This is a genomic window from Streptomyces sp. NBC_00433 (assembly GCA_036015235.1).
Classification (GTDB): Bacteria; Actinomycetota; Actinomycetes; order Streptomycetales; family Streptomycetaceae; genus Actinacidiphila.
On the sequence record CP107926.1, the window covers coordinates 5,793,922 to 5,909,264 of the forward strand.

94 protein-coding genes and 2 pseudogenes (1 of these 96 running past the window's edge) are annotated in these 115,343 nt (G+C 73.1%); 49 read left to right on the forward strand and 47 right to left on the reverse strand.

All coding sequences use genetic code 11. From position 1 onward, the window contains the following. A protein-coding gene (locus OG900_24795) for a TetR/AcrR family transcriptional regulator (protein ID WUH93014.1) crosses the window boundary here: on the forward strand, positions 1–321 show its 3' portion. It extends 246 nt beyond the left edge of the window; 321 of the gene's 567 nt are visible here — the last part of the coding sequence; the start codon falls outside the window, past its left edge; the stop codon is at positions 319–321. A gap of 107 nt (positions 322–428) precedes the next feature. On the opposite strand, the gene OG900_24800 is transcribed toward OG900_24795, so the two are convergent. The 5 genes from OG900_24800 to OG900_24820 are packed head-to-tail and all read right to left on the reverse strand — an operon-like array spanning position 429 to position 3,186. Next, complete coding sequence (locus OG900_24800) at positions 429–1,124, reverse strand: caspase family protein (protein WUH93015.1); 696 nt, start codon at positions 1,122–1,124, stop codon at positions 429–431. A gap of 16 nt (positions 1,125–1,140) precedes the next feature. Further along, on the reverse strand, positions 1,141–1,446 hold the full coding sequence (locus OG900_24805) for a hypothetical protein (protein WUH93016.1): 306 nt from the start codon (positions 1,444–1,446) through the stop codon (positions 1,141–1,143). A gap of 46 nt (positions 1,447–1,492) precedes the next feature. Then, positions 1,493–2,050 carry a hypothetical protein gene (locus OG900_24810; GenBank protein WUH93017.1) on the reverse strand — a complete coding sequence of 186 codons (558 nt, stop codon included), beginning with the start codon at positions 2,048–2,050 and terminating at the stop codon, positions 1,493–1,495. Positions 2,051–2,054: 4 nt separating this feature from the next. Further along, the gene (locus tag OG900_24815) at positions 2,055–2,342 is read right to left on the reverse strand and encodes a DUF397 domain-containing protein (GenBank protein ID WUH93018.1); all 288 of its coding nucleotides are present in this window, start codon (positions 2,340–2,342) and stop codon (positions 2,055–2,057) included. Next, positions 2,308–3,186: a helix-turn-helix transcriptional regulator gene (locus OG900_24820; protein ID WUH93019.1), complete on the reverse strand. Its 879-nt coding sequence runs from the start codon at positions 3,184–3,186 to the stop codon at positions 2,308–2,310. The genes OG900_24815 and OG900_24820 overlap by 35 nt, the downstream gene beginning before the upstream one ends. 277 nt (positions 3,187–3,463) lie before the next feature. Between OG900_24820 and OG900_24825 the strand changes: the two genes are divergently transcribed. Beyond that, entirely contained in the window at positions 3,464–5,212 is a 1,749-nt protein-coding gene (locus OG900_24825; GenBank protein ID WUH93020.1) for a VCBS repeat-containing protein, read from the forward strand. A 14-nt stretch (positions 5,213–5,226) separates the two neighbouring features. Here OG900_24825 and OG900_24830 read toward each other — a convergent pair whose 3' ends face one another. Next, positions 5,227–5,907, reverse strand: coding sequence for a hypothetical protein (locus OG900_24830; protein WUH93021.1), 681 nt, complete (start codon positions 5,905–5,907; stop codon positions 5,227–5,229). Positions 5,908–6,456: 549 nt separating this feature from the next. Between OG900_24830 and OG900_24835 the strand changes: the two genes are divergently transcribed. Next, positions 6,457–7,167 (forward strand): copper homeostasis protein CutC, encoded by a 711-nt coding sequence (locus tag OG900_24835; GenBank protein ID WUH93022.1) that lies wholly within the window; start codon positions 6,457–6,459, stop codon positions 7,165–7,167. A gap of 35 nt (positions 7,168–7,202) precedes the next feature. Then, on the forward strand, positions 7,203–7,892 hold the full coding sequence (locus OG900_24840; protein ID WUH93023.1) for a class I SAM-dependent methyltransferase: 690 nt from the start codon (positions 7,203–7,205) through the stop codon (positions 7,890–7,892). 38 nt (positions 7,893–7,930) lie between these two features. Here the strand turns inward: OG900_24840 and OG900_24845 are convergent, their stop codons facing one another. Next, positions 7,931–10,000, reverse strand: a complete 2,070-nt coding sequence (locus OG900_24845) for an AAA family ATPase (protein ID WUH93024.1) — start codon at positions 9,998–10,000, stop codon at positions 7,931–7,933. Positions 10,001–10,336: 336 nt separating this feature from the next. On the opposite strand from OG900_24845, the gene OG900_24850 reads away from it, so the two are divergent. Both OG900_24850 and OG900_24855 read left to right on the forward strand, forming a co-directional pair. Further along, on the forward strand, positions 10,337–10,459 hold the full coding sequence (locus OG900_24850; GenBank protein ID WUH93025.1) for a hypothetical protein: 123 nt from the start codon (positions 10,337–10,339) through the stop codon (positions 10,457–10,459). 12 nt (positions 10,460–10,471) lie between these two features. After that, positions 10,472–10,615 (forward strand): annotated as a pseudogene (locus tag OG900_24855) (MFS transporter). Positions 10,616–10,642: 27 nt separating this feature from the next. On the opposite strand, the gene OG900_24860 reads toward OG900_24855, so the two are convergent. Together OG900_24860 and OG900_24865 are read right to left on the reverse strand one after the other, a co-directional pair. Continuing rightward, complete coding sequence (locus tag OG900_24860; protein WUH93026.1) at positions 10,643–12,295, reverse strand: DEAD/DEAH box helicase; 1,653 nt, start codon at positions 12,293–12,295, stop codon at positions 10,643–10,645. Positions 12,296–12,565: 270 nt separating this feature from the next. Next, complete coding sequence (locus OG900_24865) at positions 12,566–12,877, reverse strand: hypothetical protein (GenBank protein ID WUH93027.1); 312 nt, start codon at positions 12,875–12,877, stop codon at positions 12,566–12,568. A 966-nt stretch (positions 12,878–13,843) separates the two neighbouring features. Here OG900_24865 and OG900_24870 point away from each other — a divergent pair. Beyond that, positions 13,844–14,593, forward strand: a complete 750-nt coding sequence (locus tag OG900_24870) for a VanZ family protein (protein ID WUH93028.1) — start codon at positions 13,844–13,846, stop codon at positions 14,591–14,593. A 301-nt stretch (positions 14,594–14,894) separates the two neighbouring features. On the opposite strand, the gene OG900_24875 is transcribed toward OG900_24870, so the two are convergent. Then, positions 14,895–17,369 (reverse strand): helicase C-terminal domain-containing protein, encoded by a 2,475-nt coding sequence (locus OG900_24875; GenBank protein WUH93029.1) that lies wholly within the window; start codon positions 17,367–17,369, stop codon positions 14,895–14,897. Positions 17,370–17,979: 610 nt separating this feature from the next. Here OG900_24875 and OG900_24880 point away from each other — a divergent pair. After that, entirely contained in the window at positions 17,980–18,945 is a 966-nt protein-coding gene (locus OG900_24880; GenBank protein WUH93030.1) for a hypothetical protein, read from the forward strand. Positions 18,946–19,069: 124 nt separating this feature from the next. On the opposite strand, the gene OG900_24885 is transcribed toward OG900_24880, so the two are convergent. The 4 genes from OG900_24885 to OG900_24900 are packed head-to-tail and all read right to left on the reverse strand — an operon-like array spanning position 19,070 to position 23,055. Next, positions 19,070–20,050, reverse strand: a complete 981-nt coding sequence (locus OG900_24885; protein ID WUH93031.1) for an iron-siderophore ABC transporter substrate-binding protein — start codon at positions 20,048–20,050, stop codon at positions 19,070–19,072. A gap of 13 nt (positions 20,051–20,063) precedes the next feature. Further along, entirely contained in the window at positions 20,064–20,963 is a 900-nt protein-coding gene (locus OG900_24890; GenBank protein WUH93032.1) for an ABC transporter ATP-binding protein, read from the reverse strand. Continuing rightward, a complete protein-coding gene (locus tag OG900_24895) occupies positions 20,960–22,060 on the reverse strand; it encodes an iron ABC transporter permease (protein WUH93033.1) in 1,101 nt (366 codons plus the stop codon). Before OG900_24895 ends, OG900_24890 begins: the two co-directional genes overlap by 4 nt. Beyond that, positions 22,057–23,055 carry an iron ABC transporter permease gene (locus tag OG900_24900; protein WUH93034.1) on the reverse strand — a complete coding sequence of 333 codons (999 nt, stop codon included), beginning with the start codon at positions 23,053–23,055 and terminating at the stop codon, positions 22,057–22,059. Before OG900_24900 ends, OG900_24895 begins: the two co-directional genes overlap by 4 nt. A 120-nt stretch (positions 23,056–23,175) precedes the next feature. On the opposite strand from OG900_24900, the gene OG900_24905 reads away from it, so the two are divergent. Next, complete coding sequence (locus tag OG900_24905; GenBank protein WUH93035.1) at positions 23,176–23,823, forward strand: haloacid dehalogenase-like hydrolase; 648 nt, start codon at positions 23,176–23,178, stop codon at positions 23,821–23,823. 9 nt (positions 23,824–23,832) lie between these two features. Here OG900_24905 and OG900_24910 read toward each other — a convergent pair whose 3' ends face one another. Beyond that, entirely contained in the window at positions 23,833–24,060 is a 228-nt protein-coding gene (locus OG900_24910; protein WUH93036.1) for a hypothetical protein, read from the reverse strand. Positions 24,061–24,217: 157 nt separating this feature from the next. Here OG900_24910 and OG900_24915 point away from each other — a divergent pair. After that, positions 24,218–24,412, forward strand: a pseudogene (locus OG900_24915) (cold-shock protein). A gap of 375 nt (positions 24,413–24,787) precedes the next feature. On the opposite strand, the gene OG900_24920 reads toward OG900_24915, so the two are convergent. From OG900_24920 to OG900_24935, 4 genes are all read right to left on the reverse strand, one after another. Further along, positions 24,788–25,681, reverse strand: coding sequence for a 1,4-dihydroxy-6-naphthoate synthase (locus OG900_24920; GenBank protein WUH93037.1), 894 nt, complete (start codon positions 25,679–25,681; stop codon positions 24,788–24,790). Further along, on the reverse strand, positions 25,668–26,363 hold the full coding sequence (locus OG900_24925) for a futalosine hydrolase (GenBank protein WUH93038.1): 696 nt from the start codon (positions 26,361–26,363) through the stop codon (positions 25,668–25,670). The genes OG900_24920 and OG900_24925 overlap by 14 nt, the downstream gene beginning before the upstream one ends. A gap of 4 nt (positions 26,364–26,367) precedes the next feature. After that, positions 26,368–26,859: a hypothetical protein gene (locus OG900_24930; GenBank protein ID WUH93039.1), complete on the reverse strand. Its 492-nt coding sequence runs from the start codon at positions 26,857–26,859 to the stop codon at positions 26,368–26,370. 199 nt (positions 26,860–27,058) lie between these two features. Continuing rightward, positions 27,059–28,435 carry an MFS transporter gene (locus OG900_24935; protein ID WUH93040.1) on the reverse strand — a complete coding sequence of 459 codons (1,377 nt, stop codon included), beginning with the start codon at positions 28,433–28,435 and terminating at the stop codon, positions 27,059–27,061. A gap of 262 nt (positions 28,436–28,697) precedes the next feature. On the opposite strand from OG900_24935, the gene OG900_24940 reads away from it, so the two are divergent. Next, positions 28,698–29,621, forward strand: coding sequence for a DUF3027 domain-containing protein (locus OG900_24940; protein WUH93041.1), 924 nt, complete (start codon positions 28,698–28,700; stop codon positions 29,619–29,621). Between the two features lie 143 nt (positions 29,622–29,764). Beyond that, the gene (locus tag OG900_24945; protein WUH93042.1) at positions 29,765–32,962 is read left to right on the forward strand and encodes a molecular chaperone Hsp90; all 3,198 of its coding nucleotides are present in this window, start codon (positions 29,765–29,767) and stop codon (positions 32,960–32,962) included. A gap of 39 nt (positions 32,963–33,001) precedes the next feature. Here OG900_24945 and OG900_24950 read toward each other — a convergent pair whose 3' ends face one another. Together OG900_24950 and OG900_24955 are read right to left on the reverse strand one after the other, a co-directional pair. Beyond that, complete coding sequence (locus OG900_24950) at positions 33,002–35,467, reverse strand: cation-translocating P-type ATPase (GenBank protein ID WUH93043.1); 2,466 nt, start codon at positions 35,465–35,467, stop codon at positions 33,002–33,004. Between the two features lie 92 nt (positions 35,468–35,559). Continuing rightward, on the reverse strand, positions 35,560–35,838 hold the full coding sequence (locus tag OG900_24955) for a DUF2530 domain-containing protein (GenBank protein WUH93044.1): 279 nt from the start codon (positions 35,836–35,838) through the stop codon (positions 35,560–35,562). A 190-nt stretch (positions 35,839–36,028) separates the two neighbouring features. Here OG900_24955 and OG900_24960 point away from each other — a divergent pair, with 190 nt between their 5' ends. Continuing rightward, positions 36,029–37,483: an NCS2 family permease gene (locus tag OG900_24960; protein ID WUH93045.1), complete on the forward strand. Its 1,455-nt coding sequence runs from the start codon at positions 36,029–36,031 to the stop codon at positions 37,481–37,483. Here the strand turns inward: OG900_24960 and OG900_24965 are convergent. Next, positions 37,453–37,725 carry a hypothetical protein gene (locus tag OG900_24965; protein ID WUH93046.1) on the reverse strand — a complete coding sequence of 91 codons (273 nt, stop codon included), beginning with the start codon at positions 37,723–37,725 and terminating at the stop codon, positions 37,453–37,455. The genes OG900_24960 and OG900_24965 overlap by 31 nt on opposite strands. Positions 37,726–38,030: 305 nt before the next feature. On the opposite strand from OG900_24965, the gene OG900_24970 reads away from it, so the two are divergent. Genes OG900_24970 through thpR form a run of 3 tightly spaced genes read left to right on the forward strand, consistent with a single transcriptional unit; the run spans position 38,031 to position 40,577 of the window. Next, positions 38,031–38,408, forward strand: a complete 378-nt coding sequence (locus OG900_24970) for a MarR family transcriptional regulator (protein ID WUH95907.1) — start codon at positions 38,031–38,033, stop codon at positions 38,406–38,408. A gap of 40 nt (positions 38,409–38,448) precedes the next feature. After that, on the forward strand, positions 38,449–39,966 hold the full coding sequence (locus OG900_24975; protein ID WUH93047.1) for an MFS transporter: 1,518 nt from the start codon (positions 38,449–38,451) through the stop codon (positions 39,964–39,966). Continuing rightward, on the forward strand, positions 39,963–40,577 hold the full coding sequence (gene thpR, locus OG900_24980; GenBank protein ID WUH93048.1) for an RNA 2',3'-cyclic phosphodiesterase: 615 nt from the start codon (positions 39,963–39,965) through the stop codon (positions 40,575–40,577). The genes OG900_24975 and thpR overlap by 4 nt, the downstream gene beginning before the upstream one ends. A gap of 127 nt (positions 40,578–40,704) precedes the next feature. On the opposite strand, the gene OG900_24985 is transcribed toward thpR, so the two are convergent. After that, positions 40,705–41,700: an aldo/keto reductase gene (locus OG900_24985; protein WUH93049.1), complete on the reverse strand. Its 996-nt coding sequence runs from the start codon at positions 41,698–41,700 to the stop codon at positions 40,705–40,707. A 114-nt stretch (positions 41,701–41,814) separates the two neighbouring features. Beyond that, on the reverse strand, positions 41,815–42,495 hold the full coding sequence (locus OG900_24990) for an SGNH/GDSL hydrolase family protein (GenBank protein WUH93050.1): 681 nt from the start codon (positions 42,493–42,495) through the stop codon (positions 41,815–41,817). Positions 42,496–42,542: 47 nt separating this feature from the next. On the opposite strand from OG900_24990, the gene OG900_24995 reads away from it, so the two are divergent. Continuing rightward, entirely contained in the window at positions 42,543–43,589 is a 1,047-nt protein-coding gene (locus tag OG900_24995; protein ID WUH93051.1) for a hypothetical protein, read from the forward strand. Positions 43,590–43,622: 33 nt separating this feature from the next. Here OG900_24995 and serC read toward each other — a convergent pair whose 3' ends face one another. Next, a complete protein-coding gene (serC, locus tag OG900_25000) occupies positions 43,623–44,741 on the reverse strand; it encodes a phosphoserine transaminase (GenBank protein WUH93052.1) in 1,119 nt (372 codons plus the stop codon). 209 nt (positions 44,742–44,950) lie between these two features. On the opposite strand from serC, the gene OG900_25005 reads away from it, so the two are divergent. Continuing rightward, positions 44,951–47,857 (forward strand): FAD-binding oxidoreductase, encoded by a 2,907-nt coding sequence (locus OG900_25005; protein ID WUH93053.1) that lies wholly within the window; start codon positions 44,951–44,953, stop codon positions 47,855–47,857. Positions 47,858–47,984: 127 nt separating this feature from the next. On the opposite strand, the gene OG900_25010 is transcribed toward OG900_25005, so the two are convergent. Next, complete coding sequence (locus OG900_25010) at positions 47,985–49,085, reverse strand: citrate synthase 2 (protein ID WUH93054.1); 1,101 nt, start codon at positions 49,083–49,085, stop codon at positions 47,985–47,987. 247 nt (positions 49,086–49,332) lie between these two features. Between OG900_25010 and pdxH the strand changes: the two genes are divergently transcribed. Together pdxH and OG900_25020 are read left to right on the forward strand one after the other, a co-directional pair. Further along, entirely contained in the window at positions 49,333–49,968 is a 636-nt protein-coding gene (gene pdxH / locus OG900_25015) for a pyridoxamine 5'-phosphate oxidase (GenBank protein ID WUH95908.1), read from the forward strand. 508 nt (positions 49,969–50,476) lie between these two features. Beyond that, positions 50,477–51,790: a PAS domain-containing protein gene (locus OG900_25020; protein WUH95909.1), complete on the forward strand. Its 1,314-nt coding sequence runs from the start codon at positions 50,477–50,479 to the stop codon at positions 51,788–51,790. 156 nt (positions 51,791–51,946) lie between these two features. Here OG900_25020 and OG900_25025 read toward each other — a convergent pair whose 3' ends face one another. Further along, positions 51,947–52,708 carry an SIS domain-containing protein gene (locus OG900_25025; GenBank protein WUH93055.1) on the reverse strand — a complete coding sequence of 254 codons (762 nt, stop codon included), beginning with the start codon at positions 52,706–52,708 and terminating at the stop codon, positions 51,947–51,949. A gap of 338 nt (positions 52,709–53,046) precedes the next feature. On the opposite strand from OG900_25025, the gene OG900_25030 reads away from it, so the two are divergent. From OG900_25030 to OG900_25045, 4 genes are all read left to right on the forward strand, one after another. Next, a complete protein-coding gene (locus tag OG900_25030) occupies positions 53,047–53,739 on the forward strand; it encodes a metal-dependent transcriptional regulator (protein WUH93056.1) in 693 nt (230 codons plus the stop codon). Between the two features lie 374 nt (positions 53,740–54,113). After that, positions 54,114–55,154, forward strand: coding sequence for an alpha/beta hydrolase (locus OG900_25035; GenBank protein WUH93057.1), 1,041 nt, complete (start codon positions 54,114–54,116; stop codon positions 55,152–55,154). 271 nt (positions 55,155–55,425) lie between these two features. Next, entirely contained in the window at positions 55,426–55,923 is a 498-nt protein-coding gene (locus OG900_25040; GenBank protein ID WUH93058.1) for a hypothetical protein, read from the forward strand. A gap of 198 nt (positions 55,924–56,121) precedes the next feature. Beyond that, entirely contained in the window at positions 56,122–56,388 is a 267-nt protein-coding gene (locus OG900_25045; protein ID WUH93059.1) for a WXG100 family type VII secretion target, read from the forward strand. Between the two features lie 99 nt (positions 56,389–56,487). Here the strand turns inward: OG900_25045 and OG900_25050 are convergent, their stop codons facing one another. Continuing rightward, complete coding sequence (locus OG900_25050) at positions 56,488–61,035, reverse strand: FtsK/SpoIIIE domain-containing protein (GenBank protein WUH93060.1); 4,548 nt, start codon at positions 61,033–61,035, stop codon at positions 56,488–56,490. A gap of 496 nt (positions 61,036–61,531) precedes the next feature. Between OG900_25050 and OG900_25055 the strand changes: the two genes are divergently transcribed. The 10 genes from OG900_25055 to OG900_25100 all read left to right on the forward strand — a co-directional run bounded on the left by OG900_25055 (position 61,532) and on the right by OG900_25100 (position 70,959). Further along, a complete protein-coding gene (locus tag OG900_25055) occupies positions 61,532–62,200 on the forward strand; it encodes a hypothetical protein (GenBank protein WUH93061.1) in 669 nt (222 codons plus the stop codon). A 20-nt stretch (positions 62,201–62,220) separates the two neighbouring features. Continuing rightward, positions 62,221–63,021, forward strand: coding sequence for a hypothetical protein (locus OG900_25060; GenBank protein WUH93062.1), 801 nt, complete (start codon positions 62,221–62,223; stop codon positions 63,019–63,021). Next, positions 63,018–64,325 (forward strand): ATPase, T2SS/T4P/T4SS family, encoded by a 1,308-nt coding sequence (locus tag OG900_25065; protein WUH93063.1) that lies wholly within the window; start codon positions 63,018–63,020, stop codon positions 64,323–64,325. Before OG900_25060 ends, OG900_25065 begins: the two co-directional genes overlap by 4 nt. After that, a complete protein-coding gene (locus OG900_25070; GenBank protein WUH93064.1) occupies positions 64,325–65,230 on the forward strand; it encodes a type II secretion system F family protein in 906 nt (301 codons plus the stop codon). The genes OG900_25065 and OG900_25070 overlap by 1 nt, the downstream gene beginning before the upstream one ends. Then, positions 65,227–66,132: a type II secretion system F family protein gene (locus OG900_25075; GenBank protein ID WUH93065.1), complete on the forward strand. Its 906-nt coding sequence runs from the start codon at positions 65,227–65,229 to the stop codon at positions 66,130–66,132. The genes OG900_25070 and OG900_25075 overlap by 4 nt, the downstream gene beginning before the upstream one ends. 60 nt (positions 66,133–66,192) lie before the next feature. Beyond that, positions 66,193–66,438: a hypothetical protein gene (locus tag OG900_25080; protein WUH93066.1), complete on the forward strand. Its 246-nt coding sequence runs from the start codon at positions 66,193–66,195 to the stop codon at positions 66,436–66,438. A gap of 51 nt (positions 66,439–66,489) precedes the next feature. Beyond that, the gene (locus tag OG900_25085; GenBank protein ID WUH93067.1) at positions 66,490–66,954 is read left to right on the forward strand and encodes a pilus assembly protein; all 465 of its coding nucleotides are present in this window, start codon (positions 66,490–66,492) and stop codon (positions 66,952–66,954) included. A 7-nt stretch (positions 66,955–66,961) separates the two neighbouring features. Continuing rightward, the gene (locus tag OG900_25090; GenBank protein ID WUH93068.1) at positions 66,962–67,417 is read left to right on the forward strand and encodes a pilus assembly protein; all 456 of its coding nucleotides are present in this window, start codon (positions 66,962–66,964) and stop codon (positions 67,415–67,417) included. Next, positions 67,414–67,884, forward strand: a complete 471-nt coding sequence (locus OG900_25095) for a pilus assembly protein TadG-related protein (GenBank protein WUH93069.1) — start codon at positions 67,414–67,416, stop codon at positions 67,882–67,884. Before OG900_25090 ends, OG900_25095 begins: the two co-directional genes overlap by 4 nt. A 123-nt stretch (positions 67,885–68,007) precedes the next feature. Beyond that, on the forward strand, positions 68,008–70,959 hold the full coding sequence (locus OG900_25100; GenBank protein WUH93070.1) for a LysM peptidoglycan-binding domain-containing protein: 2,952 nt from the start codon (positions 68,008–68,010) through the stop codon (positions 70,957–70,959). 81 nt (positions 70,960–71,040) lie between these two features. Here the strand turns inward: OG900_25100 and OG900_25105 are convergent, their stop codons facing one another. Next, on the reverse strand, positions 71,041–71,613 hold the full coding sequence (locus OG900_25105; GenBank protein WUH93071.1) for a CGNR zinc finger domain-containing protein: 573 nt from the start codon (positions 71,611–71,613) through the stop codon (positions 71,041–71,043). 105 nt (positions 71,614–71,718) lie between these two features. Here OG900_25105 and OG900_25110 point away from each other — a divergent pair, with 105 nt between their 5' ends. Further along, complete coding sequence (locus OG900_25110; protein ID WUH93072.1) at positions 71,719–72,933, forward strand: MFS transporter; 1,215 nt, start codon at positions 71,719–71,721, stop codon at positions 72,931–72,933. A 42-nt stretch (positions 72,934–72,975) separates the two neighbouring features. On the opposite strand, the gene OG900_25115 is transcribed toward OG900_25110, so the two are convergent. From OG900_25115 to OG900_25125, 3 genes are all read right to left on the reverse strand, one after another. After that, complete coding sequence (locus OG900_25115) at positions 72,976–74,628, reverse strand: transporter (protein ID WUH93073.1); 1,653 nt, start codon at positions 74,626–74,628, stop codon at positions 72,976–72,978. Continuing rightward, the gene (locus OG900_25120; GenBank protein ID WUH93074.1) at positions 74,625–75,506 is read right to left on the reverse strand and encodes an ABC transporter ATP-binding protein; all 882 of its coding nucleotides are present in this window, start codon (positions 75,504–75,506) and stop codon (positions 74,625–74,627) included. The genes OG900_25115 and OG900_25120 overlap by 4 nt, the downstream gene beginning before the upstream one ends. A 120-nt stretch (positions 75,507–75,626) precedes the next feature. Then, positions 75,627–76,166 (reverse strand): bifunctional DNA primase/polymerase, encoded by a 540-nt coding sequence (locus OG900_25125; protein ID WUH93075.1) that lies wholly within the window; start codon positions 76,164–76,166, stop codon positions 75,627–75,629. 523 nt (positions 76,167–76,689) lie between these two features. Between OG900_25125 and OG900_25130 the strand changes: the two genes are divergently transcribed. Both OG900_25130 and OG900_25135 read left to right on the forward strand, forming a co-directional pair. Next, entirely contained in the window at positions 76,690–78,069 is a 1,380-nt protein-coding gene (locus tag OG900_25130; GenBank protein WUH93076.1) for a transcriptional regulator, read from the forward strand. A gap of 227 nt (positions 78,070–78,296) precedes the next feature. After that, positions 78,297–79,733: a hypothetical protein gene (locus OG900_25135; GenBank protein WUH93077.1), complete on the forward strand. Its 1,437-nt coding sequence runs from the start codon at positions 78,297–78,299 to the stop codon at positions 79,731–79,733. 131 nt (positions 79,734–79,864) lie between these two features. Here OG900_25135 and OG900_25140 read toward each other — a convergent pair whose 3' ends face one another. Beyond that, positions 79,865–80,998, reverse strand: coding sequence for an ABC transporter substrate-binding protein (locus OG900_25140; GenBank protein ID WUH93078.1), 1,134 nt, complete (start codon positions 80,996–80,998; stop codon positions 79,865–79,867). Positions 80,999–81,284: 286 nt separating this feature from the next. Between OG900_25140 and OG900_25145 the strand changes: the two genes are divergently transcribed. Together OG900_25145 and purU are read left to right on the forward strand one after the other, a co-directional pair. Beyond that, on the forward strand, positions 81,285–81,731 hold the full coding sequence (locus OG900_25145) for a hypothetical protein (protein WUH93079.1): 447 nt from the start codon (positions 81,285–81,287) through the stop codon (positions 81,729–81,731). Between the two features lie 45 nt (positions 81,732–81,776). Continuing rightward, positions 81,777–82,655, forward strand: a complete 879-nt coding sequence (gene purU / locus OG900_25150; protein WUH93080.1) for a formyltetrahydrofolate deformylase — start codon at positions 81,777–81,779, stop codon at positions 82,653–82,655. A gap of 64 nt (positions 82,656–82,719) precedes the next feature. Here the strand turns inward: purU and OG900_25155 are convergent, their stop codons facing one another. Continuing rightward, positions 82,720–84,042 carry an MDMPI N domain containing protein gene (locus tag OG900_25155; GenBank protein ID WUH93081.1) on the reverse strand — a complete coding sequence of 441 codons (1,323 nt, stop codon included), beginning with the start codon at positions 84,040–84,042 and terminating at the stop codon, positions 82,720–82,722. Then, positions 84,039–84,650, reverse strand: coding sequence for an RNA polymerase subunit sigma-70 (locus tag OG900_25160; GenBank protein ID WUH93082.1), 612 nt, complete (start codon positions 84,648–84,650; stop codon positions 84,039–84,041). Before OG900_25160 ends, OG900_25155 begins: the two co-directional genes overlap by 4 nt. 240 nt (positions 84,651–84,890) lie before the next feature. Here OG900_25160 and OG900_25165 point away from each other — a divergent pair, with 240 nt between their 5' ends. Together OG900_25165 and OG900_25170 are read left to right on the forward strand one after the other, a co-directional pair. After that, positions 84,891–85,259, forward strand: a complete 369-nt coding sequence (locus tag OG900_25165) for an STAS domain-containing protein (GenBank protein WUH95910.1) — start codon at positions 84,891–84,893, stop codon at positions 85,257–85,259. Between the two features lie 365 nt (positions 85,260–85,624). Beyond that, on the forward strand, positions 85,625–86,032 hold the full coding sequence (locus OG900_25170) for an ATP-binding protein (protein ID WUH93083.1): 408 nt from the start codon (positions 85,625–85,627) through the stop codon (positions 86,030–86,032). A 74-nt stretch (positions 86,033–86,106) separates the two neighbouring features. Here the strand turns inward: OG900_25170 and OG900_25175 are convergent, their stop codons facing one another. Continuing rightward, positions 86,107–87,210 carry a helix-turn-helix domain-containing protein gene (locus OG900_25175; protein WUH93084.1) on the reverse strand — a complete coding sequence of 368 codons (1,104 nt, stop codon included), beginning with the start codon at positions 87,208–87,210 and terminating at the stop codon, positions 86,107–86,109. Positions 87,211–87,280: 70 nt separating this feature from the next. Here OG900_25175 and OG900_25180 point away from each other — a divergent pair, with 70 nt between their 5' ends. Further along, positions 87,281–88,609, forward strand: coding sequence for an MFS transporter (locus OG900_25180; protein WUH93085.1), 1,329 nt, complete (start codon positions 87,281–87,283; stop codon positions 88,607–88,609). A gap of 78 nt (positions 88,610–88,687) precedes the next feature. Here OG900_25180 and OG900_25185 read toward each other — a convergent pair whose 3' ends face one another. The 3 genes from OG900_25185 to OG900_25195 form a co-directional block, all read right to left on the reverse strand. After that, entirely contained in the window at positions 88,688–89,857 is a 1,170-nt protein-coding gene (locus tag OG900_25185) for an NAD(P)/FAD-dependent oxidoreductase (protein ID WUH93086.1), read from the reverse strand. 90 nt (positions 89,858–89,947) lie between these two features. After that, positions 89,948–90,841, reverse strand: a complete 894-nt coding sequence (locus OG900_25190; GenBank protein ID WUH93087.1) for a serine protease — start codon at positions 90,839–90,841, stop codon at positions 89,948–89,950. 188 nt (positions 90,842–91,029) lie between these two features. Beyond that, on the reverse strand, positions 91,030–91,677 hold the full coding sequence (locus OG900_25195; GenBank protein WUH93088.1) for a TetR/AcrR family transcriptional regulator: 648 nt from the start codon (positions 91,675–91,677) through the stop codon (positions 91,030–91,032). Positions 91,678–92,005: 328 nt separating this feature from the next. On the opposite strand from OG900_25195, the gene OG900_25200 reads away from it, so the two are divergent. Beyond that, a complete protein-coding gene (locus OG900_25200) occupies positions 92,006–92,800 on the forward strand; it encodes a VOC family protein (GenBank protein ID WUH93089.1) in 795 nt (264 codons plus the stop codon). A gap of 238 nt (positions 92,801–93,038) precedes the next feature. Next, positions 93,039–95,420 (forward strand): PQQ-binding-like beta-propeller repeat protein, encoded by a 2,382-nt coding sequence (locus OG900_25205; GenBank protein WUH95911.1) that lies wholly within the window; start codon positions 93,039–93,041, stop codon positions 95,418–95,420. A gap of 604 nt (positions 95,421–96,024) precedes the next feature. Here the strand turns inward: OG900_25205 and OG900_25210 are convergent. Both OG900_25210 and OG900_25215 read right to left on the reverse strand, forming a co-directional pair. After that, positions 96,025–96,192, reverse strand: coding sequence for a hypothetical protein (locus tag OG900_25210; protein WUH93090.1), 168 nt, complete (start codon positions 96,190–96,192; stop codon positions 96,025–96,027). Between the two features lie 215 nt (positions 96,193–96,407). Continuing rightward, entirely contained in the window at positions 96,408–99,356 is a 2,949-nt protein-coding gene (locus OG900_25215; GenBank protein ID WUH93091.1) for a tetratricopeptide repeat protein, read from the reverse strand. Positions 99,357–99,959: 603 nt separating this feature from the next. Between OG900_25215 and OG900_25220 the strand changes: the two genes are divergently transcribed. Together OG900_25220 and OG900_25225 are read left to right on the forward strand one after the other, a co-directional pair. Beyond that, positions 99,960–100,739, forward strand: a complete 780-nt coding sequence (locus OG900_25220) for an AMP-binding protein (GenBank protein ID WUH93092.1) — start codon at positions 99,960–99,962, stop codon at positions 100,737–100,739. A 143-nt stretch (positions 100,740–100,882) separates the two neighbouring features. Then, on the forward strand, positions 100,883–101,428 hold the full coding sequence (locus OG900_25225; GenBank protein WUH93093.1) for a GNAT family N-acetyltransferase: 546 nt from the start codon (positions 100,883–100,885) through the stop codon (positions 101,426–101,428). A gap of 57 nt (positions 101,429–101,485) precedes the next feature. Here the strand turns inward: OG900_25225 and OG900_25230 are convergent, their stop codons facing one another. Together OG900_25230 and OG900_25235 are read right to left on the reverse strand one after the other, a co-directional pair. Then, entirely contained in the window at positions 101,486–102,535 is a 1,050-nt protein-coding gene (locus tag OG900_25230; protein WUH95912.1) for a serine/threonine-protein kinase, read from the reverse strand. A gap of 140 nt (positions 102,536–102,675) precedes the next feature. Next, positions 102,676–104,208, reverse strand: coding sequence for a CehA/McbA family metallohydrolase (locus OG900_25235; protein WUH93094.1), 1,533 nt, complete (start codon positions 104,206–104,208; stop codon positions 102,676–102,678). A gap of 214 nt (positions 104,209–104,422) precedes the next feature. On the opposite strand from OG900_25235, the gene OG900_25240 reads away from it, so the two are divergent. Together OG900_25240 and OG900_25245 are read left to right on the forward strand one after the other, a co-directional pair. Beyond that, positions 104,423–106,999, forward strand: a complete 2,577-nt coding sequence (locus tag OG900_25240; protein WUH93095.1) for a bifunctional FO biosynthesis protein CofGH — start codon at positions 104,423–104,425, stop codon at positions 106,997–106,999. Between the two features lie 304 nt (positions 107,000–107,303). Further along, on the forward strand, positions 107,304–108,407 hold the full coding sequence (locus tag OG900_25245) for an ADP-ribosylglycohydrolase family protein (GenBank protein ID WUH93096.1): 1,104 nt from the start codon (positions 107,304–107,306) through the stop codon (positions 108,405–108,407). Positions 108,408–108,488: 81 nt separating this feature from the next. Here OG900_25245 and OG900_25250 read toward each other — a convergent pair whose 3' ends face one another. The 4 genes from OG900_25250 to OG900_25265 form a co-directional block, all read right to left on the reverse strand. Then, a complete protein-coding gene (locus tag OG900_25250; GenBank protein ID WUH93097.1) occupies positions 108,489–109,688 on the reverse strand; it encodes a PLP-dependent aminotransferase family protein in 1,200 nt (399 codons plus the stop codon). Between the two features lie 193 nt (positions 109,689–109,881). After that, entirely contained in the window at positions 109,882–110,091 is a 210-nt protein-coding gene (locus OG900_25255; protein WUH93098.1) for a DUF397 domain-containing protein, read from the reverse strand. A gap of 248 nt (positions 110,092–110,339) precedes the next feature. Beyond that, positions 110,340–111,194, reverse strand: coding sequence for a helix-turn-helix transcriptional regulator (locus OG900_25260; GenBank protein WUH93099.1), 855 nt, complete (start codon positions 111,192–111,194; stop codon positions 110,340–110,342). Positions 111,195–111,658: 464 nt separating this feature from the next. Beyond that, complete coding sequence (locus OG900_25265; protein ID WUH93100.1) at positions 111,659–112,360, reverse strand: GPP34 family phosphoprotein; 702 nt, start codon at positions 112,358–112,360, stop codon at positions 111,659–111,661. Between the two features lie 1,088 nt (positions 112,361–113,448). On the opposite strand from OG900_25265, the gene OG900_25270 reads away from it, so the two are divergent. Beyond that, positions 113,449–114,960: a hypothetical protein gene (locus tag OG900_25270; GenBank protein WUH93101.1), complete on the forward strand. Its 1,512-nt coding sequence runs from the start codon at positions 113,449–113,451 to the stop codon at positions 114,958–114,960. Positions 114,961–115,343: the final 383 nt, after the last annotated feature.

Consider the following 115,343-nt stretch of genomic DNA (forward strand, 5'->3'; position numbering starts at 1 on the left):
GCCGAGATCATGTCCTCGACCATCCGCTGGATCGCGGCGAAGATCAGTGAACCGGGGGTGGGCGACGCCTTCGCCGGCGTCTTCAGCGACGCGGTGAGCGACCCCGCCCTGCGCACGGTCCTCGCCACCCGCTTCCAGGACCCCTACCGCCTCGCGGTCCAGGAGGCCCTGGGTGAGCCGGAGGACCGCGTCCTCTTCTTCATCGACCTGATCGTCGGCACGTTGCTCCACCGCCTGGGCATGTCGGGCAGGCCGATGTCTGCCCCTGATGTCACCGCCCTGATCACCGTGGTGACCCCCCACTTCCCCGAACCCTCCTAGCACCTCGCCCTTGCGTAGAGCAGCGCCTTTCAGGGGCGCGGGGAACTGCGCGACCAGCCCACGACGGGCTGCACGTCGCCACCGGCCGAGAGGGGCTGTTGCTGTCGCTACCGGACCACCGGCCGGTGGGTGGCTGAGCGCGCAGTTCCCCGCGCCCCTGGGTGGTTGCCCTCTGCGCAAGACGGCACCCCATAGGGGCGCGGGGAACGGCGCGGCCAGCCCCGGACAGGGTGCACGTCGCCACCGCTCCCGTCCCTGGCGGTGTCAGTCGGCCGGACGAAAAGCGCGACCTGCGCGGGCGAACAGGCGTAGACGTACGCCACTTTGCGCCGCAGCGCCGCCGCGATGCGCTGCCTGCCCCAACCCTGCACGCCCGCCGGGCTCTTGGAGTCCCGTGCGAAGCCCTCCCGGCAGGCGTCGACCAGGAAGACGACCTGCGCCGCCGCCGAGTCCTCCAGCTCCTTCTGCCAGTCGATCTCCACGCAGCACTCGGAGAAGGGCCGGATCTGGAAGCCGGCGTCCTCCGGGATCAGGTAGTCGGCGCCCTCGAAGCGCTGCCCGTGACCGCTGAGCACGATGAAGAGCACGTCGTCCCTGCGGGCCTCCCGCAGGAAGCCGCTGACCCGCGCGTTCACCGTCGTCCTGATGATGCCGCGCGGCGCCTCCAGGATCTCCACGGACGCGAACTCCCGCGCGACGAGGACGCTTTGCAGCCGCCGCAGATCCTCCGGCACGAAGAGGAGGTCGCCGATCGCCGGATCGTCGTACGCGCTCGCGCCGATCAGCAGCGCTCTGTACGCCACGCCTGCCGCCGCCGGCCTACGGGAGCCGGAAGGTCAGCGTCAGCCCCCGGGTGCCCTGCACCTGCCCGGTGCCGATCAGCTGCACACCGCCGCTCGCCGTCACCTGGAAGGACAACTGCGCCTCCGCGAGGGGCAGGGTGCCGTTCCGCGCGGCCACGTCCTTGAAGACCTCCTGCAAGGCGTCCACGGTCGCCGCCAGATTCCGCCGCAGCGGTCCGAGCGGTACGGCACGCAGCACCGGGTCACCGCCGAGCAGCCCCATGGCGTCCGGGTCCTCGTCGTCCGCCTCCACCCAGAACGGCAACGTCTCCGTCTCGTCCACGCACCTGCCCCCAAGTCCCGCCACCGGTCGATTCGGTGGGCCAACTCTAGGCGGACGGCGGGCGCCAGCGGGGCGCTTCGTCGTCGGGGGTGTCGGGACTCGCGAAGTGGAACGGCACGGAGAGCCGCGCCGCCAGCGCCCCGCCCGCCGCGACGGCGGCCGCCGCCGAGGGGTGGCGCGGACCCGAGACCGCGTCCGTCCCCACGTAACGGGCCCCCGCGCCCCGGTAGATGCGGGCGAGCGACTGCTCGCCCACCGGGTCGTCGGTGATGGCCAGCAGGTCCACGAACCAGTCGTGGACGGTGTCCCCGTCCCAGACCGCCTCGATCGCCACGATCCGCCCGGGACACCCGTCGGCGAGGGCGCCCAGCGACGCCGGGTCGAGCGGGCTGTCGGGCGTACGGGCGACGCGGCCGCCGAGGTGGTCGTAGCGGCTCTGGACCACGCCCATGGCGTCGTTGAGCCCCAGGCCGATCCCACGCCCTGCCTGGCGGACGATCCTGATGGCGGACATGAGGGAGTCCTGGAGGACGTAGCCGTCGACCTGCTCACGTATGCCCGCGGGCAGCCGATCCCACCACTCGCCCGGCTCCGTGCCCGCCATGTCCCTATCCGGCGGCGGGGAATTCGCCCCGCGCGACCGCGTCGACGAACGCGGTCCACGCGGTGGGCGTGAAGGTCAGGGCGGGGCCCTGAGGGTCCTTGCTGTCCCTGACCGGGATGACGTCGGGGAGGTTGGCGGCGAACTCGATGCACTCGCCGCCGCTTCCGCCGCTGTGGCTGGTCTTACGCCAACTGGCCTGCGTCAAACTGTCGCTGGCCTCGATGCAGTCGTCGCCGCTGCCGCCGCTGTACGTGCTCTTACGCCACGTCACCGCCGCTGCGTTGAGATCCATGCTCGTACTCCTCGGCTGCCGTCTCGATGAAATCGAGGGAAGCTTCCGGCGAAAGTGCCGCCGCTGCGAGAAGATCGTAAGTCAATGTGCATCGCGTGATGGTCGCAGGATCGTCCAGGAGCGTGCCGGTCTCCTGGGCCTGTACGTAGGCCATAGGGCTGTCGTCCTCGAACGTCATCAGTTTCAGCGCGCCTTCCATGCCCGGGTGGGAGCCCGCGCTGTACGGCAGCACTTGGAAGATGATCCGCCCCTCGCGCGCCATCGCGGCGACATAGCGCAGTTGCCCAGCCATGGTGGCCAGACCGCCGGTCGGACGGCGTACGGCAGCCTCGTCCACGATTGCCCAGAACAGTGGCCGTTCGGCGTTCTGGAAGATATGCGCTCGCGCGAGCCGGGCGTCCTGCCTCTTCTTGACCACCTCGGCAGGGGCCACGGGGTCGTACCCGCGGATGACGGCGAGCGCGTAGCCCGGCGTCTGTAGCAGGCCTGGCATGAGCAGCGGCTCCCACTGCTTGATGGTGAGGGCAACGCTCTCCAACTCGGCGACATCTGCGAAATGCTCGCGGTACGGCGTCGCCCGCCCCGCAGCCAGGTTGCGGACGAAGAACCCTCCCGCGTCCAGGACGCGATCGAGCTGCTCGGCCATGTCCGGCTGGACACGCCGCTCTCCGGTCTCCATCTTCGCGATCAGCGAATTGCCGACGTACAGCAACTCGCCCAGGCCGGACTGGCTGAGCCCGGCCCGCTCGCGCTGGAAGCGCAGTTCGGCGCCGTACATGGCGCGGGGCGACTGGGCGGGGTCGAGTTTCTTCGCGGAGGCGGAGGTGGGCTTGCGTTCGGCCATGACGGGACTCCCGTGCGTTCGTGGGGCGTGCGGGAACAGCACCATGACCGAGAGTAACGCGTACTACGCACTCTGTCGGGAGAATGGGCGAATTCACCCCGAGTGCCCCACCGAACCCCTCCCGTCTGCGGGTTCGCGATGAACGGCATTGCGGTCCCGGTCGACTTCAGCCAATATTCACAAGCTGCTCACATCGTTCCGTTGTCCGGGCCGAGTGGCGGCACCCTCGGCGTGCTCACCAGGGCGCGTCGGCCCTTCCGCAGCTCAGGACGGCCCCGTGAGGCACCACCGCATATCCCGTACCCGGCTCGCTGTCGCCACGGCCGTGGCCTTCGCTGCGGGGATCGCCGGACTGCCCGGCGTCGCGGCGGCCGACGACGCGCCTCCGGCGCCGGGGATTTCGGTCGGAATCGTCTCGGTCGAGGTCAACGGGGCCTCGGCCGAGTGGGACGTCACGGTGACCGATCCGCCCGCGGCCGACGCGTACGTACGCCTGACAGTCAATGACGGAGGTACGGGCGGCCTGCACATCACCGACGACGCAGGCAACGCCCTTCCGCTGGTCGACGTGCCCGGAAGCACGGGCCAGATCCTCATCGGCGCAGAGGACAGCGACCATGACGGCGTGCCCGGCGCACCGATGTCCGCCGGTGTGATCCGCCTTCATGTCAGCGCCACCTATCCCGTTCCGACACTGAACGGAGTCCGGGGATTCCTTGAGGACGGCGCCACAGGCGCCGACCTCGCCCACACCGCGTACGGGACCAACGGATCGATCGAGGTGCACGAGCCGTTCTTCCAGGCGGTCTGGCAGGATCCGGACCGCATGACGGGCGGTTCGTACGTGGACGTGGCGACCGGAGACAAGCGCGCCACGACGGGCCACGTGGTGACCGGGCAGTCCACGCCGCTGGCTCCGGTGACCTCGACGCGGCTGACGATTACCGCCGCCTCGATCGCCGGGTCCGGTTACACGCCAGAGCAGCTGGCTTCCGCACTGCACCTCAGCTATTCCACCGACGCCGCCGCCTACGCCTCCCAGGAATTGACGGTCGCGGCGGACGGCTCGCTCACGGTGGAATTCCCGGGCAGGCAGTGGACCGTCGGCGGCACGGCCGGCGAGTACCTGAAACTCACCGCTGACTGGGGGCTGCCCGCTGGAAAGGTCATTGCCCGGGCTCAAACCCTCGACCAGGACGGGAAGGTACGCGGCTCCACCGCGGCAGAACTCACCTTCACGACGTCCGTGCTCCCCGCCGACCTGCGCTCGGCATTCTACGGGCGGGACAGCGCGGGTGTGCTCTGGCAGTACCAGAGCACACCCGATGTCACCCGCCCCGGCCAGCTCGCCAGTCGCACCAGCGTGGGCGGCGGCTGGCAGGGCTACACCGCGCTCGCCCCGCTCGGCGCCTTCAAGGCGGACGGCACCGGCGACCTCGTGGCGCGCGACGCCTCCGGTGTGTTGTGGCTGTACCGCGGTACAGGCTCGGCGACGAAGCCGTTCGCGAACCGCGTCCGCATCGGCGGTGGTTGGAACATCTACCCGACCCTGGTCGGCGCGGGCGACCTCACCGGCGACGGGCACGCCGACCTGCTCGGGCGCGACAGCGCGGGCGTGTTGTGGCTGTACCGCGGTACAGGCTCGGCGACGAAGCCGCTCGCGGACCGCGTCCGGGTGGGCGGCGGCTGGCAGGGCTACACGACGCTCACCGGCGCGGGCGACGTGACCGGCGACGGGCGCGGCGACCTGCTCGCCGTGGACAGCGCGGGCAAGATGTGGCTCTACGCGAGCACCGGCAATGCCGCCGCCCCCTACCGGAACCGCGCCCAGATCGGCGGCGGCTGGCAGATATACAACCGCGTCGTCGGCGTCGCCGACATGACCGGCGACGGCCACCCCGACCTGCTCGCGCGCGACCCCGCCGGCCGCCTCTGGTATTACCGCGGCACCGGCAACCCGGCCGCCCCGTACGCGAGTCGGGTGCAGAACGGTACGGGCTGGAACATCTTCAACACCCTCCTCTGACGCCCGCCGCGGGCTTACGCCTCCAGCAGCTCCAGCTCCGTCGTGAGGTTGCGGCGGGCGGTGCGCTCCCAGTGCTGCTGGCCGTACGGGGTGCGGAAGAGGTGCGGGAGGTCGAGGAGTTGGCGCAGGACGGCCGCGCGGCCGGAGCGGAAGTCGGCGTCCGGGACGAAGGCGTATTCGTCGCGGACGGCGGCGGCGTAGGCGGCGTAGGAGGCGGGGTCGCCCGCGAGGACGGCGAGGTCGGCGTCGCAGAGGACTTCGCCGTCGGCGTCGCCGGGGGCCGGGTCGTGGGTGACGGTGAGCAGGACCAGGCGGACGACCTCGGACGTGCGGTCGGCGTCGACGCCCGCCTCGGCCAGGGCGCGGCGGGCGAGGTCGGCGCTGCGCTGCTCGTTCTCGCTGCGGTCGGGGCGGTAGACGGCGTCGTGGAACCAGACGGCCAGGGCGACCGTGTCGGGGTCGTCGGCGTAGGCGGTCAGCTCGGTGGCGCGGGCCAGGACGTCGGACAGGTGGTCCACCGTGTGGTAGCGGCGCTGCGGTTCACCCCAGCGTTCCAGCAGCTCACGGCCGTAGGGTGCCGGGTCGGGCGCGTCGTCCGGGCCTGCTGCTGCGCCCTGGCAGCGGCGCAGCAACTCGTTCCACTCGGCGAGCAGTGCCTCGTAGCGGGGGTGGGCGGCGGCCCTGGTGTGCGGCATGCGGGCCATTGTGACGGAATCGTGAACGCGTTTTCTGTGCGGGGTCGGTGTTCGAGCCATCACATTCGGTGAGGAAGGCCTCGTGTCACGCCCGCCACTCCCTGCGGGGTGCTGTCGCGTCCCCACCCGCCGCCCGATGGGTGGCTTGTCGCGCGGTTCCCCGCGCCCCTTTGGGTCCTGCGTCCTCCTGCGCCCGGCGTTTGCCCCTGGCAGGGGCTGGGCTTTGTGGAGGAGGGCACGCGATTTTCAGGGGCGCGTGGGGGGACCCCCAGGCGAAGCGCTGGGGGAGAACGGAGCGACAAGCCCCCACGGAGCGCAAGTGCGGAGTCCGTAACAGCACCCCGCAGGGAGTGGCGGGGAACTGCGCGACAAGCCCCCACCGGGCCGCGGGTGAGGACGTAACAGCACCCCCGAACTGGGCGATTCGGTGCGAACCGGGCTGCCGGGCGGCAGGGGGAGCCCGGGGTGGGGCCCCGGGGGAATGGGGGCGCCCGGGATATGCGTACCCGGGGGTCGCGTGCCGCGTAGGCATGTGGCAGGCTTGGTCATATGTCTAGACCAATCTTCGAGGTGATCGCCCTCGGCGCGGACGACGCCGCAGCAGCAGAGGCCGGCGGCGCCGACCGCCTCGAACTGGTCACCGATATGGCCGCGGACGGCCTCACCCCTTCCCGCGCGACCTTCGGCGCGATCCGCGCCGCCGTCGACATCCCGCTGCGCGTGATGCTGCGGCTCTCCGACGGCTTCACCACGGGCGGCGCCCGCCAGCTCGACGCGCTCTGCGAGGCCGCGCAGGGCCTGCGGTCCGAGGGGGCTGAGGAATTCGTCCTGGGCTTCCTCGACGCCCGCGGCGGCGCGGACCTGGACGCCGTACACGCGCTCGTCGACGTACTCGACGGTTGCCGGTGGACCTTCCACCGGGCGATCGACCGGGCCGCCGACCGCGACGCGGTACGCCTCCAACTCGCCGGGCTCCCCGGCCTCGACACGTACCTGACCGCGGGCTCCGCGGACGGCGTCGGCGCGGGCATGCCCGTGCTGTGCGCGGAAGCCGCCCGCGGCGGCGAACCGGGCTACGAGCCCCGCCTCCTCGTGGGCGGCGGCCTCCTCCTCGCCCACGTCCCCGAGCTGCGCGCCGCGGGCCTCGACGCCTTCCACGTCGGCGGCGCGGTCCGCGCGGGCGGCTGGGCGGGCCCGGTGGACGTCAGCGCGGTCCGCACGTGGCGCGAGGTGCTCGACACCTCCGTCGCGGTGGGCTGACCTCAACCCCGCGGGCGCAGCCCTATCGTGTGCGGATGCGCGCACACCACATCGACCGCCCGGCGGACCTCGACACCGTCCGTGAGTCCTACGACCGGGTGGCGGACAACTACGCCGACATGGTGCAGACGACAGGCATGGGCGACATCCGCCGCCACCCCTGGCTCAAGGCGTCGATCGACGCCTTCGCCGACACGGTGGGCGGCCTCGGGCCCGTGCTCGACGTGGGCTGCGGGCCGGGGACGGTGACCGCCTACCTCGACGAGCGCGGGCTCGACGTGTCCGGAGTCGACCTCTCGTCCCGCATGATCGAGAACGCCCGCCGCCTCCACCCGCAGTGCCGCTTCAGCGTCTCCTCCGCCACCGATCTCGCGCTCGAAGCGGAGTCCCTCGGCGGTGTCCTCGGCTGGTGGTCGCTGTTCAACCTCCCCCGCGACGTCCTCCCGCAGGTGCTCGCCCTCTTCGCGCGCGCCCTGAAGCCCGGCGGCCACTTCATCACCGGGACGCACGTCGGCGACGAGGACGCGCTGCGTACGGAGGCGTACGGGGGAGTGCCCGTCCGCTGGACCACCCACAAGTGGCGCCCGGAGCAGCTCGTGGCCCTGATAGAGGAGGCCGGCCTGCGGCCGGTCGCCGAACTGCGGCTTCCCGCGGACGAGTGGAGCGGCCCGGGGGTGGTCATCATGGCCGAGCGGCCCGCCGAGGGGACCGCGCCGGGAGCCTGACCGTTCGCACCGGCCGGCCGGCCGCCGCGGCTCCCGGCTCAGTCCGCCAGCGCGGCGGGCAGCGGCTGCGCGTGGAGGACGGAGAGGCCGGAGACCGCCCTGGTCAGGGCCACGTAGAGGCGGCGCAGGCCGGTGCGGGCGTCGGGCTCGGACGCGACGATCGTGGCGGGCTCGTCCAGGACCACGTAGTCGTATTCGAGGCCCTTGGCCAGGGACGCGGGGACCAGCGTCAGGCGGGCGGACGCCGAGGTCTCCGCGCCCGGCGGGAGGTAGGCGAGGCCGGCCTCCGTCAGGGCGGCGGCCAGCGTCGCGATGCGGGGGTCGGCGGCGATCAGGCCGATGGAACCCTCGTGGCGCAGGGCGGTGTGGCAGGCCGCCACCACGGAGGCGTCCAGGTCGGCCGGGGCGACGGACAGCACCGCGAAGTCGCCGCCCGCCTCGCGGACCGAGGTGGCGGGGGCCAGGTCGGGGGCGATCTCGGGGAGGAGCCGGGAGGCGTAGGAGATGACCTCGCGGGGGACGCGGAAGCCGCGGGTCAACTCCTCGATTCGGGCGTCGGGTTTGCCGAGATGGCGGAGCGCCTCGGACCAACTGGGCGTCGCCCAGGGGGTGGTGCCCTGCGCGATGTCGCCGAGGACGGTGGCGGAACCGGTGGAGCAGCGGCGGCCGACGGCCCTGTACTGCATCGGGGAGAGGTCCTGCGCCTCGTCGAGGACGACATGGCCGAGGGAGGCGGTGCGCTGCACCAAGTCGCGGGCCTCGTCGATCAGTACGGCGTCCGCGGCGGACCACTTCGCCGACGCGAGCCCGCGCGCGGGCTTCTCCCACAGGACGGCCTTCTGCTCGTCCGCGTCCAGCAGGCCGTCGGCCGAGGCGGCGAGGAATTCCGGGTCGGACAGCAGCCGCAGCACCAGCTTCGCCGGATCGACGGGCGGCCAGCACGCCTTGACCGCGGCCTTCACGGCCGTATTGCGGGCGACCGAGTCCTGCACGCGGTCGTCGGGCGCCTCGCCCGCCCGCTCCATCTGGACCAGCACCGCGTGGGCGATCCGCTGCGGAAGGGCGTCGTGCGCGGCACCGTAGCGGATGTCCCGGTCGGCCAACTCCCTGACGATCTCCTCCAGTTCGTACGCCGGGACCCGCCAGCGCCGCGACCCGCGCACCACCATCACCGGCTCGGTCGGCATCCGGATACCCGAACGCACCGCCCGCCGCAGCACCTCCGCCATCCGGGCGTCGCCCTTGACGCGGGCGGTCTCCGCCGAGTCGGTTCCGCTCAGCGGGACATGGGCGACCAGGTCGTCCACCGTGGCCTGCTTGACCTGGAGTTCACCGAGCGCGGGCAGCACCTGCTCGATGTACTGGAGGAAGGACGCGTTCGGCCCGATCACCAACGTGCCGGTCCGGGCGAGGCGCTCGCGGTGTGCGTAGAGCAGGTAGGCCACCCGGTGCAGCCCCACCGCCGTCTTCCCGGTGCCCGGCGCCCCCTGCACGCAGACCGTGCCGGTGACCCCGGCACGTACGATCTCGTCCTGCTCGGGCTGGATCGTCGCCACGATGTCGCGCATCGGCCCGACACGGGGCCGTTCGATCTCGGTCTGGAGCAGCTTGCTCGTGGTGTCGGACTCCGCCGGGTCGGACAGGTGCTCGTCCTCGTACGCGGTCAACTCGCCGCCCGTGTAGCCGAACCTGCGCCGCAGCCGTACGTCCATCGGCTCGACGCGCGAGGCGCGGTAGAAGGGCTGCGAGACCGGCGCCCGCCAGTCGATCACCATCGGGTCGCCGTCGGCGTCGTGCACATGGCGGCGCCCGATGTAGAAGCTCTCCCCCTCCGCGCCCTCGGCCAGCTCCACACCGGGCGCGTGGCCGTAGTCGAGGCGGCCGAAGAAGAGCGGGGTGTGGGCGAGGTCGGCGAGCGCCTTGATGCGGACCTCGATCTCACCGGCGAGGATCCTGGCATTCACCCAGTTGCCCGTGACATCGCGGATGTCGAGCGCCTCGACGTCCTCCCGCATCGCCCGCAGCGCGGACCGGGACGACGACAGGTGGTCGCGCTCCCGCTGGAGGGGATCGGGGGTGTGGCCTTGGATCGGGGCGTGCGAGGGCACGGCTCTGCCTCCGGTGGTCTGCGCGTGCGCGGCGGGGGCCGACCGGTTTCCGTCCGGCCGGCGGCACTCCCGTCCGGGAGGCGTCCGGGAGGCGGCAAGACGGGTGATCTTACGCTCCGGGGGTGCGGGACGCGAACGGTTTATCGGGGCGCCTGGTCGTGCGGGGTCTCGGGGTGACCCTGATACCGGGGTCGGGGTCCGGGGTCCGACCAGGGGCTGAGCGCGGGGCAAGAGGAATCAGACCTGAGCCCGATGTGGTGCGAATGCCAGATTTCGTACCGTGGAGGTATGACTTCCACGATCGCTCCACCAGGTCCGGCCGTTCACGGTGCCACCGTGTTCGACACCCCTCTCGACCTCCCGCGTTACCGCCTCGGCAATGCTCTGCACGCGATTCGCGTCTACGCCGTCGCCGTGGTGGAGGTGGCGCTGCTCCCCCACGAGAGCAAGCGCTTCTGACCGCCGACGGCCCTGACCAGCGGCGTCACGGCGACGATGACCAGCGCGCTGGTGCAGACCCGGGCCGACCCCCGCTGCCTGGGCCGGGTCACGTCGGTGACGACGCTGTGCACCATGGGCCTGGCCCCGCTGCTCTTCCCGGCGGCCGGCCGCACCGGTACCGCCTGAGAAGTAGCTCGGGGGTCAGGTGTCCTCGCCCGCGTCCGTCAGGAGGTCGTCCGCGTCCACGATCCGGTAGGCGTAGCCCTGCTCCGCCAGGAAGCGCTGCCGGTGGGCGGCGAAGTCCTGGTCGATGGTGTCGCGGGCGACGACCGAGTAGAAGCGGGCCTCGTGCCCGTCCGCCTTCGGCCGCAGCACCCGGCCGAGCCGCTGCGCCTCCTCCTGGCGGGAGCCGAACGTGCCCGACACCTGGATCGCGACCGTCGCCTCCGGCAGGTCGATCGAGAAGTTGGCCACCTTCGACACCACGAGCACCGACAGCTCGCCCTGCCGGAAGGCCTCGAAGAGCTTCTCGCGCTGCGAGTTCGGCGTCTCGCCCTTGATCACCGGGGCGTTGAGATGCTCGCCCAGCTCGTCCAGCTGGTCGATGTACTGCCCGATGACCAGCGTCTGCTCCCCGGCGTGCTTGGCGACCAGCGCCTCGGTGACCTTGCGCTTGGTCGCCGTCGTGGCGCAGTAGCGGTACTTCTCCTCGGTCTCGGCGGTCGCGTAGGCCAGCCGCTCCGAATCCGTGAGGTTGACCCGGACCTCGACGCAGTCGGCGGGCGCGATGTAGCCCTGCGCCTCGATCTCCTTCCAGGGCGCGTCGAAGCGCTTCGGCCCGATGAGGGAGAAGACGTCCGACTCGCGGCCGTCCTCGCGTACGAGGGTCGCCGTCAGCCCGAGCCGGCGGCGGGCCTGGAGGTCCGCGGTGAATTTGAAGACGGGTGCGGGCAGCAGGTGCACCTCGTCGTAGACGATCAGACCCCAGTCGCGGGAGTCGAACAGCTCCAGGTGCGGGTAGACGCCCTTCCGCCGCGTCGTCAGCACCTGGTAGGTGGCGATGGTGACCGGGCGGATCTCCTTGCGCGTACCGCTGTACTCGCCGATCTCCTCCTCGGTGAGCGAGGTCCGCTTGACCAGCTCGTGCTTCCACTGCCGGGCCGAGACCGTGTTGGTGACCAGGATCAGCGTCGTCGCCTTCGCCTCGGCCATCGCGCCCGCGCCGACCAGCGTCTTCCCCGCGCCGCAGGGCAGCACGACCACGCCCGAGCCGCCGTGCCAGAAGCCCTCCACGGCCTGCTTCTGATACGGCCGCAGCGCCCAGCCGTCCTCGGCCAGCTCGATCGGATGCGCCTCGCCGTCCACATACCCGGCGAAGTCCTCGGCGGGCCAGCCCAGCTTGAGCAGCACCTGCTTGATCTGCCCGCGCTCCGACGGGTGCACGGCGACCGTGTCCTGGTCGATCCGCGCCCCGACCAGCGGCTGCACCCGCTTCGAGCGGAGGATCTCCTCCAGCACCGGCCGGTCGGTCGTGGTCAGCACCAGCCCGTGCGCCGGGTCCTTGCTCAGCCGCAGCCGCCCGTAGCGGTCCATCGTCTCGGCGACATCGACGAGCAGCGCGTGCGGCACCGGGTAGCGGCTGTACTCGACGAGCGCGTCCACCACCTGCTCCGCGTCATGCCCGGCCGCCCGAGCATTCCACAGCCCGAGCGGTGTGAGGCGGTACGTGTGGATGTGCTCGGGCGCCCGCTCCAGCTCGGCGAACGGGGCGATGGCGCGGCGGCAGGCGTCAGCCTGCTCGTGGTCGACCTCAAGGAGGAGGGTCTTGTCGCTCTGGACGATCAGGCAGGACACGCGGTTACCTCCGGCGGGCCGGGTGGTGGGCGAACTGTCAAGTCTACCGCCCTGTGCCAGGCCCCCGGCGGCCTCGCCCCCGGGGGGCGTGATCCCGGGCCGCCAGGGGCGCGGGGGACCGCGCGACCGGCCCCACCGAGCCCGCAGACGCGCGGCCACCGCGAGTGGCACCCACCCCCCCATGGGACGACCATTCGTGCTAATCCACCGCCTCCTTAACCGTGGCTTACATGGCTATTAGTCCTATTTGATGTTTTCTGCCCCCATGGATCACCAGCAGACGCAACCCCCCGCAGAGCCGCGCCGGCGGGGTACGTTCCGCGCCGTCGCGGCCTCCTCGGCTGTCGTCGTCGCGGGAGTCATCGCCGCGGCCGGCCTGCTGCTCCCCGCCTCTGCCAGCGCCTCCGGCGGTGGAACGGCGGGCGACGAGTGGGCGTTCTCCGGCTCCCGGACCTCCCAGCCCTCCGACCAGCCCAGCCGGCCCGACTCGTCGTGGCCCAGCAGCGGCCCCGACACGTCGTGGCCCAGCAGCGGGCCCGACACGTCGTGGCCGGTCGAGACGACCAGCTGCCCGCCCACCACGCCGCCGACGTACGGCCACCCGACTCACCCGTCGGGCCACCAACACCCTCCGGGCCACCACCACCCCTCGCACCACCCGGGCGATCACCCGTCGCATCACCCGAGCCACCCGCCGACGGGCCACCCGGGCGATCACCCGTCGCATCACCCGAGCCACCCGCCGACGGGCCACCCGGGCCATCACCCGTCGCATCACCCGTCGCATCACCCGAGCCACCCGCCGACGGGCCACCCGGGCCATCACCCGTCGCATCACCCGTCGCATCACCCGAGCCACCCGCCGACGGGCCACCCGGGCCATCACCCGTCGCATCACCCGTCGCATCACCCGAGCCACCCGCCGACGGGCCACCCGAGCCACCCCCCGACCCATCACCCGACGCATCACCCGAGCCACCCGCCCACGCATCACCCGTCGCACCCGCCGACGCATCACCCGTCCCACCCCCCGACTCACCACCCCTCGCACCCGCCGACGCATCACCCGAGTCACCCGCCGACGGGCCACCCGAGTCACCCGCCGACTCACCACCCGTCGCACCCGCCGACGCATCACCCGTCCCACCCCCCGACTCACCACCCGTCGCACCCGCCGACGACGACGCCTCCCACGACCCCCCCGACAAGCCCTCCGACCACCAGCACGCCGCCGTGGCACCCCTCGCACCACCCGTCCCAGCCGCCCACCACGCCTCCGGGGCTGCCGCACACCGGTGCTGACGGGGTGGAATGGATCGCCGCCTCCGCGGTCGCGGTGCTCGGAGCCGGCGGAACGCTGATCTTCCTGGCGCGACGCCGACGCGGACAGCACGGATGAGGTTGTCCCCGAGGTAAGACCCTCTGCCGCCGCGCCCACCCCCAGCGGCGAGGAGAGGTTTTCCGGCCGCCTACGCCGCCACCCGGCGTACGGCGGCCGGTTCGGGGTAAGCGGCGCCATGAAGGCGTCCACTGAGGGGGGTACGGCCGATGGCTATCCGCGGCGCACTGTTCGACCGGGCGCGCCGGCCGAAGTCCGAGCCGGAGGCTCCGGCGCAAGCGGCCACGAAGGCGAGGTCGCGGCCGGGGCCGAAGCCGGCCCGGAAGCCCGAGCCCAAGCCGGCGGCGAAGCCGCGGCCGAAGGCCGAGCCCAAGGCCGTGGACAACCCGAAGCGGACGCCGACGTCACGGCAACGACCGCGACCGCGGCAGCGCGTGCGTAAGACCCCGCCGCCGGTGCTGCAACGGCGCACCCTCGGCCCGACGCTCGCGCGTGCCGCGGTCCTGGCCGTCGCCATCGTCTGCATGGTGGCGTTCGCGGTTGCGCTGGCCAAGGTCACGTTGGTGCCGTCGCCGGCGTCGGACGCGCTCATCCACACCAACCTGCGGCCGGGCGCGTCCATCCGCGCCTACCTCGACCAGCCCGCCATGCGCGACACGATCAAGCAGATCGGCGGCAACGTCCTGCTGGGCGTCCCCTTCGGCATCCTGCTCCCGATGCTCTTCCCGCGCGCCCGCGGCCTGCTCCGGGTCGCCGTCGTCACCGCCCTGGTGATGGTCCTCATCGAGGCCGCGCAAGGAGCCCTCGTGGAGGGCCGCGCCTTCGACATCGACGACGTCATCCTCAACACCCTGGGCGCCCTTATCGGCTACCTCCTCCTGGGCCGCCGCCTCGGCTCCGCCCTCCACCCCCACCGCACCCACTGGTGGCACCGCTTCCGCTCCACGGCGGCGAAGTAGCTCCGACCTCGCGGTGGCGACGCGCAGCTCGTGGACGGCTGGCCGCGCAGTTCCCCGCGCCCCTGAAAAACGCTCACCCTTCTGCGGAGGAGGGCAAGCCATAAGGGGCGCGGGGAACTGCGCGCCCAGCCCTTCACCGGCCGGTGGTCCGGAGACGACAGCAACTGCCCCTTTGGGCCGGTGACGACGTGCAACCCCGGTGGTGGGTTGGCCGCGCAGTTCCCCGCGCCCCTATGGGGCGCCGTCCGGCGCAGAGGACCGGCGCTCGGCGACGGCGGGAGGAGGCCCGGGACGGGCCAGGTCAGGCCGGGTCTTCGGCGAGTTCGGCCACGCCGGTGACCCGGTGGATCGCGAAGGTGCGGACCTCGTCCGCGGTGTGGTCGTACGCGGTGACGTAACCGCCCTCGACACGCACCGGGGCGATGACGCGCTGCGTGGCGTTGCCCTCCGCGTTGACGTAGCCGATCCAGAGGGACTCGCCGGTCAGGACGGCGGACTGGATGGTGGCGAGGGTGTCGGCCGCGGGGGTGCGGGGGAGGCCGGGGGGTGGGGCGGTCGCGGGGCGGTGGACGGCGGTGGCCGCGCGGTCGCCGGCGCGGATGGCCTTGACCGCCAGGCCGAGGAGCGCGGCGTCGGGGACGGGCGGCCCGTCGGGCACGGGGACGGGGGCGCTGCGGGGCGGGGTGCGGCGGGCGTCGGGGCGGGTGATGAGGACGTCGCCCTCGGCGGACTCCGCGGCGGGGGCCAGGCCCATGGCCCGCAGCCGTTCGAGCAGGGTCGACGGGTCGGTCTGGGCGGCGAGCACGGTCGGGGCGAGCCGGCGCAGGCCGAGCCCGGAGGCGCGGCGGTCCGCGAGCAGCTCGGTGAGCAGCGCGTCGTCGTCGCAGCGCAGATACGCGGCCGCGGCGCCGACCCGTAGTGTGCCGTGCCGGCGGGCCACGTCGTCGATGAGGTAGCTGAGCGGCTGCGGCACCGGCGTACGGGAGTGCTCGGTCAGGAAGGCCTGCAATTCCGCCGCCGTACGCCCGGCGTCCAGAGCGCGGCGTACGGACTCGGGGGTGAAGCGGTAGACGGTCGCGCCGCCCTTGGACTCGATGTCGGCCAGGACGCCGAGCGTCTCGGCGAGCGCGGCGATCAGCGGGCCGGGGGCGACCGCCGTGAGGTCGGCCTGGAGCAGGACGTGGTCGAGGGGCTCGGGCAGCAGCGGGGCGAGCAGGGCCGCGGCCCGCTCGGGGTCCGGGTCGGCTTCGAGCAGCGGGCGGGTGTGCGCGGCGAGCGCGCCGCGGCCGGTGACGCCGAGCGTCTCCGCGTCGTGCAGCGTCCAGCCGAGCACGTCCTCGCGCAGCGCGTCCGCGCCGGCCCGCAGCGGCCGCTCCCAGCGCAGCCGGGCCAGCAGGTCCGGGCGGCCCGCCGCCGAGCCGACCGGCAGCGCGGCCAGCAGCCGCAGCGCCCCGCGGCGTACCTGGGGCGTGAGCGAACGGTCCAGGTCGGGCCCGAGCGCCGCCAGCGCCCTGCCCTTCGGGTCGCGGGTGCCGACCAGGCCCGGCGTGCGGGTCGCGGCCAGCCAGGCGCCGGCCAGCACCGCCCACTGCCGCTCGGCGGGCAGCAGCAGCCACTCGTCGGCGGCGGGAGTGGGCGCGTAGGCCTCGTCCAGCTCGCCGTCGGTGGCGACGAGGCCGGCCGCGTAGGCCAGCTCCAGCCAGAAGGCGGTCTGCGGCTCGGTGAGGTCCAGCGCGCTCGCGGTACGCCGCAGGTCGCGGACGCTGATACCGCCCGCCCGCAGCACCGCGGGACCGCCGGTCTGCCACTCCTTGAGCAGGTCGGTGACCGTGCGGACGGCGGTGAAGGCCTGGCCGGCGGCGGTGGCGTTCACCGTCTTCGCGGTACGCGGCACCGGTTCGATCCGCGGCGGCAGCGGCTGCGGGGCGCGGTGGGCGCGGCCGGCCCGCAGCGCGAGCGCCGCCTCCCTGGGCAGCACGACATTGTGCTGGCCGGCCGGCAGCAGCAGGCCCCGGGCCAGCAGCCACTGCACGGGGGTGGACGCGCCGGCCGCCCGTACGGCCGCCGTCGCATCCCTGACCTCGCCGTACGGCGGACCCCACACCAGCCGGTCGAGCACCGCCCGCGCGCCCTCAGGCGCCCCGTCGAGCAGCGCCGCGAAACGCTCCGGGTCGGCGAAGAGCCCGGCCAGCGCGGTGATCGCGCTCTGCGGGTCGTGCGTCGCGGCGAGCCCGGCGTCGGCGAGGACCTCCTGGAGCCTGGCGGGCGACATCCCGGCCGTCGCCTCGGCCACGGAAGGGCCGAGCCCGGTCGCCGACGGCACCGCGGCGGACGGCGCGAGCACGTCCCGCGCGGTACGCACCAGCCGCAGCCGGCCCTCCTCGCCCCACACCAGCCCGCGCTCCCGCAGCGCGGCGACGGCCCGCGGCAAGGCGTCGGCCACGGCGCCCGCGACCTCCGGGTCCAGCGGCTCACCGGTCATCCGCGTACCGCCGGGCCGCCCGGTCATCAGCTCGCGCAACACCTCGTACGCACACCCGTCCGCCGTCAGCGCCAGCGCCTCCGCGGTCTGCTGCGTGAAGGCGTCCAGGTGATCGAGCGCCCGCAGCACCGACGTGCGCGTCGCGGCGCGCGTCGCGAGCTGCGTGAGGTCGGTGGGCACCGGGGCCAGCAGATCCGGCCGCGCGCGCAGCAGCACCGCCAGCGCGTCGTCGTCACGGGCGCGCAGGTCCTCCGCGAGGGTGCGCGGGGCACCGCTGTGGCCTCCGGTCGTCATCCGTCCCACATTAGGCCCTGCCCGGGGCATCATGCGGAGTCCCTACCCGCTATCCACCCCCGGGACCCCGCCCCGAGCCCGCTCGGAGCCGCGCCGGGCCGCCCCCGCCAGGGCCGGCGCTTGGCGTGGGAGGGCGCAGGCCGAAGGGGTGCGGGGAACTGCGCGCCCCGCCCGAGGGGCGGGAGAGCCGACGGCCCACCGCAAGGGGCAGCTCCGTGGTCGCGGGGCACGGTGTTGCCGCCGCACCCAGCGTGGCGGCAGCCCGACGGGCGCGGGGGGCTGCGCGCGCGGCCACCGCCGTGGTGAAGGCGGCAGACACCGCGACCAGGCGGCCTCTGCCAGGGCCGGCGCTTGGCGTAGGAGGGCGCAGGCCGAAAGGGGCGCGGGGAACTGCGCGCCCCGCCCGAGGGGTGGGAAAGCCGAGAGGCAGCCCTGGGGCACGGTGCTCGCCCCGGGGCCGTGCGACGCGGGTGGTAGGCGAACCGCGGCCGACGGGTGTTCTCCCCGCAACCTGACCGGGGGATTCGAGGGCTGGACGCGAGGACAGGCGCGGCGGTTGGCGGGTACGGTCGGCGGTGGTGAAATCCGGGCGCGTGAGGGGATTTGGGCGGTGGGGGTCGAGAGCGATCGGCTGGTGTTCGACTATCTGAGCCGGGTCGGGGACCTGGCGCAGACCGCGATGCCCGCCGCGCAACGCAGGGACCTGGTCGCGCAGTTGCGCAACGACATCGACCGGGAGCGGCGCGGGGGCGACTCGGAGGCCGCGGTGCGGCGCATCCTGGGCCGGATCGGCAGCCCGGACGCGGTGGTGGAGGCCGCCGCGGGCTCGGGTGGTTCCGGGCGGGCGGCCGCGCCGCCGCCGGAGGAGCCGCCGCCCGGGTCGTACGGGCCGTACGCGAAGGCGCCGGGGCCGCAGGTGCCGCGGACGGCGCGGGTTCCGAAGCCGGGGCGGGCGGGGGACGACGGGGACGGCGACGAGCGGGAGTGGTGGCAGGGCGACGGGCGGGGCGGGCGGCCCCGGGCCGGGGACGAGCTGGCGGGGCTGCCGGGGATGACCGGCGGGGTCTTCATCTCCTTCGACGACGAGGAGCTGGACGCCGAGGACGGCCGGCCCCCGCGCAAGAGCGAAGCCGTCGAAGCCGTCGAGGCCGTCGAGGGGGAGGAAGAGGCCGCCGGGCGGCCGGCCCGGCGCCTCCTGCGCCGCAGGCCGCGCGGCGAGCGCGCGGAGCGCCGCCCCCGGAACTGGGGCAGCCCCGTCTTGCTGCTGGCCGCCGCCCTGCTGGTCGCCGGCGCGGCGATCGGCTCGCTGATCCCGCTGGGCCTGGGCTGGCTGACCGCCTACCTCTCGCGCCGGCTCAGCAGGCCGCAGGCCAAGTTCGCGGTGCTGTTCATCCCGGGGGCCTTCGCCGCCGGGATGCTGGTGTGGGTCTGGGGGCGGGACGTGGGCAAGTGGGGCGAGCCCATCGCGCAGGGCCAGATGGGCGAGGCCTTCCTGGACGCCTACCCGCCGACCGTGCGGCTGGCCGCCGTCGGCACCGCGCTGTATCTGCTGTGGCGGAACCGCCGGTCGGCCTGAGGTCCCGCCCCGGGACGCGGCGCGTCGTCGGCTGACGACAACGCTGGGGGCACCTCCCGCCGAAGGCAGGGGGAAGATGTGCGTGCCGGACACCGCGACGCCGCGGAGATCCAAACGACAGGCCCTATCCGGCGGTCAGGTCCTGCCGCAGCAGGTCGAGGAGCTTGCCGGCGGCGGTGTAGCCGATGCCCTGGTACCAGAGCTGGTCGTCCACCTGGTGGGCGCGGCCGGCGCGCACCGCGGTGAGCCGCTTCCACAGCGAACTGCCCAGCACCTGCGTCTCCTTGGCGGCCTTCGGGTCGCCGTAGGCGGCGTAGAAGAGCGCGTCGCCGTCCGCCTTGTCGATCTGCTCGGGGCTGACGTCGACGCTGAGCCGGTCGACGTCCTGCACCGAAGGCCGGGACAGGCCCACGTCCTTGAGGACGGTGCCGATGTAACTGGCGTTGCCGTAAAGGCGGATGTCCGCGCCCTCCACGAAGCGCACCATGCTCACCTTCGTCGCCGCCGCCTTCGCGGCACCGCCGAGCGCCGCGGTGACCTCCTTGACGTGGTCCTGGTAGGCGGCGACCGCCTGCGCGGCCTGTGCGGTGCGGCCCAACGCGGCGGCGTGCAGCTGGAAGTCGGCCTTCCAGGGCGCCCCGGTGGTCTCGGTGAGCACGGTCGGTGCGATCTTCGACAGGGCGTCGTAGTGGGCGCCGTCGCGCACCTTGCTGCTGAGGATCAGGTCGGGCTTGAGCGCGGCGACCGCTTCCAGGTTGGGGTCGGCGATCTCGCCGACGTTCTTGATCCCGGCGACCTCGTCCGGCGGCAGGTAGTCCAGGAAGCCGGAGCTGGTGCCCGCGCTGGTCGCGCCGACCGGCTTGACGCCGAGGGTGACCGCCGAGTCCAGCTCGGCGGTGTCGAGGACGACGACCCGCCGCGGGTGGTCGGGCACCGCCACCGGGCCCATGGCCGTGTCGACGCTGTGCGTGCCACCCGCTTTGCCCGTCCCGTCGCCGTTGCCCTCGGACGAAGAGGAGCAGGAGGCGACCGCAAGCGCCGTGCAGAGCAGGACGGCGGCGACGGCAGGTAAGCGGGTCGAACGGGCGCTGCTGGTACGGGACATGGCGGATCTCCGTTCAGAGGTGCGGAGTTGCGGTGGCGTCCTGCGGGGCCGGTTCGGGCAGCTGCCAGGGTGCGCCCGGGACCACCAGCGGGCTGCCGGTCACCGGGTCGGGCACGACGACCGACGCGAGGCCGAAGACCTCGCGCACCAGCTCCGCGGTGACGACCTCGCCCGGCGGGCCCTCGGCGACGATCAGGCCGGCCTTCATCGCGATCAGGTGGTCGGCGTAGCGGGCGGCCTGGTTGAGGTCGTGCAGCACGGCGACGACGGTCCGGCCGCGCTCGCGGTTGAGGCGGCGCACCAGGTCGAGCACCTCGACCTGGTGGGCGATGTCCAGGAAGGTCGTCGGCTCGTCGAGCAGCAGCAGGTCGGTGTCCTGGGCCAGCGCCATCGCGATCCAGGCCCGCTGGCGCTGCCCGCCGGACAGCTCGTCCACCAGCCGGCCGGCCAGGTCGCTCGTCGCCGTACGCTCCATGGCCTCGGCGACCAGCCGCTCGTCGGACTCCGACCACTGCTGCCACCACTTCTGGTGCGGCTGGCGGCCGCGGGAGACCAGGTCGGCGACCGTGATGCCCTCCGGCGGCACCGGCGACTGCGGCAGCAGGCCCAGGGTGCGGGCGATCTGCCGGGTCGGCACCTTGGCCAGCTCGGCGCCGTCCAGCAGCACCGAGCCGTTCCTGGGCTTGAGCAGCCGGCCCAGGGCGCGCAGCAGGGTGGACTTGCCGCACGCGTTGGGGCCGACGATGACCGTGACCTGGCCGTCGGGGATCTCCAGGTCGAGCCCGTCGACCACGACCCGGTCCTCGTAGGCGAGGGTGAGGCCGCGGGCGGCGAGCCGGTTCGCCGGCGCGGCCTCCCGTGCGGAAGCGGGCTCCACGGGGGCCGGCGCGGGGGTGGGCTCTGGGGTCGTCATGACGGCTCTCCGGAACGGCTGCGGCTGCGGACGATCAGCCACATCAGGTAGGGCGCGCCGACGGCGGCGGTCATCACACCGACCGGCAGCTCGGTCGGCGAGAACAGCTTGCGGGCCAGCAGGTCCGCGACCACCACGACCAGCGCGCCGGTCAGCGCGGACGCCGGCAGCGGGATCTGCGCGGTCCTGGTCAGCCGGCGGGCGATCTGCGGGGCGAGCAGCGCCACGAAGTCGACCGGGCCGGCCGCCCCCGTCGCGACCGAGGCCAGCACGACGCCGAGCGCGACCAGGCCGAACCTGACCCTGCCCAGCCGGACGCCCAGCGCGGTCGCGGTGTCGTCGTCGAAGGACACCGTGCGCTGCGCGCGTGCCGCCCACAGCGCGCACGGCAGCGCGAGCAGCAGGACGAGCGCGAGCGGCCGCGCCTCGGCATAGCCGCGGCCGTTGAGCGAACCGGTCAGCCAGACCTTGGCCTGCTGGGCGACCAGGTAGTCGCCCTTGGTGAGGAAGAGCTGGGTGACCGACGACAGCGCCACCGAGAAGCCGATGCCGATGAGCACGAAGCGGGCCGCGTGCAGGCCGCGCCGCCACGCGAAGACGTAGACCAGGGCCGCCGCGGTCAGCCCGCCGGCGATCGAGAGGTACGGCAGCGCCGAGTACGACGTCACGCCGTACGTCATCGCGGCCACCGTCACCGCGCCCGCGCCGTGGGTGACCCCGATGACGTCGGGGCTGGCCAGCGGATTGCGGGCGACGGTCTGGATCAGCGCACCGGACACGCCGAAGGCCGCACCGACCAGCAGCCCGAGCGCGAGCCGCGGCTCGCGCAGCTCGCCGACCACCAGCTCGTCGGGGCTGGGCCGCCCGAAGACCACCTTCACGACCTCGCCGGGTGCCACGAAGGACTCCCCGACGCACAGATACGCCACGCAGACCGCCGCCAGCAGCGCGGCCAGCACGCAGGTGACGGTGAGCGCCCGCCGGTGCACCAGGAAGGACCCGCGCCCGCCGGGCCGTACGACGGAGTAGCCCGCGGGCCGCACCCCCGCCCTCGCTCCCGCCTTCGTCCCGGCCGCCGCCGGACGTGTCGCGCTCATGCCGCCACCACCGACCTGCGCCGGACCAGCGCCACCAGGAAGGGCACGCCGATCAGCGCGGTCATGACCGCCACCGGGACCTCCGAGGGCGGGAAGACGATCCGGCCGACGACGTCCGAGACCAGGATCATCACCGGGCCGAGCAGCGCCGCCATCGGCAGCACCCAGCGGTGGGCGGTGCCGACCAGGGCGCGGGCCAGGTGCGGCACGGCAAGGCCGACGAAGGCGATCGGGCCCGCGGCGGCGACCGCGGCACCGGTCAGCACCGTGGCGCCGAGCGCGCCGGTCAGCCGCAGCACCGCCACGTTCTGCCCGAGGCCCTTGGCGACGTCCTCGCCGAGCGCGAGCGCGTCCAGGCCGCGGGCCATCGCCAGCACCAGCAGCAGGCCGACCGCCAGGAAGGGCCAGATCATGCCGATGATGTCGGTGTCCCGCCCCGACAGCGAACCGACCTGCCAGAAGCGGTAGGTGTCCAGCGTCTGCGCGTCGGTGGTCAGCACCCCGGAGACGATCGACGTCAGGAACGCGTTCATGGCCGCGCCCGCCAGCGCGAGCTTCACCGGGGACGCGCCGCCCCTGCCGCGGGCGGCCACCGCGTAGACGGCGACGGCGGCCGCTCCGGCGCCCGCGAAGGCGAACCAGACGTAGCCGCTGAGCGTGCCCACCCCGGCGTACGCGATGGCGCACACCACGCCGAGCGACGCGCCCTGGCTGACCCCGAGGATGCCGGGCTCCGCGATCGGGTTGCGGGTGACGCCCTGCATCACGACCCCGGCGACCGCCAGCGCGGCGCCGACCATGATGCCGATCACCGTCCGCGGCACCCGCAGGCTGCGGACGACCTCGGCATTCTGGCTGGTGCCGCCGTGCAGCAGCGCGTCGAGCACCTGGGACGGGGGTATCTCGCGGCTCCCGACGGCCAGGCTGAGCAGGACCGCGAGCAGGAGTGCCGCCGTCGCCGCAGCCATCCAGCCGGTGCGGCGGCGCAATTGCATGTCGGGCGGTCCTCCGGGAGGCGGCGACCGTCTGGCGCCGGGCAGGGCTTAGCTTAGGCTGCGCTAACTATACGGTGTCCCTTCTGTACCTCTGGGGGGAGGTTGACCGGACAGGTGACAATGGGTGCTGTGACCAACGACTTCTCCTCCGTTCCGCCGACCCTGACGGTCGGCTTCGACCTCGACATGACCCTGATCGACTCCCGGCCCGGGATCAAGGCCGTGTACGACCGGCTCGCGGCGGAGACCGGCGTCTTCATCGACTCCGACCTCGCCGTCACCCGGCTCGGCCCGCCCCTGGACGACGAGCTGGCGAACTGGTTCCCCCGCGAGCGGGTCCCCGAGATCGCCGACCGCTACCGCACCCTCTACCCCGACCACGCCATCACCCCGACGCCCGCGATGCCGGGCGCCGCGGAAGCCGTGGCGGCCGTCCGGGCGGCCGGCGGGCGCCCCGTGGTCGTCACCGCGAAATACGGTCCCAACGCCGAGCTGCACCTCGCCCATGTCGGCATCGAGGCAGAGCTGCGCGGCTGGCTCTGGGCGGAGGCCAAGGCCGAGGCTTTGATCGAGTGGGGTGCGACCGTCTACGTGGGCGACCACACCGGGGATGTGCGCGGCGCCCACAAGGCGGGCGCCCTTTCTGTGGCGGTGGCCACCGGGCCGTGCAGCGCGGCGGAGCTGCGGGCGGCGGGGGCCGATGTCGTACTTGCCGACCTCAGGGATTTTCCCGGCTGGCTCGCCGCTCACACCTCCGCAGCGGCCTGACCTCCGAATTCACGCCTGTGGGTGACGCTGCGCGAGTGCCGACCGCAGCAGGCCCAGCAGTGCCAGGGCCAGTCCGACCCCCATCAGCATCGACACGAAGTAGGCCGGCGTCGGCAGCCGGCGGGTGCCGAGCAGCAGCGGCGCCACCGTGGCCAGCGTGCCGACCGCCCCGACGATGAAGACGATCGCGCCGATCCTGACCAGCAGGTCACCGGCGCCCATGGTTTGTTTGCTCACCGCACAAGGGTAGGTCCGTGCTGTGGGGCGCGGGAGAACGGGACCTCGCCGTCTTGTCACACAGCACCTGGCCATTAGCCTTGGTGTCAGCGGGTCTCCGGTGGACCCGCTGCTGTCTTATTCAGAGCGGTTTCGAGCAATGAGGACGAGGTCGGACGTGCCTACCGGCAAGGTCAAGTGGTTCAACAGCGAGAAGGGCTTCGGCTTTCTCTCCCGCGATGACGGCGGCGATGTCTTCGTGCACTCCTCGGTGCTGCCCGACGGGGTCGCGGCGCTCAAACCCGGCCAGCGTGTGGAATTCGGTGTCGTCGCGGGCCAGCGGGGCGATCAGGCGCTCTCGGTGACATTGCTGGACCCCGCGCCCTCGGTCGCCGCGGCCCAGCGCCGCAAGCCCGATGAGCTGCTGCCGATCGTCCAGGACCTGACCACCCTGCTCGAAGACGTCGCCAGGTCATTGCAGCGCGGCCGCTATCCGGACAAGGCCCACGGCCACAAGATCGCGTCCGTGCTGCGGGTGGTCGCCGACCAGCTCGACGTATAAGGCCCCGGGTAAGGCCTGGGGTGAGGACCCGGGTAAGGACTCGGGGCAGCCGACTAACGACACGGGGAGCCGACGCGGAAGGCGGCGCTTTACCGGAGGTGCATCTTCCGGTAAAGCGCCGTAGCGCGTTTTTCGGCCCCCGCGATTCTTCGCGCGCCCCGCGAATGGCGAGGCGGGGCAATATTTTCAGAAAGCCAGCGCGTCCGGGCCGAGCGCGGGCACGAGGCCTTCGGCCGCCGCCCGAGTGAGCAGCCCGCGTACGGCCGCGTATCCGTCCTCGCCGAGGTCCGCCGTGAATTCGTTCACGTACAGGCCGATGTGCTGGTCGGCGACCTCCGGATCCATCTCCTGGGAATGCGCCAGCACATAGTCGCGGGAGGCCGTCGGATCGTCCCACGCCATACGGACCGAGGCGCGCGCCGCGTCGGCGAGCGCGTGCAGCCGCTCCTTGCCCAGCGAGCGGCGGGCGATGATCGCGCCCAGCGGGATGGGCAGGCCCGTGGTGGCCTCCCAGTGCTCGCCCATGTCCGCGAGCTTGTGCAGCCCGTAGTTCCGGTAGGTGAAGCGCGCCTCGTGGATCACCAGGCCCGCGTCCACCCGGCCGTCCCGCACCGCGGGCATGATCTCGTGGAAGGGCATCACCACGATCTCCCCGACACCGCCGGCCACCTCGGTCGCCGCCCACAGCCGGAAGAGCAGATACGCCGTCGAGCGCTCGCTCGGCACCGCGACCGTCCGCCCCGCCAGGTCGGTGCCCGGCTCCCGGGTCAGCACCAGCGGCCCGCAGCCGCGCCCCAGCGCTCCGCCGCAGGGCAGCAGCGCCCAGTCGTCCAGCACCCACGGCAGCACCGCGTAGGACACCTTGAGCACGTCCAGCTCGCCGCGCTCGGCCATCCCGTTGGTGATGTCGATGTCGGCGAAGGTCACGTCGAGCGGCGGCGCGTCCGGCACCAGGCCGTGCGCCCACGCGTGGAAGACGAAGGTGTCGTTGGGACAGGGCGAGTACGCGATGCGCAGGGCGTCAGTGCCGCCGGTGCATCGGGTGCCGCCGTCGCCTCGGGTGCTGTCAGGTGTCGTCATGTGCCGCCTCAACCTCCAGGACGCCCGGGAGCTTCCCGAACGCCGACGTCAGCGCCGCCAGTGCCTCGCCGATCCGCCAGGCTTCGCGGTCCCGCGGGCCGACCGCGTTGGACACCGCGCGGATCTCCAGAACGGGTATGCCGAAGCAGGCCGCCGCCTCCGCCACCCCGAAGCCCTCCATCGCCTCGGCCACCGCTCCCGGGTGCCGGCCTGCCAGCTCGGCCGCGCGGGCCGCGGTCCCGGTGACCGTGCTGACCGTCAGGACGGGCCCGTAGGCCGCGCCCAGCGCCATGGCCACGGCACGGCTCAGCCGGGCGGGCGGGCGGTGCTCGGAGCGGCCGAAACCCAGCTCGGCGACCGGGGTGAAGCCGTCCGCGGTCTGCGCGCCGAGGTCGGCGGCCACGACCGTCTCCGCGACGGCGAGCGAGCCGACCGGTGCGAGGGGGGCGAAACCGCCGCCGATGCCCGCGGAGACCACCAGGTCGGGCCGCGTGTGCTCCACCGCGAGCCGCGACATCAGCGCGTACGTCGCCCGTGCCGCCGCGGCCGCGGGGCCGACACCCACCGTGAGCACCTCGGTCCCGCGGGCGGCCTCGCCCGCTGCCGACAGGCCCGCCGTGACGGCCGCGCGCTCGGCGTCGACCGCGGTCAGCACCAGGACGCGCCTGCGGCGGTCAGGCACGGCCCTACTGCCCCCGGATCAGGTTGAACTGGATGACGCGGAAGGAGTCCTCGCCGCTGGTGTCGGCCGACTCCACGATGTTGAGCGTCACCTGCTTGGCGGTGGTGGTGCCGCCGGTCTGCTGGTCCTGGGTGTTGAACAGCTGCTCGCTGTCCACCGACCAGAACGTCTTGTCCTTGAGGGGCTCCGGCGTGACCAGGGTGGTGCCGGCCGCGATGAGCCAGCCCTTGTCCCCGATCGACGGGTCCACGCCGATCCGCACCTGGTCGCCGACGGGGACGGTGATGTGGTGCTTCGGGGTGCCCTGCAGGCAGGCGAGGAAGGCCACCTGCGCCAGCTTCTTGCCGTCGTTGAAGCACTTGTCCGCGGCTTCCGCCTGTACGGACTTGCTGCCCACGGTCACGGTCGCCATGGCGGTCGGCTTGTCGCAGGCGGTCAGGGCGACAAGCCCGAGGGAGATGGCACCGATGGTGGTGGCAGCGCGGCGAATGCTCATGGCAGGAGGCTACCGGGCGGTCGCTCCCAGTCCGCGCGGGGGTGCGCGTGTCCCCAGGTGGGGCCCGCGGCGACCCGCCGCGGCAGACCCGTACGGGTGACCCCGCCGCCGACCCCGCCGTACATTGCCGCGCCGCGAATACGCCGTGCGGGCACCGACCGTACGTCGGGGTGACTCTCCGTCACCTGGATCGACGTGGTCAGGCCACGCGCGCGCGGGCCGTACTGCCGCGGCGGGCGCCGCCGACCAGGCCGCGTACCGACAGCAGGAAGGCCACCAGGACCAGGCCGGCCGCGCACGACATGCCCAGCGGGCCGTTCAGCGGCAGCAGTATGCCCAGGCCGCCGCCGACCACCCAGGACAGCTGGAGCGCCGTCTCGGACCGCGCGAAGGCAGAGGTCCGCACCAGCTCCGGCACATCGCGCTGGATCAGCGCGTCGAGCGACAGCTTCGCCAGCGCCTGCGAGATACCGGCCGTCGCGGTCAGCGCGGCGACCGTGACCAGGCTGTACCAGCCCGCCGCTATCGTCGCCGCGCTCAGCGCGCAGATCAGCACCGTGGCGATGATCACCTCGGGTCCGCGGGCCTTGAGCCAGGCGCCGAGCGCGGTGCCGAACGCGTTCCCGACGCCCGCCGCCACACCGACCACGCCCAGCGACGCCGCCGGCGACAGACCGCCCAGTGGATGCTCGCGCATCATGAAGGCCAGGAACATCGTCAGGAAGCCGGACAGCGACCGCAGCCCGCCGTTGCCCTGCAAGGCGTGCAGCACCGACGAGCCGACGCCCAGCAGGCCGGGCTTGCGGCCCGGGATGCCGGTCGGCTCCGGCTGCGCCTCCTCGTCCGCCGACAGCCGCACCCGCTGCTCACCGCGGGCCGAGTCGACCTTGGCCGGCAGCGACAGCGACAGCATGGCGCCGCCGACGAAGACCACGAAAGCGCCGTAGAGCGGCCACTGCGGCCCGATCACATTCAGACCCGCGGCGACCGGTGCCGCCACCGCGGTGGCCAGCAGGCCCGACAGGGTGACCCGGGAATTCGCCTTCACCAGCGTCGTACGCCCCGGCAAGAGCCGTGGCACCACCGCACTGCGCACGACGCCGTACGCCTTGGACGCCACCAGCACGCCGAGCGCCGCCGGATACAGGCCCAGGCCCGCCGTCGAGATCACCCCGGCCATCGTCCAGGCCAGCACCGCCCTGGCCACCATGGCCACCGCTATCGCGGCCCTGCGGCCGTGCTGCAGCCGGTCCAGCAGCGGGCCGATCACCGGGGCGAGCAGCGCGAAGGGCGCCATCGTCACCAGCAGATACAGCGCGACCCGGCCGCGGGCCTCGCCGCTGGGCACCGAGAAGAAGACCGTGCTGGCGAGCGCGACGGTGATCATCATGTCGCCGGCCGAATTCACCGCGTGCAGCTCGATCAGTTTCGCCAGACCGGACTCGCCCGCGCCTCCGGCATGTGTCGTACGCCGGATACGCCGGCCTAGTGCGCCTGCCGGGGCGCCCACGCCGTGTGCGAGGGCGCGGCCGGCTCTGCGCACAGGCCCTCGGGCGGTGGTCGCGGTTCTTGCCATGACGCAATCCTGCCCCAAACGGAAGAGACCTCACCCCCTCCTTTGCGGGCGTGGTGCGCACAGGTACCGTGCGATCACGCAGAATGGGTGTCAACAGGTGCGCCCGAGGACGCTCGGGCAGGGCCGGATGAGGCAGGGAACGTAGGCGTCGAAGCGGTCCGCAGGTCCGCTCCGCTGCAGCTCTCCGCCCGTCGGGTCCTTCCGCCCACGAGCGCACACGTGAGACGGCGTAGAGAGAGAAACGATTTCTGTGAGTGCAGCGATGCGAAGCCGTACCCCTGACCGCCTGTGCGCCGAGGCCGTCGACGTAGCGAGGGCGGTCACGCTGGAGGCGGCGGGGCCGGAGTCGGTCGGCGAGCACCTCGGGGTCGCCGCGGAGGGCGACCGGGTCGTCACCCACTACTTCGCCTGTACGGAGCCGGCCTACCGCGGGTGGCGCTGGGCCACCACGCTGACCAGGGCGTCCCGCGCCAAGGTCGTCACCGTCGACGAAACGGTGCTGCTGCCCGGCACCGACGCCATCCTCGCGCCCGAGTGGGTGCCGTGGAGCGAGCGGCTGCGGCCCGGCGACATGGGACCCGGCGACCTGCTGCCGACCGAGGCGGACGACCTGCGCCTGGAGCCGGGCTGGACCGGTGACGACGAGCCGCCGGCCGGCGAGCCCGGCGCCGAGGTCGAGGACGAGGGCGCCGACATCGTCGTGCCGTCCGTCGCGACGATCGGCTCGATCGCCGGACAGCTCGGCCTGGGCCGCCCCCGGGTGCTGTCCCGCTACGGCCTGCACGCCGCCGCCGACCGCTGGGACGAGCAGTTCGGGCCGAAGACGCCGATGGCGCAGGCCGCGCCCGCCAACTGCGTCAGCTGCGGCTTCCTGGTGCCGATCGCCGGCTCGCTCAGCCAGGCCTTCGGGATCTGCGCCAACGAGTTCTCGCCGGCCGACGGCCGCCTGGTCTCCCTTGGCTACGGCTGCGGCGGCCACTCCGAGGCCGCCGTCATGCCGCGCCCGCCGCAGCCCGCGCCGATGGTCCTCGACGAGCTGCACGACACCGACCCGATGGCGCTGCACACCGCCGCGGCGGTGGACGGCGGCTCGGCAGTGAGCGACGGCTCGGCAAGGGACGACGGCTCGGCAAGGGGCAGCGCCGATCCGCACGCGGGCGGCGGGGAGGACAAGGGGCGCCCCTGACGCCCCCCGGGTCCGCGGCTCCGGCCCCTGACCGGGTGGTGGTCCCGCGGCCCCGGACGCGGGATGAAGGGCACGCCGAATGGCGGTACGGTCACCGTGCACAGCCCCACGAGGGGCGGCACCCGGCGAGCGAAGGACCGTACGTGACCCGCGCAGGCGTAATCCGGACGGCCCCGGAAGGCCACCCCGACCCCTTCCGCACCGCGGACCTGCGCCGGGCGGTCCTCACCGCCTGGACCGCGTCGGCCGCCCGCTTCCGCGAGGACGCCAACGCCGAGGAGGACCTCGCCCTCGGCGGCCACCGCGACCGGCTGATCATCGAGCTGGCGCAGAACGCCGCGGACGCCGCCACCCGCGCCGGCGTCCAGGGCCGCCTGCGGCTGACCTACCACGAGGCCACCGGCGACGCCCCCGCGCTGCTCGCCGCCGCCAATACCGGCGCCCCGCTGGACGCCCCCGCCGTGGAGTCGCTGTCCACGCTGCGCGCCTCCGCGAAACGCGACGAGGGACCCGCCGCCGTCGGCCGCTTCGGCGTCGGCTTCGCCGCCGTCCTCGCGGTCAGCGACGAGCCCGCCGTGGTCGGCCGCAGCGGCGGTGTGCGCTGGTCCCTGACCGAGGCGCGCGCCCTGGCCGCCGAAGTGCCCGGCCTGGCAGAGGAACTGCGCCGCAGGGACGGCCATGTGCCGCTGCTGCGGCTCCCGTTGCCCGCGGAGGGCAGCGCACCCGACACGTACGACACCGTCGTCGTCCTGCCACTGCGGGACGGCGCCGCGGAGGACCTGGCCGGGCGGCTGCTTGCCGCCGTGGACGACGCCCTGCTGCTGGCCCTGCCCGGCCTCGCAGAGGTCGTCATCGAGACGCCCGTCGGCTCACGGACCCTGACCCGCCGCGGCACCGACGACGGCGACGTCCTGGTCGAGGACTCCGCCGCGCCCGCGCCCACCCGCTGGCGGGTCGTCGGCGACGGCGGCGCCCTCACCGCCGAACTGCTCGCCGACCGCCCTGTGGAGGAGCGCCTGCGCCCGGTCTGGTCGGTGACCTGGGCCGTGCCCGTCGCCGCCGACGGCGCCCCCGCCGTGCCCCGCACCGCCGGCGTCGTGCACGCCCCGACGCCGACCGACGAACCGCTCGGCCTGCCCGCCCTGCTGCTGGCCTCGCTGCCGCTCGACCCGACCCGCAGGCACGCCGCCCCCGGCCCGCTCACCGACTTCCTGGTCGAGCGCGCCGCCGACGCCTATGTGCGGCTGCTCGCCGACTGGCGCCCCACCAGCACCGGCGTCGTCGACCTGGTGCCTGGACCGCTCGGCAAGGGCGAACTCGACGCCGAACTGCGCCGCCGCATCCTGGCGCAGCTCCCGCGCACCCCGTTCCTGCCGCGCGCCGCCGAGGTCCCGCCGGACGTCGAGGCGGCCCCCGCGCCCGACGCCGACGGCTGGGACGGCGGCGGCCCGCTCGCCGGCGAGAGCCACGCGCTGCGGCCCGTCGAGGCCGAGGTCGTCGAGGGCGCCACCGCCGAGGCCGTCCGCGTCCTCGCCGAGGTGCTGCCCACCCTCGTCCCCTCCGCGCTCGAACGCCGCCCCGCCCTGCGCCAGTTGGGCGTCGCCCGGCTCTCGCTGGCCGACGCCGTCGACCGGCTGTCCGGCACCGAGCGGCCCGCCGGCTGGTGGTGGCGGCTCTACGACGCCCTGGCCGGCACCGACGCCGACGTCCTCAGCGGCCTGCCCGTGCCGCTCGCCGACGGCCGTACGGTGATCGGGCCGCGGCAGGTGCTGCTGCCGGTGCCGGGCGAGGACTCCGCGGCCGTGGACCCGGCGCTGCTGGCCAGGCTCGGCCTGCGGGTCGCCCACCCGGACGCCGCCCACCCGCTGCTGGAGAAGCTCGGCGCCGCCCCCGCCACGCCCCGGGCGGTGCTGACCACCCCGCAGGTGCGGGCCGCGGTCGCCGCGTCGCTGGACGAGGACACCGCCTGGGACCAGGACGAGGCGGGCCTGGACGCCGACGAACTCGCCGACACCGTGTTCTCGCTGGCCCGCGCCGCCGGCCTCGCCCCCGGCGACGAACCCTGGCTGGCCGCGCTCGCGCTGCCCGACGAGGAGGGCGAACTGGCCCCGGCCGGTGAACTCGTGCTGCCCGGCAGCCCGCTGGAGGCCGTCCTGCGCGAGGGCGAACTCGGCACCCTGGACGCCGACCTCGCCGAGCGCTGGGGCGAGCAGCCGCTGACCGCCGTCGGGGTGCTCGCCACCTTCGCCCTGGTCCGCGCCACCGACGTGGTCCTGGACCCCGACGACCTCGAACCGCGCGACAGCGACTGGGCCGAGCCCGACGACGCCGGCCTGCTGGACGCCGTGGACGTCTGGTGCGAGGACGTCCTGGACCAGCTGCCCGAGACCGATGTGCCGCCGGTCGCCACCGAGATCATCGGGGTCCGCGACCTGGACCTCGTCGACGACGACGCCTGGCCGCAGGCCCTCGCGCTGCTCTCCCGGCCGCCGCTGCGGGACGCCGTGACCGCCCCGGTCCGGGTGCTGCTCCCCGACGGCACCACCGAATCCGTACGCCCCTACGCCGCCTGGTGGCTGCGCGACCACCCGGTCCTCGACGGCCGCCGCCCGGTCGGCCTGCGCGCGGCAGGCGGCGACCGGCTGCTCGCCGGGCTCTACGACGAGGCCGAGACCGACACCGCCGTGGACGAACAGGTGCTGCGGGCGCTCGGCGTACGCACCACGGTGGCCGCGCTGCTGGCCGAGCCCGGGGGCGCCGCGGAACTGCTCGGCCGCCTCGCCGAGCCGGAGCGCCCGGTCGACCCGGCCCAGCTGCACGCCCTCTACGCGGCCCTGGCCGAGCTGGACCCCGACCAGGTCACCCTGCCCGACGAGCTGCGGGCGGTGGTCGACGGGGAGACGGTCGTCGTGGACGCCGCCGACGCCCTGGTCGCCGACGCCCCCGACCTGCTGCCGCTGGCCGCCGGGCTGGCGCTGCTGCCGGTGCCGCCGCGGCTCGCCGCCGACCTGGCCGAGCTCTTCCAGGTCCGCCGCCTCAGCGAGGCCGTGGACGCCGCCGTGACCTCGCAGGGCGAGCCGCACGACGTGCTGCCCGCCGTCCACGACCTGCTCCCGGGCGCCCCCGGCTCCTACGTCGAGCACGAGGAGCTGCTGCTCACCGGTGGCGTCGAGGTCGACTGGCGATACGCGGACGGCACGCTGCACGCCGCCACCGTCGAGGGTGTCGCGGCGGGCCTGGCCTGGGCCGCGGGCCACTGGGAGCGCCGCTTCGAGCTGGCGGCGCTGATCGAGGACCCGTCCCGTACCGAGGAGCTGGCGCGCGACCGCTGGTTCGTCTGACGCCGCACCGGACGCCGCCGCATATGGCGGAGGCGTGGCTCATTGCCGCGCCCGTCGCACAGGGCGGCGGGCGCCGCCCATTGCCGAGCCTTCGTCCCAGCGCCGCGCCAGCGCCCAGGAGACCTCCAGCGCCACCGCCCCCATCGCCGAGATCCCGACCGCCGACCAGGGCACCTCCTCGCCCACCAGCCGCACCGCGAAGAACTGCTGCAACCACGGTGTGACCAGCACGATCACGAACCCCAGGCCCATCGCGAGCACCAGCGCGATCCGCCACCAGGTGTAGGGGCGGGCGACGATCGCCAGCACCCACAGCTCCGTCAGGAACAGCGTCAGCGTCGCCGCGCTGGTCTCCGCGTCCAGCGCGCCCGGCCCGGTGTAGACGTGCCGCGCCATCAGATACGTCGCGAAGGCCGCGGCCCCGCAGATGATCCCGGCGGGCGTCGAGTACCGCATGACCCGGCGCACGAAGTGCGGTCTGGCCCGCTCCTTGTTGGGCGCCAGCGCCAGGAAGAAGGCCGGCACCCCGATGGTCAGCGTGGACAGCAGCGTCAGATGCCGCGGCAGGAACGGATACGGCACCTGCCAGCACACCACAAGCACCGCGAGCAGCACAGAGAAGACCGTCTTGGTGAGGAAGAGCGTCGCGACCCGGGTGATGTTGCCGATCACCCGGCGCCCCTCGGCCACCACCGAGGGCAGCGTGGCGAAGCTGTTGTCCAGCAGCACGATCTGCGCGACCGCCCTGGTCGCCTCGGAGCCCGAGCCCATCGACACGCCGATGTCGGCGTCCTTGAGGGCGAGCACGTCGTTGACACCGTCGCCGGTCATGGCCACGTTGTGCCCGCGGGACTGGAGGGCGCCCACCATGTCGCGCTTCTGCTGCGGGGTGACCCGGCCGAAGACCGAGCCCCGCTCCAGCACCGCGGCCATCGCGTCCCGCTCGGGCGGCAGCCGCCGTGCGTCGACCGGGTCCTCCGCGCCCGGCAGCCCGAGCTTGCCGGCGACCGCGCCGACCGACACGGCGTTGTCGCCGGAGATCACCTTGGCCTGCACATCCTGCTCGGCGAAGTAGCGCAGGGTGTCGCCGGCCTCCGGCCGCAGCCGCTGTTCCAGCACCACCAGCGCCAGCGGGACGACCGAGGCCGCGACCTGCGGGTCGTCCAGCGGCCGCCGGGCGCGGGCCAGCAGCAGCACCCGCAGCCCCTCGTCGTTGAGCCGGTCGACGTCGCCCAGCGCGGCATGCCCGGCGGGCAGCAGCACGTCGGGCGCCCCGAGCAGCCACGTACTGTCCGTGCCGTCCGGCTCGGTGAAGGCCGCACCGCTGTATTTGCGGGCCGAGCTGAAAGGCAGCGTCCCCCGGCCGCGCCAGCCGGCCGCGCCGTCCGGCGGATAGGCGTCGACGACCGCCTGCAGGCTGGCGTTGGGCCGCGGGTCGGCCCCGCCCAGCGCGGCCAGGGCGCGGGCCGCGTACGCCTCGTCGCCGCCGTCCAGCACGCGCAGCGCGGTGACGTCCATGCCGCCCTCGGTGAGGGTGCCCGTCTTGTCCAGGCAGACCACGTCGACCCGGGCCAGGCCCTCGATCGCGGGCAGCTCCTGCACCAGGCACTGCTTGCGGCCGAGCCGGACCACCCCGATCGCGAAGGCCACCGACGTCAGCAGCACCAGGCCCTCGGGCACCATCGGCGTGATGCCGCCGACCGTCCGGCGCACCGCCTCGCGGGCGTCGTGGCTCTCCACCGTGAACTGGCTGACGATCAGCCCCGCCGCGGTCGGCACCATCATCCAGGTGACGTACTTCAGGATCCGGCTGATGCCGTTGCGCAGCTCGGAATCGACCAGGGTGAAGCGGGCCGCCTCGTCGGCGAGCTGGGCGGCGTAGGCCTGGCGGCCGACCTTGGTGGCGGTGAAGGCGCCGCCGCCGGCGACCACGAAGCTGCCGGACATCACCGGGTCGCCCGCGTGCTTGACCACCGGGTCGGCCTCGCCGGTGAGCAGCGACTCGTCGATCTCCAGGCTGTCGGCCTCGTCGACCACCCCGTCGACCACCACCTTGTCGCCGGGGCCCAGCTCGATCAGGTCGCCCAGCACGATCTGCGAGGTGGAGAGGGCTGTGGTCACGCCGTCCCTGCGCACCTCGGGCCTGGCCTCGCCGATCACCGCGAGGCTGTCCAGGGTCCGCTTGGCACGCAGCTCCTGGACGATGCCGATCGCGGTGTTGGCGACGATGACGAAGCCGAACAGCCCGTCCTGGATCGGGCCCACCACCAGGATGACCAGGAAGAGCCCGCCGATGATCGCGTTGAAGCGGGTGAGGACGTTGGCCCTGACGATGTCCGTGGCCGAGCGGGACGACCGTACGGGGACGTCGTTGACCTCGCCGGCCGCGATCCGCCGCTCGACCTCGGCGCCGCTGAGCCCCGGGTGCCGCGCGACCGCCCCGGCACTCCGACCGGTGCCGCCGCCGGGTTCGGTGTCCGCGCCGGTCTCCGTGCCTTCCGTCATGGATCGACGGTACGTGCGGCCGGTGGCTTCCACCCGTTCTGTGCGCTTTGCGCGCCTCTGGGGGCCTTCAGGGGGCCTTCCGGGGCGCTTGCCTACCCGTCCTGGGGTGTCCGGCCCCCGCCGGCGGCTGCGGCGCGTGCGATGGCGTCCCGGCGGGCCCGTACGTACTTCAGGCCGATCAGGCCGAGCACCCCGCCGGCCGCGCAGGTCCAGATGAACCAGGTGTGGCCGTGGTCGTCGTACCAGCCGTAGAAGGGCAGCTGCACGACGAAGAGCGCGAACCAGACGATCGTGCCGACCGTGACGGTGGCGACGTCGTTGGCCTCCATCGGCTCGGGGGCCGCGCGCAGTGGCGTCTGCTGCTTGCTCATGGCGCCCATCGTATGCGGCGCGCACGCGGCGGCTCCGGCCGGCCGGGGGAGGCCTGCGGGCCCGGGGGTCTACGCGCGGAGATGGTTTTTGACCAATTGGTTATTCATACTGAAACCGGTCACCGCTGACTGAAAACACTCGTACGATCGCCCAAATGCGGGCCAGATCGCGCCCCCCTTGAGGATTCACATGCCCACCTCGGCCCCCGCTCCGGTCGACATGGGTCGGTCGTCGGACCGCCCGCCCACCAGCCCGCTGGACCGCTATTTCCGCATCTCGGAACGCGGCTCCTCCATCCCGCGGGAGATCCGCGGCGGCCTGGCCACCTTCTTCGCGATGGCCTACATCATCGTGCTGAACCCGATCATCCTGGGCTCGGCGGTGGACAAATTCGGCCACCACCTCAACGGCGGCCAGCTGGTCACCGCGACCGTGATCACCGCGGCCTTCACCACGCTGCTGATGGGCGTCATCGGCAATGTGCCGGTCGCGCTGGCCGCCGGACTCGGCGTGAACACCGTCGTGGCGCTCCAGCTCGCCCCGAAGATGAGCTGGCCGGACGCGATGGGCATGGTCGTCCTCGCCGGCTTCGCGATCATGGTCATGGTCGCCACCGGGCTGCGCGAGCGCGTCATGAGCGCGGTGCCGCTGGGCCTGCGCAAGGGCATCGCCATCGGCATCGGCCTGTTCATCCTGCTGATCGGCCTGGTGGACTCCGGCTTCGTCACCCGCATCCCGGACGCCGCGCACACCACCGTGCCGCTGCAGCTCGGCGCCGACGGCCACCTCAAGGGATGGCCGGTGCTGATCTTCATCCTCGGCGCGCTGCTGACCCTGTCGCTGATCATCCGCAAGGTCGCCGGCGCCATCCTGATCTCCATCGTCGCCATGACCGTCCTCGCGCTGATCGTGAACGCGGTCGCCGACGTCCCGGCCGCCAACTGGGGCCTGACGGTCCCCACGTGGCCCGGCAACCCGGTCGCCACCCCGGACTTCGGCCTGATCGGCAAGGTCAGCCTCTTCGGCGGCTTCCACGAGGTCGGCATCCTGACCGGGCTGCTGTTCGTCTTCACCGTGCTGCTGTCGTGCTTCTTCGACGCGATGGGCACCATCCTCGGCGTCAGCGACGAGGCGGGGCTGCTCGACGACAAGGGCGACCTGCCGGGCATCAACAAGGTCCTGATGATCGACGGTGTCGCCACCGCGGTCGGCGGCGCCTCGTCGTCGTCCGCGAACACCTGCTTCGTGGAGTCCACCGCCGGCGTCGGCGAGGGCGCGCGGACCGGCCTCGCCAGCGTCGTCACCGGGCTGATGTTCGTCCTCGCGCTGTTCCTCACGCCGGTGGCCACCATGGTCCCGGCGCAGGCCGCCACGCCCGCGCTGGTCGCGGTGGGCTTCCTGATCCTGGCCGGGTCGATCCGCGAGATCGACTGGAGCGACTTCACCATCGCCGTCCCGGCCTTCCTGACGATGGTGCTGATGCCGTTCACGTACTCGATCACCAACGGCATCGGCATCGGCTTCCTCAGCTTCTGCGTGCTGCGGCTGGTGGCGGGGCGCGGCAAGGAGGTCCCGGTCGCGCTCTACGCGGTCGCCGCCGTCTTCGCCTTCTACTACCTGATGCCGGCGCTCGGGCTGCTGTAGGGCGGGGCCGGGGTCCGGTCCCGCTCCGGGCCCTGGTCCTGGTGGTCCTGCTCCCGGTCCTGGCGGTGGCCGTAGAAGCGCTCGGTCTCCTCGACCGCCGCCTTGAAGCGCTCGTCGAAATCGTCACGGACCAGCGCCGTGACGACGTAGTCCTGGGCGGTCATCCCGCGTCTGGCGGCATGCTCGCGGATGCGGTCCCACAGGTCTGCGTCTATGCGCAGGCTGAGCACTCTCGATGCCATGTGCCCACGGTCGCGGGCCGGCGTGGCAATGTGCGTCGCTTTCGCCCGCCATCTCACCCGTTCGGGTGAGATGGCGGGCGGTGGCGGTTGAAGGCCCCCGCGGTCGGGCCGGAGGCGTGCCCGGCACGGGCGGGTCGCGGGTACCTGCGCGGGTCGCGGGTGCGCGGGCGGGGCGGGTGTGATCCCGTGGGTCACGGGTGTTGCGTGCAGAGTGTACTTAGGTTGCCTAATGAGCTAGGCTAAGCACCGTGACCGAACTGTCCGAGGACGACCGCGCCGCAGTCAACGAACTGCGGGGCGCAGTGATGCGGCTCTCCCGCCGGCTGCGCCACCAGCGTGTCGACGAGACGCTCAGCCCGACCGAGATGTCGGTGCTCGGCACCCTTGCCCGCTGCGGCTCCGCCACACCGGGGGAGCTGGCCCGCAAGGAGCACGTGCAGCCCCCGTCGATGACCCGCATCGTGGCGATGCTGGAGGCCAAGGGGCTGGTCCGCAGGGAACCGCACCCCGACGACCGGCGCCAGGTCGTGGTGTCCCGCACGGAGCAGGCCGCGGCGATGCTCGCCGAGAGCCGCACCAAGCGGAACGCCTGGCTGGCCTCGCTCGCCGAGGGCCTCACGGCGGACGAACTCGCCGTGATGCGCCAGGCGGCTCCCGTCCTCGAAAAGCTCGCGCACCTTTGACCCGACCGGAAACACCCGATGAGGGGGAGGCGAGTACCGATTGAGTTCGGCAGCCGGACCAGACGCCGCAACCGAACCTGACCGTCCCGCGGACACGAGAACGGGCACCTTCAGCGCCCTGAAGATCCGCAACTACCGGCTTTTCGCGACCGGTGCCGTGGTGTCCAACACCGGCACCTGGATGTCGCGGATCGCCCAGGACTGGCTGGTGCTCAGCATCACCGGGTCCTCCTTCGCGGTGGGTATCACCACCGCGCTGCAGTTCCTGCCGATGCTGCTTTTCGGCCTCTACGGCGGAGTGATCGCCGACCGCTATCCCAAGCGGCAGATCCTGCTGGGCACCCAGGCCGCGCTCGGCGTGCTCGGGCTGCTGCTGGCCGGACTCACCCTGGGCGGCGTCGTCCAGGTCTGGCACGTCTACACGATCGCCTTCCTGCTCGGCATGGTCACCGTCGTGGACAACCCCACCCGGCAGACCTTCGTGGTCGAGATGGTCGGCCCTTCGGTGATGCGCAACGCCGTCTCGCTGAACGCCGCGAACTTCCAGGCCGCCCGGCTGGTCGGCCCCGCCGTCGCCGGTGTGCTCATCACCGCGGTCGGCAGCGGCTGGGCCTTCCTGATCAACGGCCTGTCCTTCATCGCCCCGCTGACCGGCCTGCTGCTGATGCGCACCGCGGACCTGCACAAGGTCGAGCGGGCCCCGCGCGGCGGCAAGGGCCAGCTCCGCGAAGGCCTGCACTACGTCGCCGGCAAGCCCGAGCTGATCTGGCCGATCGTGCTGGTCGGCTTCATCGGCACCTTCGGCTTCAACTTCCCGATCTGGCTGTCCGCCTTCGCCAACAAGGTCTTCGACAGCGGCGCCGGCACCTACGGCCTGCTGAACACCCTGATGGCCGCGGGCTCCCTGCTGGGCGCACTGCTCGCCGCCCGCCGCAGCCGCACCCGGCTGCGGATGCTCGTGGCCGCCGCAGCGGTCTTCGGCCTGCTGGAGGGCGCCGCCGCCCTCGCGCCGGCCTTCTGGCTCTTCGCCGCCCTGCTGGTGCCGATCGGCATCTTCGGCCTGACCTTCAACACCACGGCGAACGCCACCGTGCAGCTCGCCACGGAGCCCGTCATGCGCGGCCGGGTGATGAGCCTGTACATGATGGTCTTCGTCGGCGGCACCCCCATCGGCGGCCCCGTCATGGGCTGGGTCACCGACACCTACGGCGCCCGGGTCGGCTTCCTGTCCGGCGGCCTGATCTCCGCCGCCGCGGCCGTCGCGGTCGGCCTGGTCCTGGCCAGAGCGGCGGGCCTGCGGCCCCGTGTCGACCTCCGGCGCGGCAACGGCCGGCCCCTGGTCTCCTTCGTCCCCCGCGACGGCGCCCTCCAGAAGGTCCCTGCCGACGGCACCGACACCCCGGAGGACGGCGACAGCGTGTCCGGCGACGAGAGCAAGGACACGGGCGAGGTCAAGGGCACGGGCAACATCAAGGGCACGGGCCCGGAAGCCGGTGCGGATTCCGGCACCGGCTCCGGCACCGGCGGGAACGCACCGCAGCTGACCACGGCCGTATGAGGCTCTTCGCCGCGGTGATGCCGCCGCCCGCCGCGGTCACCGCGCTGGCGGCGGCACTGCACCCGCTGCACGCCTTGCCGGGCGCCCGCGCACTGCGCTGGACGGCACCGGCGGGCTGGCACTACACGCTGGCCTTCCTCGGCGAGGTGCCCGACGACGTACGCCCCGGCCTCGACGAACGGCTCGCCCGAGCCGCCCGCCGCCACCAGCCCTGCGAGCTGCGTACGGCCGGCGGCGGCCGCTTCGGCGACCGGGCGCTGTGGACCGGCGCGGAGGGCGACCTGCGGGCACTGACAGCCCTCGCCGACACCGTACGGGCGGCCGCGCGCAGGGCCGGGGCGCCCGCCGCCGAGGAGCACGGCTTCCGGGCGCACCTGACGGTGGCCCGCACGTCGAAGAACGCGCCCGTCGACCTGCGCCCCTTCGCCGCGGCCCTCACCGACTACCGCAGCCCCTGGTGGCAGGCGGACACCCTCAGCCTCGTCGCCAGCGCGCTGCCCAGCTCCGGGGTCCCCGGCGAGCAGCCGGCCTACACCGTCGTGGCCGGCTGGGCGCTGGGCGTTCCCCCCGACCCGCCGCCCGAGCGCGGGGCACCGGGCAAGGCCGGTTAACCTCGGAGCGTGGACCCCAAGACCCGTACCCGTGTGATGACCGCCGCCTTCGTCCTGATGCTCGTGGTGGTGGTCGTCGCCGCCGCGGTGCACTGACCCGCGGCGGCGACACCCGTACGGCCCGCCCCTACCAGGCGAAGGCCTCGGGGGAGGTGCCGGGACCGGGGAAGATGCCGTCCAGGGCCGCCAGGAACTCCGCGGACAGCTCCAGCTCCACCGCCCGCAGCGCGGACTCCAGCTGCCCCGCGGTGCGCGGCCCCACGATCGGCCCGGTCACCCCGGGGCGGGTGAGCAGCCACGCCAGGCCCACGTCGCCCGGCTCCAGGCTGTGCTTGTCGCACAGGTCCTCGTAAGCCTGGATCTTGTCGCGCAGCTCCTGGTCCGCCAGCGAGTCCGCGGCCCGCCCACTGGCCGAGCGGGACGCGCCGCCGTCGCGCTGCTTGCGCAGCACACCGCCCAGCAGCCCGCCGTGCAGCGGCGACCAGGGGATGACACCGAGGCCGTACCCTTGCGCCGCCGGGATCACCTCCATCTCCGCCCGCCGCTCCACCAGGTTGTACAGGCACTGCTCGGAGGTCAGCCCGAGCGAACCGCGCCGCTTGGCGGCCTCGTTGGCCTGGGCGATGTGCCAGCCGGCGAAGTTGCTCGACCCGGCGTAGAGGATCTTGCCCTGGGCGACCAGGACGTCGATGGCCTGCCAGATCTCGTCCCAGGGCGTGGCCCGGTCCACGTGGTGGAACTGGTACAGGTCGATGTAGTCGGTGCCGAGCCGCTTGAGGCTCGCGTCCACCGCCCGGCGGATGTTCAGCGCCGACAGCTTGTCGTTGTTCGGCCAGGTGTCGCCCTCGGCGGCCATGTTGCCGTAGACCTTGGTCGCCAGCACCGTCTTGTCGCGGCGGCCGCCGCCCTTGGCGAACCAGCTGCCGACGATCTCCTCGGTACGTCCCTTGTTCTCGCCCCAGCCGTAGACGTTGGCGGTGTCGAAGAAGTTGACGCCGGCGCCGAGCGCCGCGTCCATGATCGCGTGGCTGTCCGCCTCATCGGTCTGCGGTCCGAAGTTCATGGTGCCGAGCACCAGACGGCTGACCTTGAGCCCCGTGCGTCCGAGCTGTGTGTACTCCATGGCTGCCAGCCAAGCTCTTCGAGTGCGCTCGAATCAAGCGGCCGTTGCGCCGTCCGCGCCCGATTCCCCGTCCGTTCGCCCGGTGCCCGCCGGGCGCTCCCGCTGCCGCCGGCTTCAGTGTCCGGCGTAGGGCGCCCCGACGCCCCAGGCCTGGTACATGGCGTCGGCGAAGGCCGCCGCCAGCTTGTGCTCGCCCGCCGCGTTGGGATGGGTGCCGTCGTAGGTGTCGAGCAGGATGTCGTAGCCCTCGGGCCGGGAGGCCAGCAGCAGGGGCGAGGCCGGCGTGTCGTGGTCGGCGACCGCCTTGGCCAGCAGCGCGTTCAACTCGGCGCACTGGTCGCCGAAGCCCGGGTCCAGGTCGGCGCGGGTGTTGGGGATGACCGGCAGCAGCACCATCCGCACCCGCGGCGCCGCGGCCCGCGCCTCGGTGATGAAGCGCTCCACATTGTCCGCGGTCTGCCCGGCGTCGGTGTAGAAGCCGAGGTCGATCAGACCGAGCGATATCAGCAGCACGTCGGGCCGGTGCTCGCGGACGACCCCGCCGATCACCGGCGCCAGGTGCAGCCAGCCCTCACCCCAGCCCGCCAGGTGGCGCCTGGCGCGCGGCGGGAAGGACGGGTCGGCGTAGTCGGCGGACACCGCGGCGTCCGCCGCGCTGTCGTACAGCCCGTCGCGCGGCCCGACCACGGCGAAGGGCTCACCCAGCTCGCACAGGTGCCGCCACATGCGGTAGCGCCAGGTGTAGTCGCCGGCGGCGCCAATGGTCATCGAGTCGCCGACGAAGAGGTAACGCATGCCGGGCATCATCCCCGACGGCCCGCCGACCAGGGACACTGGGGTGCATGCGCGCGTACATCCCGACGGCCGCCGCCTGTGCCGCCCTCGCCCTGGCCTGGGGCTGCGCGGTGCCCGCCGCCGCGGACTCCGGACCGTCCACGGCCTTCACGATCACCGACCCCCGCATCACCGAGTCCAGCGGCCTGGCCGCCAGCCGCCTGCACCCCGGGATCTACTGGACGCACAACGACAGCAGCGACGGCCCCTACGTCTACGCGGTCGACTCGGCCACCGGCAAGACCGTCGCGAGGGTCACGATGCGCGGCATCCACCCCCGGGACGTGGAGGCCGTCTCGATCGGCCCGGACGGCGACCTCTACCTCGGCGACATCGGCGACAACCTCGGCGGCGCCTGGCCGGAGGTGTGGATCTACCGCTTCCACGAACCCGCGAAGCTGGGCGACCAGACCGTGGACGTCACCCGCTACACCGTCCGCTACGACGCCGGACCGCGCAATGCCGAGGCGCTGATGGTGCAGCCGCAGACCGGCCGGGTCTACATCGCCAGCAAGAACGAGGACGGCGGCGGCCTCTACCGCGGCCCCGCGAAGCTCAGCCCCCACGGCGTCAACGTCTTCCGCAGGATCGCCGATGTGCCGTGGGTGACCGACGGGGCCTTCTCGCCCGACGGCAGCCGCCTGGTGCTGCGCGGATACTTCTGGGCGGCCGAATACCGCTGGACCGGCGGCGCCCCGCACAAACTCACCGACCTCGACGTGCCCATGCAACCGCAGGGCGAGGGGGTGGCCTTCACACCGGACGGCAAGGCGCTCATGTACAGCAGCGAGGGCAGGAACAGCCAGGTGTGGCGCGCGCCGCTGTCCGGCGGCGAACTGCCCGACAGTGTGCCGACCGCCTCTCCGGGCGCCACCAAGGCCGCAGGCGGCTCACAGGGCGGCGGGAAGGACCAGGGCGGCTCGGGCGCGGCCGCCCGGGACTCGTCGTCAGGCGGCAGCGGCAGCAGCGACAAGACGCTGGGCTTCGGGGCGCTGGTGATCGTCGGCGCGCTCGGCTTCGGCCTGCGCCGGATGATGCGCCGCCGCCGGGCCTGAACCCGGCGGCGGCGCCCCGATGGTGTCAGCCGGTCAGAGCTGGCCGATGACGTAGTCGATGCAGGCGGTCAGCGCCTCGACGTCGGACGGCTCGACGGCTGGGAACATCGCCACGCGCAGCTGGTTGCGGCCCAGCTTGCGGTACGGCTCGGTGTCCACGACGCCGTTGGCCCGCAGCACCTTCGCCACGGCCGCGGCGTCGATGCCGTCCTCGAAGTCGATGGTGCCGACGACCTGGGAGCGCTGCGCCGGGTCCGTCACGAACGGCGTCGCATACGAGGCCTTCTCTGCCCAGCCGTACAGCCGCGACGACGAGTCGGCGGTGCGCTCGGTGGCCCAGCTCAGGCCGCCCTGCCCGTTGATCCACTCCAGCTGCTCCTTGAGCAGGAAGAGGGTGGCCAGCGCGGGCGTGTTGTACGTCTGGTTCTTCTGCGAGTTGTCGATCGCCGTCGGCAGGTCGAAGAACGCCGGGATGTGCCGGCCGGACGCGGCGATCGAGGCCGCGCGCTCCAGGGCCGCCGGCGAGAACACCGCGATCCACAGGCCGCCGTCGGCCGCGAAGGACTTCTGCGGCGCGAAGTAGTAGACGTCGGTCTCGGCGATGTCGACCGGCAGGCCGCCCGCGCCCGAGGTGGCGTCCACCACGACCAGCGCGCCGGCGTCCGCGCCCGCGACCCGGCGGATCGGTGCGGAGACACCCGTCGAGGTCTCGTTGTGCGTCAGGGCGTAGACGTCCACGCCCGCTTCGGCGGCGGGCACGGGGTGGGTGCCCGGCTCGGACTTGACGATCGTCGGCTCGTCCAGCCACGGCGCCTGCTGGGCCGCCTTCGCGAACTTCGACGAGAACTCGCCGAAGGACAGGTGCTGGGACTTGGTTCCGATCAGCCCGTGGGTGGCGACGTCCCAGAACGCGGTGGACCCGCCGTTGCCGAGCACCACCTCGTAGCCGTCGGGCAGGGAGAACAACTGCTTGACGCCGTCGCGGACCTGCCCCACCAGGTTCTTCACCGGCGCCTGGCGGTGGGAGGTGCCGAGCAGGGACGTCCCGGTGGCGGCCAGCGCGTCGAGCGCCTGCGTCCGCACCTTGGAGGGGCCCGACCCGAATCGACCGTCGGCGGGCTTGATGTCAGCGGGAATCTGGATATCGGCCACGAGCGCAGCGTAGCCCGTTACAGGGCGGTTACCGCGGGCGTTCCATCCGGTGAGACGGCCTGTCGGCGAGGCGTCCGAACGGGTGGACGAGGCGCCGTGCCGGGTGCGGTCGTGTCCTGCCGGCGCGGGCGGTCCTCGCGCAGGTGGCGGGGTGCTCTCCGCGGTTCTCCGGTGGGCCGGGACGCGGACGGTCGGGCAATGTGGGGGACATGACGAGTGGCCGGGTCGGCGAGGTGGAGCAGGCGCTGCGCGGGATCGTGCGCGGGGAGGTGGAGTGGGGCGCGGGGGAGCGGGCGGTGATGACGATGGACGCGTCCAACTACCGCAGGGTGCCGCTGGGGGTGGTGGCGCCGGCGGACGCGGAGGACGTGGCGGCGGCGCTCGAGGTCTGCAGGGAGCACGGTGTGCCGGTGACCGCGCGCGGCGGCGGGACGTCGATCGCAGGGCAGGCCATCGGCACCGGTGTCGTCATGGACTTCACCCGGCACATGAACCGGCTGCTGGAGATCGACCCGGCCGCGCTGACCGCCCGCGTGCAGCCCGGCCTGGTGCTCGACGACCTGCGGCGGGCCGCCGCCCCGCACGGCCTGACCTTCGGGCCCGACCCCTCGACCCACAGCCGCTGCACCCTCGGCGGCATGATCGGCAACAACGCGTGCGGCTCGCATTCGGTGGCCTGGGGCACCACCGCCGACAATGTTCGTGCGCTTGACCTGCTCACCTACCGGGGTGAGCCGGTCGGACTCCGCGCCCCCGCTGACGGATCCGCCATGCCCGACCGGCTGCGGGACGGGCTCGCCCGGCTGACGGACGGCCACCTGGCGCTGCTGCGTACCGCCTTCCCGCAACTGCCGCGCCGCATCTCCGGATACGCCCTGGACTCGCTGCTGCCCGAACACGGCAGGGACGTGGTGCGGGCCTTCACCGGCAGCGAGGGGACCCTTGGGGTACTGACCGAGGCGACCGTGGCGCTGGTGCCCGCGCCCGGCGCGCGGGCGCTCGCGGTGCTCGGCTATGCCGACGAGAGCGCGGCGGCGCAGGCCGCCCACCTGCTGCTGGCATGGCAGCCGTTGACGGTCGAGGGGATGGCCGCCGACCTGGTGGGGGAGTCCGCGGCGGCTGAACTGCCGCGCGGCGGTGCCTGGCTGTTCGTGGAGACCGGAGGCGACTCCCCGGCCCAGGCGCAGGCACGCGCGCGGGAGATCTGCCGGACGGCCGACGGCGTGACCGGTCACGCCGTCGTCGCCGACCCCGCGCGGCAGCGCGCCCTGTGGCGGATCCGGGAGGACGCGGCCGGCACCGCCACCCGCATGCCCGACGGCACCGAGGCATGGCCGGGCTGGGAGGACTGCGCCGTTCCCCCCGCCCGGCTGGGCGCCTACCTGCGGGATTTCCGGGCCCTGCTGGCCGATCACGGGCTGCGCGGGGCGCCCTACGGCCATTTCGGCGACGGCTGCGTGCATGTGCGGATCGACTTCGACCTCGTCGATCCGGCGGGCGTCGCACGCTTCCGCCGCTTCTCGGAGGCCGCCGCGGACCTGGTGGTGTCGCACGGCGGCTCGCTCTCCGGCGAGCACGGCGACGGCCGGGCGCGCGCCGAGCTGCTGCCGAAGATGTACGGCCCGGATGTGATCGCACTCTTTTCAGATTTCAAGGACCTCTGGGATCCGGACGGCGGACTGAACCCGGGAACGCTTGTTCGTCCCGATCCCATTGATAGCAACCTTCGCTTCGCGGCGCTGCCGTCCGCCGCGTCGCGACCCGTCGATGTGGAATTCACTTATCCGGGTGACGGCGGTGATTTCGTTGCCGCCGTCCGGCGCTGCGTGGGAGTGGCCAAATGTCGTACCTCCGCGGCCGTCGGTGACGGTGGTTCAGCTGTCATGTGCCCGTCTTTCCGGGTCACCGGAGAGGAACGCCACTCCACCCGCGGCCGGGCCAGACTGCTGCACGAGATGCTGGCAGGAGAGGTCGTCACCGACGGCTGGAAGTCCGCGGAGGTCAAGGGGGCACTGGATCTGTGCCTGTCCTGCAAGGGCTGCCGGTCGGACTGCCCGGTGGAGGTGGACATGGCGACGTACAAGGCGGAATTCCTCCATCAGCACTATCGGGGGCGGCTGAGGCCCCGCGCGCACTACTCGATGGGCTGGCTTCCGGTGTGGCTGAAAATCGCGCAGAAATTCGCCCGGCCGCTCAATTTCCTTGGCCGGACTCGGTCAACCGCCTGGGTGGCGAAACGTATCGCCGGAATCGCGAACGAGCGCGACATGCCCGAACTGGCGCCCGAGACATTCACTCGATGGTGGGACACCAGCGACACGAACGAGGGACGACGGAGGCCGGCCGGCGGCTCGCGTGACGCCGCCCGCACGGTCGTTCTGTGGCCCGACACCTTCACCGACCACCTCTCACCCGAGGTCGGCCGGGCCGCCGTGCGGGTGCTGCGGGCGGCCGGACTGCGCGTCACGACCCCGCCCGCCGCGGTCTGCTGCGGCCTGACCTGGGTGTCCACCGGGCAACTCGACCGCGCGAAAGCCGTGATGCGGCGCACCCTCGACCGGCTCGCGCCGGTCCTCGACGCGGGCCTGCCGCTCGTCGTCCTCGAACCGAGCTGCGCCGCCGCGCTGCGCGCCGACCTGCCGGAACTGCTCGGCACCCGCGACCCGCGGGCCGCCCGGCTCGCCTCGTCGGTAAGGACCCTCGCCGAGGCCCTGGAGGAATACGCGCCAGGCTGGGACCCGCCGCGGGTGGACCGCACGGCGGTAGGCCAGACGCACTGCCACCAGCACGCGGTGCTCGGCGACGCCGCCGACCGCCGGCTGCGCGAACGCGCCGGCCTGACCGGCGAGCTGACGGGCGGCTGCTGCGGCCTGGCCGGCAACTTCGGCTTCGAGGACGGGCACTACGAGGTGTCGGCGGCCTGCGCCGAGGAGGCGCTGCTGCCTGCGCTGCGCGCGGCCGGGCCCGACGCGGCCGTGCTGGCCGACGGCTTCTCCTGCCGCACGCAGATCGCCCAGCTCGCCGGCGGCCCACGCGCCCGCCACCTCGCGGAAGTCCTCGCGGAGGCGCTGCCCGACGAGACGCCCGGCGCCGGACCCGACCACCCGGCCGGCTAGCGCCGCGCGCGGGTCCGCGCCACTGCCCCGCGTGCCGCCTGCCGCCTGCCGCCGACGGCACGTCACTTCGTAAGCGCGGCCCGGTTGCCCGGCAGGGCCTGCCGGGCAACCGGGCCGGGGCGGCGGGTCAGGAAGAGGTGGTCGGGTCGCCCTCGATCGTGTGGAGGCTGCGGGCGCTCGGGCCGATGTAGCGGGCCGACGGGCGGACCAGGCGCCCGGTGCGCTTCTGCTCCAGGATGTGGGCCGACCAGCCGGCCGTACGGGCACAGGTGAACATCGACGTGAACATGTGCGCGGGCACCTCGGCGAAGTCCAGCATGATCGCCGCCCAGAATTCCACGTTGGTGGCCAGGACGCGGTCGGGGCGCCGCTCGTGCAGCTCGGCGAGCGCCGCCTTCTCCAGCGCCTCCGCCACCTCGAAGCGCGGTGCGCCCAGCTCGCGGGCCGTACGGCGCAGGACGCGCGCCCGCGGGTCCTCGGCCCGGTAGACGCGGTGCCCGAAGCCCATCAGGCGCTCGCCCTTGTCGAGCGCGGACTTCACATAGCCCTCGGCGTCACCCGTGCGCTCGATCTCCTCGATCATGCCGAGGACCCGGGACGGAGCACCGCCGTGCAGCGGCCCCGACATGGCGCCGACCGCGCCGGACAGGGCGGCGGCCACGTCGGCGCCGGTCGAGGCGATGACGCGGGCGGTGAAGGTGGAGGCGTTCATGCCGTGCTCGGCCGCCGAGGTCCAATACGCGTCCACCGCGGCGACATGCCGCGGGTCCGGCTCGCCGCGCCAGCGGATCATGAAGCGCTCGGTAATGGACCGAGCCTTGTCGATCTCCTTCTGCGGCACCATGGGCCGCCCCTGGCCGCGCGCGGACTGGGCGACGTACGACAGGGCCATGACCGCGGCCCGCGCGAGGTCGTCACGGGCCTCCTCGGCGTCGATGTCGAGCAGCGGGCGCAGCCCCCACACGGGCGCGAGCATGGCCAGCGCGGACTGCACGTCCACCCGGATGTCGCCGGAGTGCACGGGGATGGGGAAGGGCTCGGCGGGCGGCAGCCCGGGGTCGAACCGGCCGTCGACCAGCAGGCCCCATACATTGCCGAAGCTCACATGCCCGACCAACTCCTCGATGTCGACACCGCGATAGCGCAGTGATCCGCCTTCCCGGTCGGGTTCGGCGATCTCCGTCTCGAACGCGACGACTCCTTCGAGCCCGGGTACGAAGTCGGACATGCGGCGGCTCCTCTTGATCCTGTCGATGCTCGCGGCGGTACGGCACTCCGGTCATGCCCCGTCACCGGAGTGCGCACCCTGCTCCATTCGGACCAGTCATTCTCCCGGCATGTGGACATGTCAGAGAGCGTGAGATGCCGCACACGCCGGCGAAAGGCACCCTGCACGGCGCCTTCCCGGGCACTGCAAGGATGTGCGGGTGCGAGAACCACAGGACGACCAGCGGGACCGGCCCGACCCGGCCGCCATGCGCCGGCGCTACCGGTCGACGGGAATGACCGAGGACGACCTGGCGGCCGAGCCGTACGCGCAGTTCACGCGCTGGTTCGCGGACGCGGTCGCCGCGGCCGAGGGCGGCGTCATCGCGGAGCCCAACGCCATAGTGCTGTCCACCGCGGACGCCGACGGCCTGCCCAGCTCGCGCACGGTCCTGCTCAAGGGCTACGACCGGCGCGGATTCGTCTTCTTCAGCAGCTACGAGTCCCGCAAGGGCCGCGCGCTGGCCGCCAACCCGCGGGCCTCGCTGCTCTTCCCCTGGCATCCGATCGCCCGCCAGGTCATCGTCGGCGGCGACGTTACCAGGGTGTCGCCGGAAGAAACCGCCGCCTATTTCCGCAGCCGCCCCTACGGTTCGCAGATCGGCGCGTGGGCGAGCGAGCAGTCCAGCGTCGTCGCCTCCCGTGCGGTGATCGAGAAGCGCTACGCGGAATCGGCCCTGCGCTGGCCGGAGGGCACCGAGGTGCCGGTGCCGCCCTTCTGGGGCGGCTTCCGCGTCGAGCCGGCCACCGTCGAGTTCTGGCAGGGCCGGGAGAACCGGCTGCACGACCGGCTGCGGTACGTACGCGTGGCGGACGGCTGGTCCGTGGAGCGACTGGAGCCGTAGCGCGGCGGGGCGGGCGTGACGCCAAAGGCACGGCACGTTGCCACGGCGGCGCCGCCCCGGCATGTTGTCCCGGCACATTGCCGCGGGTCCGCCGTCCGTGAACGCGAACGACCCGCGGGCTGCTCCCCGGAGCCTTTGACGGCTCCGAGCACCGGCCGGACAAGTCCGACGAGCCCGCGGGTCGGGTGAACTGCGTGGGATTGGCGCGCATCGCGCACGCCCAGTGCGCGGTGCTAGCCCGCAGCCACCTCACGTGTCCGACTGCAACTCATGCTTCAGACCACCTCCCTTCGTGTGTGCCGCAACAGTAAGAAACCCAGGAGAGCCGCACAACCGATTTATGCAAAAAGCGTGTGACGCAGCCCACACGAGGGTTGAATGTTGCGACGTGCAGCCTTTCGATGCGCAACCGAAACCGCTGGGCAACAGCAGCGGCGATGACGACACCGACGGCACGGCGGGGGCTCAGGCCCCTGCGGGAGCCGAGGGGCACGAGGGTGACGAGCAGCTGCTCGCGGCGCTGCTCGACGGCATGGAGGCGGGTCTGTGCGCCTTCGACCGCACAGGGGTGATCACGCACTGGAATGCCGAGGCGGCCAGGATCCTCGGCTGGACCGCGGACGACGCCGTCGGGCGGCATGGCTTCGCCGGCTGGGCGGCCCGCTCCTCCGACGCGGCGGAGGCTGAGGAAAGGCTGCTGGGGGCGATGGACTCCGCCGGCCGTCAGGTGCACGAATTCGCCCTGCTGACCAAGGACGGCCGCCGGGTGCTGGTGCGCACCCAGTCCGCGGCGGTGCAGGGCGCGGACGGGCGGCCCGCGGGGGTCTACTGCGCCTTCTCCGAGGTGCATGTGCAGATCGACCTGGAGCGTTCCATCGCGCTCAGCGAGGCGCTGTTCACGGACGCGTCCTGGGGCGTGGTGCTCATAGACGCCGATCTGCGGCCGGCCGTGGTCAACGCGAAGGCCGCCCGCCTGCTCCAGACGGGCCGGGAGGAGGTGCTCGGGCGTCCGCTGGGCAATCTGCTCACCCAGGGCGTGGAAGAGCTGGAGAACGCGTTGCAGCATGTGCTCGCCGAAGGCGCGCCACCGGCCACCGCCGACCTGTGGCTGGCGCTGAGCGCGGACCAGGAGAACCGGCGGCGCTGCTGGCGCAGCGGATTCGTCCGGCTCGGCTCACCGCTCGGCGAGGAGCCGGTGCCGCTGGGCGTCGGCTGGCTGTTCATCGACATCACCCGGCAGAAGGCGACGGAAACCGACAACGCCCAGGTCAGGTTCCGCTACCAGCAGCTGCACCGCGCCGACCGGGCGGCGGCCGAGTGCGGCACCGCACTGGACGCGGCGGCGCTCCAGCTGGACTTCGCGCTGGCGGGCTTCGCCGACCACGCGCTGCTCGACCTCGCCGACGGCGCCGAGCGCTTGGTGCGGATCGCGGCCACCCCCACGGGCGAGCCGGGCCCGTGCGAGCTGACGCCAGGCGCGGCGGAGAGCGGCATACCGGTGGGCTACCCGCTCGCCCACCCGGCGCTTCAGGCGCTGGAGCGGATCGGCACCGTACGGACCAGTTTCGGGCCGCCGCCCGCGGCGGAGGAGGCCGCCGGCGCCCGGATCGACGAATGGGCCGCGGCCAGGCGCTGGCCGCCGGGGACCGTACACGGGCTGGTCACGGTGCTGCGCAGCCGCGGCCGCACGGTCGGGGCGCTGACCTTCCTGCGCGGCTCGGGGCGCCGCCTCTTCGACCGCGCCGACGCGGCCTATGCCGAGGACGTGGCCGCGCGGGTCGCGATGGCGCTCGACCTGGCCGGGCTCGCGGGCGAGCGGTGATCCCCGCGGGGGAGCGGCGACCACGGAGGGGTGCCGCGGAGTGGGTGAGGCGCGGCGGTTGCCGCGGGGCCGGGGAGGCGCTCCGACGTGCCGGGGGCCCGGTGAGGCGACGCAGAGTGCCCCGAGCCACGTGAGGCGCGGCAATTAGCCGCGGCTTCAGTGGCGGAAGAAGATCCGGTCGCGGTACTGCTCGAAGATCCGGCCGTTCCAGTCGTGACCGCCGTCCACGTTGCCCGAGCGCAGCATGGGCGGGGTGATGCCGCGCTCGGCGAGGTCGGTGGCCGCGGTGGCGACGACGGCCTGCATCAGGGCGCTGGTGACGACGGTGGAGGCCGGGCCGAACGGCGCGGGAATGGCGTCGTCCGACAGTTCGGCGTCGCCGACCGCGATCTTGGAGTCCAGCACGATGTTGCAGTGGTCCTTGAGGAAGGTGCCCGACACGTGCCGGGAGCTGGTCTGCTCGCTGTAGGCGACCGAGGTGACGCCGATGACGGTCAGGCCGAGCGCGCGGGCATTCTGCGCCATCTCCACCGGCAGGGAATTGCGGCCGGACAGCGAGATCACGAACAGCACGTCGCCGCGCTGGACGGGACTGGTGTCCAGGACCACCCCGGCCAGGCCGTCGACCCGCTCCAGGGCGCTGCCGAGCGTCGCGGGCATGACGTCCACGCCGACGACGCCCGGGACGGCGAGCAGGTTGATCAGGGCGAGGCCGCCGGCCCGGTAGACGACGTCCTGGGCGGGCAGCGAGGAGTGCCCCGCGCCGAAGACGAAGACCCGCCCGCCGGAGGCGATGGCGTCCGCGACCGCGGTCGCGGCGGCCTTGATGCCGGCCGCCTCCTCGTCTCGGACCCGGCGCAGCAGCCCGATAGCGGCGTCGAAATACCGGTCGGCCAGGTCCTCGCGGGGCTCAGTCATGCGGATCACCGTGGTGCCAGGGCGCGGCCGGTGTCAAGAAATCGGCGGGGGCGGAAGGCCCATTCGCCCCGCGCCGCGGCCGGGGCGGTGCGATCGTCCACGATGTGGACGCTCGGGGGACGGCGGGTGAAGTCGGTCACCGTGTGCTCCCGGGGGCGGGCGGACGGGCTTCGTGGCCGCTCAGGGTCACGGCGGGGTCCCGTCCCCGGATTTTCCGGTCCGCAGGGGGCTCGCGGCGACGGGCCGTGAGGAGCGCGGCCGCTCGCAGCGGGGCCGGTTGTCGGTGCGATGCGTCAGAATTGTTCTCAGGGCCACGCACGAATGAACGAGGGGCGCGCATGTCCGGACTGATCGACACGACGGAGATGTATCTCCGCACCATCCTGGAGCTGGAGGAGGAGGGTGTGGTCCCTATGCGCGCCCGAATCGCCGAGCGGCTCGACCAGAGCGGCCCGACGGTCTCCCAGACGGTGGCGCGGATGGAGCGGGACGGGCTGCTGCATGTGGCCGGTGACCGCCATCTGGAACTGACCGAGGAGGGGCGCCGCACCGCCACCCGCGTGATGCGCAAGCACCGTATCGCGGAGTGCCTGCTGGTCGATGTGATCGGGCTGGAGTGGGAGCACGTGCATGCCGAGGCATGCCGCTGGGAGCACGTGATGAGCGAGGCCGTGGAGCGACGGGTGCTCGAGCTGCTTCGGCACCCCACGGAGTCGCCGTACGGCAACCCGATCCCGGGCCTGGAGGAGCTGGGCGAGAAGGGCGAGGCCGATCCGTTCCTTGAGGACGGCATGGTCAGTCTGAACGACCTCAAGCCCGGTGCGGGCTCGACCAGCGTGGTCGTCCGCAGGATCGGCGAGCCGATCCAGACCGACGCGCAGGTGATGTACACGCTGCGGCGGGCCGGTGTGCAGCCGGGCGCCGTGGTGAGCGTGACCGCCGCTCCTGGAGGTGTGCTGGTCGGCAGCGGTGGCGAGGCCGCCGAGCTGGACGCGGAGGTCGCCTCGCACGTCTTCGTGGCCAGGCGGTAGGACACCGGCCGGCGATCAGCCCGCACACTGGCCGGCGAAGAGCCGGCAGCTAGGACGAGGGGCCGCCCCGGCACCGTGCTGACGGTGCCGGGGCGGCCTTTTCCCTCCCTCGTCCCTCCCCATGGAGACCCCCACGGAGGAGCCGGGACCCCGAGCTTCCCGGTACCTCCCCGCGACCCGCTTCCCCTTCGCGCCGCGCCCCGCTGAAGGTCTCCCCTCGGCCCGGGCCGTCAATCCCTGGGTGTTGTCACTCGAACGAGCGGTGTTGGGCGCGTGAGCCGCTTGTTCGAATAGAAGTTCGATAGCGTGGATCGAGAAGACACGAGGAGACGACACCAGGACAAACGACGACCCGTAGGAAGGGGGTGCGGCACATGAAGCAGTACGTGGACCGGCACACGACCCGGCGTTTCGAGGTCACGGGAGCGGGCGGGATACGCCTCGCGGCCTGGGACTACGCGGCGGCGGCCGTCGCGGGCGCCGCGGCGGAGCCGAGGGCCGGCGCCCGGCCCGGCCAAGGGGCCGCTGCGTTCCGGCGCGGAGCCGCTGCCGGCGCCCGTCCCGGACCCGGACTCGGGCTCGGGCTCGCCGGCACGGGAGCCGCCGGCCCCGGAGCCGAGGAAGGCGGCCGCCCCGGTGTGCTGCTACTGCACGGGCTGCTCGGCCGCGCCTCGCACTGGGCGGCGACCGCGCGCCGGCTGGCCCCCCGCTATCGGGCGCTCGCCCTCGACCAGCGCGGTCACGGCCGCAGCGAGCGGCCGGAGGGCCCGTACGCCACGGAGGCCTATCTCGCCGACGCGGTCGCCGCCGTCGAGCAGCTCGGCCTCGCCCCGGTCACCGTGATCGGCCACTCCATGGGCGCGCTCACGGCCTGGCAGTTGGCGGCCCACCGCCCCGACCTCGTCGCCGCGGTCGTCATCTGCGACATGCGGGCCGCCGCGCTGGGCGAGGCGGGCCAGCGCGAGTGGGAGGACTGGACGCGGTCCTGGCCGCTGCCCTTCGCCACCCTCGGGGACGCGCGCCGCTGGTTCGCGGAGCAGGACCCCTGGGCCGACCCGCCGGATCCGGTGCGCGGCGAATTCTTCGCCGAGGTCATGGTGGAAGGCGACGACGGGTGGCGCCCGCAGTACGCCCCGCGCCATCTGCTGCGATCCCGCGACCCGTGGATACGTGACGCGCACTGGGACGAGCTGGCGGAAGTCGCCTGCCCCGCGCTGGTGGTGCGGGGGCTCGGCGGGGAGCTGGGGCGGGCGGAGGCCCAGGAGATGGTGCGAGTGCTGCCCCGCGGGCGTTACGCCGAGATCCCCGACGCCGGCCACCTCGTCCCGTGGGACCAGCCGGAGGCGTGGTGCGACACGGTGGAGCGGTTCCTCCGGGAGGTGGTGCGGGAGCCGGAGCGCGCGGCACCGGCCTGACAGCGGCAAGGCGGGCCTTGCGGGAGTGCGGGGGCGACAGGAGTGCGGGACTTGCGTGTGGGTGGTGTGAGGGCTCGGTGATAAATGGCGGTGGCGATGGGCGGTGCGGCGGCAGGGTGCTGAAGGGCGGCAAGTCCTGGCGCGGGCCTGGGGGCTGGGCGGCCGGTTCGCGGGGGCTCGCCGCAGGTCGGCCCGGTCGGCGCGCACACGCTGTCGCGGCCTGCTGGTAGCTTGCCGTCGCTGGATTCTTATCGCGTCATGGGGGAGCACAGTGCGTCTTACGTTCACAAGAGCGGGAATCGCCGCGGTGGCGGTCGCCGCCGCGCTGGCGCTGAGCAGTTGTGGCAGCAGCGGCGACGACGGGACGAAGCAGCCGACGGCGAGCACCACCGCGAGCCCGACGGGCGGTCAGCCGGCGCCGACCACGGCCGCCGCGCCGGAGCCGACGGCCACCACGACGACGCCGGTGGAGTCGGCGGCGACCGGTGACGGCACGCAGACGGTGGAAGGCGTGTGGCTCGCGACGCAGGGCTCGACGAAGGTGCAGCTCGTCCTCGGCAAGGGCAAAGCGGCCCTGACGAGTACGCACCTGTGCGGGGGCGGCTATGCGGACACGGACGGCATCGCGCTGACGCTGACCTGTATGGACGGCGACACGGAGCGCACCACCGGCCACGGCGTGCTCGCGGCCGACGGCCAGACGCTCACCGTGCAGTGGACCGACGGCCCGACCGATGTCTTCTCGCGCACCGGACTGCCCAGCAGCTGACCGTATCGACGGTGCCAACGGCCGTACGCCACGCTCCTTTGGCGGCCGGGCGCGTCCCGATCGTGTCATGGCCGCGCTACAGATGTGTAGCGGTGGCGGGGCTTGCGAAGCTACTACTGCAATCGCGGCGCCGGTGCGCTAGCGTCCCTCGGGCGGGCGAGAGACCCGCGCATGCCGAAGACAACGGGGAGGCTAGATATGTCCATCCATGGCGCTGATATTCAGCAACTGCGGGACCTGTCAACCAAGTTCAGCACGGAGGCGGGCAACCTCGGTACGCTGATCGGGCACCTGCAGACGGCGACGAGCAGCAGCGAGAGCTACTGGAAGGGTCCGGCCGCGGAGCGCTTCCGCAGTGAATGGGCACAGCTGAAGCCCACCTTCGACAAGTTCGTCGCGACCCTGCACGACGCCCAGAAGTCCGCCGGTACGAACGCGGACAACATCGAGGCCGCCACCCGCTGAGCGCGCAGCCCGTACGCACGACGGCGTACGGAATGCGCCAGGGGCCGGACCCGGGAACACCCCCGGGTCCGGTCCCTTTGTCCTGCCCGTGAGTCCCGTTCAGTCCGGGCCCACCGCCTGGATCTGCACCAGTTCCCCGCCCCGCACCAGCAGTCCGCGGCCGGTGGGGCCGCCCCCAACGTCGCGCGGCAGCCGGACGTTGAAGAGGTCGCCCTCGGTCGAACCCTGCGGGGCCAGCAGCAGGCCGTTGCGCGAGCGCCGCGCCTCCACCAGGAAGCCGCGGTATTGCGAGCCCATCTGGTCGGCGGACCCGGCGGCGATCAGCGCGTGGTCACCGTCGAGTCCGGACTTCACGACGCCCTCCAACGCGGCGTCCAGCGGAGTGTCGTAGATCAGCTCGCCGTCGTCCACGACGACCACGTACGGCCCGCCCGCCGCCTTCGCCGTCAGCTCCCTGAGGTCGTCCTGGCTCGCGTCGGCGCCCAACAGGCCCAACACCCCGGGCCCACCGGCGAGGTCGCGCAGCGGCGAGCGGCGCGGGGTGACCAGCACCACCGGCACCCCGTTGGCCAGCACCGAGCGGGCCGCGGTGATCAGCGTCGTGGACCGGCCCGACTTCTGCGGGCCGGCGATCACGAAGCCGGGGCCGGACTCCTGCAAGTCGACGCCCAGCGGCATCAGTTCGTCGCCGCCCACCCCGAGCAGCGCCCACAGCGGGGACGGCGGGGCGAAGCCCGGTTCCAGCGCCATCGCTTCCGCGGCCGTGATGCGCGGCGGCAGCGCGTCCACCCGCATCGGCCGGGTGCGCCTCGGCAGTTGGCGGTAGCGTTCCGCGGCGCCGCGCCCGATCCGTTGCAGCGCCTCGACCTGCGCCTGCCCGGACGGCTCCGGTGCGAGCAACGCGATCTGGCTCTCCTGCACCCCGCGGTCGGTGGGCCGCAGCGCCCGCCCCGAGGGCATGGCCTTGGGCACCTCGCGGGCCGAGAGGCCGCCGGTGGTGTAGTCGTTGGGGTCGGCCATCCGCAGGATCAGCTTGTCGGCGAAGACCGAGGAAATCTGTCCGTTGAAGCCCGAACGGTCCGCGGTCATCACGACCTTGAGGCCGGCCGCCGCGCCCTCCCGGAAGAGCCGGTTGGCGCCCTCGATCAACTTGCCGTAGTTGTAGGCCTCGAAGGTGGACGTGTAGCCCTCCCAGTTGTCGAGCAGCAGCACCATCCACGGCAGCCGCTCCTCCGGCGTCGCCGCCAGAGCCCGCTGCTCGGCCGCGCTGGACGCCCCGCGCACGGCGAGGAGTTGCTGCCGCCGCGACACCTCGCCCGACAGCCGGTCGAGCAGCCGTGCCAGGCGCTCCGGCTGGTCCCGGGTGACGACGGCGCCGCAGTGCGGCAGACCCACCAGCGGGAGCAGGGCGTTGGCGCCGCAGTCGATGCCGTAGAGGTGCACGTCCTGCGGCGACGTGTCACGGGCAAGCGAACCGGCGAACGTACGCAGCGCGGTGGACCGGCCGGAGCGCGGACCGCCGACGATCAGCACGTGCTCGCCGTGCACCACGTCCACCGCCAGTGGCGCCCTGGCCTGCTGCGCGGGCAGGTCGGTGAGCCCGTACGCGACCGGTGCCACGTCCTGCCATGCCCGACCGGAGCCCGAGCCCGAGCCCGAGCCCGAGCCCGAGCCGGCGCCCGAGCCGGCGCCCGCGAGCGCGGCACCCCCCGACGCCCCCGCCCCGCCCGACGGAGCCGCCACCTCCTCCACCGTCACATGCTCGGGCAGCGGGTCCAGCCACGGCTTGCGCGGTGCCGGCAGCCCCAGCAGCGCCGCCGCGTCCGCGATCGCGTCCACGAGCACCGCCAGGTCGGTGACCATGGTGCCGTCGTCCGCGTCGTCGTCCGCCCCGCGCGGTAGCGGACGCCCGAGCGCGGCCCAACCCAGCCCCTGCACAGCAGCCTTGGCACGCTGCTGCCCCCGCGCCGGACGGCGCCCGCCGATCCGCGCCGACTGCACGCCGACCAGCGACTGGGCGCCGGAGCGCACATAGGCCCGGCCCGGCGTGGACTTGGCGATGGCGCCCGAGTCGGGGGCGTCGATGACGTCCCGGGACTCGTCCGCGTCGGTGACCCGCAGCGCGATGCGCAGATTGGTGTTGGCGCGGATGTCGGCGCTGACCACACCGGCCGGGCGCTGTGTGGCGAGCACCAGGTGCACGCCCAGCGACCGTCCGCGCCGGGCGATGTCGACCAGTCCGGCGACGAAGTCCGGGAGTTCGGCGACCAGCGAGGCGAACTCGTCGATGATCAGTACCAGCCGCGGCATCGGCTCCAACTCGGGCCGCAGCCGCCGCGCGTCGTTGTAGTCCTCGATGTCCTTGGTGCCCGCCCCGAAGAGGATCGTCTCGCGGTGGTGCAACTCGGCGGCCAGCGAGGCCAGGGCGCGCTCGGTCAGGTGCGCGTCGAGGTCGGAGACCATGCCCACGGTGTGCGGCAGCCGGGCGCAGTCCTGGAAGGCGCTGCCGCCCTTGTAGTCGATGAGCACGAAGTTGAGCGCGTCGGGGCGGTTGACGACGGCAAGCGAGGTGATGACCGTCTGCAGGAGTTCGGACTTGCCGGCGCCTGTGGTGCCCGCGACCAGGGCGTGCGGGCCGTCCCTGCGGATGTCCAGCACGAAGGTGCCGTCCGCGCCGACGCCGATGGGCGCCGCGGTGCTCGAACCGCCGCGCCGCCAGACCTCGGCGACGTCCTGCCCGGTCGGGTCCGGCATGCCGAGCAGGTCGAGGAGCCGGGCCGAGGTGGGCAGCGCGCTGTCGGCGTCGTCGCGGCTGACGTCGCGGACCGGGGCGAGGGACCGGGCCACCAGTTGGCACCAGTCGCCGCCGACCTGGTCGGCGAGGATGTCGCCGAGCACCTCAAGTCCGGCGCCCCGTAGATGCACCCGGCCGCCGTCGTGCGGTGCCCAGCACACCGCGGCCCGCACCTCCTCGGGAAGCAGCCGCTCGTCGGCGTCCAGACACAGCGCGAGGATCCCGAACCGCGGCCCCTCCTGGAGCAGTTGCGGTACGCCGGGGGTGCGCCGCAACAGCCGGGCACCGTCCAGCACCACCAGGACGTACGGGTCGGGTCGCAGCCGGCCGCCGCCGCCCGCGGACAGGGAGTCGGCCTTGCGGCGGTCCAACTCCTGGAGCAGTTCGGTGATCCGGCGGCCGGTCGCCTCGCCGTCGGTGCCGACCAGCGCCACGCAGTCCTGGCCCTGCTGCGGTGCCAGGTGCGGCAGCCAGTGCGCCCAGCCCCACGCCTGGCCGGCGTCCGGCTCCGACGACAGCAGCACCATCGACAGGTCGCGCGGGCTGTGCAGGACGGCTGCCTGCGCGACCAGCCAGCGTGCGGTGGCCAGCGCCCTGTCACGTACTCCCGCCACTCCGACGACCCCGATCTCGGGCAGCGGGAGCGGCACCGGCACGTCGTTGACCTGCGGCGGCACCGGGTGCGGTGCGCCTTCCGGCAGATGGCCCGCCGGCAGCAGCTCGATGTCGGCGGGCAGGTCGGCGACGCCGATCCGCAGCCGCAGCGCGTCCGGGTCGGTGAGACGCCGCTCCCACAGCCGCCGTCGCGGGCCGGTCGCGAAAAGCAGGATCTCCGCGGCGTCGGGGAATGCCGCCCGCCGCTCCGCCCGATCGATCAAACGGGCGCCCTCCAAGGTGATTTCGTGAGCGGCGAGATCCGCCTTGTACTGCTTCGCGGTATTGCGGTTGCGTTTCTTTCCCTCGCGCGATTCGCTGACCCACTGCCCGATCAGCATCACCGGACTCATCACGCAGAAGAGCAGCATGTACACCTGCTGCACCATGAAATACATCGCGAGCCCGAAAACCAGCGGCACCAGCGCGGCGATGGTCTGGAACCTGGCGGAGTCGGTTTTTCCCGGCGGCTGCGGCACATACAAACGCGGCCTCGGCGGAAGGGATTTGAGCCGCGGCGGGCGGTTGTAGGCCAGGCCGCCCTCGCCCATCGGCGACAGATGCGCGTCGGGCTCGCTCGGCACATCGAGCACCAGTACGCTGCTGCCCGCCCTGACCTGCGCACCCGTCGGCCACTCCCGCTCACCGCCGACCGGCTCGCCCTCCAGCGTCAGTCCGGCGTCCGGCTCCGCAGCCAGCGTCACGCGGCCGTCCGCGCCCACCGACACCCGCGCCGCCAGCGCGTGGAGCGCCGGGTCGTCCGGTACGGAGACGGTGCAGCGCTGCCCGGAGCCGACGGTCGCCGTGCCGAGCCCGAGACGGGCCACCCGGCCGGCGCCAGGACCCGCGCACACCCGCAATTCGTAGCGCCCCGACGGCTCTCCGGCGCGCATGAAAGGACCGATCGAGTCGTCCACGGTGACACGCATGCCGTCCCGCAGCACAGCGACGGCAGGTGCCCGCGGGTCGCAGCCGACCCCGTCGGCCCACAACCGAGCGGGCTCGTCCGACGGTTGCCGCATCCCGGGGAAGGCCACGACCGTGCCCCCGCCGAATCGGTCGCCCGCAGGCGGCTGTTCGACTCCGGTGGCCCTGGCCAGCGCCGCGGCGACATCCCCGGCGCTCGCGCTGTCGTCCGCCGTGATCACGACGTCCTGTGCCTCGACACCCTGCTGTACGACCGTCACGGTCACCCGCATGGGACGTTCCCTCCCCGTCGCGGCCGGCCCCGCCGGACCCCGTGTCCCGGCCCCGCCCGAGCCCGCGCAGCTGTCCATGGAGGCTATCCGCCCCCCGAAACATCACGTAACCCCCTTTGACGCGAGGCCGATGTGAGCAATTGGTGAACGTATCGGCGATACCGCCCGCCAACCGGCGTAGCAGCACGGTCCACTCTCGCCGTTGCCCGCGCGGCAGGCGTGCGGAACTGTTGCACGGCTGTGCCCGGCCTGTCGCGCAAGACTCCTTGAGGGGGTTTATCCGGCGCTGATAGCGTGCCGTGACTTGACATCGGCAACGGGGCGACGCCGGAACGGAATGCGGCTGCCATCCCCCGAAGACCGATTTCGACGCACGCAGGACTACGGGGGCAGTCACGTGAGGACCAGGGATCGTTCGAGCGCCGGCGGCGGTGCGGGCCGGCCGGCAGGCGTACCCGCACCGGCACTTGGCGTGCCCGGCGGTGAACGCCTGCCGGTGGCGCCTCGGGAGCGCAAGCCCGCGCTGGCCGCCCTCGCGGTACTGCTCATCCTGCTGGGCGCGCTCGGTGCCACCTTGATGGTGGTCAGGGCGGGCAACAAGGTCTCCTACGTCGAGATCACCCAGCCCGTCGCGGCCGGCGACCAGATACCGGACACCGCGATCCGCGAGGTCATGCTCTCCGACGACTCCGGTCTCGGCCTGATCCGGTGGGAGCAGCGCGGCGACCTGACCAGGAACTACCGGGCCGCGGTCACGCTCGTCCCGGACTCGATCCTCTCCAACCAGATGATCACCACCAAGGACAACGTCCTCACGGCGGGCAAGTCCCTCGTCGGACTGTCGCTCAAGGACGGGCAGTTCCCCAAGGGCGGCATCAGCGTCGGCGACACCGTGGCCGCCTACGTCGTCGGCAACGACGCGGCGAAGAGCCAGAACAGCGGGACGTCCAACGGGACTTCGGGGGACGCGGCAGGCACCCCGCGCGACACGCTGATCAGCAACCGGCTGATTGTGAAGTCGATCAGCGGCGACAGCTCCGACCTCGGCACCGGCGACACCAACGTGACGGTGATCGCCGACACCGCGGACGTCGGCCCGCTGACCATCGCGGCCTCCGCCAGCAACGTCGCACTGGTCCGCGTCCCGCCCGCCGGCGGGAACTGAGCGAGCGGCGGACCCACGTCATGGCACTCATCGCCATCGCCGCGGACAAGGGCTCACCCGGCGTCACCACCACGGCACTCGCGCTCGCCGCGGTGTGGCCGCGCCGCGCCCTGCTCGCCGAGGCCGACCCCGCGGGCGGCGACCTCGTCTACCGCTCGCGCGCCGCGCACGGCGGCGTCCTGGACCCCAACGCCGGGCTGCTGTCGCTCGCCGCGACCGCCCGAAGGGGCCTGGCCGCAGAGCAGTTGTGGGACCACGCGCAGCCGCTCAGCGGCGGACTCGACGTACTTGTCGGCATAGGCAGCGCGGATCAGGCCTCGGGGCTGGCCGGGTTGTGGCCGATCCTCGGCCAGGCCTTCGCCACCCTCGCCGAGTCGCCGAACGGCGCCGCCGACGTGATCGCCGACTGCGGCCGGATCGGCGGCGACACACCGGTGCTCGAGATGCTCACGCACGCCGCCCTGGTGCTGCTGGTCGCCAGGACGGAGGCCGAGCACCTGGCGCGGGTCAGGGACCGGGCCGGTGCGCTGTCCGCCAAGCTGCACGGATCGCAGCGCGGCGGCGCCGCCCTCGGCTACCCGCCGATCGGCGTCGTCCTGATCGCCGACCCGGGCCACAGCGCCCGACTCGCGGCGCAGGCCAACGAGATGCTCGTCGCCTCGCAGATCGCCGCCCGGGTGGTCGGCACCCTCGCCCACGATCCGGCGGGCGCCGAGATGCTGGGCGGCCGCCGGCGCGGCCGGCTCGACAAGTCCCTGCTGATCCGCTCCGCCCGGCAGATCGCCGCCGACGTACCGCAGAGGTACGGAGTCTTCCGATGAGCGAGATCGACCACCAGCTGGTCAAGCGGTTTCGGCAGGACGCCGGCGACCGCATCGCCGAGCAGCGCCGGCTCGACCAGGTGGCCGGCGAGATCGCCATGTCCCCGGAGGACGAGCGGCAGTTCGCGCGGGCGATCATCGCGCAGATCCTGGAGGACTACGCGCGCGCCGAGATCACCGTCGGCCGCACCCCGCCCGACGCGCTGGCCGAGGAGGCCTACGCGGCGGCCGTGCACGCGGCGCTCTTCGGCGTAGGCCGGCTGCAACCGCTCCTGGACGACCCGGAAGTGGAGAACATCGACATCAACGGCTGCGACCAGGTCTTCGTCGGTTACGCGGACGGCCGCGAGATCCAGGTCGAGCCGGTCGCCGAGACCGACGAGGAACTCGTCGAGCTGATCCAGGTGCTGGGCGCCTACTCCGGCCTGTCCTCGCGCCCCTTCGACACCGCCAACCCGCAACTCGACCTGCGGCTGCCCGACGGTTCCCGGCTGTCCGCCGTCATGGACGTGACGCGCCGCCCCGCGCTGTCCATCCGGCGTGCCCGGCTCGGCAAGGTCTTCCTCGCCGACCTGGTCGGCAACCACACGCTGACGCCGGAGTTGGGCAGCTTCCTGTCGGCGGCGGTGCTGGCCCGCAAGAACGTGATGATCGCCGGGGCCACCAACGCGGGCAAGACCACGCTGCTGCGGGCGCTGGCCAACGTCATCCCGGCCCAGGAGCGCCTGATCACCGTCGAGCGGGCCCTGGAGCTGGGCCTCGACCAGTTCCCCGAACTGCACCCCAACGTGGTGGCGTTCGAGGAGCGGCTGCCCAACTCCGAGGGCCAGGGCGCCATCTCGATGGCGGAGCTGGTGCGCCGCTCGCTGCGCATGAACCCCTCCCGGGTCATCGTCGGCGAAGTGCTGGGCGACGAGATCGTCACCATGCTCAATGCCATGTCGCAGGGCAACGACGGGTCGCTGTCCACCATTCACGCCAACAGCTCCGCCGAGGTCTTCAACCGCATCTCCACCTACGCGCTCCAGGCGCGCGAAAGGCTGCCGGTCGAGGCTTCGCAGATGCTGGTCGCGGGCGCGATCGACTTCGTGGTCTTCGTCCAGCGCCGCAACGACTACCAGCACGGCGGCACCCTGCGCCGCGTCGTCACCTCGGTCCGCGAGGTCAACGGCGTCGACGGCAGGGTCCTTTCCAGCGAGGTCTTCGCCCAGGGCCGCGACGGTGTGGCGATGCCGCACGCGCCGCTGTCCTGCCTCGACGAACTCCTCGCATGCGGCTACCAGCCCACGGGGGTGTGGCGGTGATGACCGGAGTCCTCTCCTTGTCCGTGATGTACGGACTTCTCGCCGGAGCGCTGGCCGGCGGCGGTGTGGCGCTCCTCGTGGTCGCGCTCCGCGGCTGGGCCCCCAAACCCGAGGCGGCGGGCCGGACGTCCGCCGACCGCGCCTCTGAGCTGGTCCGCTTCCTGTCGCAGCGCGGCTCGGTCGCCGCGGTGGCCGGGATCGCCGTCATGGCGCTGACCCGGTGGGCCGTACTCGGGATCGCGACGGCGCTGCTGGTCTTCACCTGGGACCGGCTCTTCGGCGGCGCCGCGGACGAACGCGCCGCGATGAAGCGCGTCGAGGCCCTCGCGTCCTGGACCGAGTCGCTGCGCGACACCATCGCCGGAGCGGTCGGCCTCGAACAGGCCATCCCCGCCTCGGCCCGCGCGGCGGCCCCCGCGCTGCGCTCCCATCTGGAGTCGCTGGTGGACAGGCTGCGCTCGCGCACCCCGCTGCCCGACGCGCTCCAGCACCTCGCCGACGAGATCAACGACGCCTCCGCCGACATCATCATCGCCGCCCTGATCCTCAACTCCCGGCTGCGCGGCCCCGGACTGCGCGACGTCCTGGGCGCGCTGGCCAAGTCCGCCCGCGAGGAAGTGGACATGCGGCAGCGGGTGATGGCGCAGCGGGCCAGCACCCGGCGCAGCGTACAGATCGTCGTCATCGTCTCGGTGGTCGTCGTCCTGGCCCTGGCGATCTTCAACCGCAGCTTCGTCGAGCCGTACGGGACGCTGGTCGGCCAGCTGGTGCTGGCCGTCGTGTGCGCCCTCTTCGCCGGCGGCTTCTGGTGGCTGCGCAGCCTGTCGAAGGTCGAGACGCCGGCCCGCTTCCTGGTCCACTCGCCCGAACCGCACTCCCAGCGCCAGGAGGTGGGACACCGATGAACGTCATCGCACTCGCGGCACTGCTCGGCGCCGTCACCGGACTCGGCGTCTTCGCCCTGATCAGGGCGCTCGCCCCGGGCCGCCCCAGTGCCGCGGCCACCATCGCGGAGATCGACGCGTTGCGGGCGGCCGGGCCCGCCTCGGGACCCGCACCGCGGGCGACGGACCTGCGCGGCAGGGTAGGGCAGCGGATCGCCGCCTTCTACCTCCGACAGGGCTGGGAGATGCGCTCCCTGCGCGCCGACCTGGCCGTACTGGACCGCAGTTGGGAGGGCTTCCTCGCGACCAAGATCCTGCTGTCCGCCTCCGGGCTGGTCTTCGGGCCCTTCCTCTTCGCCATCGTGTGGCAACTCGGCTTCGGCGTCAGCCCGATCGTGCCGGTCTGGCTCGCGCTGGCCTGCGCGGCACTCTTCTTCTTCCTGCCCGACGTCGAAGTGCGCCGCGACGCCGCCGACAAGCGCAAGGACCTGCGCCGGGTGATCGGCGCGTATCTGGACCTGGTCGCGATGAACCTGGCCGGCGGGCGCGGCCTGCCCGAGGCGCTGATGACCGCCGCCGAGGTCAGCGACGGCTGGGCCCTGGTCCGTATCCGCAGCTGCCTGGCCGACGCCCGGATCACCGGCATCAGTCAGTGGGTCGCGCTCGGCAGGCTCGGGGCGGAGCTCGGCGTGGACGAACTCCAGGACCTCTCCGTCGCGTTGGGCCTCGTCGCCGACGACGGCGCCAAGGTCCGCGAGTCGCTGTCCTCCCGCGCGGAGACCATGCGGCACCGCGAACTCGCCGAGATCGAGGGCTCGGCAGGCGAGAACTCGCAGTCCATGCTCGTCGCGCAGCTCATGCTCGCGGCGGGATTCCTGGTCTTCCTGATCTTCCCGGCCGCCATGCGCATCTTCCAGGCCTGACCGTTCAGCAAGCGTGCAACCCGTCCGCAGCCGTAGTCGCAGCCAGAAAGGAACCGGACCATGAACCGTCCCAATCCCCGTGCAAGAGCGACCGACCCGGTCGTCGCCTTCGTCCGCAGGCGGATCGCCTGGGCCAGGACCGAGGGGCGCAGTGTCGGCGCCTCGGCCGTCGAATGGGTGATCATCTCCGCCATCGTGGCGGCCCTGGTCGCCGGCATCGGCGTGGCCATCAGCAAGGCCCTGGACACCAAGAAGGACAGCGTCACCACCTGCATCGACAAGGCGGCCAAGGACACCGACTGCTGAGCCGGCCACGGACCTACCGAGCCGACGCGACCAGGAGATGAGCTGACGGGGATGAGCAGCCTGCATGCGTTCCGCCGAGCCCTGCGCGGCCGCTTCGCCGCCGCACGCGGGGACAGCGGCGTGGGTCGGCGCACGGCGGACGACCGCGGCATGACCGCGATCGAGTTCGTCTTCCTGACGCCGATCGTCTTCGGAGTCATCTTCCTGACCGTGCAGTTCGCGATGTACTACTTCGCCGCGCACGTCGCGCAGGCTGCCGCACGCGCCGGAGCCCGCGAGGCCCGCGCGCAGGCGGCCGTGCACGACGACTGGAAGGACCGGGCGGCCACCAAGGCGAACGGCTACATCGAACAGCTCGGCGGCAGCCTGCTGACGTCCCACGAAGTCGACGTCGAGCGGGACGGGGACAACGTCAGCGTCGAGGTCGTCGGGCACGTCCCGTCGATCCTCGGCATCGGGATCACCGTGGACGAACGGTCCCAGGGCCCCGTCGAACGCTTCGTGCAGGGCGGGTGAGTTGCCGATGGCGACACTGACCCCCGCGGCCGCCCGGCTGCGGCGCGCGCACGCGGCGCGGGGGGCGGGGGCGGACGCGGGGATCTCGACCATCGAGATCGTGATCCTTGCGCCGCTGCTGATCCTCTTCATCCTGGTGCTCGTCGCCTTCGGCCAACTGGTCGACGGGCGGGGCGCGCTGGACGGCGCCGCACGCGACGCCGCCAGGGCGGGCTCGCTGCAAGGGCAGCGCGACGCCGCCGACCGGGCCGCGCTGCAGGCCGCGACCGACGACCTCCAGGGAATCTGCGACGGCGCGGTCCACATGACCACCGAGGGCACCAACTGGACCCCGGACGGCGGCCGTTACGCCGTCCAGCTGTCCTGCACGGTCCGCGGCCTCGCGGTGGTCGGGCTCGACATCCCCACCACCATGACCAGCCAGTTCGCCGCACCGCTCGACCCCTACCGGAGGTACGAGTGAAGCTCCTGCGCGCACGCTGCGCCGCCGCCACCGGTGCCGATACCGGTGACCGAGGCTCCGGCGCCATCGCGGTCGTCATCTTCGCGCTGCTCTTCATCGCGCTGGCCGCCTTCGTGGTCGACGGCGGCATGACCCTCGCCAAACGCGAGCGCGCCGCTGACCTCGCGGAGCAGGCCGCCCGCGCCGCCGCCCAGGACATCGACGTGGAGGCGCTGCGCGGCGCCCAGGACCTCGGCGCGACCGCACCGATCAACTACACCAACTGCGACGCCGACATCCGCGCCTTCCTGCTGGCCGCGGGCCTCGACACCGACGACGTTAGGGCCTCGCGCTGCGTGGCGCCGACCGACGCCGACCAGGTCACCGTCGAAGTGCGGCTCACCTACCAGCCGATGATGAGCGGCTTCTTCCTCACCGGCGACCAGCACGCCAAAGGGGTCGCCTCCGCCCAGTCGCTGACCCGCTGACCGCGCACGACCGAACACGTAGCACCGACCGATCACGTACCACCGACCGAACGCGTACGTACGACCGATCACGTACGACCGAGAAGGCACGCCACCGGAGCACAGGAAGCAGGGCAGCAAGCGATGGCACGCACGACCGCCACGGGACGCACCCACCCGCAGCACGGACCCGCACAGGCCCGCCCGCCGCGCAGGCGGCGCACGTTCGGCGACGTCGTCCGTGCGCTGGGCGCCTTCGTCGTGCTCGCCGTGCTCGTGATCGGCGTGCCCGGCGCTCTGCTGTACTTCATCGGGTCGCCCTTCCCGCACCATTTCGACTCCGACGTGCTGCGCCAGCCGATCACCACCGAGACCTTCGTCAACTCCCTGGCCGTGGTGGTGTGGCTTGCCTGGGCGCAGTTCACCGCGTGCGTGCTGGTGGAGGCCAAGGCGGCGGTGTCGGGCGTCGGCCTCCCGCACCACATCCCCGCCTCGGGCGCGAGCCAGCTGCTCGCACGGCAGTTGGTCGCCGCGCTGCTGCTGCTCGGTGTGGGCGCCGCGACCCTCACCCCGGGCCTCGCCCAACTCGGCACCCACCACCGGGCCCACCAGGAGGCCAGGCCGGGCCTCGCCGCGACCGCCCAGCAGACCCCCGGGATCCCGCACCAGGCGAAGCCGTCGTCGGTGGCCGCCCCGCAGCACGAGGGCGGTGGCGCCCGTGCCGGCACCGCGCACAGCACCGAACGCGCCCGGCAGGCCACGAAGTTCTACCGGATCCAGCCGCCCGAGGGCCGCCACCACGACTCGCTGTGGGACATCGCGCAGCGGCACCTCGGCGACGGCCGGCGCTACAAGGAGATCTACGAACTCAACAAGGGCCGTGTACAGCCCGACGGTTCGCGGCTGTCCCAGGCCAGCCTGATCCGGCCCGGCTGGGTCATGGAGATGCCCGGGGACGCGCACGGCGGCGACCTGGTCGAGATGCCCGCCGCGGCCCCGCACGTCGCGCACGACGTCCTGCGCTACGCGGAGCACGGCGGGTCCAAGGACACGACGGCGGAAGGCGCCCACGCCGCCCCCGTCCAGCACGAGGTGGAGTCCCCGGCGGCCGCCCCCGCCGCGCCCGCGCCCGTCCCGGCTCCCGCGTCCGCCGAACCCGCACCGGCGACCCCCACCGCCACCGCCAGCGGGCAGGGCGCGCACGGCGGCGGTCTGTCCGCCCTGCCCGAAGCGCTCATCGCCGCCCCGCTGCTGGCAGCGGGCCTGCTCGCCGCGCTCGGCCGCAGGCGGCGCACGACGCTGTGGCAGTCCGTCGCCGAGGGAGTGCTGCGCACCCCCCGCACCCCGGCAGGCCCGCAGGCCGACGCCGCCGACGCGCTGCGCATCGGCGCCGACCCGGACACCGTGGCCTTCCTCGACCGCGGCCTGCGCGCACTGTCCGCCCGGCTCGACAGCGAGGGCCGACAACTCCCCACCGTCTACGCCGCGTGGCTCACCACCGACGAGCTGCACCTCCAACTCGTCTGGCCCGAAGGCCGACCGCCCGCCCCCTGGCAGCTCGGCCAGGACGACACCTTCTGGCGGCTGGCCCGCGCCGCGCTGCCCGAGGACGCCGACACCGCCGCGGCGGCGCCGTATCCGGGCCTGGCCGTCCTCGGCACCCTGGACGGGGCGCTGCTGCTGCTCAACCTCGAAGCCGTGCCCGGCATCGTCTCGCTCAGCGGAGCCAGGACCGACCGGGACGCCGTACTCGCCTCGATCGCGGCGGAGTTGGCGACCAACGGCTGGTCCGACCGGATGACCGTGACGCTGGTCGGCTTCGCCGAGGACCTGACCGCGCTTGCACCCGCCCGCATACGCCACCTCGCCGACGTGCCCGAGGTCATCGAGATCATGGCGGCCGAGACCGCCCAACGCCTCGCCGCACTTCGCAACGCAGGCCAGGACAGCGTCCTCACCGGCAGGACCGGCCAAGCCCAGCACACCCAGTGGGCGCCGCACCTGGTCCTCGTCGCCACCCGGCCCACCGAGGAGGAGGCCGACCGCCTCGCCGAACTCGCCGCGGACGCCGGCCGGCTGGGCATCGGCTACCTCGTCGCCGCCGGCACCACCGCCCTGCCCGGCGCCGCCTGGGAGCTGGACGTCAGCGCGGAAGGCCGCCTCACCGCACCGCTGCTCGGCCTCGACCTGGCCGCGCAGCGGCTCCCCGCCGACCAGTACGCCGCAGTGCTGCGGCTGTTCGCCGACGCGGGCGGCGGCGACGACCCAGAACCCGGCCCCGCCGCACCGCCTTTCATGGTCGACCTCAGCGACCAGGGCCGCCCCGGCATCTACGCCAGGCTGCTCGGCACCTTCGAACTCATCGGTGTGGACGCCCCCTCCGCCGAACGCAGCGCCCTGCTGCACGAGGCGATCGCCCTGCTCCTGCTGCACCGCGAGGGCGTTCACCCACGCGTCCTGGCCTCCGCGCTGTGGCCGCGCGGCGTCACCGAGGACGTACGCGACGCGCTCGTCGACCGGCTCCGCGACTGGCTCGGCACCGACGCGGACGGCTCTGCCCGCATGTCCTTCGACGACACCGGGCGCATCGTGCTGTCCACATCCGTCGTCTCCGACTGGGACGTGCTCCAGACGCTGCACCACGAAGCCGACCGCGGCGCCGCCGCGGGGGACCCGGCCGCCCGCCGCAGGCTGCTCACCGACGCGCTGTCGCTGGCGCGGGGCCGGCTGCTCGAAGACCGTGCGCCCGGGCGCTACGGGTGGCTCGCGCACGAGATCGTGGACGCGCAACACCCCGTCCTCGTCGCGGAGATCGCCCTCGCGCTGTCCGCGCTGCATCTCGACGCGGCCAAGCCCAAGGCGGCGGTCGCCGCGGTGGAGACGGGGCTTGCCGTCGCGCCCGACGACGAGCGGCTCTGGCTCGAACTTCTGCGTTCTGCGCATGCCACGGGGGATCCTGCCCGGGTCGAGGCCGCCGCGGCCTCCCTCCTGGCCCGCGCCCACACCCTCAACGGCCCCTCCCGGGGCCTCCCCCCACGCGTCGAGGCCCTCCTCGACGAACTCCTCCCTCCCTGGCGCGGCCGCCTCGCCAACTAGCCCAGGGGGTGGGCGCGGCCCCCGGCCCCACCGGGCCGCAGGTGGGGACGTAGCAGCACACCCGCAGGGGAAGCGAGCGTCTCAAGTCCGCGCGCGCAGAGCGGACTTCTTGGCTCGGTTGCCGCAGACGTCCATCGAGCACCACCGCCGCGAGCCGGGACGGGAGTGATCGAGGAAGAGGGCGCCGCAGTCCGGTGAGGCGCAGGAGTGCAGGCGGGGGAGGAGCGCGGGGGAGGACGCCAGTTCGAGGGCGTCGCGGGCGACGAGCGCGAGCACGGCCCTCACGGGGTCGTCCGCGCGTCGCCGCAGTTCGCCCTGGGCGGTGAGGTACGGCACGGGCACCTCCGCGGACGCGGCCCGGTTGAGCCGGGTCCTGGCCGCGGTGGCGGGCAGGGCGGGGCCGCCGGGGGCGATGGCCGCGGTGATGACCGCGTACACGGCCTCGCGCAGCGCCCGTGCGGCGAGCACGTCGGGGGCTGAGCGCGGGCCTTCGACCGCCGGGCCGCACTGCCGTACCCACGCCACGAGCGCCGCGGCGTCGGCCAACTCCTCGGTGACGGCGGGAGTTCCGCGATAGCGCAGGGTCCGCAGGAAGTCCAGGCACAGCCGGCCCGAGCCCTGCCGGAAGCGCGGCGGAGCGGTGGTGTCCATCATGCGGCCCAGCCTAACGCCGGAACCGGTTTGACTGGTACGGTCATCGCACCGGTTTAACCGGTTCCCGTGAGTGACGAGTCGGCCTTCGCGCGATGAGGTGTGTCGATGTCCCAGCCCAACGGCCTCGCGGCCGGCGTGGCCGTACCGCCGAAGCGGCAGCCGTCGCAGGAGGGCCCGCCGCGGCGGCTCGTGGTCCTGCTCGCCGTCTCGTGCGGCCTGACCGTCGCCAACCTCTACTACGCCCAGCCGCTGCTCAGCGAACTGCGGCCGTCCTTCCACATCGGCGCGGTCGTCGCGGGCAGCCTGGTCACGGCCACGCAGCTGGGGTACGCGCTCGGCCTGCTGCTGCTCGTGCCGCTCGGTGACGTCACCGAGAAGCGGCGGCTCGCCACCCTGCTGCTCTCCCTCACCGTCGGCGCGCTCGTCCTCGCCGGGGTGGCGCCGGACTTCGCGGTGCTGCTGGTCGCCTCGCTGATCATGGGGTGCACGCTCACCGTCGCCCAGATACTCGTGCCCTTCGCCGCGGACCTCGCGCCCGACGCGAGCCGCGGGCGGGTCGTCGGGCAGGTGATGAGCGGGCTGCTCACCGGCATCCTGCTGTCCCGCACCGTCGGCAGCGTGGTCGCGGGAGCGACGAGCTGGCGGGTGGTCTACCTCGGCTCCGCCGCGCTGATGACCGTACTGACGCTGGTGCTGCGCCGGGCCCTGCCGCCGCGGCCGCCGGCTGCCGCGCTGCGTTACGGGGCGCTGCTGCGCTCCACGGTCCGGCTGCTCAAGGTCCATCCCGCGCTGCGCCGCCGGGCGTTCTACCAGGCCGCGATGTTCGGGGCCTTCAGCGTCTTCTGGACGACGATCTCCTTCGTCCTCACCGCGGCGCCCTTCCACTACGAGCAGTGGCAGGTCGGGCTCTTCGCCCTCGCGGGCGCGGGCGGCGCGCTGATCGCACCGTCGGCCGGTCGGTGGGCGGACCGCGGCCTGGTCCGGCCGATGACGGCTGCCGCCTTCGTCGCCGCGGCGCTCGCCTTCGGCGTGGCGGTGGTGGGGCGGCACAGTGTGCTGGCGCTCGGCGCGGCCGCGGTGCTGCTGGACATGGCCGTCCAGACCACGCTGATCCTCGGGCAGCACGTGGTCTACCAGCTCGACGGCGGCGCCAGGGCGCGGCTGAACAGCGCCTTCATGGCCACCTTCTTCATCGGCGGGGCGGTGGGCTCCCAGGCGGGGTCCGCCGCCTACCACCTCGGCGGCTGGCCTCTCGTGACGGCCTTCGGCGCCGCCCTCCCGCTCCTGGCCCTCGCCACGTCCGTCTCCCGCCGCCGCTGAAGAGCGCACCCCTGGACCCCTGGCACCTCCGGCGCCCCGGCCCTAACCCCGGACCGTGGCCAGGATTTCGGGCAGCCGGTCGAGGAGCCGCGGCGCGACGAGGCGCAGGGAGAGCGCGGCCAGGACGGCGCCGTACATGGCGCCGAGGGGGAGGGCGAGCCAGAGGAGTGCGTGGTGGCCGGTGAGGTGGAGGGCGATGACCGGGCCGAGCACCGGGAGGCACAGCGCCGTCCCGGTGAGCGTGCCGCCGACGACGTTGATCATGACCAGGCCGCTCTGGCCGGGCGCGGCATTGGAGAAGGGGTTGTCGCGCGGCACCGCGTACGGGTACCGCACGCTGGCGAAGCCGCCGGTCGCGACGAGGGCGCCGACGAAGGCGAAGGACAGGCCGAGCGTCTCGGCCAGCGCGTCGACCTGGCCGAGGAACACGGCCGCGCCGGTGGTCACCACCGTGACGTAGGGGACGGCGATCAGGGCGATCGCCAGCGCGCGGCCGCGCAGTTCGAGTTCCGCGTCGCGGCGGTCGGCGATCGTGGTCATGACGGTCCAGAAGGCCGAGCCGTCGAGGCCGAACTGGTTGTACATCTGTATGCCGAGCAGCCCGGCGGCCCACAGGCACTGGTAGACGCTGCCGTGCTGGACCACCGCGACCAGCGGCAGCAGCAGGCCGACCGCGAGCCCGGTGGCGAGCGCGGCCTTGGCGCGCGGGTCGCGCCACATGTAGCAGAACTGCCGCTGCATCACCGTGCCGACACGGCCCGAGGGCAGCCGCAGGCGCAGCCGGGAGCGGCCCTCGGCGCTGTCGCGCGCCGTGGACTGCTCGGGCGCGGCGGCGATCGTGGACGCGTCGGGCGACACCATCAGCCGGTAGAGGCTGCGGTGCCACCAGCGCAGCAGCAGGACGACGGCGACGGCGGTCACGGCGAGCTGCACCGCCGCGAGGCCGTACGCGCCCCGGCCGGCGGAGCGGACCGCGTCGACGGCGGTGGCAGGCGGGATCCAGCGCACCACGGACGCCGCGGACGTGGCCCTGTGCAGCCCGTCGGTGCCCGACAGAGAGCTGAGCCCCAGGTTGACCAGCTGGGCGCCGACCGCGACGAAGACACCGCTGAGCAGGGCCAGGTCGCGGCCCTTGCGGCTGGTCAGCAGCCGGGTGTTGGCCGCGGCTATGGCGCGGGAGAGGGTGACGCAGAAGACCAGGAGCAGGGCGACGGCGAGGACAGCCACGACCACCGCCGCCGTGCCGTCCGCGACCGAGGTGACCGCGCCGGCCCCGAGCAGCAGGGTGAACAGCGGCCCCACGCCGATCAGCGACGAGGCGAGCAGCGCGGTGAGCAGCGGCCGCGGCCGCAGCGGCAGCATCGCCAGCCGGGTCGGGTCGAGGGTGTCGTCGCCGCCGAAGAAGAACAGCGGCATCACCGCCCAGCCGATGGCCAGCACCACCGCGACGGTGACGGAGACCGCGGGCGCGTAGTGGTTGTGGCGCAGCGCGATCATGCCGGCGCCGTTCGCCAGCGCGTAGAGCATCGCCAGCCCGACGCCGACGCACCAGCCGACGGTGCGCCCGCGGGACTGGCGCAGCCCGTTGCGCATCAGGGACAGCTTGAGCCGGACGAAGACGCCGGTGACGGAGGGGGCCGCGGCGGCGGGCGCGGAGATGGCCGCGGTCGCGGGTGGCGGCGTGGCAATGGTCATCGGGAACCACCGCCCAGCCAGTCCAGGTCCTGGGCGGTGCGCCGATCGGCGCCGACCAGGGACAGGAAGGCGTCCTGCAGGGTGGGCGCGGCACCGCGCACCTCGGCGATCGGGCCGTGTGCCACGATGCGCCCCGCGGCCATCACGGCGACCCAGTCGCACAGGCTCTCCACCAGCTCCATCACGTGCGAGGAGAAGACGACGGTGCCGCCGCCGGCCGTATAGCGCTCCAGCACACCGCGGATGACCTGCGCGGACACCGGGTCGACACCCTCGAACGGCTCGTCGAGGAAGAGCACTTCGGGATTGTGCAGCAGCGCGGCGGCCAGGCCGATCTTCTTGCGCATGCCGGTCGAGTAGTCGACCACCAGCTTGTGCCTTGCGGCCGTCAGGTCCAGCACGTCGAGGAGCTGGGCGGTGCGCTTGTCGACCTCCTCGCCCGGCAGGCCGCGCAGGCGGCCGGTGTAGGCGAGCAGCTCCCGCCCGGAGAGCCGCTCGAACAGCCGCAGGCCCTCGGGGAGCACGCCGATCCTGGACTTCACCGAGACCGGGTCGGACCACACATCGTGCCCGTTGACCTGCACCAGCCCGTCGTCGGGCCGCAGCAGGCCGGTGACCATGGACAGCGTGGTGGTCTTTCCCGCGCCGTTCGGCCCCACCAGGCCGATGAAACGGCCCGCGGGCAGGTCCAGCTCGATGCCCGCGACGGCCGCCTGCTCGCCGAAGCGCTTCCACAGCCCGCGCACCCGCACCGCGGGGACGGGCCCTTCGGCCGCCGCGCCCCCCTGCGCCTGCCCGGTGCCACCGGCCGCCCCGTAATACGGCAGGGGCACCCCTCGATCCGCCCGTGCCGGTGTGCTTTCCGACTCCTGTGCCATGTCGCCGCACCCCTCCCCGTGTCCGTACCCGCGCTGGTCCCACGCGTGATGCCACCCTAAGGGGGGCCACTGACAGTGACGGATCGGTGGCGGGAAGCACGGTCGGTGACGACGGGCGGGTCAGCCGGCGCGGGCCGCGGCCGCCTCCCGGCCGCACGCGTACGCCAGCGGGCCCAGCAGCTCCTCCGCGTCCGGCAGCCGGCGGTTGGCGGGGGCCGGGCGGCGGGCCCACTGGGCGCAGCCGCCCGGCAGGGTCCTGGCCGGCGGCGCGACGACCCAGCGGCCCTCGCCGAGCACCGCCAGGTCCAGCGACTCGGGCAGCCAGCCGAGGCGGCGCAGCATCTCGGGGATCTTCGCGCCCGCACCCGGCAGGACGAAGAAGCGCAGGCGGCGCCCCGCGGCGCCGAGCACCGGGCCGAGCGGCAGGTTCATCCGCTCCGTCCTGGCCGGCGCCAGGCAGCCGGCGTCCTCGGAGACGTCGACGGCGTCGAAGGTGGGCCCGGTGGGCAGCAGGACCCGACGACTCCGGCTGCTTCTGCCACATCCGGCGCACCGCGGGGGCGGTGCCGCCGCGGGCCGTCCAGTCCGGCCGGGCGGGGTGTGCGCCGGGCGCGGCACAGCCGGCGGACCCGCAGGAGCAGCGGGGCGCACCGGAGGCATCGGCCTCCAGCCAGACTCCCGGCAGCTCGTCCCAGTGCCGTTCCTCCGCGTGGCGGACCGCCGCGTCGAGGAGCTGACCCGTGAACTGGCCCGGGACTCCGGTGCTGTCTTCCGCGCGCTGCACAACTGCCGCCGTGGTGGGGTGTTACGGGGTGATGTCGCGGCTCATGGCGGGCGCACGGATGCACTGCCGGGGGCGCGTACGGGCAGCGGGCGTCCCGTGGGGGTAGTCAGTGGAGGGCGGCCCGCCGGGCGGCTCCGGTGGGACACCGGCAAAGCGGGGCATTTTCCGCCCGAAGGGTGGGAAGCATCCGCACAGGGAGCCGCACCACCGGTACGGCCGCACTGCCGCCCAGCCGCGGCCGCCGCAGGGCCGTGGACGAAGAGCCGTGAGGCACAAGGCTGTAAGACCTGAAAGACGCAGGGCCGCAAGGCGAAGAGCCCTGAGACGCAGAGCCGTTGGACGCAGGGCCGTAACGACGTCAGTCACCAGGACGGGGTTGACGAGGACGAGGGGGACACCATGGCCGCACGACCACTTGTGGCGCGGCAGCCGAACGAGCGGCTCCAGTCGCTGATCCAGGAGGCCGGCTGCTCCAATGCCGGGCTCGCCCGCAGGGTCAACATGTGCGGGGCGGAGCACGGGCTCGACCTGCGCTACGACAAGACGTCGGTGGCCCGCTGGCTGCGCGGCCAGCAGCCGCGGGGCCGGGCGCCCGGCATCGTGGCCGAGGCGCTGGGGCGCAAGCTCGGCCGCGCGGTGTCGATAGACGAGATCGGCATGGCCGACGGCAAGAACCTGGCCACCGGCATCGGCCTGCATTTCGCGCCGACCGTGCTGGGCGCGATCGAGCAGGTATGCGAGCTGTGGCGCAGCGACGTCGGCAGGCGCGACTTCCTGACCGGTTCGACGGTCGCGGCCTCGGCCCTTGTCGAGCCGAGCAGGGACTGGCTGATCACCCGCCCCGACCAGGGGGTGGCGCGCAACGGCGGTGCCAGGGTGGGCGCTTCCGACGTCGAGGCGGTCAAGGCCACCACCCAGGCGCTCACGGACCTGGACCACAGGTTCGGCAGCGGGCATGTCAGACCGGTCGTCGTGCACTACCTGAACAGCGTGGTGTCGGGCCTGCTGGCGGGCAGTTACCGCGAGTCGGTGGGACGCGAGTTGTTCTCCGCGGTCGCCCGGCTCACCGAACTGGCGGGGTACATGGCGGTGGACACCGGCCAGCCCGGCCTGGCGCAGCGCTACTACATCCAGGCACTGCGGCTCGCCCAGGCGGCGGGCGACCGCGGTTACGGCGGCTACATCCTGGCCGCGAGCATGAGCCATCTGGCGGCCGCGCTCGGCAATCCCCGGGAGATCGCCCAACTCGCCCGCGCCGCACAGGAAGGCGCCAGGGGCCAGGTCGGGCACACGGCCGAGGCGATGTTCTACGCGGCAGAGGCGCGCGGCCACGCGCTGCTCGGTGACGCCCGCACCTTCGCCACCGTCGCCGGGCTCGCCGTCGAGGCCATGGAGCGCTCCGAGCCCGACCAGGACCCGCCCTGGATCGCGCACTTCGACCACGCCTATCTCGCCGACGAACTGGCGCACTGTCACCGGGACCTGGGCCAGGCCGTGCCCGCCGCCCGGCGCGCGGAGGAGGCGCTCGCTGCGCACCCCGCCAACCGCGCCCGGCGCCGGGCGATCGACATGCTGCTGCTCGCCGACGCCCAGGTGCAGCAGCGCGAGATCGAGCAGGCCTGCCACACCGGCACCCAGGCCGTCGCGCTGCTGTCGGGGCTGCGCTCGGACCGCGGCGCGGAATACCTGGAGGACTTCCGCCGCCGCCTCGACCCGTTCTCGCACGAGCCGTCGGTACGGGAGTTCGGCGCCCGCATCGAGGCGCAGGACGCCGCGTAAACGGTCAACAGGCAACTACAGACCGAATCGTTACCCTACCGACACCGTTCGAGTGGAACGCCGCAAATTGCTGGAGAAACCCGGCGGCGCCGCCTTCCGCGGCGCCGCCGGCCCCACGTCAACGAGGCGTCCGGGCGCTCACTCGTTCGGGTTCGTGGCCCCTCTCCCCGTTCACCCGGTAGCGTGTGCAGACGTCCGACACTGGGTGAAGGCGGGAGTCAACGGCGATGCACAGCAACGGACGCGGCGAGGAAACGCCCGAACCGTACCGGGGCGTCGTCCTCCCGGCCGGGCAGCAGCAGCCCGCGACCTACGACGACCACGTCCAGCCGGCAGGCGGCACCCCCTGGGGCGAGCAGCCACAGCACCCCGGCCAGCCGCCCGTACCTCCGCAGGCGCCGCCGCCCTACCCGCCGCAGGCCGTCGAGCCCGCGGACGCCACCCAGATGCTGCCGCCGTATCCGGGCGCCGGACCCGCACCCGTACCCCCGGTCCCGCCGCAGCCCGCCGTGCCGGTCGCCGACGCGACCCAGATGCTGCCCCCGTACCCGGGCACCGTCCCGCCGGAGCCCGCTCCCGCAGAGGCCACCCAGGCGCTGCCGCTGTCGATCTTCCACGAGCAGGACCAGCAGCCCTACGACGCCTACGGTCAGCAGCAACAGCAACAGCAGCAGCAGCCGCCGCAGGGCTACGCCGGGCAGGACTTCCCCGGCGCCCAGCAATATGCCGAGCCGCAGCAATACGCCGGCCAGCAGAACTACGCCGATCCGCAGTCGTACGGCGGCCAGCAGCAGTTCGCGGCGCAGGGCGGCTACGACCAGCAGGGGCAGCAGCCCGGCCCGCAGCACGACAGCGACTACGACCACCTGTTCAGGACCGACGTCCCCGGACCCGAGCCGCTGCGCCAGCGCATCATCCAGCCGCCCTCCGCCCAGCAGCAGGCGCAGCAGCAGGCGTACGGCAGGCCGCCGTGGGAGCCCGGCTACGACCAGAACGGCTACGACGACGGCGACGACCGCCGCCGGATGTCGCCCAAAGTGCTGATCGGGATAGTCGTGGCCGGCTGCGTGGTGGCCGGCCTGGTGGTCGGCGCGCTGATGAACGGCGGCGGCAAGTCCGACACCGACGCCGGCAAGCCGAGCGCGACCGCCTCCGGCACGGCGACCGGTTCCGCCTCCGACAGCCCCGCGGCCGCGGCGGGCGGCGACGCCGAGGCGCAGGCCAAGGCGCTGGACGCGCTGCTTAAGACCAGCGGCGCCAGCCGCAGTTCGGTGGTCAACGCGGTCGAGTCGATCAGGGGCTGCAAGAACCTGCCTGGTGCCGCCGCCGACCTGCGGGCCGCCGCGACCCAGCGGACCGGCCTGGTCACCCAGCTCAGCGGCCTCGCCGTCGACAAGCTGCCCAACCACGCGGAATTGACCACGGCGCTCACCAAGGCCTGGCAGGCGTCCGCCGCCGCCGACGGCCACTACGCGGCATGGGCCGACCAGGCCGCGGGCGGTGGCAAGGTCTGCAAGAGCGGCCACGCCCGCAACACCCCGGAGGCGCAGGCGGCCAACAACCAGAGCATCACGGCCACCAGTCAGAAGAAGGCCGCGGTGAAGCTGTGGAATGCCATCGCTTCCAAGTACGGCCTCACCCAGCGGCAGTACAGCCAGCTCTGAGCCTTCGGGCCGGCAGGCACGTACCCGCACCGCATGGCCATGGGAAAGGGCCAGGGCACCAGGCCCTGGCCCTTTCCCATGGCCATGTACGCCGGCCGTCTCAGCCGGGGCCACCCCAGCCGGCCGTCGCGTCAGCCGATGCTCGAAGCCGTCTTCAGCGTCGCCGCCACGTCCACGAAGTCCGACCCCTCCTGCACCAGCTTGCCGTTCTTGACCACCTGGTAGGTGACCTTGGAGTCGACGAGCCTGGCGTGGTCGGGGATGTCGAGCAGGTCGGTGTCGGTCCAGCCGAGGTCGGGGGTGAGCCCGCCGGTGGACAGCTTGGTGGTGTGGTCGAGCGCCTTCTGCACGGAGTCGGCGTCGATCTCCGCGCCCTCCTTCATCGACCTGATCACCTTCGCGAAGACGGTGTAGGCGATCCACGTGGTCTGCACCCCGGGGTCGGCCACGTCGATACGGTCGTCGGAGAAGGCGTACTTGTTGACGACCGCCTTCATCTCGTCCCACTTGGGGTCGGACGCCGGCGGATACCAGTCGGTGACCACGGCGTTCTCCAGCGGGCTGTGCGGGCCGCCGGTGGCGTCCACAAGGGACTGCTGGACGCTGCCTATCACCGAGGACAGCCTGACCCTCGGCGGCTTGTTCCCGAGCCTGCGCAGCGAGTCGAAGAAGGTGCTGGTGTGGTCGCCGAGCACCGCGGACACGCAACTGGTCGACTTGTTGTCGCCGATCGCCCGCTGTGCCACGTCGGTGTAGTCCGAGGCGTCGTCCTTGGCGGGCAGGTCGCGGGCGGGGGTGCGGCCGCCGGCCGAGAGGCCCTGGTCGAGGAAGATCGGGAACTGGTCGCCCGTGATGGTGTCCGGCCGCACCAGCGCCACCTTCTTGCACATCCGCGACAACTGCGAGCCGCTGCCCGCGAGAAGCGCGGGCAGCCCGCCGTTGACCGGGTACGACAGCGGGCTCTGGAATTCGTCCTGCGTGATGCCGTAACCGCCGACATAGGCGATGTTGTTTGATTCCAGCGCCGTGGTGAAGGAGCCGCCCTGCTGGCTGTACGAGCCCACGACGGCGACCGCGTGCGCGTCGGCGGCCTGCTGGGCGCACTGCGACACCGCGACCGAGTCGTTGCGCTCGTTGCAGGTCAGCACCTTGAGCTTGCGGCCGCCCAGCCCGCCGGAGTCGTTGACGTAGTGCTCGAAGGCCTGCGCCATGGCGAGCATTCCCGGCATATTGGTCGCCCTGGTGTTCTCCGGTGCCCACGTCATCACCACGATGGGCCCCCGGGAGCCGCCCGCGCTCCCCGGGATCACACCACAGCCACTGAGCAGCGCACCTGCGGCCAGCAGTGGGACGACAGCCTGGCGAGCCTTGCACGTGCGCCGATCAGTCATAGGTACGGAAGATTCCGGTCCGTGCCCAACGTGGGGGTGACCGCAAGGGAACGGGCGGTCACTTTCAGGTGAATTACAGGTGCCGACGTTCGATTGCGTACGATTGTCCGTCGTGCAAGGTTCGGAGAAGTCTTCCCGTCGCGGCCGTGTCTCCTCCACGATGGGAGGCATGCCCCTCAACGACATGCCGTGGTGGCGCTGGCGCAGCAATGTGCGCTCGGCGCTCCACATGATCAGTGACCCCGTCTTCCAGCGCGAGGTCTGGCAGACCGGGCGCGCGGGCTACGGCGACGTCACGGACGCCGTCTACCGCCTTGTCGAGGACACCTGGCTCGACAACTGGTCGGCGGACAAATACGTCGGCACCATATTCCGCGACGCGCAGGAGGCGGCGCTGGTCGACGTCGCGGTGCTGCGGGTGCTGAAGATCCTGCACCAGGTGGGGGCGGACGCGCCGGCCTCGGCGTATCTCGAGCACCCCGGCTGGCCGGACGCGGTCCACGCCGCGCGCGAGGCGCACGTCCTGATGGCCGGCGCGGACGGCGAGGACCCCGACAGCCCGCCGCGCTCGCTGGAGGTGCTGGCGATCTACACGCGTTCCGCGTGACGGACACCGCGGCACGCGCACAGGCGCGTGTGCGAGGCTGACGGGGTGAACGAACAGCCGTCGCAGCCGCCCGTCGAACCGCAGTACGTCCTGACCCTGTCCTGCCCCGACAAGCAGGGCATCGTGCACGCGGTGTCGAGTTACCTCTTCATGACCGGCTGCAACATCGTGGACAGCCAGCAGTTCGGCGACCGCGACACCGGGCTGTTCTTCATGCGGGTGCACTTCGCCGCCGAGCCCCCCGTCGACGTGGACAAGCTGCGTGCCAGCTTCGCGGCGATCGCCGACGCCTACCACATGGACTGGCGGATCCACCCGTCCGCCGAGCGCATGCGCATCGTGCTCATGGTCAGCAAGTTCGGGCACTGCCTCAACGACCTGCTCTTCCGCACCAGCATCGGCGCGCTGCCGGTGGAGATCGCCGCGGTGGTGTCCAACCACACCGACTTCCGCGAGCTGGTCGGCTCGTACGGCGTCCCCTTCCACCACATCCCGGTCACCCGCGACACCAAGGCCGAGGCCGAGGCGCAGGTGCTCGACCTGGTGCGCGCCGAAGGCGTGGAGCTGGTGGTGCTCGCCCGCTACATGCAGGTGCTGTCCGACAACCTGTGCCGGGAGCTGTCGGGGAGGATCATCAACATCCACCACTCCTTCCTGCCGAGCTTCAAGGGCGCCAAGCCCTACCACCAGGCGCACGACCGGGGCGTGAAGCTGATCGGCGCGACCGCGCACTACGTGACGGCCGACCTCGACGAGGGGCCGATCATCGAGCAGGAGGTCGAGCGGGTCGGCCACGAGGTCACCCCCGAGCACCTGGTCGCCATCGGGCGCGACGTGGAGTGCCAGGCGCTGGCCCGCGCGGTGAAGTGGCACAGCGAGCACCGGGTGCTGCTCAACGGCCGCCGTACGGTCGTCTTCGCCTGAGCCTGGCGGTCCGGTGGCCCGGCCCGACCCGGCCCTTCGGCTTCGGTGACCGGTCCGAGGCCGCTCAGAGGCGGGACAGCGACGCCGTGGCGTAGAGCACGTCCCTGATCACGTCACGGTCGCCCTGCTGGCCGAAGGCGATCCGCTCCGGCTCCAGATGGCCCGCGGCCAGCTGGCAGAATTCCACGCCGTCCAGCGCCACATGGGCCACCGCGTGCTCCTTCGAGGCGACCGCGCCCGGCGAGTCGAGCGGCAGATACCACTTGCCGCCGCCCGCGCCCTCGATCTCCAGCAGCAGCGAACGCCCCGGCGCCCCCGCGTCCGCGAGCCGCCCGGCGGAGTCGGCGAGCCCGCCCCTGCGCCGGTCGGCGATCGCGGCGGGCAGCATCCTGGCCGCCAGGTCGATCATCCGGTTCAGATTGCGCGGCGCGGGCGGCCCGTAGGGATATGCCACGGCCTCGGCAATGTCCCACGCGTGGATCCAGCACTCGAAAGCGCGGTCCACGAAGGCGTCCTGCAGCGGCAGCCTGAACGACCCGTAGTCGACGCCGACTCCGGCGGCACCGCCACCCGCGAAGGACACCGTACGCAGCAGGTTGTGGCTCTGCCCGCGCCACACGTCGCGGAATTCCGCGCCAATTGCCGAGCCTGAGCCCGGGTCCCCGTCCTTGCCTGCGCCGTCACGCCGCGCCGCCCACAGCGCCTCGGTGCGCCGCACCGGGTCGAGCGGCAGGTCCAGCCCCGCCCCGCCCTCCGCGTCCGGCAGGTCGAGGGCGACCGCGACCAGGCCGTCCACCGTGGTGAGATGGGCGATGACCTGGCCGATGGTGACCTTCCTGCTCACCGGGGCGCCGTCGTACCACCGCAGTTCGACCTGCTCCTGCCAGTAGCTCTCGCCGAGGTCGCGCAGCAGCGCGTCCAGCCGGGCGGCCTCCGCGTCGTAAGGCCCCGCCCAGTCCGGCACCGGGATACGGGGCGGGCGGCGGCCCAGGCACCCTTCGAGCACCCGGGCCCGCAGCAGCGGGTCGAGGTCGAGGCTCTCCTCGCGGTGCAGCAGGCCCACCGCGTCGCGCAGCCGCAGCGCCTCGTCGGCGCACGCGGCGCAGTCGGTGAGGTGCACCTCGACGGCCAGCGACTCGTCGCGCGAGCACACCGCAAGCGCCCAGGCGCCGAGCAGCGCCTTCAATGTGGCGTGGTCGTACAGCGGCAGCCGGGGCTGCGGCGCTTCCGGCACCGGGGTGGGCACAGCGGGCAGCGGTACGCCCGACGCGCCGGGCTCGGGGACCGGGAGCGGACTGCCGGACTGGTCGCGCTGGTTCGGCACCCGGGGAGTGCCGTCACCCTCACCCGGCGGGCCGTCACCGTTGCGGTGGGCGGGGCCGCTCACGGCCGGCCCCGGCGGCCCTGGCCGCGGGCGTCGAACGGGTCGGGCGCGTCGCCCCGCTCCAGCGGGCGGACTTCCTGGCGGTCGGCCGGGTCCATCGCCGTGGACAGCAGTTGCAGGCCGAGCCGCAGCCGGCGGCGCGACTCGTCGGCGCTCACCCCGAGGCCGGCGGCCGCGTCGCGGTAGTCCAGGCGTCTGCGGTAGGCCAGTTCGAGCGCGTCGCGCAGCGGCGCGGGCATCGACGTGACGATGAAGTCGGCGCGGGCCGCGGTGTTGGCCTCGCGGACCCTGGCCTCGACCTCGCCGGGCGTGGAGCGCCCACGGCTCTCGTACTGCCGCAGCCGGTGCACCGCCTGGCTCTGGGTGAGCGCGGCGATCCAGGACCGCAGCGAGCCGTGCTTGGGGTCGTAGTCGTCCGGATTCTCCCAGATGTAGCCGAAGACCTCGCGGGTGATCAGGTCGGCCGCCCCGTCGTCGTCGAGGACCCGGTGGGCCAGGTTGTGCACGAGCGAGGCGTAGCGGTCGTAGAGTTCGCCGAGGGCGGCCTCCTCGCCGCGCGCGAGCCGCTGCTGCATCTTGCGGTCCCAGCGCGGCAGTGCGGGTGTCGCCATCTGCCGCCCCCTCGCTCCTCGGCCGCCTCACCGGCCAGGTGGTCGCTGTCTTCGACCGTACCCGCCACCCGCTGGGGCATGCGCCCCTTTGCACCAACCTGGCCCCTCATGTGATCGGTTCTGGCGGTCTGTTATTGGGGTGTGACCGGAAGATTGCAGAGTTACGGCTGGGAACGGGCATAGGGTCGTTGTGATGATGATCCTGAACCCGACAGCGAGGCGAGGTGCGGTCCCGTGCTGGTGACCCGGGCCGAGCAAGACGGCTGGGCGGTGGTGACGGTCGCGGGCGAGATGGACCTCATCTCGTCGCCCGCGGTGAGGCAGAAGGTCCATGACGCGGTCGCCGAGGGGCGCCGCAGCGTGGTGCTCGACCTGGCCGATGTGCGCTTCTGCGACTCCAGCGGGGTGGGTGTGCTGATCGGCGCCCGCCGGCTGATGCGGTCCTGCGCCGGACGGCTGCGGATCGTGCTGCCCGAGGAGGGCGCGGCCGCCGGCGACGGCGCGCACGTCAACCGGGTGCTCGCCGCGCTCGGGGTGCGCCGGCTGTTCGAGGTCTTCCCCGACCTGGCCGCGGCCACCGACGACGCCGCCCAGCCGTTGAGCGCCTGAGCGGCCGCCGCGACCCGTCCGCGCCGTCCGATCACGGAGCGTCCGCACGGAGTTGTGTCCGATGCGTGACTTGTTACGCGGTGGAGTCGGTGTCCGCCTCGGGTACGCTCCATCGGGTGCGCGTACGTTCAAGGCCGCTCGGAAGTACCGCCCGGAACAGCCGGGTGGTGCCCAGGCCTGGGCGTTTCGTGTTCCGCCCGATGCGCCGCACAGTATGCAGCACCCGCGGTCCATTGCGCCGGAATATGACGGAAGCGCTTGTTCCAGTGACTGTCGGTCGATCATGCTGTGTGCAGTCGGGATCACGCACGGTGATCCCGGGCAGGCGTGAGGCCTTGTGTCCGCCGGTTCGGATGGTGTGATCAGTGCAGATGCTGCAGGTGCAACTGGAGGTCGGCGTGGACCCCGCGGAGGTGGGGCGGGCGCGCCGCTGGGCGAGGTCCCGGCTGGTCGGATCCGGAATAGGTGCCGATGAGCCGGTCGCCGAGACTCTGATCCTGCTCATCTCGGAACTGGTCACCAACGCGGTGGTGCACACCGGCTGCCCCGCGGTGCTGCGGATGCTCTTCCCCGCCGCCCCCGCCGCACCGGTACGCGTCGAGGTCGCCGACACCAGCGTGACCCCGCCGGCCCCGCGGCATGCCCAGCGCGACGAGACCGGCGGTCGCGGGCTCGAACTCGTCGACGGCCTCGCCGACCGCTGGGGCTGGCAGCCCGAGGGTGCGGGCAAGCAGATCTGGTGCGAGGTCGACCGCGCCGCCGCCCTGCGCTGACCCCGACCGCCGACGACCCGAATTCCGACCCGCTCGCCCGCCTGGCCGTGCCGTCCGTGCTCAGCCGCGTCCGGTCAGCCGCGCCCGGACGGCTGGAAGGTCCGGCGGTAGGCGGTCGGTGACACCCCGAGCGTCACCTGGAGATGCTGCCGCATGGAGGCACCGGTGCCGAAACCGGCCCTCCTGGCGATCAGGTCCACGCTCAGGTCGGTCGACTCCAGCAACTGCCTGGCCAGTTCGACCCGCTGCTGCGTCAGCCAGCGGCCCGCGCTCATCCCCACCTCCTCCCGGAAGCGCCGGGTGAAGGTGCGTACGCTCATCGACTCCCGCTCGGCCAACTGCCGCAGCGTCAGCGGCTGGTCCAGCCGGTCGAGCGCCCACGACCTGGCCCGCTCGGTACTGGCCAGCTGCGGCTCCGGCAGCGGCCGGTGGATGTACTGCGCCTGCCCGCCCTCGCGGTGCGGCGGCACCACGGTGCGGCGGGACACCGAGTTCGCGACCGCCGTCCCGCAGTCCCTGCGCACGATGTGCAGGCACAGGTCGATACCCGCGGCCACCCCAGCCGAGGTCAGCACGTCCCCGTCGTCCACGTAGAGCACGTCGGGGTCGACCCTGACCCGTGGGAAGAGCCGCTGGAAGTGGTCGGCGCTGGTCCAGTGCGTGGTCGCCGGCCGGCCGTCCAGCAGGCCGGCGGCGGCCAGCAGATACGAACCGGTGCAGATCGACACCACCCGTGTGCCTGGCCTGATCGCCGCGAAGACGCGCCGCAGCGGCTCGGTGAGCACCCCTTCGGTGAAGACCGTCCCCAGCTCGTGGGACGCGGGCACGACCACGGTGTCGGCCTGGGCCAGCGCCTCCACCCCGTGCCGCACCACGATCGAGAAGTCGGCGTCGGTCCGCACCTCGCCGGGCTCGACGCTGCACGTCACGATCTCGTACAGCGGCGCACCGCCCTCGGTGGCCTTGGCGGAACCGAAGATGCGCAGCGGGATGCCCAGTTCGAACGGGATGACCCCGTCCATCGCGAACACCGCGACACGGTGCCGTTCCGGGTGCCGGAAGACCTCGGCGGAGGCTCCGGCGCCGGATGCGGCCGCGGGCAGCCGGTCCGCGCGCAGCGGCTGTACAGGCGGCGGGTCTGCGGGGGCGGGCGGCGGCAGCGGGGACGGGACGGCCATGGCCCGATTCTTGCATATCGTGGCCATCGGGCCACTCGCCGCCTCGCACGGGCCGCCGGACACTGATCACGTGACGCAGACATCTCAAGTTCCCGCGCCCGCCACCGGCGGTGTCCCCGCCGCCCCCACCGGCCGCCGACCGCGCCTGCACCGCGCCTGGGTCGTCGCCGCCGTCACCTTCGTGACGCTCATCGGTTCTGCCGCATTCGCCTCCCTCCCGGGTCTGCTGATCGACCCGCTGCACTCCGAATTCGGTTGGTCGCGGGGCATGATCGGCCTGGCAGTGTCGATCAACCTCGCGCTGTACGGGATCACCGCTCCTTTCGCCGCCGCGCTGATGGACCGGTTCGGCATCCGACGGGTCGTCGTCTGCGCCCTGCTGACGATCGCGCTGGGCGCGGGGCTGACCGTCTCCATGACGCAGGTCTGGCAACTCATCCTGTGCTGGGGCGTCCTGGTCGGCCTCGGCAGCGGGTCCATGGCCCTCGCCTTCGCCGCCACCGTCACCAACCGGTGGTTCGTCGCCCGCCGCGGCCTGGTCACCGGCATCCTCACCGCGGCAGGCGCGGCGGGGCAGCTGGTCTTCCTGCCGCTGCTGTCCTGGATCACCGAGAACCACGGCTGGCGGCCGGCCGCCGCGATCGTGGCAGCCGCCGCGGTCGCCGTCGTCCCCTTCGTCTGGTTCCTGCTGCGCGACCACCCCGCCGACGTCGGCCTGGCCCCTTACGGCGCCCCGCAGTTCGTTCCCAAGCCGCCGCCCGCCGGCGGTACGGCGACCCGTGCGCTGCGGGCGCTGCGCGACGCCTCGCGCACGGGCACCTTCTGGCTGCTCGCGGGCTCGTTCGCGATCTGCGGGGCCTCCACCAACGGCCTGGTCAAGACGCACTTCGTGCCCGCCGCCCACGACCACGGCATGCCCGTGACGGCCGCCGCCTCCCTGCTCGCCGTCATCGGCGTCTTCGACATCGCGGGCACGGTGGCCTCCGGATGGTTCACCGACCGCATGTCGCCGCGACGGCTGCTGGCCGTCTACTACGGCCTGCGCGGAATCTCGCTCATGTTCCTCCCCATGCTGCTCGCCGACAGCGTCCACCCGCCGATGGTGCTGTTCATCGTCTTCTACGGCCTCGACTGGGTCGCCACGGTGCCGCCGACGATCGCCCTGTGCCGCGAGCACTACGGCGAGAACAGCGCGATCGTCTTCGGATGGGTGCTGGCAGCCCACCAGATCGGTGCCGCGCTCGTCGCCTTCCTCGGCGGTGTGGCCCGTGATGCGTTCGGTTCGTACGACGTCGTCTGGTACACCTCCGGTGCGTTGTGCGCGGTGGCCGCGCTGATGTCCCTGGTGATCCGCCGGCGGCCGGCCGTCGCGCCTGCCGCGATGCCGGTCGTCGTGTGAACGGACCGCCGCCCGCCCCCGGTTCCGCATCCGCCGACGATCACTCGCACGAGTGATCGAGTCCCGTATCGCCGCAGGTCACCGGCGGACGCGGGACGCCGCCTTGGCGATCCGGACGGCGTCGATCGCCATCTCGCGGAACATCCCGCTGATCGGGTTGGTGAAGCCGGTGAAGAACAGTCCGGGTGCCCCCGGCGGGGTGCGTGACCCGTGCACCACCGGGCGGCCGCGGCCGTCGAGCACCCCGAGGTGGCCGACCAGCCCTTCCAGGCCGCGCCGGTAGCCGGTCGCGGCGACCACGACCTCCGGGCCGATCTGCGAGCCGTCCGCGAGATGCACCTGAGCGCCCTCGAACCGCTCGACGGCGGCGACGGGTTCGACGCGCCGCGAGCGCACCGCGTCGATCAGTCCGACGTCCTGCACCGGGATCGCCCCGTCGAGCACCCGCGCGTACAGCCCGCTCTCCGGCCGGGGCAGCCCGTACGCGGACAGGTCGGGCACGCTCATCCGCTCGATGCGCGGCGCCACCTTGTCGACCAGCCGCGGCGGCAGCCGCCGTACGAGGATGCCGCTGGCCTGCGCCGGCCAGCCCGCGGTCGAGCGGCGCATGATGTGCGGCGGGGTGCGCACCGCCAGCCGGACCCGGCCCGCACCGCCCTCGACCAGGTCGACCGCGATCTCGGCGCCGGTATTGCCGACCCCGACGACCAGGACGTCGCGGCCCGCGTAAGGTGCCGCGTTGCGGTAGGCGGCGGCGTGCAGCAGCTCGCCGGGGAAGGTGTCGCGGCCCGGCCAGTCGGGTATGTGCGGCGTGTGGTTGTGGCCGGTGGCCACGACGACGACGGGGGAGCGCAGCACCCGGCCGCCGTTGGCGGGCAGTTCCCAGCCCGCGTCGCCGCGCTCGACACGGTCCACGGTGATCCCGGTCGTGATGTCGAGGCTGTGGTGCTCGGCGTACTGCTCCAGGTAGCGGACGACGTCGTCCCGGCCCACCCAGCGGCCGTACGCGCGGGGTATCCGCAGCCCCGGCAGGGCGGAGAGTCTTCGGGTGGTGTGCAGGTGCAGCCGGTCGTAGTGGCCGCGCCAGGACGCGCCGAGCTGTTCCGCGCGCTCCAGGACCAGGGGCCTTACGCCGTGATGCCGCAGCGCCGCCGCCGCGGCCAGGCCGCCTGGGCCTGCCCCGATCACGATCGCGTCAGGCGTGGCGGCAGTGCCCGCTGCCGCGGGGAGTGAGGTGGGGTCGGGCATGCGGAACTCCTGGTGTGGGGCGGCGTGGTGGGTGCGGTCGAGAGCGTAGCCGCTGGGGTGCGGGGCGCTGTCCTGGCGGGCGGGAAAGCGTCAGGCGCGGGTGGCGCTGTGGTAGAGCGCGAGGACGGCGTCGGAGAAGAGGGGGCTGTACGAGACGCGGTCGTCGGGTCCGCCGCCGTCGAGGCCGCCGATCAGGCCGACGACCTCGCCGGTCCTGGTGCGGGCGTCTAAGGCGAGCAGCCACGGGCCGCCTGATGTGCCGCTGGCGAAGCCGTCGCAGACCAGCCGCAGTTGGCGCCGCGTGTCGAGGCGCTCCGTGGTGGTCGTGCAGATGATCGCGCGGTCGGCCGGGTCCTTGCCGAGCCGCGGATAGCCGACGACGGTGACCCGGTTGCGGTAACCGGGGGTCAGGGCCAGGCGGTTGGCACCGGTGGCGTCCTCGATACGGCGCCCGTGCGCGTCGGGGCGCACTTGCGCGAAGGCGACGTCGTAGTCGGATGCCGCGTCGTCGTCGGGCGCCCAGCGCGGGTCGGTGAAGACCTCGTCGACCGCCCAGATCCCGTACGGCTGCCGGTCGGCGCCGGCCCGGTATTGCGGAACGAAGCCGATGTCGTCTCCGGGCTCGCAATGTGCCGCGGTGAGGATGAGGTCGCGGCCGGGGCTGTGGACCACGCTGGCGGTGCAGTAGTGCGCGGCCAGGTCGTCGCCGACGGAGAAGAGCACGCCCACGGTGGGCAGCCCGGCGAAGTGCGCCGCGGATCCCGGCGGCCCCGGGGCGGTGGAGCCGGCGGCTTGCGCGACCGGCGGCAGCCGGCGGTCCGAGGCGGGCATCGAGCCGGCCATCCGCTCGGGCGTCCAGAAGCGGGCGGCCTCCTGCGCGGTCCAGTCCGGTGCGCCTCCGTGCCCGCCGTGCACCGGCCACAGCACGGCCAGCAGGGTGAGCAGCACGGCCGATGCCAGCGGCAGGATGACGCGTCGCAGCACGGGAGTCGGCCCCTTCGGCGCCGGAGGGCGGTTCGCGGCCGCGCGGTCCGCAGGCGACAGGCCGCGCCGGTCGTACGGTCGTACGCCCGGCCGTCGTCCGCGGCGCTCCCGCGGACCGGGAGCCGTGCGGCACACTGTGCCGCGCCGTTCCGCCTTGCCGGCCGCCGTCACGCGCCCGCCGCGCGCCGCTACTTCGGCGGCTTCTTGCCGGTCACGCCGAGGTGCACGAGCAGCGCCAGATTCGGCTTGAGGTCGGCCTGCTTGACGCCCGAGCCGGTGAAGCCCTTCTGGTGGGCGGCGACCCCGGCCAGCATGGTGACCAGCGAGCCGGCGATGGCGGGCGCGCTGACGTCCTTGTCGACCCGGCCCTTGCCCTGCAACTCCTTGATGGACTCGGTGAGCGAGCCCGTCACCGCGGTGAGGATCTTGGTGCGGATCCTGGAGAAACGTTTATCCCCCTCCGCGGCGCCCAGATCGATGACGCGGAGGATCGCGTCGTTCTTCCGCCAGAAGGAGAAGAAGCCGTCGACCAGTTCGTCGGCCGCCTGGGCACCGGACTTGCCGACCCAGGAGCGGCCCGCGACCAGGTCGGTCAGGCTCGCCCCCTCCTTCGCCATCTCGTCGGCGAGCTCCAGGACGGCGCCCTCGACGTCGGGGAAGTACTGGTAGAAGGTGGCGGGCGAGGTGCCGGCCATCCGTGCGACGTCGATCACCTTGACGTCCCGGTACGGCGACGTGCTGAGCATCTCGCTCAGGCAGTCGAGCAGCTTCTGCCGCGTCGCCTGCCCTCGGCGACCCGCGACACGTCCGTCGACGGTGCGAACTTGTCCTGTCATGCCGTCAGTTTACCGGCGCACGATCCCCGCGCGATTTGGCCGCGTGCAAATGGGGAGAGGGTGTCTGGTGGTGCGGAAGTCGCAGGTCAATGAGGGTTTCCAGCAGCTAACCGGAACCCGTTTTCGAGCCCTTGGACTGGTTGGTATGCACTGTTTGTAAACTTTTGTGGTGCGCGCTGGGCAGGTGGCGGCCGGGCGGCGGCCCGCCCTTGAGATAATTGACCATATGTTCGAATTAGGCCTCGCGTTGTGGGGAAGATCACTGATTACAGTGGCAGGAACGGGCCGTCGAGAGGGCGGCGGCCACGCACGGGAGGGAGACGGGACCATGTCCGTATTCAACGAGGGCACGCCCTGCTGGGCCGACGCGGCGCTGCCCGACCTGGCGGCCGGCCGGCGGTTCTACGGGGAGCTGTTCGGCTGGACCTTCGACGACCAGGGCGAGGACTTCGGGCATTACACCCTGGCGCTGCGCGACGGGAAGTCCGCCGCCGCCCTGATGGCCAAGCCGGATCCGGCGATGCCCACCGCCTGGACCCTCTATTTCGCCTCGACCGACGCGACCGGTGCCGCCGCCAGGATCGGCGCGGCCGGCGGGCAGGTCGTCTTCGGCCCCGACAAGGCGGGCGATGCCGGCGTGATGCTGGGCGCGGTCGACCCCGGCGGCTCCGTCTTCGGCGTGTGGCAGGCCGGCGAGCACCTGGGCTTCGAGGTCACCGACCAGCCTGGCTCCTTCTGCTGGGCGGAGAACCACACGCGGGACGCGGCCGCCGTCGACCCCTTCTACGAGGCGCTGTTCGGCTACCGGGCCGAGCAGGTCGGCGACGGCGAGCACTTCGACTACAAGGTGTGGTCGCCGGCCGGCGACCCGGAGCTGCCGGTCGGCGGGCGGCTGAAGCTGGCCGCCGGCCTGTCGGACGAGCAGCCCTCGGCCTTCCGCATCTACTTCGCGGTGGACGACTGCGACGCCGCTGCCGCGACGGTGCGCGAGCTGGGCGGCCGGGTGACGGAAGAGCCCGCGGACTCGCCCTTCGGCAGGCTCGCCACCGTCACCGACGACCAGGGAGCGGTCTTCAAGGTCATCGACCCCCAGCGCAAGGTCGGCTCCATAGAGGGGAGTTGACGCTTCCCCTGGCTCTTTCCGGCGCGTTGTGCTGCTGCCGGGGCGGCAGGTGGCGGATGATAACGAGTTCGCTCCCTGGGCGTGTCGTGACGGCCCCGGGTTCGCAACCGGCGCCCTTCCCAGGAACAATCAGGTCCGTACTCTGGCGTGGGCGCGGGTAACGGACCGCGAAGGGCAGGACGCACGGGCGCGGAGCACGGCCGCAACAACGCGGGCACGGGGAGGTGGCAGGGCAGTGGTGGAGCAGCTGACGCAGCACGACCCGAGACGGATCGGCCCTTTCGAGGTGCTGGGACGGCTCGGCGCCGGCGGCATGGGGCTGGTCTATCTCGCCCGCTCGGCATCCGGCCGCCGGGTGGCGATCAAGACCGTACGCGCGGAGCTCGCCGAGGACCAGCTCTTCCGGGTCCGCTTCACGCGTGAGGTCGAGGCCGCCCGAGCCGTCTCCGGCTTCTACACCGCCGCCGTGGTGGACGCCGACCCGCGGGCCGCCGTGCCGTGGCTGGCCACCGCGTACGTTCCGGCGCCGTCGCTGGAGGAGATCGTCAACGAGGCGGGGCCGATGCCCGCCCAGGCGGTGCGCTGGCTCGCCGCCGGTATCGCCGAGGCCCTGCAGTCGATCCACGCCGCCGGCCTGGTGCACCGCGACATGAAACCGTCGAACGTGCTGGTGGTGGAGGACGGGCCGCGGGTCATCGACTTCGGCATCGCCTCCGGGGTGTCCAACACCCGGCTGACGATGACCAACGTCGCCGTCGGCACCCCCGCCTACATGTCGCCCGAGCAGGCGCGCGACTCCCGCAGCGTGCGCGGCGCGAGCGACATCTTCTCGCTCGGCTCCACGCTGGTCTTCGCCGCGACCGGGCACGCGCCCTTCCACGGGGCCAACCCGGTGGAGACCGTCTTCATGCTGCTGCGCGAGGGCCCGGACCTGGGCGGACTGCCCGACGAGCTGCGCCCGCTCATCGAGTCCTGCATGCGGATGGAGGCCGAGGGCCGGCCCACACCGGCCGACCTGCAGGCCCAGCTGGCCCCGCATCTGTTCTCGACCGGCAGCGACGACACCGGGACGGCCTCCGCCTGGCTGCCGCCCGGGGCGGTCGCGCTGATAGAGCAGCGCCGCAGCGGCCGGCTGCCGCACGCCTCGCCGCCCCCGGGCGGCGCGCACGGCGCGCACGCGGCGGGCCGGAACCGGCCCGCGCAGCAGCAGGGCGCGGCGCTGCCGCCGCGGCCCGCGCAGCCGCCGCCGATCCCGGCGCACGCGCCGGGCGACGACAACAACCACGGCCGGCGCGGCGCGGGCGAGGTGGTGCAGCTCGCCGGGTCGGCGCCGATCGGCCCCGGGCTGCGGGTCGCGGAAGCAGCCGAGCACAAGGCGGTGAGCGGGGCCCCGCCCGGCACCGAATGGGTCCGCCGCAGGCCGGGTGCGCACCGGGCCGGCGACCCGGCGCCGCCCGGAGTGCCCGCGCAGGGCGCGGCGGCGCCCCCGGCCGAGTGGCGGCCCTGGCGCTTCCGGATGTCGAACGACGTGTGGGGCACCCCGGTGGTGGCCGGCGGGCTGCTGTACGTCACCTCCTTCGAGGTGCACGCGCTGGATGTGGCCAGCGGGCGGCGGGAGTTCAAGACCAGGGACGTCGCCTGGACCATGGCGGTGGCCGGCGGGCGGATCCACGCCTCGGACGGTCCGAGCCTGTTCGCGCTGGACGCCACGGACGGCGCCGACCGGTGGCGTACGCAGATCGACGGCTGGGTCTACGCGGTACGGACCGACGCGGGCACCGTCGTCACGGGAACGCGCGGCGGCGGCGTCCAGTCGTGGGACGCGGGCCGCGGGGTACTGCGGTGGGAGCGGAGCGGCGCGCAGACGGAGTTCGAGTCCCCGGACTCGGGCCCGACCGTGGTCGGCCGGGCCGTCTATTACCAGGGCGGCGGGCAGCTGCACTCGGTGGACGCGCTGACCGGGGCCGAGATGTGGTCGTATCCGGTCGGAGAGCCGGGCGCGGCGGGCTCGGTGCCCACGAGGCCGGTGGTCGCGGACGGCGTCGTCCACCTGACGGCCGGCACCCGGGTGCTCGCGCTCGACGCCCGCAGCGGCGCCGAGCGCTGGCATTTCGACGCACCCGCGGTGATGTTCGCACCGCCCGCGCACGTGCCCGGACCCGGGACGTCGGGCGGCGGCATCTATGTCGCCGACCACCTCGGTACGGTCTACGCGCTCGACCCGGCCGGCGGGCGTGAGCGGTGGCGGATCGCCACAGAGCCGCGGCAGTCCGTGGAGCCGGTCGTGGTCGCGGCCGGGGCGGTGCACCTGGGCGCGGGCAGCGCGCTCTACACACTCGACGCGGTCAGCGGTACCCCGCGCTGGCGGTTCGCCGCGCAGGGCGAGATCGTCGGGTCGCCCGCGGTCGCCGACGGCCGGGTGCACTTCGGGTCCAAGGACCACTGCCTCTACACCGTGGACGCGCAGGGCGGACAGTTGCGCTGGCGGCTGGAGACCGGCGGCGAGATCACCGGTTCGCCGGTCAGCGCGGACGGCGTCATTTACGCGTGCTCCAAGGACCGCTGCGTGTACGCGCTCGACGCGACGAAGGGGACCGGGGCGTCGTCCCGCCGGACGTAAGCCCGTCCCCCGGCGGCAGGGCGGCGAAGCCCGGCGGCCTGCCAGGCAGAAAAAAAGAGGGAGCCGAGCAGGGCCGCGGTTGCCGGCGTGGCACCGACCCCGGTGAAGAGGTCGCCCACCCGGATGTCGGACCCGTGGCACCCGCCGTACCGGACACGGAAGGAACTCCGGACGGCGGGCACTGCTCCGATGAGCGCGAGGAGCGAGCCGGGGATGTTGCGGAGCATCCGGCGGCGCCGCCTCTTTCGCGTACTCAGCTCCCTCGGGGCCGAGGCTACGCCGGGTGCGTCGCCTTCGCCAGGCGAGCGGTGCGCCGTCGCCCCCGAGATGTCCCCCGTGCTGTCCCCGGGGCAGCACAAGACACAGCAGGCCGGCCGCAGCGTCCCCTCCGAGCTGCGGTCAGCCTGCTGTGCGAGCCCGGGGCGCCGTCCGCGGACCCCTGATCCGCGGACGTTCCCCCTCCCGGGCTGCCCCCATGGTCCCCCGATTCCCCTGACCCCCCGTGGCCCCCCCGGACCCCCGTGGTCCCCCCGAACCCCCCCCCGGGCGGATCCCCCTTGATCCCCCGTGGTCCCCCCGTGCGACCGCTCCCGTCAGCGGACGATTACTGGCGCGTGCCCTCGGTGTAGATGTTGTTCGGCTTCACGGTGCCCGGCGCGGTGGCCGTCTCCGGAGCGGTCTCGGGCGTGCCCTCGGTGTAGATGTTGTCCGGGTCCGCGGTGCCGCCGTCGTGCTTCGGCGGCTTCGGGGTCTTCGCCTGGTCTGCGCTCATGGTGCTCTCCTGTGTACTGTGAGTGCGTGGGGACGTACTGGCGTAACGCCCGCCCGGCAGCGACCCCCGTGCACCGCCGAGCGGGCAGCTCGTGCAGTGATGGAATCGTGGCACCCCCCGATAATCAACTGATAAACGCCATCAGTTGGGCAGTGAAGGGCGTAACTACCGGAAGCTGTAGGCCTCAAGCCCTTCCGGGAACCGCCGGACAGCCCTCAGACGGCGAAGGACGACGGCGACTCGTCCTGGTCCCCGTCGCCGAGCAGTCGCCGCACCTCGGCGGTCTCCGGTGTCCCCAGTGACGTGAAGACGGCAAGCGCGTCGTGCCAGCAGGCGTGCGCGCGGATCTCCTGGCCCATGCCGTCCAGCGCGCGGCCCAGCACGGTCAGCGCGTTGGCCGTACGCCACTCGCCGCCGATCTCCCGCAGGATGACGAGCGCCTGCTCGACGTGCGAGGCGGACTGCCGCCAGCGCTCGGCGGCGAGGTGCAGCTGCGCGAGGCGGAAGAGCGTCATGCCCTCCCAGAACTGCTGCCGGGCGGCGCGGAAGATGTCCAGGGACTCGGTGAGGCACTCCAGCGCCTCGTCGAGGCGGTCGGCGGCGGTGAGCGTGACGCCCATCGAATACAGGCCGTTGCCCAGCCGGAAGCCGGCGCCCATTTCGCGGTGGATCGCCACGACCCGCTCCGCGGTGGCCGTCGCGGCCTCGGTGTCGCCCAGGTCCTGTTGGGCGCGGGCCAGGTTGCTCAGCGCCGACGCCTCGCCGTGCTTGTTGCCGTCGGCGCGGAAGGCCTCCAGCGCCGTGGTGTGGTAAGCGGCGCTCTCGGCGAAGCGGTGGCCGCGGTGGGCGAGCGAACCGCGCAGATTCGGTGCGTAGCTGGACGTCACCGGGTCCTCCGCGGACAGGCCGAGCAGCAGCGCGTGCTTGGCCTCCTCCTCCGCCGCCTCGAATCTGCCCGACAGCCGCAGCAGTTGGCCGAGCCAGACCCGCCCGCGGCCCTCGACGAGGGTGTGGCCGCACGCCTGCGCGGTGGTCACCAGGGCGCGGGCGGCCTGTTCGTACTGCCGGGCGTAGACGCCGGACTCCACGAGGTCCTGGGCGGCGAGCAGCACGTCCACCGCGCGCCGCAGGAAGCCCTCGCAACCGGAGTCCGCGGCCTGCTGCACTGTCGCCAGCAGCCCCTGCGCCTCGGAGAAGAGCCACTCCAGGGACTCCTCCCTGGTGCCGAAGGACAGACCCGGATGGGTGGTCGGGGCGAGGTGCTCGATGACGCGGTCGCCCGGATTCTCCAGCGCGTAGGCGGACACCGCCGAGGCGAGGGAGAAGTCCAGCAGCCGGGACAGCGCCGCGCAGCGGGCCTCGGGTGTCTCGTCCGCCTCGGCCTGCTCGCGGGCGTAGAGGCGCAGCAGGTCGTGGAAGCGGTAGCGCGCCGGGGCGGCGGATTCGATCAGGCTGATGTCGACGAGCGCTTCGAGGAGTTCCTCGGTGCGGTACGGGTCCAGGTCCAGGACGGCCGCGGCGGCGTGCAGCGAGATATCGGGGCCCTCGGGGAGCGACAGCAGCCGGAAAGCCCGCGCCTGCGAAGGGGAGAGGTGCCCGTAGCCGAGGGCGAAGGTCGCCTTCACGGCGAGGTCGCCGGCGCGCAGCTCGTCCAGCCGCCTGCGGTGGTCCGCGAGCTTGTTGGCCAGCACCGACACGGTCCAGGTGCGGCGGGCGGCCAGGCGGGCGGCGGCGATACGGATCGCCAGCGGCAGGAAGCCGCAGGCCGCGACGACGTCGAGTGCGGCCTGCCGCTCACTGCTGACCCGCTCCTCGCCCACGATCCGGGTGAACAGCAGGAGCGATTCCTCGGGCGACATCACGTCGAGGTCGACCAGGTGGGCGCCGGCCAGGTCCACCATCCGCACCCGGCTGGTGACCAGGGCCGCGCAGCCGGGTGTGCCGGGCAGCAGCTGCCTGACCTGGGCGGCGTCGTAGGCGTTGTCGAGCAGGGCGAGGACCCGGCGGCCGTCGAGGGTGGAGCGGTAGAGCGCGGCGCGGTCGGCCAGCGAGTCGGGGATCGCCGCGTCCGGCAGGCCGAGCGCGCGCAGGAACGACCCGAGCACGGCCTCGGGCTCGGCCGGCCTCGGGCTCGTGCCCTGCAGATCGACGTACAGCTGTCCGTCGGGGAAGGCGTCGCGGGCGTCATGGGCGACCTGGACGGCCAGCGTGGTCTTGCCGACGCCGCCGATGCCCGCGACCGCGGAGACCGCCATCACACCGCTGCCCTGCGACGCGCAGGCCAACTGCTCGCCCAGCTCGCGGACGAAGGCGGAGCGGCCGGTGAAGTCGGAGACGGTGGCCGGCAGTTGCGCGGGCCGCAGGATCTCCGCGGCGCCGGGCGCGGCGGCGCCCAGCGGCGGGGCGAGGCCGGCGTCCGCCTCAAGGATGCGCTGGTGCAGGTCGCTCAGTTCGGCCGAGGGGTCGATGCCCAGCTCCTCGGCGAGCAGCCGCCGGGTGTCGGCGTAGACGCCGAGTGCCTCGGCCTGCCGGCCGCTGCGGTAGAGGGCGAGCATCAGCAGGGCGCGCAGCCGCTCGCGCAGCGGGTGCTCGGCGGTGATCGCGGTCAGCTCCGAGACGGCCTCGGCGTGCGCGCCGACTTCCAGGTCCAGTTCCAGGCGGGTCTCGATCATGCCGAGGTGCCATTCGGCGAGCCGGCCGCGCTGGGTCTCGGCATACGGCCCCGGCAGCCCGGCGAGCGGCTCGCCCTTCCACAGGTCGAGGGCGCTGAGCATCAGCTCCCTGGCCTGGCCGGGGTCGGCCACCCGGACCTTCTCGGCCTCCGCGGCCAACTGTTCGACCTGGGTGGCGTCCAGTGCCTCGACGGGTATGTGGATCGCGTAGCCGCCCGAGTCGGTGACCAGGGTCTCCGAGCCGAGCGCCTTGCGCAGCCGGAAGGCATACGAACGCAGGGCGGCCAGCGCTGTATTGGGCGGATTCTCACCCCAGAGGGCGTCGAGCAGCTCCGACGCGGTCGCCGTCCGCCCGCCGCGCAGCAGCAGTACGGCCAGCAGCGCGCGCTGCTGCGGTGCGCCGGTGCCGATCGGCTCGCCGTCGCGCCAGGCGCGCACCGGCCCGAGGACCGCGAACCGCAGGCCGCCGCCCGGTTCCGTCCCGCTTCCCATTCATGCCCCCTGAACCGCCCGCGAACCGTACCGGTCCGGACAGGGCCGGGTCGGCTCTCCGCGCGTATATCAATCATTCATCGCCGGGCGGAACAGTTGTCCGCATGGCACTCGCCGGCGGAGCAACTGGTTCAACCCCGTCCGTGCCAGTTTGCCGTGTCGGGCCGCCCCGGGTCACCCCATGCGGGTCCCTAACCGGCCCAACGGCAGAAGTTGGGCCGAATTTGATATTCCGTCTGTGCGTGCGCGGAGGTTGTGGTGTGTGGGGATGGATCGGGCCGTGGGGCTTTGCGCCACAGGACGGGTAGCTGAGCCGCGATGTGTACGAAATGTGCGGATCGCGCGGGTGGCTCGTACGGGGCGCCGGTACGAGGCCCGGGTACGCCTGACGCGCCGGTCGGATACGTCGCGGGCGGGTATGCGGCAGGAGGATACGAGCCGGCCGACTGCCCGCCGGATACGTCCTACGGAGCCGGTGCGCCCGGCGGCCGGTCCGCTTGGTGGGGGAGGCCGCAGCGCGAGTCCGTACGGCCGCTGCATGCCGCGCGGCCACCGGGCTCGGCGTATGCGCCGCAATACTCCGCGCCGCGGGAGACCGCTGCCATGAGCGGCGGAAAGCACAGCAAGCCGCGCAGGTCCCGGCCGGGCGGCGGCGGGGGCGGCGGCCCCCGGCCCGTCGCGGGGGACGGCGGGCGGCTGCCCGGGCCGCTGCTGCGGCGGCGCGCGGAACGGCACCCGACACTGGTGCCCGAACTGCCCTTCGAGGGCCGGGCGGGCACCGCGGTCGGCACCGCGGGTTGCAGCTTCGCCGAACTCGACCGGCGGGCTCGGGCGATCGCCGCCCGGCTCGGTACATTGCTCAGCCCCGGCAGCCGCGTCCTGCTGGTCTACCCGGAGGGACCCGACCTGGCGGGCGCTTTCTTCGGCTGCCTCTACGCCGGCATGGCCGCGGTCCCGCTGGTACTGACCACGCCCGGCGCCGTCCACGCGGTGCCGCGCGCCGTCCAGCGCTGCGCGCCCGACCTGGTCCTGACCGGCACCGACGGATGGCACGCGCTCGACGTGGACCGGAATCGTACGCAGGTGGTCGAGGCGGACGGCGTACGCGTCGGCGGCGAGCCGGTATGGCGGCTGGCCACGCAGTGGCGCCCGGTCGGCGTCCTGCGCGGCGCCCCCGCCTACCACTGCTACCACGACGACGGCCCCGCGGGCGGGCGGCTCGAAGCGCCGATGTGCCACGGCGACCTGGCCGAGGTCATGACCGAACTCGCCCAGGCGATACGGCTCGGCACGGACGAGGAGAACGTCGGCTGGATCGCGGCGGTGCACGGCCTGGAGGAGGCCGTGTGGCGGATCCTGCTGCCGGTAAGGGTGACGGGCTGACCTGCCGCCGGTAAGGATGGCGGTGACGGGCTGAGGGCCTGCCTCCTCGGCAGCCGTGGTGCAATCCGCTGGTCGCCCCCTCCCGCGGTCCTGTTGACTGCCGTGCGGGCCCGGCAGGGCACGCACGCACACGAGGGGGCGGCATGGCACCGCGGTTCCGCACGGCAGGACCCGGCGACGCGGAGGCGGTCGCGCGGCTGCACGCCGACAGCTGGCGGCGGCACTACCGCGGGGCGTACTCCGACGCCTATCTCGACGGCGACGTCCTCGCCGACCGGCTGGCGGTCTGGTCCGGGCGCCTCGCCGCGCCCGCCGGCGCGCGCACACTGCTCGCCGAGGACGGCACCGAGGTGCTCGGCTTCGTCCACGCCGTCCCGGACGACGACCCGAAGTGGGGCAGCCTGGTCGACAACCTGCACGTCACGGCGGCCCGGCAGCGTACGGGAGTGGGCCGCGCCCTGCTCACCCGCGCCGCAGAGGAGGCCGCCGCCCGAGCGGAGTCCCCGGGGCTGTACCTGTGGGTGCTGGAACAGAACGCGGCCGCGCGGGCCTTCTACACGGCCATGGGCGCCGACCACGTCGAGACGGTCCTCGTGGGCGCCCCCGGCGGCGACCCCGCCAGGCTGAACGGCACACCGGCCAAATTCCGGATGGCCTGGCCCGACGCCGCCCGCCTGCGTCCCGAGTGAGCCGGGCCGGCGCCGCCGCCCCTGCGTCCCGAGTGAGCCGGGCCGGCGACGCGCGGATCAGCGGGCCGTCAACTGCCGGACCCGCTCCAGCGGATACGGCGTCTGCGGCCTGCCGTCCTCCAACCCGCGGACGAAGTCGGTCAGCACCATGGCCAGCGGGGCGTGCCGGGCGATGAAGGCCGCGGGCACCGCGGGGATGCCGGTCGGGTCGGCGCCGGCGGCGAAGGTGCGCAGCAGCGCGTCGCGCTCGCTGCCGCGCGGCTCGTACAGCGCGGTGATCAGCCGGTGCACCAGAGTGGTGACGGTGTAGTCGCGGTCATAGGCCCGATGGTCGTCGAAGAAGTCGGCTTCGTCCTTCGCCAGGTCGAAACGCGAGGACAGGGCGAGGCCGAAGTCGGTGAAGTACAGGCGGCGGCCGTCGGTCAGGATGTTGCCGAAGTGGGCGTCGAAGTGCAGGAGCCCGCGGGAGTTCATGAAGGCCGCGCCGGCCGCCAGCTGGCGCTCCACTGTCGAGAAGGCCCGCTCAGCGGTCCGGCCGCCCGCCACGATCCGGGGCTTGAACCAGTCGTCCAGATTCCACGGGATGTACTCCAGGAAGAGCGCGAGGCTCGCCGTCGCCTGGTGGCGTTCCGTGACCAGGCGGCGTATTGCCGCGCCGCCGCCCCAACGGGCCACGGTCCTCTCCACGTCGGACAGCTCGTGGGGGACGGAGCCCTGTGCCGTGTCGGGCAGCACGCGCCAGTGGTGCATCAGCGGGAAGCCGGCGCAATGTCCGGCGACCACCCAGTCCGTGGTCATGGCGTGCGCGGCCAGTTCGCGCCACGCGCCGAAGCCGGGGCTGCCGCCGAAGCCGTAGTGGCAGAAGGCGGGCACGCCGAAGACGTTGGCAGTGGACCGGGCGCTTTCCGGGCGGGTCTCGAAGCCGGTGAGTGTCACGAGCTTGACGAAGACCTCGGTGCCGTCCACGTCGATCAGCGCGGTCCTGCCGCCGATGCCGGAGCCGAGCGGCGCGGCCGCCTCGACGACGTCCCGCAGCGCCTGGTCACTGTGCAGGGCCAGCGCGGTGGAGACGGCGCCGTGTCTGGCGAGCCGGGAGGGCCGGGACATGTCGCGGGACGTGGCTGGTCCGGCATCTGCTGCGGGCACGCGCTCTTGACCTCGATCCGTCGGGCGCCCGACCCCTGCGTACGCCTGCGCCCGACCCTGTCACATCGCGCAGGGGCCGGGCGCGGGCGCAATGCCGGTGCCTAGTCGCGGCCGAGCCAGATCGGGTTGGTGATCGCCGCGGCCGGGCCCGGGACGCCGGCCGGGGTGCCCGCGGGCGCCGGGTGGCGGACCTCGGCGCGGATGTACGCGGCGAGCGAGGCGGTGGTCTGCCAGCTGACCGTGCCCGACGCGGGCAGCGCCGCCGCGAGGACCTGGCCCTCGTCGGAGACCAGGCGCAGCAGCGAGTCGGCGGGGACGCCGGAGACGGTCAGGGCCACCGTCACCGCGGAGTCGGGCGCGACCGGCAGCCGGTCGCCGATACCCGCGTGCTCGCCGTGCGGACCCGACGCGGTGAAGGAGAGCTGGACGCCGGAATTCTCCGCGATCCAGGAGCGGCCGGCCCTGATGCCCGCCTGGAGGGCGTGCCGGTTGAGGCCGTCGGCCAGGACGACGGTCTGCGGGAGGCCGACGACGTCGGGGTCGCGGTGGGCGTCGGAATTGCCCATCGCCGGGACCCAGTGGCCGTCGCCGCGGCGGACCGCGCCGGTCAGCAGGTTGTCCCAGGTCAGCAGGGACACCTCGTCGTCGGCGGTCCAGGGGCCGTTCCAGACCTCGATGGCGTCGACGTTGTCGTAGCCGAACTTCCACTGGCTGGCCAGGCTCGTGCCGTACGGGTGGGCCGGCACCACGATGCCGCCCGCACGGCGGATCTGCCGGGCGAAGGAGTCGAAGGCGTCGTCGCGCGCCCGGTAGCGCCAGTCGACGAACTCGCCGCCGTCCAGGCCGATCGCCAGGTAGTGGCCGTTGCGGGTGGTCACCTCCTCGCCGGTCATGATCAGCAGATCATCGCCCGCCAGCGGGCCGAGGAAGGGGTGCGCGGAGCTGGTGTTGTGGTCGCTGGAGTTGATGAAGTCCAGCTTCGCCGCCCGCGCCAGCGCCGCCAGCTGCTCCAGGGTGCGCTTGCCGTCGGAGTGCACGGTGTGCAGGTGGCAGTCGCCGCGGTACCAGCCGCGCCCGCGCCCGGCGACCTGCTCCGGCGGGTAGTCGGGCTTCGGGGTGCGGCCCGCCTTGCCGGCCGTGAGGGTGACGGTCACCGAGTAGTCCAGGCCCTGCGGCGCCACCGTGTACGGCCCGAGGACGACGTACCAGGTGCCCGCCGAGACCGGCCCGGCCAGGTAGCCGGGCGTGGCCTCCTCCGCGCTGATCGCGAACTCGGTACGCGCCCCGCCCGACCAGCCGCGGAAGCCGCGCCCGCCGAGGGCCGTGCCGTGCTGGTCGAAGACGCCGATGTCGCACGCGTTGCCGAGGGTGCCGGCCGGCACGGCAGGCCGGTCATAGGTGTACGACACGGCGATCTGCCGGATCCCGCGCGGCACCTCGACCGGCAGGTACACGAAGTCGGCCACGCCGGTGGGGAGATGGCCGGTGACGGTCCTCGTCAGGTCGCCGCCCTGTCCCACCGGCCCGGACGGGGAGGAGCCGGAGTCGGCTGCGGCGAAGTCCACGGGTGCCAGCGTCATCACGCTGGTCGCTCCTGCCACGGCAGAGAGCTTCAGTACATCGCGTCGGTCCATGGCACGTACGGTCGTCCCGGCGGGTGACGCCCGGGTGGCCGTCCCCTGTGCGACGGGGGGCCGTCACCCGAACCCCCGGCCCCGGGCGGGGCCTTGTACGCGGGGCCTGGGCCCGCTACGGGCGTGATATTCCCGGGGGGCGGGAGAGATTGGCGACAGAGGGGCCCGGCGGCGGTGGCCGGGCAATGTCGCAGGGGCGACCTATGCTCGGGGGATGAGTACGCCGCAGCCCACCGCCAACGCCATGCGCCGCGCCCTGCACCGCGCCGCGGAAGGTGTCGCCCTCGACACGGGCGAGGCCGCCGTGCTGCTGCAGGCCCGCGGCGGCGACCTGGTGCGGCTGGCCGCGACCGCGGCCCGCGTGCGGGACGCGGGGCTGGAGGCGGTCGGCCGGCCCGGTGTCATCACGTATTCGCGGAAGGTCTTCATACCGCTGACGCGGCTGTGCCGGGACACCTGCCATTACTGCACCTTCGTGACGGTGCCAGGCAGGCTGCGCCGGGACGGCCACGGCATGTACCTGTCGCCGGACGAGGTGCTCGACATCGCCAGGCGCGGCGCGGAAGCGGGCTGCAAGGAGGCGCTGTTCACCCTCGGGGACCGCCCGGAGGACCGCTGGCCCGAGGCGCGGGAATGGCTGGACGCGCACGGTTACGACGACACCCTGGCGTATGTGCGCGCGATGTCGATCCGGGTGCTGGAGGAGACCGGGCTGCTGCCGCACCTCAACCCGGGGGTGCTGTCGTGGACGGATCTGCAGCGGCTCAAGCCGGTCGCGCCGTCGATGGGCATGATGCTGGAGACGACCGCGACCCGGCTGTGGTCCGAGCGCGGCGGCCCGCACTACGGCTCGCCCGACAAGGAGCCCGCGGTGCGGCTGCGGGTCATCGAGGACGCAGGCCGCTCCAACGTGCCGTTCACGACCGGCATCCTGATCGGCATCGGGGAGACCTACGAGGAGCGCGCCGAGTCGCTGTTCGCGATCCGCCGCACCGCCCGGCGCTATCACGGCGTCCAGGAAGTGATCATCCAGAACTTCCGGGCCAAGCCGGACACCGCGATGCGCGGCATGCCCGACGCGGAGCTGGAAGAGCTGGCCGCGGCCATCGCCGTGGCACGGGTGGTGCTCGGCCCGTCGGCCCGTATCCAGGCGCCGCCGAATCTCGTGGACGGCGAATACGCCCGCTTCATCGAGGCCGGCATCGACGACTGGGGCGGCGTCTCCCCGCTGACCCCCGACCACGTCAATCCCGAGCGCCCCTGGCCGCAGATCGACGACCTGGCGGCGCGCACAGCGGAGGCCGGCTTCGCCCTGCGGGAAAGGCTCACCATCTACCCGGAGTTCGTGCTGCGCGGCGAGCCCTGGCTCGACCCGCGCCTGGTCCCGCACGTCCGGGCGCTGGCCGATCCGGACACCGGGCTCGCGCGGGAGGACGCCGTGGTCGAGGGCCGGCCGTGGCAGGAGCCCGACGAGGCCTTCCCCGCCGCCGGCGGGCGTACGGACCTGCACCGCACCATCGACACCGAGGGCCGCACCGCCGACCGCAGGGACGACTACGACGAGGTCTACGGCGACTGGGACGAGCTGCGCGAGCAGGCCGCGCCGGGCATGGTGCCCGACCGGGTGGACGCCGACGTCCGCAAGGCGCTGTCCGTCGCCGCGGACGACCCGACGAAGCTCACCGACGCCGAAGCGCTCGCCCTGCTGCACGCGGACGGCCCGGCGCTGGACGCGCTGTGCCGGATCGCGGACGACCTGCGCAGGGACGTCGTCGGCGACGAGGTCACGTACATCGTGACGCGGAACATCAACTTCACCAACGTCTGCTACACCGGGTGCCGTTTCTGCGCCTTCGCGCAGCGCCGCACCGACGCCGACGCGTACACCCTCTCGCTCGACCAGGTCGCCGACCGCGTCGAGCAGGCCTGGGAGGTCGGCGCGACCGAGGTGTGCATGCAGGGCGGCATCCACCCCGACCTGCCGGGCAGCGCCTACTTCGACATCGCTCGGGCGGTCAAGGCCCGCGTCCCCGGCATGCACATGCATGCGTTCTCGCCGATGGAGGTCGTCAACGGCGCCACCCGCACCGGGATGTCGATCCGCGACTGGCTGGCCGCCGCCAAGGAGGCGGGCCTCGACTCGATCCCCGGCACGGCGGCCGAGATCCTCGACGACGAGGTGCGCTGGGTCCTGACCAAGGGCAAACTGCCCACCGCCACCTGGGTCGAGGTCGTCAGCACCGCCCACGAGCTGGGCATCCGCTCGTCGTCCACCATGATGTACGGGCATGTGGACCAGCCCCACCACTGGCTCGGCCATCTGCGGCTGCTGGCCGAGATCCAGCAGCGCACCGGCGGCTTCACCGAGTTCGTGACGCTGCCCTTCATCCACACCAACGCGCCGGTCTATCTCGCCGGCATCGCCCGCCCCGGGCCGACCGCCCGCGACAACCGGGCCGTCACCGCGATGGCCAGGCTGCTGCTGCACCCGCACATCACCAACATCCAGACCAGCTGGGTGAAGCTGGGCGCGGACGGCGCGGCCGAAATGCTCCGTTCGGGTGCCAACGATCTCGGCGGCACCTTGATGGAGGAGACCATCTCCCGCATGGCGGGCTCCGGCTACGGCTCCTACCGGTCGATCCGCGACCTGGAGGCCATCGCGGAGGCGGCCGGGCGCCCCGCCAGGCAGCGCACCACGCTGTACGGCGAAGTGCCCGCCGAGCGCATCGCGGCCGGCCTCGCGTCCGACGGCCACCTGCCGGAGCTGCTGCCGGTGCTGGGGGACTGAACCGGCGAAGAGGGGCAGTCCCGAAGGGGTGCGGGGAACCGCGCGCCCACCCCCACGCAGCGGCGCCGTGGAGTCCGCAGCCCCCGGCGTTTCCGCGTCGCGGCTTGCGCCCGTTTCGCGCATCGCAGCGAGCGCCCGTTTCGCGCCGGAGCGCACGCCGGGGAAATCGCGGGATCATCTCCCCGGACCCACCCCTTCCGGACAACCCTCACCTACCCCGCGCGCCCCTTCCGCTCCTGGCCATGTCGGCTATCGTGCAGGCGCAGAACGGGTTCGGATCGGGGGAAGATCGAAGGGGACCGCTTTGACCGCTGTCTGGGGACGCGCGCAGCAGCAGGACTTCCGCAGCCGCGTCCGTGGCTGTCTGCTCGGCGGGGCGATCGGCGACGCGCTCGGCGCGGGGATCGAGTTCGAGTCCCTCGAAGCGATCCAGGGCAACCACGGACCTGACGGGGTCACCGACTACGTCACCGCCTACGGTCGGCGCGGCGCGGTCACCGACGACACGCAGATGACGCTTTTCACCGTCGAGGGCCTGATACGCGCGCAGGTGCGCCGCGACACCGGCGCCTGGCACCCGCCCACCGACATCCACCGCGCGTACCGCCGCTGGGCGGCCACGCAGAGCGAGTGGGGCCCCGACGAGCGCCGCAAGGACGCGGGATGGCTCGCCCGCGAGGAGTGGCTCTACGCGCGGAGGGCGCCCGGCAACGCGTGCCTGAGCGGATTGTCGGACGACCGGATGGGCACCCTGGAGGAGCCGAAGAACCCCGGCTCCAAGGGCTGCGGCACGGTGATGCGCTCGGCGCCCTTCGGGCTGCTGGTCGGCTGGGAGCCGCAGCTGGTCTTCCAGCTCGCCGTGGAGTGCGCCGCGCAGACCCACGGCCACCCCACCGGCCAGCTGGCCGCAGGCGCCTTCGCCGTCATCATCCACGGGCTCGCCCGCGGCGAGGCGCTCGACGGCTCCGTCCAGCACGCCCTGGCCCTGCTGGGCGCGCGCCCCGGCCACCAGGAGACCACCGACGCGCTGCAGAGCGCGCTGGGCGCCGTCCGGCAGGGCATGCCGTCGCCGCAGCGCGTCGAGGCGCTGGGGGAGGGCTGGACCGCGGAGGAGTCGCTGGCGATCGGCGTCTACTGCGCCCTGGTCGCCGAGGACGTACGGCACGGGCTGCTGCTGGCCGTCAACCACTCGGGCGACAGCGACTCCACGGGGTCGATCTGCGGGAATCTGCTCGGCGTCCAGCACGGCGAGACTGCGCTGCCGCCGGCCTGGATAGCGGAGCTCGAAGGCCGTGCGACCATCCTCCAGCTCGCGGACGACTTCGCCATGGAGATGACGCAGGCGCCCGCCCTCCACGGCCCGGCGGGCGCCAGCCCCGCCTGGCTCGACCGCTACCCCGCCGCCTAGCACCCTCCGGCGGATCGTGTCACCCGGGGCGCGGGGCGCCGGCGGCCCGTCGGGCGGGCTCCGGCCTGGGGTCGGCGGCGGTCAGCGGAAGGTCAGCGCGAGACGGCGCAGCCCCTCGGCGATCTCCTCGGGCGTATGCGTGGTGAAGGACATCCGCAGCGTCGCCGGTTCGGCGTCCGCGGCGTAGAACGGGGCGCCCGGCACATAGGCGACGTCGTAAGTGATCGCGCTACGCAGTAGCGCGGTGGCGTCATGGCCCGCGGGCAGCCGTACCCAGAGGAACATCCCGCCCTCCGGCCGGTTCCATGTGCTGCCGGCCGGCAGCGCCGCGGGCAGCCCGGCGAGCAGCGCGTCACGGCGGGCCCGGTAGGCGGTACGCACCCGGACCAGATGCGCGTCCAGGTCGTTGTCCGCGAGGTAGCGGGCCGCGGCCGCCTGGTCCACCGTCGAGGTGTGCAGATCCGCCGCCTGCTTGGCGATCACGCAGGGCCGCAGCAGCGCCGCGGGCGCCCGCAGCCAGCCCAGCCGCATCCCGGGCGACATCACCTTCGAGAGGCTGCCCAGCAGCACCGTGCGGTCCGCGGCGGCCTCGTAGGAGGTGATCCACGGCCGGCGGTCGCCCTCGAAGCGCAGTTCCCCGTAGGGGTCGTCCTCGGCGATCCACAGCCCGTGCCGCCCCGCCACCTCGGCGACCGCGCGGCGGCGCTCGGTGGCCAGTGTGCGGCCGGTGGGGTTCTGGAAGTCGGGGATCAGGTAGAGCAGTTTGGGGCGCTCGCGCAGCACCAGCTCCTCCAGCGCGTCCGGCAGCACCCCGTCCTCGTCGGTCGGCACCGGCACGACCCGGGCGCCCGCGAAGCCGAAGCACTGCAATGCCGCCAGATACGTCGGACTCTCCACCAGCACCACGTCGCCCGGCTCCAGCAGCACCGTCGCCAGCAGCGCGAGGCCCTGCTGCGAACCGCCCGTCACCAGGATGCCGCCCGCGTCGGTGGCGAGCCCCCGGCGGGTCAGCCGGCCGGCCACCGCGGCCCGCAGCGCGGGATCGCCCTCGGTGGTCGAATACTGCAGCACGGTGGCGGCCCGCTCGGCCAGTACCCGGTCGTACGCCGCCCTGATGCCGTCGGCGTCGAAGAGCTCGGGCGCGGGCAGCCCGCCGGCGAAGGAGATCACCTCGGGCCGTGCGGTCAGCGCCAGGATCTCCCGTACCGGCGAGGCGGCGACGTCCCGTGCGCGGGCGGCGAGTGCGGGCGGTGCGGCGGCTGCTGCGGCGGGCGTCGTCATGTGCGGCAGCCTACGAAGATTCGATGTATTGTCCAGACACTTTCCGGCATCCGGTCGACGGCCGCCAGTCAACGGCCTCTGGGCGGCTCTGCCTTGCCGGCGGGGCCGGAAAAGCAGCGAGCCCTCTCGGCCAGGACGGCGGCCGGTCGAGAGGGCGGTTCGGTGGTGCTGTGCTGCGGTGGGAACCCGCGGGTCAGCGCAGGTCGTACGTGCCGTGGTCCACGTCGGAGACGAAGGCCGACCACGCTTCGGGGGAAAAGGTGAGCACCGGACCCTGCGGGTCCTTGGAGTCGCGGACCACGACGGCCGCGACAGCCGGGGACTTCACTTCAACACAGGCGCCGTTTCCGGTGGACCGCGAGGACTTCCGCCACGCGGGGGTGCTGCCCAGCTTGATTGCCATCTCTGCTCCGGTCTGTACTGATGACGGCGGCGGGGTGTACTCCGCAATGGGTCGAGCCGTGGAGATGAGGCGTACACCACCACCTGACTGTGCCCGACGCTACTCGCCAACATCACCGACCCGGTGGGGTCTTCACCCGACTAGGTGGCATATTCCTTGCAACTCTTGCCAGTTGGCCAGATCGTAGAGTATTTTGACCGCCTTCACCCCGAGGCGTCCCTGTCTGGTGCCGTACCGGCGCCGCCCGCTCAGACGTACCGCTGCGCCGCCTCGCCGATGAACTGCCGGGTGGCCTCCGCGCTCAGCGCCTGGGCCCGCAGGTGCTCGTACATCACGCTGTACGCCTGCACATCGGTGTCCTTCTCCAGGTACAGGTCGCTGTTCACGCCCTCCAGGTAGACCACCGTCGCGTCGGTGGCGTCGGTGAACTCCAGCACCGCGAACTGCCCGCTCAGCCCCGGGTGCGCGCCCGCCTCGAAGGGCAGCACCTGGACGGTCACGTGCGGCAGATGGCTCAAGTCCACCAGGTGCGTGAGCTGTTCGCGCATGATCCCGGCGTCGCCGACCTTGCGGCACAGCGCCGCCTCGTCCACCACCGCCCACATCCGCAGCGGCCCGTCGGGGTCGGTGATACGTTCCTGCCGGCGCATCCGGACGCTGACCCGCTTCTCGACCTGCTCCGGCGTCGCCTCCGGCAGATTGCCGGCGATCATCGCCGCGGCATATCCCGGGGTCTGCAACAGGCCGGGCACCACCTGGGGTTCGAAGACCCGCAGGCTCGCCGCCTCGGTCTCCAGGCCGATGTAGACGCTGTAAGGGATGTCGCCGAAGGCGTGCCACCAGCCCTGCTGGCGGGACTCCTTGGCCATCTGCATCAGCGACTCGACGATACGGACGTCCTCGACGCCGTACACCCCGCACAGATCACGGACATCGCGCTGACTGATACTGCGGCGGCCGTTCTCCAGGCGGCTGATCTTGGACTGGGAGACCAGGAGCCGGGCCGCGACCTCCTCGGCCGTCATCCCCTTCTCCTCGCGGAGCTTGCGAAGCTCCGACCCCAGACGGCGGCGCCTGACGGTGGGGTTGACGTTGGCGACCACAGGGACTGCACCTCCACGCTGATCCGTACTGATGGTCAGCAGCCTGCCACTAGCGGTCATCGCCGCGCTGGCGAATGGTCGTAACAAACTTGCCCGGTCCGCACGCCGGGGCGCGCGAATCGTTCCCGTGCGCCCCGGCGGCGCCGGAAAAAACGTGCCGCGCGGGGCGCCGGGCCCGGACATCTGTCCGGTGCCCGCCGCCCCGCGCGGCACAGCGGCTCCCGGAGGGGATCTCACTGCGGACGGGACCGGCTCCGCGGTGTCCCGTCCCTGCCGGCGGACACCGCAGCCCCGTCCTGCGTCGTTACGGGTCGCGCTGCGTTGCTTTTCGGGTGCTCACGTACTGCCGTGTGCTCGACGTGCCCGGCGTACGCGGTACGCCGTCGGTGTGCTCACTGTGCTCACTGTGCTCGGCTCTGCCTGGCTGTGCTGCTCGTGCTCGGTGTGCTCGGACGCGCTGAACGTCAGCGGGCACCGGCCCTGGCCATCGCGCCGTGACCCACCGTGCGCTGTGCTTGGGCGGGTGGGCGCTTGGGCTGTGCGGCCACGCCGTTCTGCACGTCCATCACGGCGTGCGCGACGAGTCCGCCCATCGGGTCGTACCTGATCAGGTCCCGCAGGCGCGATCGTGACGACCGGCCTTCGTTGCCCGGGTACAGATGCTTGCCGAGGCCCACGGAATGGGCGAGCGCGGCGAGCGCGGCGGTCCGCGGGTCCGGCGGCACGCCGGTACGGATCGCACTGTCCAGCCGGGATCTGATCTCCCGGCTGACCGCGCTGTCGGTCGCCTGATACCGAGTGGTCGGCAGTACCCCGCACATCTGACCCGGCACGGCATGCACCATGCCGCACCGCTCCAGGTGCGCGAGATACGTCTGGCGCAGCCCCAGTCGGGGCCCGCCGATCCAGTGGACCGCCCGCACCGGGCTGCCACGACGGCGCAGCAGCTCCAGGGCGGAGTCCAGAGTCGGATCTCCGGTCGGCCGTGGATGCACCACGGCGATACGATCCCCGTCAGGGGCTATCCGTCCTGCCAGGGCCAGCTCGACGAGCTGTGCTCCGGCGAGGCCGAGGTCGAGTGATTGCGGCTGCGCCGTGGTCCCGGTCGTCGGGTCCAGGGCGAGCAGCAACAGCTCTTCCGGAATTGTTCTGCGGCTCTTGCCCATCCATGCCTCCCCGCGTGGATGAATGACAGGGTGACGCCTCTCACACCGGCCTGTCGAGAGCGCCTTCTCCATATCGGCGGGAACCGGCTGGTATGTCGTTCTCGTCTACGGGGGCGGTGGTGGTGTCGCTGACAGCCTGCGGGCCCGGCGCGGGACTATTGCAAGTGTGGGTCAGGACGGGTAGGGGCATCATCGGGCGCCCCGAACGATGTGTGGAGGAGGTCTGCGTGGCGGGCGAGTCCCCCGGCAGGGAGCAGCAGCACGAGACGTCGGGGGAGGTGGCCGCGGCACAGGTCGCGGACCCGAGGCTGGTGGTGTTCCGTACGCCGGTTGAGGCGCGAGAGGCCGCTGTGGTGGACGCCGTGCCCGTACGGCATGACGGCACACCGGCCCGCGGCGTCCAGCTGGGCGACCCGGAATCGGCTGATCCTGGGGGCTCCGACGCGCGTTCGCACCGCGCCACCGCGTCCACCGAAAGTACGGTGACGGGTGCGCCGAGCGATGTGCCGGTCGTGGACGCGACCGCCGACGCGGCTGCGCCGTCCGCCCCGTCGACTCCGCGCGAGCCGGTCGCGGAGCCCCGGAAAACGGAACCAAATCGTGATCCGAAGACTGGGGCTGGGGAGACGGATGAGGCTTCTGGGGTGCCTGAGGTGAGTGAACTTTCAACTGAGGAAGCGGAGGCCGAGGCCGGTTCCGTGCCGGAGAGCGCTCCCGAGTCTGTGTCCCAGGACGCGCCGGGGCGCACTCCGGTGGCGGAGGAGGGCGCCCGGACGGCGGGCGACCGGGAGGGTGAGCTTTCGGCTCCGTCCGGGGAAGCGGAGGAGCCGGCCGCTGAGGCCGTCGAGGACGCCGTTGCGGACGCCCCTGAGACCTCTCCCGAGGACGCGGCCGGGGAGGCGCCCGAGGACGCTCCTGCGGACGTTCCGGCAGATGCCCGGACCGCCGCTCCCGAAGACACCCCGGCAGAACCGGCGGAAGCGGAATCCGACCCCGCGGCCGGGAAAGCGCCGGAAAGGCGGCCGGAAACAGCACAGGAAGCCGAGCCCGACGCCGGACCGGAGGACACCGGTGTGCACCGGGCCGCCGTGCGGAAGTCACTCCTGCGGCCCCTGGTGTCCGATCTCCCGGCCGAACGGCCCGTCGGGCGCACCGGACAGCCCGCGGCCGGCGTCGCGCCCGCCTGGGCCGCCTCCGCGCCCGCCGCGAGCCCCGCCGCGGAAGCCGATCAGGGCGCGATCGTCGGCCCTGAGGGGACGCGGTCCATGCCGGTGCCGCTCCCGCAGGTGCTGCCGCCCGGGTCCGGCCACACCGGTTCCACCCCGCTCAAGCTGCTCGCCCACCTCACCAACACCCCGCCGCCCCGGCAGACCGTGCTGCGCAGCGTCGCCCGGCGGTTCAAGATCTGGACCCCGCTGGTCGTGCTGCTCGCGGTGGTGTTCGTCGTCGTCCAGGCCGTACGCCCGGTGCCCGCCACCAGCCTGCAGCTGACCAGTGCGCCCTCGTACGCCTTCGCCGGCGCCCCGCTGCCCGCGTCGATGCCGTGGCCCGGCGAGGGCCAGTCCGTCGCCGAGGTCGAGGGCCTCGGCTCGCTCGGCGTGCACGGCGCCCAGACCCCGGTGCCGATCGCCAGCCTCACCAAGGTGATGACCGCCTACGTCGTGCTGAAGGACCACCCCCTCACCGGCAAGGAGAACGGCCCGCAGATCACCGTCGACCAGCAGGCCGCGAACGAGTCCGCGTCCGCCGACGAGTCGACCGCCCATGTGACGGTCGGCCAGAAGTTCACCGAGCGCCAGATGCTGCAACTGCTGCTGGTCCCCTCGGGCAACAACATCGCCCGGCTGCTGGCCCGCTGGGACGCAGGCACGCAGGATGCCTTCGTCACCAAGATGAAGGCCGCCGCGACGTCGCTCGGCATGGCCGACACCACGTACACCGGCGCCAGCGGCCTGGAGGAGACCACCGTCAGCACCGCGGTCGACCAGCTCAAGCTGGCCCGCGAGGTGATGAAGAACGAGGTCTTCCGCTCGGTCGTCGGGCTCCCGTGGGTCGTCGTCCCCGGCGTCGGCAAGATCTACAACAACAACAACGACCTGGTGAAGCCCGGCGTCATCGGCATCAAGACCGGGTCGAGCACACCGGCGGGCGGCGCCCTGATGTGGGCGGCGAACAAGAAGGCCGGCGGCAAGGAGCAGTTGATCCTCGGCGTCGTCCTCCAGCAGCACGGCGGCACCACCGTCAACGACAGCCTCGACGCCGCGCTGGCGCGCAGCCAGCAGCTCATCGAGTCCGTGCAGGGCGGACTGACGTCCGCGACGGTCGTCAAGAAGGGCGACGTCGTCGGCGAGGTCAGCGACGGGCTCGGCGGCAAGACGCCGGTCGTCGCCGGCGCCGACCTCACCACGGCCGGCTGGCCCGGCCTGCGCTCCACCATCACCCTCACACCGAGGGCCGGCGGGCTGCCCCACTCGGCCGAGGCGGGTGCCGTGGTAGGCACCCTCACCATCGGAACGGGTTCCGCCAGCGCCTCCGTCCCAGCCGTCCTCCAAACGGACCTGGCGTCCCCGTCCTTCACCTCGAAACTCACCCACTTCTGACGGTTCCCCACCCCCGGGTCGCTGCCTGCCACGGCCGGCGCGCCCCGGGGCGTGTGCCACTCGCGGTGGCGTTGCTCTCTTTCCCGCCTCGTCGGCGGGGCGCTCCGTTCTCCCCCAGCGCTTCGCCTGGGGGTACCCCCACGCGCCCCTGAAAAACGCTCACCCTCTGGCCAAGGGGCCGCTGGCAGGGGCAAACGCCGAGCGCGGGTGGACGCAGGCCAAAAGGGGCGCGGGGAACTGCGCGACAAGCCACGACGTGCCCGCAGGCAAGCAACGCCACCGCAAGTGGCAATCACCTGGGGGCGCGGGGAACTGCGCGAAAAGCCCCCACCGGGCGGCAGCCGAGGGACGCACCGCAAGGGGCAATCACCCCACGGCGCGCG

Bases quoted from the DNA above. Each gene is read 5' to 3' on its own strand.
- OG900_24900 (WUH93034.1), bottom strand. From the start codon at position 23,055: ATGCAATTGCGCCGCCGCACCGGCTGGATGGCTGCGGCGACGGCGGCA.
- OG900_24940 (WUH93041.1), top strand. From the start codon at position 28,698: ATGCGAAGCCGTACCCCTGACCGCCTGTGCGCCGAGGCCGTCGACGTA.
- OG900_25065 (WUH93063.1), top strand. From the start codon at position 63,018: ATGAGCGAGATCGACCACCAGCTGGTCAAGCGGTTTCGGCAGGACGCC.
- OG900_25070 (WUH93064.1), top strand. From the start codon at position 64,325: ATGACCGGAGTCCTCTCCTTGTCCGTGATGTACGGACTTCTCGCCGGA.
- OG900_25200 (WUH93089.1), top strand. From the start codon at position 92,006: ATGTCCGTATTCAACGAGGGCACGCCCTGCTGGGCCGACGCGGCGCTG.
- OG900_25265 (WUH93100.1), bottom strand. From the start codon at position 112,360: ATGGGCAAGAGCCGCAGAACAATTCCGGAAGAGCTGTTGCTGCTCGCC.
- OG900_25110 (WUH93072.1), top strand. From the start codon at position 71,719: ATGTCCCAGCCCAACGGCCTCGCGGCCGGCGTGGCCGTACCGCCGAAG.
- OG900_25105 (WUH93071.1), bottom strand. From the start codon at position 71,613: ATGATGGACACCACCGCTCCGCCGCGCTTCCGGCAGGGCTCGGGCCGG.
- OG900_25100 (WUH93070.1), top strand. From the start codon at position 68,008: ATGGCACGCACGACCGCCACGGGACGCACCCACCCGCAGCACGGACCC.
- OG900_24885 (WUH93031.1), bottom strand. From the start codon at position 20,050: ATGTCCCGTACCAGCAGCGCCCGTTCGACCCGCTTACCTGCCGTCGCC.
- OG900_24970 (WUH95907.1), top strand. From the start codon at position 38,031: ATGCGGCTCTCCCGCCGGCTGCGCCACCAGCGTGTCGACGAGACGCTC.
- OG900_25060 (WUH93062.1), top strand. From the start codon at position 62,221: ATGGCACTCATCGCCATCGCCGCGGACAAGGGCTCACCCGGCGTCACC.
- OG900_25175 (WUH93084.1), bottom strand. From the start codon at position 87,210: ATGGCCGTCCCGTCCCCGCTGCCGCCGCCCGCCCCCGCAGACCCGCCG.
- OG900_25250 (WUH93097.1), bottom strand. From the start codon at position 109,688: ATGACGACGCCCGCCGCAGCAGCCGCCGCACCGCCCGCACTCGCCGCC.
- OG900_25085 (WUH93067.1), top strand. From the start codon at position 66,490: ATGAGCAGCCTGCATGCGTTCCGCCGAGCCCTGCGCGGCCGCTTCGCC.
- OG900_25220 (WUH93092.1), top strand. From the start codon at position 99,960: ATGAGCGGCGGAAAGCACAGCAAGCCGCGCAGGTCCCGGCCGGGCGGC.
- OG900_24930 (WUH93039.1), bottom strand. From the start codon at position 26,859: ATGAGCATTCGCCGCGCTGCCACCACCATCGGTGCCATCTCCCTCGGG.
- OG900_25210 (WUH93090.1), bottom strand. From the start codon at position 96,192: ATGAGCGCAGACCAGGCGAAGACCCCGAAGCCGCCGAAGCACGACGGC.
- OG900_25160 (WUH93082.1), bottom strand. From the start codon at position 84,650: ATGGCGACACCCGCACTGCCGCGCTGGGACCGCAAGATGCAGCAGCGG.
- OG900_24895 (WUH93033.1), bottom strand. From the start codon at position 22,060: ATGAGCGCGACACGTCCGGCGGCGGCCGGGACGAAGGCGGGAGCGAGG.
- OG900_25035 (WUH93057.1), top strand. From the start codon at position 54,114: ATGAAGCAGTACGTGGACCGGCACACGACCCGGCGTTTCGAGGTCACG.
- OG900_24815 (WUH93018.1), bottom strand. From the start codon at position 2,342: ATGGATCTCAACGCAGCGGCGGTGACGTGGCGTAAGAGCACGTACAGC.
- OG900_25240 (WUH93095.1), top strand. From the start codon at position 104,423: ATGAGTACGCCGCAGCCCACCGCCAACGCCATGCGCCGCGCCCTGCAC.
- OG900_25235 (WUH93094.1), bottom strand. From the start codon at position 104,208: ATGGACCGACGCGATGTACTGAAGCTCTCTGCCGTGGCAGGAGCGACC.
- OG900_24935 (WUH93040.1), bottom strand. From the start codon at position 28,435: ATGGCAAGAACCGCGACCACCGCCCGAGGGCCTGTGCGCAGAGCCGGC.
- OG900_24840 (WUH93023.1), top strand. From the start codon at position 7,203: ATGCGCGCACACCACATCGACCGCCCGGCGGACCTCGACACCGTCCGT.
- OG900_24950 (WUH93043.1), bottom strand. From the start codon at position 35,467: ATGACGGAAGGCACGGAGACCGGCGCGGACACCGAACCCGGCGGCGGC.
- OG900_25045 (WUH93059.1), top strand. From the start codon at position 56,122: ATGTCCATCCATGGCGCTGATATTCAGCAACTGCGGGACCTGTCAACC.
- OG900_25225 (WUH93093.1), top strand. From the start codon at position 100,883: ATGGCACCGCGGTTCCGCACGGCAGGACCCGGCGACGCGGAGGCGGTC.
- OG900_25230 (WUH95912.1), bottom strand. From the start codon at position 102,535: ATGTCCCGGCCCTCCCGGCTCGCCAGACACGGCGCCGTCTCCACCGCG.
- OG900_24985 (WUH93049.1), bottom strand. From the start codon at position 41,700: ATGGAGTACACACAGCTCGGACGCACGGGGCTCAAGGTCAGCCGTCTG.
- OG900_24810 (WUH93017.1), bottom strand. From the start codon at position 2,050: ATGGCGGGCACGGAGCCGGGCGAGTGGTGGGATCGGCTGCCCGCGGGC.
- OG900_25125 (WUH93075.1), bottom strand. From the start codon at position 76,166: ATGCCTCCGGTGCGCCCCGCTGCTCCTGCGGGTCCGCCGGCTGTGCCG.
- OG900_25185 (WUH93086.1), bottom strand. From the start codon at position 89,857: ATGCCCGACCCCACCTCACTCCCCGCGGCAGCGGGCACTGCCGCCACG.
- OG900_24835 (WUH93022.1), top strand. From the start codon at position 6,457: ATGTCTAGACCAATCTTCGAGGTGATCGCCCTCGGCGCGGACGACGCC.
- OG900_25010 (WUH93054.1), bottom strand. From the start codon at position 49,085: ATGTCCGACTTCGTACCCGGGCTCGAAGGAGTCGTCGCGTTCGAGACG.
- OG900_25120 (WUH93074.1), bottom strand. From the start codon at position 75,506: ATGGCACAGGAGTCGGAAAGCACACCGGCACGGGCGGATCGAGGGGTG.
- OG900_24990 (WUH93050.1), bottom strand. From the start codon at position 42,495: ATGCGTTACCTCTTCGTCGGCGACTCGATGACCATTGGCGCCGCCGGC.
- OG900_25145 (WUH93079.1), top strand. From the start codon at position 81,285: ATGGGAGGCATGCCCCTCAACGACATGCCGTGGTGGCGCTGGCGCAGC.
- OG900_24890 (WUH93032.1), bottom strand. From the start codon at position 20,963: ATGACGACCCCAGAGCCCACCCCCGCGCCGGCCCCCGTGGAGCCCGCT.
- OG900_25255 (WUH93098.1), bottom strand. From the start codon at position 110,091: ATGGCAATCAAGCTGGGCAGCACCCCCGCGTGGCGGAAGTCCTCGCGG.
- OG900_25135 (WUH93077.1), top strand. From the start codon at position 78,297: ATGCACAGCAACGGACGCGGCGAGGAAACGCCCGAACCGTACCGGGGC.
- OG900_24830 (WUH93021.1), bottom strand. From the start codon at position 5,907: ATGCCGCACACCAGGGCCGCCGCCCACCCCCGCTACGAGGCACTGCTC.
- OG900_24905 (WUH93035.1), top strand. From the start codon at position 23,176: ATGGGTGCTGTGACCAACGACTTCTCCTCCGTTCCGCCGACCCTGACG.
- OG900_25075 (WUH93065.1), top strand. From the start codon at position 65,227: ATGAACGTCATCGCACTCGCGGCACTGCTCGGCGCCGTCACCGGACTC.
- OG900_25090 (WUH93068.1), top strand. From the start codon at position 66,962: ATGGCGACACTGACCCCCGCGGCCGCCCGGCTGCGGCGCGCGCACGCG.
- pdxH (WUH95908.1), top strand. From the start codon at position 49,333: ATGCGCCGGCGCTACCGGTCGACGGGAATGACCGAGGACGACCTGGCG.
- OG900_25080 (WUH93066.1), top strand. From the start codon at position 66,193: ATGAACCGTCCCAATCCCCGTGCAAGAGCGACCGACCCGGTCGTCGCC.
- OG900_25025 (WUH93055.1), bottom strand. From the start codon at position 52,708: ATGACTGAGCCCCGCGAGGACCTGGCCGACCGGTATTTCGACGCCGCT.
- OG900_24920 (WUH93037.1), bottom strand. From the start codon at position 25,681: ATGACGACACCTGACAGCACCCGAGGCGACGGCGGCACCCGATGCACC.
- OG900_25140 (WUH93078.1), bottom strand. From the start codon at position 80,998: ATGACGTGGGCACCGGAGAACACCAGGGCGACCAATATGCCGGGAATG.
- OG900_24870 (WUH93028.1), top strand. From the start codon at position 13,844: ATGGCTATCCGCGGCGCACTGTTCGACCGGGCGCGCCGGCCGAAGTCC.
- OG900_25130 (WUH93076.1), top strand. From the start codon at position 76,690: ATGGCCGCACGACCACTTGTGGCGCGGCAGCCGAACGAGCGGCTCCAG.
- OG900_24955 (WUH93044.1), bottom strand. From the start codon at position 35,838: ATGAGCAAGCAGCAGACGCCACTGCGCGCGGCCCCCGAGCCGATGGAG.
- OG900_25195 (WUH93088.1), bottom strand. From the start codon at position 91,677: ATGACAGGACAAGTTCGCACCGTCGACGGACGTGTCGCGGGTCGCCGA.
- OG900_24995 (WUH93051.1), top strand. From the start codon at position 42,543: ATGCGCGCGTACATCCCGACGGCCGCCGCCTGTGCCGCCCTCGCCCTG.
- OG900_24965 (WUH93046.1), bottom strand. From the start codon at position 37,725: ATGGCATCGAGAGTGCTCAGCCTGCGCATAGACGCAGACCTGTGGGAC.
- OG900_24875 (WUH93029.1), bottom strand. From the start codon at position 17,369: ATGACGACCGGAGGCCACAGCGGTGCCCCGCGCACCCTCGCGGAGGAC.
- OG900_25115 (WUH93073.1), bottom strand. From the start codon at position 74,628: ATGACCATTGCCACGCCGCCACCCGCGACCGCGGCCATCTCCGCGCCC.
- OG900_25030 (WUH93056.1), top strand. From the start codon at position 53,047: ATGTCCGGACTGATCGACACGACGGAGATGTATCTCCGCACCATCCTG.
- OG900_25050 (WUH93060.1), bottom strand. From the start codon at position 61,035: ATGCGGGTGACCGTGACGGTCGTACAGCAGGGTGTCGAGGCACAGGAC.
- OG900_25005 (WUH93053.1), top strand. From the start codon at position 44,951: ATGACGAGTGGCCGGGTCGGCGAGGTGGAGCAGGCGCTGCGCGGGATC.
- OG900_25215 (WUH93091.1), bottom strand. From the start codon at position 99,356: ATGGGAAGCGGGACGGAACCGGGCGGCGGCCTGCGGTTCGCGGTCCTC.
- OG900_24960 (WUH93045.1), top strand. From the start codon at position 36,029: ATGCCCACCTCGGCCCCCGCTCCGGTCGACATGGGTCGGTCGTCGGAC.
- OG900_24820 (WUH93019.1), bottom strand. From the start codon at position 3,186: ATGGCCGAACGCAAGCCCACCTCCGCCTCCGCGAAGAAACTCGACCCC.
- thpR (WUH93048.1), top strand. From the start codon at position 39,963: ATGAGGCTCTTCGCCGCGGTGATGCCGCCGCCCGCCGCGGTCACCGCG.